The sequence below is a fragment of the Streptomyces sp. GLSS-08 genome (assembly GCF_056387915.1).
This window is the reverse complement of the sequence record NZ_JBWJAQ010000022.1, coordinates 1-111,031: the sequence shown is the minus strand read 5'-3', so window position 1 is coordinate 111,031 and position 111,031 is coordinate 1. Positions and strand designations below refer to the sequence as shown.

Sequence of the window (111,031 nt, the reverse complement as noted above, 5' to 3'; positions counted from 1 at the left end):
CGGCGGCCACCGCCCTGGCCCTGCGTCCGCGCGCCGGGTGGCCCGCGGCTGGCGGCACACGCCCGGCGGCGCGACGCGGCCGGGCGGCGGCACCGCCGGACGGCACGCCGTCGGCGCGCAGGCCGGCCCCGACGGACCGGGCACCCCGGCCGCCGCCGGCGCTCCCGTCACCGCCGACACCCTGCTCGCCCCGGCCCCGCAGGCCGCCACCGACGCGTCCGCCGCCCCGGCAACCCGCCCCGGGCGACCCGACGGGGCGCTGGACCCCCGCGGACTCGTCCCCGCGCAGACCGCGCCCGGTGGCCTCCCCTGGGGTGCGGCCGTCGTCGCGGCGGGCCTCGCCGTGGAGACGTACGCGAGCCGCTCGGACCCCACTCCCGGGCTCGCGCTGCCCGGCGGCTTCGCGGGCGGCCCGGCCGGCGTGCTCATCGGCTGGGCGCTCACCGCGGTGGGTCTCGCGCTGGCCGGACCGGCGCTCACCCACCTGTGCGGGCTGCTCCTGCAGTCCGTACGCCCCGGCGCGCTCCGGCTGCTCGCCGGGCGCGTGCTGCAGACCGAGGCGCGCCGGATCGGGCAGCCGCTGGGCGTGCTGTGCGCGGTGGCCTCGGGCGCGTACGCCATGGCGACCCTGTACGCCGGCGAACGGCCCGGCCTCGGTCCGCTGAGCACGCTCGGCGCGCTGGTGGTCGGCGGGTGCACCCTGCTGACGCTGGTGACGGCGGCCGTCGAGGCCAGGCAGGCGCGCGCCGACACCACGGCCGCCCTGCTGAGCCTCGGTGCGCCCGTCACGATGCTGCGCAGCGCCGCGGCCCTGCGCGTCGGCGCGCTGCTCGCCGTGTTCGGCCCGCTGACCTGGACGGTCGCCCAGCTGGCCGCGCTGCCACTGACTCACTGACGCGCTGGACGCCCGCCGGACGCCCGCCGGACGGAGTCGCGCGACAGCGGTTCGAGAAAGGTCCGCGTCGGGCGATGAGTTCGCCGGGGCTCCCCGGTCTACCCCTGCGAACGGCACGACACCGACGGGAGAGGCCCCCATGTACCAGCAGATGATCTTCGTGAACCTGGCCGTGAACGACGTCGACGCCTCGAGGAAGTTCTTCACCGAACTCGGCTACACGATCAACCCGCAGTTCTCGACCGACGACTGCGCCTGCGTGGTGATCAGCGAAACGATCATCGCCATGCTGCTGAGCCGGCAGCGCTACTCCGACTTCACGAAGAAGGAGATCGCGGACTCGACGAAGACCAGCGAGGTGCTGCTGTGTCTGAGCGCGGAGAGCCGCGAGAAGGTCGACGAGCTCGTCGAGAGGGCCATCGCCGCGGGCGGCTCCACGAGCGGCGAGCCCCAGGACCACGGCACGATGTACGGCCGTTCCTTCGACGACCCTGACGGCCACACCTGGGAAGTCGTGTGGATGGACCCGGCGGCGGTCCAGGGCTGAGCCCCGCGGAACCCGTCGGCGGTACCGGCCCGGGTGCGCGGCACGGGGGTCCGCGCACCCGGGGGTGGAGGCTCGCCGTGGGGTGGCGGTGGGCCTCCCCCGTATGTGGGCCTCCGCGGTAGGGACGCGGGGGGAAGCGTCCCGTGGCAGGGCCGCGGCCCCGTCGTACCAAGGCGGCCGGGGTCCCGTGGGTCGGGGGGCCGTGCGGCCGGAGACGGGGGCGTGCCTAGCATGGGCGGGTGCAGCCGATACCCGAGTCCACGTCCTCGACCCCGCCCGGGCGGGGAGAGATCCCCGTCGCCTCCCACGACCGCGAGATCGAGTCACTCGCCGAGTTCGACGAAGTCGTCGCGGCACACGGTTCCCTCGTCGGATTCCGCGTCCAGGCCGTCGATCTGACGGGCCGTACGGACGTACTGCGCTCCGTGGACTGCGCGACGGCCGTCTTCCTCGGCTGCCCGATGGCCCCGGAGGCCGCGGCCCGGGTCAGGACCTCCGGCGCCCTGGTCTTCCCGCCCGTCCCGGGTCTGCCCTTCGACCCGTACCGCGGCCTCCTCTACTCGCCCGACGAACTCTTCGACGGGCTCGGCGCCGGTTACGAGACGACGCCGGACGCCCTCGCCTACGCCTGGTTCCAGCGGACCAAGGCCGACGGCGACGTCTTCGCGTCGATGCTGCGGGCCGTCCACGACGACTCCGTCTCGGACGCGCTGGACGAACTCCTCGTCGGCGCGCGGGTAGTGGGCGTCATGGGCGGTCACGCGATGGCACGCGGCACGACGGCGTACGAGGGCGCCGCGCGGCTCGGCCGCGACCTCGCCCGTGCCGGTCTCACCGTCGCCACCGGTGGCGGCCCCGGCGCGATGGAGGCCGCCAACCTCGGTGCGTACGCCGCCCCGTTCGACGACGACATGCTCGGGGAGTCCCTGCGGCTCCTCGCGCCCGTACCGTCGTTCACGCCCTCGGTGACCGACTGGGCGCGCGCCGCGTTCGACGTGCGCGAGCGGCACCCCGCGGGCGGCCCCTCGGTCGGCATCCCGACCTGGTTCTACGGCCACGAACCGCCGAACGCCTTCGCCACGCACATCGCCAAGTACTTCGCCAACGCCACCCGGGAGGACGGGCTCCTGGCGCGCTGCAACGCGGGGGTCGTCTTCCTGCCGGGCGCCGCGGGCACCGTCCAGGAGATCTTCGACAACGCGACGCCGAACTACTACGAGTCGCGCGGCGAACCGACGCCGATGGTGCTCGTCGACGAGGCCCACTGGACCGGGAAGCACCCCGCCTGGCCGCTCCTGAGGTCCCTGGCGCGCGAGCGAGCGATGGAGTCCCGCATCGCGCTCGTGGACCGCATCGAGGATGTTCCGGAGGCGCTCAAACGTCTGGGCGGTTAATGACAACGTAAAGCCGACGCCGGTACGGGGCATATTCATTGACAGTGGTCGGGCGTCGCTTATAGACCTGTGGGGCTACCGGGGGTGCTGTTGTCACAACAGGCCCCCCAACCCCCCGCAGTTTGCACATTTTTGTGAAGGGCGATCGTGTCCATATCTCGCCGTACCGCACGTTCCGTGCGCATCCTCGGTGTTGCCTCCGCCTCCGCCGCACTCGTACTCGGCGTCGCGGGCAACGCACTTGCCTGCGACATCGGTGACTTCTCGGCCGCCGCCGCCTGCGACGACAACGGGAAGGGCATCATCACCGTCACCGACACCGACGCCTCGGGTGTCGAGGCCGAGGTCTCCGTCTACCTGGAGTCGAACGGCGCGGACGAGCGGCTCGTCGGCACGCAGAAGGTCAAGGGCACCGCCAAGGGCGCCACCGTCACCTTCTCCGAGGCCTGGGCCCCGAAGTCCGAGTACCGCGTCCACGTCACGGCCGGGAAGCTCGTCGACGAGGACATCTCCCCGAACCTGACCGCACCCGCCGAGGCGGCCTGCGGCAAGCCCACCACGGCGCCGAAGCCTTCGGCGACCCCCGAGCCCTCGAAGTCCCCGTCCTCGTCCGCGACTCCGTCGGCGACCCCGTCCGCGTCGGACAGCGGCGCGCCCGCGGCCCCCGGCGACAACTCGCCCTCCGCCGCGGCCGGTGAGTCCAACCTCGCCGAGACCGGAGCGAACTCCAACACCGGCATGATCGCCGGCATCGCCGGCGCGTTCGTCGTCGCGGGCGGCGGCGCCGTCTACTTCGCCATGCGCCGCAGGAACAGCTCCAAGACCGGCTGACGTCCGCAACAGTTCAACACCCGCTGACGTCCGCACAGTCCAAGACCGGCTGACGTCCGCTCAGCGCACGACCAGGTGGCCCGCTCCCGTCCCCGGGTGCGGGCCACACGCGCGCGCCGGGCCCCGCCTCCCGCTCCGTGCCGACCGGCGGAGCCGCACCCTAAGCGGCCGCGCCCTCCCCGAGCACCACGACTTCCGCCGCGTCGAACTCCACCCCGACCTCGTCACCGGGTCCGGGCGCGTCCCGCAGCGCGCAGGCCGCTTCGAGCCGCGGGGCGTCCCGCGGCTGGAGCTGCACGGCGACGTGGGTGCCCCTGAAGGTGCGTGCGGCGACGGTGCAGCACAGCCCGTCGGCCGGCGCCACCAGCCGTACCCCGGCGGGCCTGACGAGCAGCGTCCGCCGTCCCTGGGGTGCGCCGTCCGGAACCGGGACCTTCCCCCACGGGGTGTCCGCGGCCTGCCCGCTGACCGTCGCCTCGACCACGTTGTCGAAGCCGAGGAAGCGCGCCACGAACGCGTCCGCCGGGCGCTGCCAGACCTCGAGCGGCGTACCGGACTGGGCGATGTGCCCGTCCCGCATCACGACGACCCGGTCCGCGAGCGCGAACGCCTCGCCCTGGTCGTGCGTCACGGCGAGCACCGTCGTCCCCAACTCTGCGAACAGTTCGCGCAGTTCGACCACCAGCCGTTCCCGCAGGGAGCGGTCGAGCTGGCCCAGCGGCTCGTCCAGCATCAGCAGCCGGGGGCGGGGGGCGAGGGCGCGGGCCAGCGCCACCCGCTGCTGCTCCCCGCCGGAGAGCGAGGCGACGGCCCGGGAGGCGGCCCCGGGCAGCCCGACGAGTTCCAGCAACTCCCGCACACGGCTCAAGCGTTCGCTCTTGCAGACGCCGTGCATCCGCAGTCCGAAGGCGACGTTGCCGCCCACGTCCCGCTGCGGGAAAAGCTGGTGGTCCTGGAACATCAGGCCCACCCCCCGCCTGTGCGCGGGCACCCCCGACTGGTCCCGGCCGCCGAGCAGCACCCGGCCCGCGTCGAGCGTCTGGAGCCCGGCCACCGCCCGCAGCAGGGTCGACTTGCCGCTGCCGCTCGGCCCGAGCACGCACACGATCTCGTGCTCCACCACATCGAGGCCGACGGCGTCGAGCACGGGCCGCCCGCCGAAGCGCACGGTCGCCCGCTCCAGCCGCAACAGGGCGTCGTACCCCGTCGTGAGCCCGCTCATCAGAACTCCCCCGTCCGGTCGGTGCGCATGCGCTCCAGCAGCAGCAGCGCGACCGCGCACACCGCCATGAGGATCGTCGAAAGGGCCATGGCCTGGCCGTAGTTCAGGTCGCCGGGACGGCCGAGGAGACGGTCCACGGTCACCGGCAGCGTCGGGTTGTCGGGCCGCGCGATGAAGACGGTCGCCCCGAACTCGCCGAGCGACACCGCGAACGCGAAACCGGCGGCGATCAGCAGCGCCCGCCGCACCATCGGCAGGTCGACCTCGCGCCACACCCGCCACGGCGACGCCCCGAGCACGGCAGCCGCCTCCCGCAGCCGCTCGTCGACCGCGCGCAGTACCGGCAGCATCGTGCGGACGACGAAGGGGACACCGACCAGCGCCTGCGCGAGCGGCACCAGGATCCACGAGGACCGCAGATTCAGCGGCGGCTCGTCCAGGGCGATCAGGAACCCGAAGCCGACCGTCACGGCGGACACCCCGAGCGGCAGCATCAGCAGCGCGTCGAAGCCGCGGACGAGCCGTCCCGCGCGCCGGGTGATGGCGGCGGCCGCCAGTCCGCCGATCAGCACGGCGATGGCGGTGGCCGCGAGCGCGTACTGAAGGGAGTTGCCGATCGCCTCGATCGGTGCCACCAGGAACATGCCGCTGTCCGCCGACGTCAGCGCCCTGTAGTACGCGAACCCGTGGCCGCCGGGGGTGTCGAGGGACCGCTGGACCAGCACGGCGAGCGGCAGCACCAGCAGCAGCGCGACGGTGGCGAGGACCGCGGCGAGCAGCGCCCACTGCCCGGCCCCGCGCGGTCTGCGCGCGGTCAGGGAGGCGTCCACCAGGCGCAGGGCGCTCTCCCGTCGCCGTACGGTCCAGGCGTGCACGACGAGGATCGCGCCGACCGCCGCGAACTGGACGATGGTCAGCACCGCGGCCGTGGAGAGGTCGAAGATCTCGGAGGTCTGGCGGTAGATCTCCACTTCGAGGGTGGAGAAGGCGGGGCCGCCGAGAATCCGCACCACGGCGAAGGAGGTGAACGTGAAGAGGAAGACCATGAGCGCGGCTGCGGCCAGCGCGGGACCGAGCGCCGGGAGCGTGATCCGGCGCCAGGCGGCGAGCCGGGAGGCGCCGAGCATCCGGGCGGCCTCCTCCTGGCGCGGGTCGAGCTGCGACCAGAGCCCGCCGACCGTGCGCACGACGACCGCGTAGTTGAAGAAGACGTGCGCGAGCAGGATCGCCCACACGGTGGTGTCCAGGCGTACGCCCCACAGCTCGTCGAGCAGCCCGCCCCGGCCGACCAGCGCCAGGAAGGCGGTGCCGACCACGACGGTCGGCAGCACGAACGGGACGGTCACCACCGCCCGCAGCACCTGCTTGCCCCTGAACTCGAAGCGCGCGAAGACGTACGCGCCGGGGAGCGCGACCAGCAGCGTGAGCGCGGTCGACGCGAGCGCCTGCCAGGTGGTGAACCACAGGACGTGCCGGACGTCGGACTGCGCCACGACGTCCGCGATCCGGCCGAACCGCCAGCTCCCGCCGGTTCTCAGGCCGCGCGAGACGATCGCCGCGACCGGGTAGGCGAAGAAGACCGCGAAGAACGCGACGGGCAGGGCCATCAGCCCGAGCCGCACCGCCGCGCTCCTCCCGGGACCCCGGCGCGGGGCTACTTCAGTACGAGCGAGGTCCACGACTTGACCCACTGGTCACGGTGCTCGGCGATCCGGGCGGGGGCGAGGGTCTCGGGGTCCTTCGCCTGCGGGCCGAACTCGGTGAACTCCGCGGGCACCCGGGCGCCCTTGACCACCGGGTAGACGAACATGTTCAGCGGCATGTCCTCCTGGAACCTCCTGGAGACCAGGAAGTCGAGGAGTGCCTTGCCGCCCTTGGTGTTCCCGGCGTTGCTGAGCAGCCCCGCGTACTCGACCTGCCGGAAGCAGGTGCCGGCGGCGACGCCGGTGGGCGCGGTCTTCGGCTTCGGGTCGGCGTAGATCACCTCGGCGGGCGGGGAGGAGGCGTAGGAGACGACCAGCGGCCGGTCGCCCTTGGCCTTCTTTCCGCCGGCGGAGCCGGAGAACTCCTCGTTGTAGGCCTGCTCCCAGCCGTCGACGACCTTGACGCCGTTGCCCTTGAGCTTCTTCCAGTAGTCCTGCCAGCCCCCGTCCCCGTACTTCCCGGCCGTCCCGAGGAGGAAGCCGAGACCGGGCGAGGAGGTGGAGGCGTTCTCGGTGACGAGGAGGTTCTTGTACGCCGGCTCGACCAGGTCGTCGAACGAGTCGGGCGGGGTCAGCTTGTGCTCGCTGAAGTACGCCTTGTCGTAGTTGACGCAGATGTCGCCGGTGTCGATCGGCGTGACCCGGTGCTTGTCCGGGTCGGCCCGGTACTCGGGCAGGACCGCTCCGGAGCCCCTGGGCTCGTACGACTGGAAGAGCCCGTTGTCGAGCGCGCGGGACAGGAGGGTGTTGTCGACGCCGAAGAAGACGTCGCCCTGCGGGTTGCCCTTGGTGAGGATCGCCTTGTTGACGGCCTGCCCGGCGTCGCCGTCCTTGAGGACCTCGACCTGGTAGCCGGACTCCTTCTCGAACTCCTTGAGCACGCTCTTCGAAGCGAGGAAGGAGTCGTGGGCGACCAGGGTCACGGTCTTGGAGTCGGCGGCGTCGGTGCCGGACGAGCCGCACGCGGACAGCGTGACGAGCCCGAGCCCGGTGGCCACGATCGCGGCCGTGAACTTCACGGTGGTGCTCACTGGATTCCTCCTGGAGTGACCAGGAAGAGACGCGGCCCTGCCCGGGAACCTCTGAGAGTTCCCGGGCAGGGCGCAACAGCTTGAGTGATGACCGAACTTCCTACCCAGAATGACCTGGGCAAGGTTCAGAGGGTCTGCGGCCCGTGCCGCACTCTCAGCGCTGTGGCGCTCCCCTGTCGGAATATGAAGATGTACGTACGGGAGTCAGCGTACCGCCCGCCGCGCCGAGGGCCTCGGCCGCCGGGGTCTACCGCTCGGACGCCGCCAGCTGCCCGCACGCTCCGTCGATCTCCTGGCCGCGGGTGTCACGGACGGTGACCGGCACGCCGTGGGCCGCGATGGCCTCGACGAACGCCTTCTCGTCCTCGGGACGGGAGGCGGTCCACTTGGAACCGGGCGTCGGGTTGAGCGGGATCAGGTTCACGTGGACCGGCTTGCCCCTGAGCAGCCGGCCGAGCCGGTCACCGCGCCACGCCTGGTCGTTGATGTCCCGGATGAGGGCGTACTCGATGGAGACGCGGCGCCCCGACTTGGCGGCGTACTCCCAGCCGGCGTCCAGCACCTCGCGCACCTTCCACCGCGTGTTGACGGGGACGAGGGTGTCGCGCAGTTCGTCGTCCGGCGCGTGCAGGGAGATGGCGAGACGGCACTTGAAGCCCTCGTCGGCGAACCGGTGGATGGCGGGCACCAGGCCCACGGTCGACACGGTGATGCCGCGCTGCGAGAGGCCCAGCCCGTCGGGCTCGGGGTCGGTGAGCGCGCGGACGGCGCCGACCACGCGCTTGTAGTTGGCGAGCGGCTCGCCCATGCCCATGAACACGATGTTGCTCAGCCGCGCCGGGCCGCCGGGGATCTCACCGTCCCTGAGCGCCCGCATCCCGTCCACGATCTGGTGCACGATCTCGCCGGTCGACAGGTTCCGGTCGAGACCGGCCTGGCCGGTGGCGCAGAACGGGCAGTTCATCCCGCAGCCCGCCTGCGAGCTGATGCACATGGTCACCCGGTCCGGGTAGCGCATGAGCACGGACTCGACGAGCGTGCCGTCGAAGAGCCGCCACAGGGTCTTGCGGGTGGTGTCGTCGTCACAGCTGATGTGCCGGACGACGGACATCAGGTCGGGCAGAAGCGCTTCCTGGAGCTTCCCGCGCGAAGCGGCCGGAATGTCCGTCCACTGCGCCGGGTCGTGCGCGAACCGCGCGAAGTAGTGCTGCGAGAGCTGCTTGGCGCGAAACGGCTTCTCACCGATCGCGGCAACCGCCTCTTTGCGCTCGGCGGGCGTGAGATCGGCAAGGTGCCGCGGCGGCTTCTGAGCTCCGCGCGGGGCGACGAAAGTAAGTTCTCCGGGTGCAGGCATAACTCTTCCAGTGTCGCAGATCGACTCGGGTGCCCCCCTGCCCCCGGCAGGGCGCTGTCGCCCGGGGTCCACGTGGGCCTAGAATCGAACCTGTGTACGAAAACGCGTCTTCTCCCGAGAACAGGGGCACCGCCCCCATCGTCGTGCATCCCGCGACGGGCACCGGTGCACGCCGGGTGACGATCCGCGCCCGGGCCGCCGGCCTCGCCCACAGTGACGCCGACCTGGTGGAGTTCCTGCGCCGCGCGGGCCTGCCGGACGCCTGGGAGCTGCTGGACGACCCGGACTGGGTCGAATGGCAGGGCGGCCGGCCGCACGAGTACGGCACGGAGTGACGCGGCGTCGGCGCGGCCCGCCCCGCCGCCGGGGACCCGGCCGTCCATACGAAAGAGGGGCTCGCCGCCCTGTGGACGGCGAGCCCCTCCCGTACGGGACAGCGGGCCGACGACGTACGGACGTCGTCCGGGACCTGCAGGTCAGCCGGACCCCACGAACAGCACCAGCAGCAGCCACACCACGGGCGCCGTCGGCAGGAGGGAGTCCAGTCGGTCCATGATGCCGCCGTGCCCCGGCAGGAGCGTGCCCATGTCCTTGATGCCGAGGTCCCGCTTGATCATGGACTCGCCGAGGTCGCCGAGCGTGGCGCTGGCCGCGACCGCGAAGCCGAGGACCAGACCCTGCCACCAGCTTCCGTCGTCGATCAGGAACTGCATGCACAGCGCACCGGCCGCCATGGCGAAGCCGATCGCTCCGAGCAGGCCCTCACGGGTCTTGCCGGGGCTGATGCGCGACGCCAGCTTGTGCGTGCCGAACCGCCAGCCGACGGCGTACGCGCCGGTGTCGCTGACGACCGTCAGGAGCAGGAACGTCAGGACGCGGCGCGGACCGTCGTCGGCCGCCAGCATCAGGGCGACGAACGTGGCGAGGAACGGCACGTAGAACGCGGCGAAGACACCCGCCGTGACGTCCTTGAGGTAGCCCTCGGGCGGTTCCGTCATCCGCCAGACGAGGACCGCGAGCGCGGTGAGCGCCATCGCGACCCAGGCGCCCTCGGTGCCCCGCACGTATCCGGCGACGACCATGGCCGCACCGCCGATCGCGAGCGGGACGAGCGGCGCCCTGATGCCCTTGCGCTCCGAGAGCCGCGAGGTGAGCTCCCACAGGCCCACCACCACGGCGACCGCTATCACGCCGATGAACACGGCCTTGACGAAGAACAACGACGCGATGATCACCGCGCCGAGTCCGACACCCACGCCTATGGCCGCGCCCAGGTCACGGCCCGCGGTCTTCTTCGGCGCGGGCGCTGGCTGGTGGGCGGCGCTGGGCATGGGCTCCTGCGGACTCTGCGGGCGGTGCGACGGGCCTCCGTGGGACGCCGCCGGTGGTGTGTCGTCGCGGAACAAGGGGCCGCTCAGCCGAGCGGCCCCCCGGTCGTCATCCTGGTCTCCGCCGTGTGCGGGTACCTCGGGCACGATGGGCATGGGGCGAGTCTGCTGGGCGTCATGCGCATCGTACGTGGGACCCGCCGGGGCTGCCCCCTGGACAGGCCCCTGCGCGGACGGCCCCCAGTACCCGGCTTGTGGCGGCGCCCCCCAGGAAGAGTCGTTCATCAGACCTCGAGCAGCTCCGCTTCCTTGTGCTTGAGGAGCTCGTCCACCTGCGCCACGTACTTGTGGGTGGTGTCGTCGAGTTCCTTCTCCGCACGGCGGCCCTCGTCCTCACCGACCTCGCCGTCCTTGACCAGCTTGTCGATGGCGTCCTTGGCCTTGCGGCGCACGGAGCGGATGGACACCTTGGAGTCCTCGGCCTTGGTCCGGGCGACCTTGATGTAGTCCTTGCGGCGCTCCTCGGTCAGCTCGGGGAACACCACCCGGATGATGTTGCCGTCGTTGCTCGGGTTGACGCCGAGGTCGGAGTCACGGATCGCCTGCTCGATGTTGCGCAGCGCGCTCTTGTCGAACGGGGTCACCACCGCCATGCGCGGCTCCGGCACCGAGAACGAGGCCAGCTGGTTGATCGGCGTCAGCGCACCGTAGTAGTCCGCCACGATCTTGTTGAACATCGCCGGGTGCGCACGACCGGTGCGGATCGCGGCGAAGTCCTCCTTGGCGACCACGACGGCCTTCTCCATCTTCTCCTCGGCTTCGAGGAGGGTCTCTTCGATCACCACTTGCTCCTGCGTGTCTTGAGTAGGCCCGGCGGCTGTTCCTCGTCGGGGTCTGCGGCCGGCTGCGTCGCGTCTTGCTCCTGCACGGTTCCGGACCGGCAGGACATTGTCCATCCCCCGGTCCGGGTCCGTCCCGCTCAGGGTGGGGACCCCCTGCGGGGTCCGTCCCCGCTCAGGCCCGGCTGTCCTGGTCACCCACGAGTGTGCCGATCTTCTCACCCTTGACGGCGCGCGCGATATTGCCCTCCGCCAGGAGCTCGAAGACCAGGATGGGGAGCTTGTTGTCCCGGCAGAGCGTGATCGCGGTCATGTCCGCGACCTTGAGGTCCCGGGTGATGACCTCGCCGTAGCCGAGGGCGTCGAACTTGACGGCCCCCGGGTTGGTCTTCGGGTCGGAGTCGTAGACCCCGTCCACGCCGTTCTTGCCCATGAGCAGGGCCTCGGCGTCGATCTCCAGGGCGCGCTGCGCCGCTGTGGTGTCCGTGGAGAAGTACGGCATGCCCATGCCCGCGCCGAAGATGACGACGCGGCCCTTCTCCAGGTGCCGCACGGCGCGCAGCGGGATGTAGGGCTCGGCGACCTGGCCCATCGTGATGGCGGTCTGCACGCGGCTGTCGATGCCTTCCTTCTCCAGGAAGTCCTGGAGGGCCAGGCAGTTCATGACCGTGCCGAGCATGCCCATGTAGTCCGAGCGGGCCCGGTCCATGCCGCGCTGCTGGAGCTCGGCACCGCGGAAGAAGTTGCCGCCGCCGATGACGACCGCGATCTGCGCGCCGCCGCGCACGACGGCCGCGATCTCACGGGCGATCTTGTGCACCACGTCGGGGTCGACGCCCAGTCCGCCGCCTCCGGCGAACGCCTCGCCGGAAAGCTTCAGCAGAAAGCGTCCGGCGCCTTTGCCGTCGTCGGTCTTCTCGCCCTGGTCGGCCTGGGTGGTGGTCATGAAGATCTCGCCTCTTTACGTGTCGCACATACGAAGAAGGCCATTGCCGGTGGGGTGTTGGCTCCCATACGCGGCAATGGCCTCCTCGTCAGATCTGCTGTCGCCCGTCACGCACGCACGCGTGCCGGCGTACCCGGACGACTGCTGTCGACCCTAGCGGGGTCGCGCGTCGATCGCGGTACGGACTCAGATGCCGACCTTGATGCGCGTGAAGCGCTTCAGGGTGACACCGGCCTCGTCCAGGACCTTCTGGACGGACTTCTTGTTGTCGAGCGCGTACGGCTGTCCGAGGAGGGTGGCCTCCTTGAAGAAGCCGTTGACGCGACCCTCGACGATCTTGGGCAGCGCGGCCTCGGGCTTGCCCTCGGCGCGGGTGGTCTCCTCGGCGACGCGGCGCTCGGACTCGACGACCTCGGCCGGGACGTCCTCGCGGGAGAGGTACTTCGGCGCGAAGGCGGCGATGTGCTGCGCGATGCCCTTGGCGAGGTCGGCGTCGACCTTGTCCAGCTCGACCAGGACACCGATCTGCGGGGGCAGGTCGGGCATGGTGCGGTGCATGTACGCGGTGACGTACGTGCCGGAGAACTGGGCGAAGCGGTCCAGGACGATCTTCTCGCCCAGGTTGGCGTTGGCCTCGTCGACGAACGCCTGAACCGTCTTGCCGGCCTCGATCTCGGACGCGAGCAGCGCCTGGATGTCGGCGGGGGACGTCTTGGCGGCGTGCTCGGCGATCTGGTTGGCGACGGCCTGGAACTTCTCGCCCTTGGCGACGAAGTCCGTCTCGCACTTCAGCTCGACCAGCACACCGGAGGTGTTGTCGTCGGCGATGATGGAGACCACGGCGCCGTTCTCGGCGGAGCGGCCCTCGCGCTTGGCGACGCCCTTCTGGCCCTTGATGCGGAGCGCCTCGACGGCCTTGTCGACGATGCCCTCGGCCTCGTCCAGCGCCTTCTTGCAGTCCATCATGCCGGCGCCGGTGAGCTCACGGAGCTTCTTGACGTCGGCGGCGGTGTAGTTCGCCATGATTCCTGGAATCTCTCTCGAAGTCTGAAGATCTACGGACCGAACGGCGGGGGCTTCGTGGGCCCCCGCCGTTCAACAACCCGAAAGGGGTGAGGGTCAGGCCTGCTCGGCGTCCGCGGCCGGAGCCTCGGCGGCGGGGGCCTCGTCGGCAGCGGCCTCGGCGGCGGGGGCCTCGTCGGCAGCAGCCTCGGCGGGGGCCTCGGCCTGCTCGGCGTCGGCGACCTTCTCGGTCTCGGCGGAGGTCTGCACCTCGGCGGCCGGGGCCTCGGCGTCGTCCGCCTTCTTCTCGCCCTCGAGCAGGTCGCGCTCCCACGCGGCGAGCGGCTCGCCCGCGGCCTTGTCACCCTCGGCCTTGCCGGCACCGGAGCGGCTGATGAGGCCCTCGGCGACGGCGTCGGCGATCACGCGGGTGAGCAGGGTGACGGAGCGGATCGCGTCGTCGTTGCCCGGGATCTTGTAGTCGACCTCGTCGGGGTCGCAGTTGGTGTCGAGGATGGCGACGACCGGGATGTTGAGCTTCCGGGCCTCGCCGACCGCGATGTGCTCCTTCTTGGTGTCCACGATCCAGACGGCGCTGGGCACCTTCTGCATCTCGCGGATACCACCGAGGGTCTTCTCCAGCTTGGCCTTCTCGCGCGAGAGCACGAGAAGCTCCTTCTTGGTCAGACCGGAGGCGGCGACGTCCTCGAAGTCGATCTGCTCGAGCTCCTTGAGGCGCTGCAGACGCTTGTAGACGGTCGAGAAGTTGGTGAGCATGCCGCCCAGCCAGCGCTGGTTGACGTAGGGCATGCCGACGCGGGTGGCCTGCTCGGCGATGGCCTCCTGCGCCTGCTTCTTCGTGCCGACGAACATGACCGTGCCGCCGTGGGCGACGGTCTCCTTGACGAACTCGTAGGCGCGGTCGATGTACGACAGCGACTGGAGCAGGTCGATGATGTAGATGCCGTTGCGCTCCGTGAAGATGAAGCGCTTCATCTTCGGGTTCCAACGACGGGTCTGGTGACCGAAGTGGACGCCGCTTTCCAGCAGCTCCCGCATCGTGACGACGGCCATGGCCGTTCTCCTTGAGGTTCTCGGTTGTGCCGCGCGTGCCGGACGGCACGCGCGCCTGACGCCCGCGATGCGCCCTGCCACAGAGGACCGAGGGGCGCTGACACCGGCTTTCGTCGAAGACGTGGGCCGGATGCCGGGGCGTGCGAAGTCGACCCGGTGACCCGGATCGCCACAAGAAGTGTACGGGACCCGGGGAGCGCCGGGTGACGCCGATATCCACAACCGGCGGGTACTCCACAGGGCCCGATCATGATCCGCACAGATGCGGGACGGTTCTCGCATGCGAACGAAACAACGCGTCCGTGCGTGGCTGGTGTTGCTGCTGGGGCTGACGGCGACGATCTTAGGGGCGCTGCCCCCGCCCGGCCTCGCCCGCGCGAGCACCGGGACGAGTCCCCCCGGCGCGGGCGGGCCGGCTGCGCCTCTCGGAACGCCGGGCCGGTCCCTACCGGGGCCCACAGACCCGGCTGGCCCGCCCGTGTCGGCCGGCCCGACCGGGTCGACCGGCCCGCCCGTGTCCACCGGGCAGCCGCCGGGTGCGCCGCGGTCGCCCGGACCGCCGGGGGTCGACCCGTCGGTACCCGCCGTGGGCCGTGTCTGGCCGGTGGGCGCGGGTCCGGATGCCCGTCCCGCGGTCGTACGGGGCTGGGAACCCCCGGCGACGGCGTACGCCCGCGGCCACCGCGGCGTCGACCTGGCGGCGGCGCCCGGTGCCCCCGTGCGGGCGGTCGCCCCCGGGCGGGTGTCCTTCGCGGGCCGGGTCGCGGGACGCGGGGTGGTCTCGGTCGAGCTGGCGGGGACGGGTGACCCGCCCCTGCGGACGACGTACGGTCCGGTCCGCCCTGCCGTGCGGAACGGCGACGAGGTGGCGGCCGGCGACGTGCTGGGCGCCCTGGAACCGGCAGGCCCGCACTGTCCCGCCGCATGTCTGCACTGGGGCCTGCTGAGAGGTGACACCTACCTGGACCCGCTCTCCCTGCTGCCTCCCTGGCTGCTGAACCGGGGTCCCTCCCGGCTGCTCCCCGTCCTCGCAGCCCCGGCCGGGTGACCTGGATCCTCGCAACCCTGGCCGGGTGACCCCGAAGGCATCCGCGGCATGCGACGACCCCGCTCCCCTCGGCGGGAACCCCACGCGGCCGGGAGCAGGAACGCCCGCAGGCGAACGCCCCCGCGCCGGCACGGCCGCGTCAGCCGCGCACGCCCCGCAGGGCCATCCCCACGGCCGCTTCCGTGATCGCCCCCGGTTCCTCGGCCGCGCCGAGTTCGATCCGGCGCACCGCGGCGTCCACGATTCCCTGGAGCAGCATCGCCGCGAGTCTCGGCTCCGCATGCCCCATGGCCCGCAGTGCCTCCACGATCATCGCGACGAGCCCGCCGTGCGCCGCACGGATCTTCTCGCGGGCACCCGCGTCCAGCTCGCTCGCGGAGATGGCGACCACGGCACGGTGGCGCCGGTCCCCGACGAGGGCCAGCTGCTGCCGGACATACGCCTCGACCTTGCCCTCCGGCCCGCCCGCCGCGGCCATCGCCCCCTCGACCTCGGCCGCCCAGACGGGAAAGTCGACCTCGCAGAGCTCCTGGACGACGGCCGCCCGGGACCGGAAGTACTCGTAGACGGAGGACCGGGCCAGCCCTGTCCGCTCGGCGAGGGCCGGGAAGGTCAGCGCCTCCGTCCCGCCCTCGGACAGCAGGGTCCGCGCCGCGTCCAGGAGGGCGGCTCGCTGCATCGACCGGTGCTCGGCCACGGAGGCCGCTCGAATCCTTGGCACGTCAACCACCTTACGGACGGACCGCCGAGGACGGGAGCCACTCCGCCCACCCCGGCCGGCCAACGGCCGTGCGGCGCGGACCGGGCCCGTGGGACGTGGGGCGCCGCGGTCGTGCGGCGCGGGTGCCGTCACGTGGCCCGGGGTGCTGCACCCCGGGCCGCGCGTGACGCCGGACCGGGACAGGCACGCTCGGCCCCTCGGCACATCAGCAGTCGCGTCAGCGGCCGAAGCTCGCGAGTTTCGCGCGGAGCTGGAGGACGGACTTCGTGTGGATCTGGCTCACCCGGCTCTCGGTCACCCCGAGCACATTGCCGATCTCGGCGAGCGTGAGCCCCTCGTAGTAGTAGAGGGTGACCACGGTCTTCTCGCGGTCGGGCAGGGTGTTGATCGCCCTGGCCAGAAACCGCCGCAGCTCCCGGTCCTCGGCGACCTCCACGGGGTCGTCGGCGGCGGTGTCCTCCAGGGTGTCCATGAGGCTGAGCCGGCCGCCGCCCTCACCCCCGACATGCAGCAGCTCCTCCAACGCGACCACGTTCGCCAGCGACAACTGGCTGAAGACCGCGTGGAGTTCCTCGACGGCGATACCCATCTCAGAGGCGACCTCGCCTTCGGAAGGCGTCCGTCTGAGCCGGGCCTCCAGCGTGGCGTAGGCCCGCTCCACGCTGCGCGCCTTCTGCCGCACCGACCGCGGGATCCAGTCCAGCGCCCGCAACTCGTCGATCATCGCGCCCCGGATCCGCGTGATCGCGTACGTCTCGAACTTGATCTCCCGTTCGATGTCGAACTTCTCGATCGCGTCGATCAGCCCGAACACTCCGGACGAGACGAAGTCCGCCTGCTCCACGTTGGCCGGCAGCCCCACGCTGACCCGCCCCGCCACGTACTTCACCAGGGGCGAGTAGTGCAGGATGAGCTGCTCCCGCAGCCGCTCGTCCCCGGTCGCCTTGTACGACCGCCACAGCTCGTCGAGCGTCGAGGGTGCGGGCGGGCGCACGCTGCCGCGGGCGGCGGGGGGAGCTGCCGCCCGGTCAGACCCGGAGATGTGCTGAGGCATTCGTCGCCTTGTGCCGTTCTGCCGTGAACTGGGTGTGCGTGGGGGAGCTGTCGGTCCGATGTCGAATGTGCCTGTCTGCGTGGGGATCCTCGTGAGCGTAGCGTGACTGGGCTGTCGCAGTGAGCGAAGGGCCCGGGATCACCCGCACGCGAAGCCGGGCGATCCCCGCGCTGCCGGAACCGGGCCCATCGCACTGCGTCACCGCCGAGATGCGTCAACTGGGCGCATTGCCAGGGCTGTCGGGGGTCGCCCGGACGGCCGAACGCACCCGGTCAACACCGACCGTGACCCTCGTGAACGGAGCTCATCGCCTGGCGTGTCAACTTCCAGCCGTCGCCGTGTCGTTCGACGAAACCAAGTGCTCGGAGTTCGTACAGTCTCCCGACCGCGTCGTCCTGCGTGGTCCCCGCCCCGCGCGCGATCCGGTCCGCCGTGGCGGTACCCCGGCCCGGCAGCGCGGACAGCACGCGTCCGGCCGCGGGATCCAGCAGATCGCGCGGGAGCACCGGCCCGCGCCGGTCCGGGGCCAGCTCCCCCATGTCACCGACCAGCTCGACGACTTCCCCGGCGTCGGAGACCAGGACGGCCTCCCCGCGGATGAGTTCGTGCACACCGGCCGAGAGACCACTGGTGGCGGGCCCCGGCACCCCCATCGTGAACCGGCCGAGCCGCTGCGCCGAGCGTGCCGTGACCAGCGCGCCGCTGCGGTAGGCCGCCTCGACGACCACGGTGCCCCGGGTGAGCGCGGCGATGACCCTGTTCCGGAGAATGAATCTGCTGGGGGTCGGATGATCGCCGGGCGGCAACTCCCCCAAGACCAGGCCCTGTTCCGCGATGCGGCTGATCAGCCGGGTGTGCCCGCGCGGGTAGGGATTGTCGACGCCGCAGGCCAGCACGGCGATGGTGGCGCCGCCCGCCCCCAGTGCGCCCCGGTGCGCGGCGCCGTCCACCCCGTAGGCACCGCCCGAGACGACCACCCAGCCCCGCTCCGCGAGGCCCGCGCCGAGGGTGGCCGCCATGTGGGCCCCGTACTCGGTGCAGGCGCGGGCGCCCACGACGGCGACGGACCTCAGCGCCCATATCCGCAGGTGAGGCATGCCGCGCACCCACAGTCCCGTGGGGCGGGCGTCCCCGAGGTCGTCGAGCTGCGCGGGCCACTCGCCATCACCCGGACAGACGTACCTCACTCCGGCCTCCCGGGCCCGCTCCAGATCCCGCTCGGGGCGCACGCGGGCGGCGCGGCCCCGCAGCCCTTCCCACCGCGTCCGTTTAACGCCCGGCAGCGGCTCCCCTCCCGCCATCAGCCGGCGGGCCACCTCCACGGCCCCGAACTCCCGCACCCAGCGCCCGCCCGCCTCGTCTCCCGGTTCGACGATCCGGGAGAGGGCGACGCGGGCCAGGCGGTCGTCGTCCGTCATGACCGGGCGCCGATCATCATGGGCACGCCCCGGGGGACGCCGGTGCGCAGCTGCAGTGCCAGGGCGACATCGCCCGCGTCGGGCCGGTCGTGGCCCGAGAGATCGGCCACGGTCCAGGCCACGCGGAGGACCCGGTCCAGGCCACGGGCGGTCAGGACTCCGCGCTCCAGCCCTCGCTCGGCCTCGTCCATCGCTCCCGACACGGCCTGCCACCTGCCGCGCAGCTCGCGTCCCGGCACCTCGCTGTTGGTGTGCCACGGTGTCCCTGCCAAACGCGCCGCCGAGCGCTCGCGAGCCGCCCGCACCCGGTCGGCCACGGCCCGTGTCGTCTCGCCCCGGGCGCCGCGCGCCGTCAGCTCGGAACGGGTCACCGCCTCGACCTCGACCCGCAGGTCCACCCGGTCGAGCAGCGGTCCGGAAAGTCTGGCCTGATAGCGGCGGATGGCGGAGGGAGGGCACTCGCAGTGGTCGTTCCCCACGGTGAAGCGCCCGCAGGGGCAGGGGTTGGCGGCGAGCACCATCAGGAACTTCGCGGGGAAGCGCACCACGCCCGCACTCCGGGCGATCACGACGTACCCCGCCTCGAGAGGCTGACGCAGGGCGTCGAGCACGAAGCCGCTGAATTCGGGCGCCTCGTCGAGGAACAGCACTCCCCGGTGGGACAGCGAGACCGCGCCGGGCCGGGCCAGCCCTTTCCCGCCGCCGACGAGCGACTGCATGGTCGCGGAGTGATGGGGCGCGCAGTAGGGCGGGACGTCCACCATCGGCTTGCCCGGGGGAAGCAGTCCTGCGACCGAGTGGATGGCCGTCACCTCCAGGGACTCCTGCCTGCCGAGGCGCGGGAGGATCGCGGGCATCCGCTCGGCCAGCATCGTCTTGCCCGCGCCGGGCGGGCCCTGGAGGAAGACGTGGTGGCCGCCGGCGGCCGCGACCTCCATCGCGGTGCGTGCCGACATCTGGCCGACCACGTCGGCCAGGTCATGGCCCTGGTCGTGCTCCGGCACGGCGATGCCGCACAGGCCGGTGGCCTCGCCCGTGCCGGGTACCCGCAGGCCGGCCAGCAGCGGATCCGGGCGGCCCTGCTCGTCCGGATCCTCCTCGGGGACCGGCTCGTCCGTGAGGACGGCGACGAGCTGGCGCAGACTGCGGACCCCGAGCACGGAGATCCCGGGGACCAGGGAGGCCTCGGCCGCCGCGCACTCCGGAACGACCACCTGCTCGTACCCCGCGTCCGCGGCGGCGAGGACCGCGGGCAGCACACCGCGGACCGGCCGCACCCGTCCGTCGAGTCCCAGCTCGCCGATCATCACGATGTCCGAGAGCACCCGGGGATCGATCCGCTCGGCGGCGCCGAGCACCGCGCAGGCGACGGCCAGGTCGAATCCCGAACCGCCCTTGGGGACGGACGCCGGGCTCAGGCCGACCGTCAGTTTCTTCTGCGGCCACGCCCCGCCCGAGTTCACCACGGCCGCCCGCACCCGGTCCCGGCTCTCGGTGAGGCTCTTGTCGGGGAGGCCGACCAGGGTGAACGCGGCGACGCCCGGTTCAAGGTCGGCCTGGACCTCGACGACAACGCCCTCGACACCGACCAGAGCCACCGCACACGTACGCGCGAAAGCCATCAGGCCACCCCCCGCACGTGCTCCACGACGGGTGCGCCGCGCCGGGGCAGCAGGACGCCCACGAGGTCGATGCGGACGCCGCCGGGTGGCGCCCCGCCGTGCTCCTGGACCCAGCGCTGGGCCAGGCTCCTCAGCCGCTGCGCCTTAACCGGTGTCACGGCCGCCATCGGGTGCTCGAAGTCCCCCGCCCTGCGGGTCTTGACCTCGCAGACGACGAGCGCGTCGCCGTCCCGGGCCACGATGTCGACCTCGCCGGTCCGGCCGGCGCGCCAGTTGCGCGCCAGGACCGTCATACCGGTCTCGGCCAGCCGCCGCGCGGCCAGGTCCTCGCCGTACCTGCCGAGTGCACTGCGTGCCGTCTGTGCGTTCATGTCGGCACCACCTCCGGCGCCAACATTGCGGCCACGGCCGCCAGCTGTTGGATCTTGGTGGACGGCCGCTCGATTGTGGAGAACTCCGTCACCCGTACGAGCGAGCCGTGAAGCGCTCGCCGTCCTCACCTCGCCCCACCGGTCCCAGCGGCCACCGTTACGGGCCACCGAGCCCCCGGTCACGAGCCCGGCGGTCACCGAGCCGACCGTCACCGGTCACCGCCGACCGTCACCGGTCACCGGTCACCGGTCACCGAGCGAGCGTCACCGCTCACCGTTCACCGTTCACCGGGTCGGCCTGGCCCCAACAGCTCCACCGCGGCTCCGGCGCCCCCCGCCGACCGCTCACCCGGATCAGCCGCCAGGCAGCTCCAGGTCGCTCTTGTTCAGCTCCTCGATGTTCACGTCCTTGAAGGTGAGGACCCGTACCTGCTTCACGAACCGGGCGGGCCGGTACATGTCCCACACCCAGGCATCCGCCATGGACACCTCAAAGAAGACCTCACCCTGCACCGAGTGCACCTGCATCTCGTAGTCGTTGGTGAGGTAGAAGCGCCGTTCGGTCTCGATCACGTATTTGAACAGACCGACGACATCTCGGTACTCCCGGTAGAGCTTCAGCTCCATCTCGGTCTCGTACTTTTCGAGGTCCTCGGCGCTCATGGCATGTTCCCCTTCAGCCGTGCGTCCCCCCATTGTGCGCCAGCCCCGCGAGCCCCTAGACGTTTTCGGTGTCGAGGACCTCGGGACTGGCCGGGGGACCTTCGTCGAGCAGCCTGCGCAGCAGCCCGGCGAGTCTGGTCGGATACACCGTCTCATGCGCCTCGGTCAGTTCCCGGCACGTCCACCAGCGTGCTCCGGCGACACTGCGCCGTTCCAGTTCCGTGAGCCCGCCCGGGACGGTCTCCGTCTGGCTCGTACGGGCCAGGAAGTACCACTCGTCCTGGTCCCAGCGGCGTCCCGCGAACGGAAAGGAACACCGCCGCTGCCGGAGCACCGGTCCCAGCTCGACCTCGGTGATGCCGGTCTCCTCCGCGAGTTCCCGCAGAGCGGCCTCCTCGCGTGTCTCCGCGCCCTCCAGGCCGCCGCCCGGGGTGAACCACCAGTCGTCGGCGGGGTCACCGGGCTCATGGCCGTGCAGCAGCAGAATGCGCTCCTGCGGGTCGAGGAGCACCACCCGGGCGACCTTGCGCAGCCCGTCCTCGCGCGAGTCCTTTGCCGGTCCGCCCGTACGACGTGTCAGCGGGCACCGGCCGGCTCCGTCCGGACCCGGCCGCGCCGGCCGGTGCGCTTGGCGATCGGGCCGTAGGCGGCGCCGCCGAGGACGAGGACCGCACCGGCCACCACCGCGGCGAGCACGAGTCGCAGCGGACCGGGTGAGGAGATGCCGCCGAGGGCTTGGAAGCCGGTGGGGCGCTCCAGCATGCCGTCCATGGGCCAGACCACGGAGTCCACGCGTCCCTTCACCGCGCTGCGCGGCACCGTGCCGCTGAAGGCCTCGGTCAGGTGGGCCGTGGAGTCCAGGGAGCCGCTGCGCTCGTCACCGAGCAGGAACAGACGCCCCTCGGGGACCTTGATGGTCGGTATCTTCTTCGACTCGGCGGCCTGGCCCTTGGGCAGATACGGTTCGTCGATCTGCTTGCCGTTGACCGTCAGCCTGTCGTCGGTGCAGCAGGCGACCGTGTCGCCGCCGACCGCCACGACCCGCTTGACCATGGGCATGTTGCCCCAGGTCTTCTGCTTGAAGACGACGACGTCGCCGCGCTCGATCTCGTCGCCGTCGACCCGCTCGGCCAGGACGCGGTCACCGGCCGCGATGGTCGGCGTCATCGAGTCGGTCGGCACGGTGTACGGCTGGTAGACGATCGCTCCCCAGACGAATCCTCCGAGGAAGAGCACACAGCCGAGGGCCACGGCCAGTCCCGACAGTGTGTTGCCGAGCCGTCCGTGACCCTCGTCCGTGCGGTGTGTCGTGCTGCTCATCCCAGTGCTCCCCCAACGCGGAGAATCGATCTCGCGGCCCGGGTGCGGGCCGTGGAAGATCGGCGATCTGGGACGGCACCCTACCCGGCGGTACCGCGCCCAGAAACCTTGGTGCCGGCCGTGGTGAGACGGCGGCGGCGCCACAGCACCAGCGGAGCGGCACCGGCGAGCCCGAGGGCGCCCGGGGCGACCGCGCTCAGGTTCTGGTCGAAGGTGTCGGGAACGGGCAGGGTGTCCCAGCGGGTGGGCGGCCAGGCGATGACGATGGCGCGGCCCACCACGTTGCCGACGGGCACGAATCCCTTGTTCGTGTCCTGCTGGTGGTAGCGGGAGTCCAGCGAGTTCTGCCGGTGGTCGCCCATGACCCAGATTTTGCCCTTGGGCACCGTCACCTTGAACTGGCCGCCCTGGTCGTCGACGCTGCACGGGGTGTTCCCCGCGTAGACGTACGACGCCTCGTTCAGCGCTTTGCCGTTCACCTTGAGCGGGCCGCTGCCCTTGCACTCGATGGTGTCGCCGGCCACTCCGACGACCCGCTTGATCAGGTCCTTCTCCTCGGCCGAGGGCATCAGGCCGACCCAGCTCAGGGCCTTCTGCACGGCGTTCGGGTTCGGCGTCGGCTCGCCCGCCAGCCACTTGTCGGGGTCGTGGAAGACGACGACCTCGCCGCGCTCGGGCTCGGAGCCGAACCAAGGGGTCAGCTTGTCGACCAGCACCCGGTCGCCCTGCTGGAGCGTGTTCTGCATCGAGTCCGAGGGAATCGAGAACGCCTGCACCAGGAAAGTCTTGATCAGCAGTGCGAGCACCAGCGCGATGCCGATGAGGAGGGGAAGCTCCTTCCAGAACGAGCGCTGCTTCCTGGACCGGCCCCGTCCGTCGGCTCCGCCGTCCTGTTCACCGCGCCCGTGGGTGCCGCCGCCGTCCGCGGACTCACTCCCGGAGCCTGCGACGTCGTCTGCCGGGGAAGCCGTGTCGTCGGGCCGCTCCGGTCGCTCCTCCGGGCCCTCGTGTCCGGATCGTGCGCCGACCGCCAAGTCCCCCACATCCACTCCTCACTCCGTGCCGCCGCCCGCGTCGCATCCGGCGCAGGCCCACCACTCCCATAACGAGCGGGAGTTCCGCAGGGCTCGGGAGCGGGATCAATCCGTATCGATCCGCGGGGGCCACCCTATGCGACGGGCCGAGAGCCGTGGTCGACCGAGTCGGCACGGAGGCGTACGTGTCCGGCTCCTTGAGCCGGGTCCAGTGGCCGACGGGCCAGGCGATGACCATGGCCCGTCCCACGACGGACTTCTCGGAGACGGTGCCGCCGTACTTCTCGGAGCGGTGGTAGCGGGAGTCGGCGGAATTGGCGCGGTGGTCGCCCATCACCCAGAGGCGGCCCTGCGGCACAGTGGTCTGGAAGGCGAACGACGAGGGCTTGTTGTCCGGGTGGATGTACGGCTCGTCGAGCGGGGTCCCGTTGACGGTGACCCGGCCCTGCTTGTCGCAGCACTTGACGGTGTCGCCGCCGACCGCGACGACCCGTTTGATCAGGTCCCGGTCGTTGTCGGAGGGCAGCAGCCCGATGAAGGTGAGCCCTTCCTTGACCTGCTTGACGACGACCGGGTCGTCCTTCTTGGCGGTCTGCTCCCCTTCCAGCCAGTTGCCGGGGTCCTTGAAGACGACGACGTCACCGCGCTGGGGCCTGGAGCCGAACCAGGGGGTGAACTTGTCGACGAGGACCCGGTCGCCGATCTGGATCGTGTTCTCCATGGAGCCCGACGGGATCACGAACGCCTGCACCAGGAACGTCTTCAGGACGAGGGCGATGAGGACCGCCACTCCGACGAGGAGCGGGATCTCCTTGACGGCCGAGCGGCGCCTGCGCCGCTTGACCTTGCGGGCGAGCTTGCGGCGCTCGGCGCGGCCGGGGCGGGCGGCACCGCCCGCCCGCCGCAGTCCGGTGGGCAGCAGGTTGTCGGCGGCGGTGCTGGGGGCGCCGCGCGGGCGCCCTCGGTTACCCACGGTCACCGTCCGTGGCGGGCACGCGCGCGTAGGCGCCGGGGCGCTCCAGTCGGGTCCAGTGGCCGGCGGGCCAGGCGATCCAGTCGGCGCGGCCGATCACGTGGCCGACCGGGATCATGCCGCCGCCCGGTGAGCCCAGGTGGTCGCGGGAGTCGCTGGAGTCGCCGCGGTGGTCGCCCAGCAGGAAGAGGGTGCCGTCGGGCACGACGACGTCGAAGGGGGCGTCGGACGGATGGTCCCCCGGATGGAGGAACGCCGACTCGTCGACCGACCGGCCGTTCACCTCCACCCTGCCCTCCTTGTCGCAGCAGACCACGTGGTCACCGCCCACCCCGACGACGCGCTTCACGTAGTCGGCATCTCCGAAGTAGCCGGTGCCGTCGAACACGACGACATCGCCGCGCCGCGGCTCGGCACCAAAACGGTACGCCAACTTATTTACGAGAACGCGGTCCCCGATCCTCAATCCCCGCTCCATGGAACTGCTCGGAATCTGGAAGGGCTGCACCACGAAGGTGCTGAGGAGCAGCAGGAAGAGCAGGCAGACGAGCAGGGTGAGGGTGATCCGCCCGCCGGGGAGCCAGTCGGCGACCCGGTCCACCAACGCAGAACGCGACCGCCCCTCCGGGCCTCCGGTGTCCGAGATCTCCTCGGACTCACGGGGGCGGGAGGAGCGGTCGCGCTCCACGGGCTGTGCTTCGGTGTCCATCGGAGCCAGATGCTATCCGGCTCTTCCGTGACCCCGTGCGCGAGCTCAGTTGTCGCGCTTCTCCTTGATCTTCGCGGCCTTGCCGCGCAGCTCACGGAGGTAGTACAGCTTGGCGCGGCGCACGGCACCGCGGGTGACGAGCTCGATCTTCTCGACGATCGGGGTGTGCACCGGGAACGTGCGCTCGACGCCGACGGAGAAGGAGACCTTGCGGACCGTGAAGGTCTCGCGGACACCGGCGCCCTGGCGGCGGATGACTACGCCCTTGAACTGCTGCACACGGGAGCGGTTGCCCTCGATGACGCGGACGTGGACGTTGACGGTGTCACCCGGGCGGAAGGCCGGGATGTCGGTGCGCAGCGAGGCGCTGTCGACGGAGTCGAGCAGGTGAGACATGTCGTCTGCTTTCTTCGTTGATGCCACAGGTCATCAACGGGCGTTGATTTCCAGAAGGTGGGCTGCCGCATCGGGGCGGGCGTCGTGTCCCCCTGTGGCAGGGGCGCGCGCCGGACGACGTACAGCAGCGGCCTATTCTTCCACGGCGTGGGGCCTGCGCCAAAATCGGCCGTACCGCTCGCCGTCCGGGTCCGGTGCCCAGCCAAGGATGGAGAGCATCTCGCGGTCCTTCTTGTCGAAGGCCGCGGGAGCGCAGCGCTCGATGAGGTCGGGCCGGTTCGCCGCCGTACGGCGCAGGGCCTCGTCCCGGCGCCAGCGGGCGATCTTGCCGTGGTGACCGCTGACCAGCACGTCGGGGATGTCCCGGCCGCGCCACTCGGGCGGCTTCGTGTAGACGGGCCCTTCCAGGAGGTTGGCCATGGCTCCGGGGGCGAAGGAGTCGTCCCGGTGGGACTCGGCGTTGCCGAGGACGCCGGGCAGCAGCCGGGCCACGGCCTCGGTGACGACGAGGACGGCCGCTTCGCCGCCGGCCAGCACGTAGTCGCCGATGGAGACCTCGTGGACGGGCATGCGGGTGGCGTACTCGTCGATGACGCGGCGGTCGATGCCCTCGTAGCGGGCGGGCGTGAAGACCAGCCAGGGCCGCTCGGAGAGCTCGACGGCGAGTTCCTGCGTGAAGGGGCGTCCGCTGGGGGTGGGCACGACCAGGACGGGCCCGTGCGCACCCGTCTCGTATCCGTCGGCGAGGACGGAGTCCAGGGCGTCGCCCCAGGGTCCGGTCTTCATGACCATGCCGGGGCCGCCGCCGTACGGGGTGTCGTCGACCGTGTTGTGCCGGTCGTACGTCCACTCGCGGAGGTCGTGCACGTGCACGTTCAGCTGTCCACGCGCGCGTGCCTTGCCGACGAGCGAGACGTTCAGGGGTTCGAGGTACTCGGGGAAGATCGTGACGACGTCGAGCCGCATCAGGCGTCTTCCCCGGACGTGCCCGCTCCGGGCGTGCCGTCCGCTTCGTCCGGGGCGGCGCCCTCTTCGGCGGCGTCCCTCGACGAGGCGATCTCGGCGCGGTCGTCGATGAGCCCCGGCGGCGGGTCGATGACCGCCCGCTGCTCCGCCAGGTCGATCTCGGTGACGATCTCCTCGACGAACGGGATCAGCACCTCGGTGCCGTCGGGCCGTTCCACGACGAACAGGTCCTGGGAGGGCAGATGCGAGATCTCGGTGATCCGCCCGACCTCGGCGCCGTCCGCGGTCACGACGTCCAGGTCCATGAGCTGGTGGTCGTAGTACTCGTCCGGGTCCTCGGGCTTGTCGTCCGGGTCGACGTCGGCGATGAGGAGGGTGTTGCGCAGCGCCTCGGCGGCGTTCCGGTCGCGTACGCCCTCGAAACGCAGCAGCAGACGGCCGCTGTGCACCCGGCCCGTCTCGATGGTCAGCGGACCGGTGGAGGCGGGGTCCGTGGCCAGGACGGCGCCCGGTGCCAGCCTGAGTTCCGGCTCGTCGGTGCGTACCTCGACGGTGACCTCGCCCTTGATGCCGTGGGCGCGGCCGACGCGAGCGACTACCAGCTGCACTTCTTTCGATCTCCTGTCGTGTGCCTGCGGCGGGTGCTTCGACCGGCCGTCCGACCGCGGCCACGGGGGCCGTGGACGACTACGGGCCGGGGACGGCCGGATCGGCCCTCCCCGGCCCGAGCCGGTGCTGTCCTACGTCAGCGGACGTGGTCCACGTCGACGAGGTCGACGCGGACACCACGGCCGCCGATTGCGCCCACGACGGTGCGCAGTGCGCGCGCGGTGCGGCCGTTGCGGCCGATCACCTTGCCGAGGTCGTCCGGGTGGACCCGGACCTCGAGCACGCGCCCGCGGCGCAGGTCACGCGAGGCGACCTGCACATCGTCGGGGTTGTCGACGATGCCTTTGACGAGGTGCTCGAGAGCCTCCTCGAGCATGCTCAGGCCTCGGTCGACTCAGACGAAGAGGACTCGGCCGCGGCGTCGTCCTTCTTTTCAGCCTTCTTCTTCTGGGTGATGGCTTCACCCTTGCCCTCGTCTTCGCCACCGAGGGCGTCGAAGACGGGGCGGGTGGCCTTCGGCTCGGCGACGAGCAGCGGCGCCGGGGCGGGCTCGCCCTTGTACTTCTGCCAGTCGCCGGTCAGCTTGAGGATGGCGAGCACGGGCTCGGTCGGCTGCGCGCCGACACCCAGCCAGTACTGCGCACGCTCGGAGTCGACCTCGATGCGCGAGGGGTTCTGCACCGGGTGGTACAGGCCGATCTCCTCGATGGCCCGGCCGTCACGGCGGGTACGGGAGTCGGCGACGACGATGCGGTAGTGAGGCGAACGGATCTTGCCCAGACGCTTCAGCTTGATCTTGACTGCCACGGAAGTGGTGTCTCCTGGTCTATGACGTGGTTGGGCACGGCAAGTTGCCGCGTGGGGTTGCGGTACCCGAGTGCCCGATGGACGCGTCAGCCGGAGGAGAGAGGGGTCCTGTGCGGCTGTCGAGTACAGCTAGCCATTGTGCCACATCCCGGCAGCACCCCTCACCGGCCGGGGTGTCCCGCCCACACCTCGGCCGGGCGCCGGGGCGTCCCCGCCCACCGCGCCGCAGCCGGGCGTCGCGCACGCCACACCGGGCGCCGGCCCGGGAGGGTCCCCGCCCACACCGCACAGGCACCCGGCGCCCGGCGCCGGGAGGGAATGGGCCCCGGCCGTGCGACCGGCATCCACGAGATGCCGCCGCTCGCCGCTGGGGCCGGCCGTGACCCGGCGCCGATGGCCGCTTCCCGCGCTCGCCCGCGCCGCCCCGTGCGGCACGTCCGCGCGGGACGACGGAGCCTCAGCCGGCCGCCGCGCCCACGACCTCCGGGATCCGGAAGGGTTTGCCGCACCCCCCGCACACGATCGGAGCCTGCGCCAGGACGGACGGGACGACGCGGACGTTGCGCCCGCAGTCGCAGACCGCCTTGACGCGGACGCCCCCGCCGGACGAGCCGTGCCGGGCGGCCGGGCCCCGGAAGCTGCGGGCGGTGTCGGCGGCGGTCGCGGCGGTGTGCGCCTTGAGGGCGCGCTGCAGCCGCTCGATCGTCGGGCGGTAGCGGCGCTTCGCTTCGGGGTTGAGCGTGACCAGCGAGAAGCCGCTGCTGGGATGCGGCTCCTCGGGGTGGTCGAGGCCCAGCTCCTCCGCGATCGCGAGGAATCTGCGGTTGTGGTACCGGCCGGCGCGCGAGGTGTCGCGGACACCTCGGGCGGCGGCGATGCCGTGGACTGCCTCGTGAAGCAGTCGCTCGAAGGAGAGTTCGTGCCCGCAGGCGGACGACGACTCTCCGATCAGGGACTCGGGCGCGGCAAGATCGGGCAGCTCGGGGTGGTGCCGCTGAATGTCGGCCCACGCCCCTGCCAGCTCTGCGGCGAGAACAGGTGGTGTCGTGCTCACGTCGTGACAACGAGCCGAGGTGCCTCTGTGTTCCTATTCCGGGGCATCCCAAATAATTTGCACGTACCCGTCAGTTGCCGCTGATGCGTCCTGACGAGGGCGGGTGCGCTGATCTGCGGAGAAGCCTCACAGTTCGCACCGAGCCGGTACGTAGTCACGCGTACGCCCCGGCGTGTAGACGGGGCCCGCGCGCCGGGGCACCTGACGTCATCAGATGCGCAAGGGGCCTTTCGGCCGCCCTCGGGAGCGGCCTGGCGGGCGCACGCTCCGACGGCGACGTTACCGGGTGCTCCGGGCGCCCTCCGCACCGCCCTGTCCTCCGCCGCGGACACCTACGGTCACGGAGCTTTTGGCGGGCCGGGTCCGGCCCTCTTTCCCCAGGCCGGCCGGTGGATCCGGCGTCCGGCCCGCCGCGGTGCCGGACTCGGCGGTCCGCTCGGGCGCGGGCGCGCCGGGCGCCGCGTTCACGGACCTTGGCCGGAACGGCATCGTCACCCGGGACCACGAGGACGGAGTCCGGGTAGGCGAGACCGCGGCGGTACTGGCGACGCGCTGTCATCGCCGTACGACGCGATCAGGCCACCCTTGACGCGGGGCGGGGACCGCGGAAAGCCGTCCCCGGGTACGACAACAGGGCCCCTTCCCGTGCCGCGCACGGTACGGCGGCGGTCCGCCGCGGCGTGGACCGAACCTGGCGCGGACGTGATTCCGGCCGAGTACGACGGCGCGCCCGGGCGGCACGCAAGCAGAGGCCCACAACCCCTGGACGCGAGGACGAGTGCGCAGTTACCTGGCATACGGGGAGTGCGAGCGCGCACTGCACGGGGGCCATGGGAACGGGGCACGGGACAACTCTCGGCGGAATGGGGCGCTTTCGATGACACCTACGCTCGTGCGGCAACAGCCGGCTCACGCGGGACACCCTCCTCGCGTCGACCGGTGTGCACGCGCGCGTGACTGGGCCGAGATCCAGGAGCGGATGCTGGTCCCGCTCTACGAGGCCGTCTACGAGCGACTCGAAGTGGGTGCGGGAACGCGACTGCTGGGTCTCGGCTGCGGCTCGGGGCTCGCGCTGTTGATGGCGGCGTCGCGCGGGGCCACGGTCACCGGCGTCGACTCCTCGGCCGAACGACTCGCGCTGGCGCGGGAACGGATGCGTCCGGAGGCGCGTGGCCCGGGCGCACGGGGCGACGCCCGGATCATCGAGGGAGAACCCGCCGACCTGGCGGGACCCGGCTCCCCCGCGTACACCGTGGTGACGGCGTTCGAACCGGTCGGCAGCGCGGCCGGGGACTGTGAAGGGCTCGGGGAGCTCCTGGAGGCGTCGGCGCCGCTCGCCCGGCGCGGCGCGTCCGTCGTCCTGGCCGGCTGGGGACCGCCGGAGCGGTGCACGACGTCCTCCGTGCTGCGGGTCGCCACGAAACCGGCCGATGCGGTGCGCCGTGAGGGAAGTTGGCGCTCCGCCCGGCGCGACGACCTGGAGGACGTCGCCCGGCGGGCCGGGCTGAAGCCGGACGGTTCGGGCCGGGTGGCCTGCCCCTTCGGGTACGCCGACGTGGGCAACGCGGTGCGGGGACTCCTGTCGACCGGGCTGTTCGACACGGCGATCGCCGCGACCGACCGGGTGCGGGTCGGCGAGGAACTGACGGAGGCCCTCCATCCGCACCGCCGGAAGGACGGGACCGTGTGGATGACCAACATCTTCCGGTACCTGATCACCCGTGTGCCGTGAGGTGACCGGGCGGAGCGGCTGACCCCGCCGGACCGCCGTCTCCCGCGGCGTCGCCGCCGGCACCTGCTCCGTCCGCCGGCAACTCCTGCGCGGGAGGGCGGCACCGGCCGTGCCCAGGAGAGCGCCGACGCCTGCGCGCGGGAGGGCGGCACCGGCCGTGCCCAGGAGAGCGCCGACGCCTGCGCGCGGGAGGGCGGCACCAGCCGGGCACGGGACAGCGCCGACGCCTCCGCGCGCGAGAGCGGCACCAGCCGGGCACGGGACAGCGCCGACGCCTGCGCGCGCGAGAGCGGCACCGGCCGTGCCCAGGAGAGCGCCGACGCCTCCGCGCGCGAGACCGACACCGGCCGGGCACGGGACAGCGCCGACGCCTGCGCGCGCGAGAGCGGCACCGGCCGTGCCCAGGAGAGCGGCGGCACCGGTTGCGCCAGGGAGAGCGCCAGCGCCCGCGCGCCGGAGAGCGGCACTCGGCCCCTCCACCGGACGGGCATGCCACCGGGGGCGCTCCTCGGCGAGGCGCGCCCCCGGTGCCGTCAGGGCGACGAAGCCCTGCGGGAAGACCCGTCAGCCCATGAACTTCTTGAACTCGTCGGGCAGTTCGAAGTCCTGGGCGCCCTGCTGCGGCAGGTTGAAGGCGCCGCCCGGCTGAGCGCCGGCCTCGCGGCGCTGCGCCTCCTCCAGCTCCTGCTGCCTGCGCTTCATCGGGTTGCCGGAGCGCTGCTTGCCCTTGGCCTGCTTCTGCTTCTTCTTGGCGCGGCCGGGACCGCCGCCCATGCCCGGCATCCCGGGCATCCCCGGCATGCCGCCGCCCTGCGCCATGCGGGACATCATCTTGCGGGCCTCGAAGAACCGCTCGACCAGGTTCTTGACGGCGCTGACCTCGACGCCGGAACCCTTGGCGATACGGGCACGGCGCGAGCCGTTGATGATCGTCGGTTCCTGGCGCTCGGCCGGCGTCATCGACTTGATGATCGCGGCCGTACGGTCGACGTCCCGCTCGTCGAGGTTGTTGATCTGGTCCTTGATCTGGCCCATGCCGGGAAGCATGCCGAGCAGCTTGCTGATGCTGCCCATCTTCCTGACCTGCTCCATCTGGGCCAGGAAGTCGTCGAGCGTGAAGTCCTGACCCTTCTTGGACGCCAGCTTGGAGGCCATCTTCTCGGCCTCTTCCTGACTGAACGTCTTCTCCGCCTGCTCGATCAGGGTGAGCAGGTCACCCATGTCGAGGATGCGGGAGGCCATCCGGTCAGGGTGGAAGGCGTCGAAGTCGTCGAGCTTCTCGCCGTTCGACGCGAACATGATCGGCTTGCCGGTGACCGAGGCGATCGACAGCGCGGCACCACCGCGGGCGTCACCGTCGAGCTTCGACAGGACGACGCCGTCGAAGCCGACGCCGTCGCGGAAGGACTCGGCGGTGTTGACCGCGTCCTGGCCGATCATCGCGTCGACGACGAAGAGGATCTCGTCCGGCGAGACCGCGTCGCGGATGTCCGCGGCCTGCCGCATCAGCTCCTGGTCGATGCCGAGGCGGCCGGCGGTGTCCACGATCACGATGTCGTGGACCTTCGTCTTCGCGAAGTCGATGGAGTCCTTGGCGACCTTGACCGGGTCGCCCACGCCGTTGCCCGGTTCGGGGGCGTAGACGGCGACACCGGCACGCTCGGCGACGACGCTGAGCTGGTTGACCGCGTTCGGGCGCTGGAGGTCGGCGGCCACCAGGATCGGGGAGTGCCCCTGGTCCTTGAGCCACTTGCCGAGCTTTCCTGCGAGCGTGGTCTTACCGGCACCCTGCAGACCCGCGAGCATGATCACGGTGGGCGGGTTCTTGGCGAAGCGCAGCCGTCGCGTCTCACCACCGAGGATCGTGACCAGTTCCTCGTTGACGATCTTGAGGACCTGCTGTGCGGGGTTCAGCGCCTTGGAGACCTCGGCGCCGAGGGCACGCTCCTTGACGTTCTTGATGAAGGTCCGCACGACCGGCAGCGCCACGTCGGCTTCGAGGAGCGCGATACGGATCTCGCGTGCGGTGGCGTCGATGTCAGCTTCGGACAGCCGGCCCTTGCCCCGCAGGTTCTTGAACGTCGCTGAGAGGCGATCGGAGAGAGTATCGAACACGGCGCTCGTCTGTCCTCAGGGGTCGGGGGCGAGGGAATCGCCCTCCAGGGTATCCGGCCGGGCGCGGTGGGGTCTCCACCGCGTGCGTACGAGGCCTTCTCCGCCTCGCGTCGAAGGTCGCCGTCCGGATCACCCGGCGGGCCCGCGTGATCCGGACGGCACCGCCTAACCCCGCAGTGTCTCCTCCAGCGCCCTGGCCACCGTCGCCGCCTCCTCCCCCGGCAGGGGTGCGCCGTCCGGCCCCGTCACGTAGAAGGCGTCCACGGCGTTGGCGCCGAGGGTGGACACGTGCATGCTCCGTACGCGTACGTTCGCCTTCTCCAGTGCCCGGCCGATGCGGTGCAGCAGGCCGGGGGCGTCGTGGGCGCGCACCTCGATGACCGTGGCGTGCCGGGAGGCCGCCGGGGCGACCGTGACCCGGGCGGGCGGCGCGACCGTCCCGCGGCGCCGGGGGTAGGCGGCGTCGCGCTCGGCGAGCCGGCCCGCGATGTCGAGGGACCCCTCCAGGGCGCGGACGAGGTCGGCGCGCAGCCGGGTGGCCTGGGGCAGCGAGCCGTACTCGGCGGCGACGCGCCAGTTGAGCAGCAGCACCGAGCCCTGCACGGACGCGGACAGGTCCAGGGCGCGCAGTTCGGCGGTGCGGACGGTCAGGCGGTGCATCGCGAGGACGCCGGCCACGGCGGGCAGCACCTCGGGCTGGTCGGGCACGGCGATGAGCAGTTCCACGCCGAGCGGTTCCGGGTCGCCGGAGGGCTCCTCCTCGGCCGGTGTCCCGGTCTGCGCGCGCAGGGCGAGGACCGGACCGCCCGTGCGGAACGCCTCGATGGCGAGCCGCTCCTGCTCGGCGGTGGGCGCGGTGTCCTCCGGCTCCTCGGGGGCGTCCCCGGCGAGCACGGCCGCGACGCGCTTGACCAGGTCGGCGACCAGGGACGCGCGCCAGGACGACCAGGCGGCGGGCCCGGTGGCCAGCGCGTCCGCCTCGGTCAGCGCGTGCAGCAGTTCGAGGGTGCCCTGCGAGCCGACCGCCTCGGCGACCGAGCGCACGGTGGCCGGGTCCTCCAGGTCGCGCCGGGTGGCCGTCTCGATGAGCAGCAGATGATGGCGTACGAGGGTGGCGAGCACCGCCACCTCGGCGCGGTCGAAGCCGATGCGGGCGGCGACGTCCTTGGCGATGATCTCGCCCGCGACGGAGTGGTCGCCTGGCCAGCCCTTGCCGATGTCGTGCAGCAGCGCGGCGACCAGCAGCAGGTCGGGCCGGCCGACGCGGCGGGCCAGTTCCGAGGCGCGGACGGCGGTTTCGATGAGGTGGCGGTCGACGGTCCAGATGTGGACGGCGTTGCGCTGGGGCCGGCAGCGCACCCGCTCCCAGTCGGGCAGCAGCCGGGTGATCAGCCCCTCGGCCTCCAGCGCCTCCCAGACGTCGACGGTCGGCGCGCCGGATCCGAGCAGGGTGACGAGCTGTTCGCGGGCCTCCGCGGGCCAGGGCGTCGGGAGCGGCCGGGTGACGGCCGCCATCCGGCGCACGGCGTGCAGGGAGAGCGGCAGGCCGGACTGGGCGGCCGCGGCGGCGGCGCGCAGCGGGAGCACGGGGTCGCGCTCGGGGCGGGCGGCCCGGGCGAGGACGACCTCGCCGTCCTGCTCGACCACGCCCTCGGCGAGCGGTGAGCGCTCGGTGGCGGGCTTGGCGCCGCCGAGCATGGCGCGCAGCCGGGGCCGTACGGCGCGCGATCTGAGGACGCGGCCGACCTCGCGCCAGGTGACGTCGCTGGCGTACGAGACGACGCGTGCGGCCTCGTACACCTGGCGCAGCAGGGCGTCGGCGTCGAGGAGTCCGAGTTCGGCGGCGACCTGGTCCTGCTCCTGGAGGGCGAGGCGGTCGGTGGCGCGGCCGGTGGCGAGGTGGAGGGCGTCGCGTACGTCGAGGAGCCTGCGCCGGGCGTCGGCGAGGCCCTCGCGGGGGGCGTCGGCGAGCCAGGACGCGGCGACGGCGCGCAGGGCCGTGGCGTCCCTGAGGCCGCCTCGCGCCTCCTTCAGGTCCGGCTCCAGCAGGTACTGCAGTTCACCCTGCCGTTCGGCCCGTTCGGCGCACAGCTCCTGGAGTTCGGGGAGGCGTTTGGGCGCCTGGTTGCGCCAGTCGGCGAGGACGGCCGTGCGCAGTCCGGCGGTGAGGCCGAGGTCTCCCGCGAGGTGGCGGGCGTCGAGCAGGCCGAGCTGCGCCTTGAGGTCCTCGCCCGCGGTCCTGCGGGCCTCGGCGGGCGTGCGGACGGAGTGGTCCAGGGCCAGGCCGAGGTCCCAGACGGGGTACCAGATGCGGTCGGCGAGGGCGGCGATCCGCCGGGAGTCGCCGCCGTCGTGCAGGAGCAGCAGGTCGAGGTCGCTGCGGGGGGACAGTTCGCCGCGTCCGTAGCCGCCGACGGCGACGAGGGAGACGCCGCGCAGGTCCGCGGCGCCGGCGTCGAAGAGGCCGGTGAGCCACTCGTCCGTCAGTTCGGCGAGGGCGGCACGGCGCGGCGGCCCGGACCGCGCCTCCTCCTGGAGGAGGCGCAGCCGGGCCGCCGCGTAGCCGCTGGGTCCCGAATCCTCTGCTTCCGTACGCATGTCCGCACTCGTCACCCAGCGACTCCTGTCTTTCTTCGCTTCTACAGCGCGTCCGGGCCGCGCTCGCCGGTCCGGACGCGGACGGCGGTGTCGACCGGGATGGACCAGACCTTGCCGTCACCGATCTTGCCGGTGCGGGCGGCCTTCACGACGACGTCGATGAGCTGCTCGGCGTCGTCGTCCTCGGCCAGCACCTCGATACGGATCTTGGGAACGAGGTCGACGGTGTACTCGGCCCCACGGTAGACCTCGGTGTGTCCCCGCTGCCGACCGTAGCCGCTGGCCTCGGTGACGGTGAGTCCGTGCACTCCGAATGCCTGGAGCGCTTCCTTGATCTCGTCGAGCCGGTGAGGCTTCACGACGGCGGTGATGAGCTTCATGCGTCCACCTTCTTGCTCGCGGTGTCCTGGAGAGGGGCGGCCACGGTGGTCCGGTCGAGACCGCCGCCCGCGCCGCTGAAGTCGTATGCGGTCTCGGCGTGCTCGGCCTGGTCGATGCCCGCCACCTCCTCGTCGTCCGCGACGCGCATCCCCATCGTCCTGTCGATCAGGAAGGCGAGGACCGCGGAGACCACCAGGGAGTAGCCGAGGACGGCGAAGACACCGGCGCACTGCTTCCAGAACTGGTCGAGGCCGCCGCCGTAGAAGAGGCCCTGGACGTCGGACTGGCCGCCGCCGCTGGCGAAGAAGCCGATGAGCAGGGAGCCCACGACACCGCCGACGAGGTGGACGCCGATCACGTCGAGCGAGTCGTCGTAGCCGAGCCTGTACTTCAGGCCGACCGCCATGGCGCACAGCACACCGGCGATGACTCCGACGGCGATCGCGCCGAGCGGGGAGACCGCACCGCCCGCCGGGGTGATCGCGACCAGGCCGGCGACCGCGCCGGAGGCGGCACCGAGAGTGGTGAACGCGCCGTGGCGGATCTTCTCGTAGGCCAGCCAGGCCAGCATGGCGGCGGCGGTGGCGATCTGCGTGTTGACGAACATGAGCGCGCCGACGCCGTCGTCGTTGCCCAGCCAGGAGCCGGCGTTGAAGCCGAACCAGCCGAACCACAGCAGGCCGGAGCCGAGCATGACCAGCGGCAGGCTGTGCGGGCGCATCGGGTCCTTCTTGAAGCCGACCCGCTTGCCGATGACGAGGATCACGCCGAGCGCCGCGGCACCGGCGTTGATGTGGACCGCGGTACCGCCGGCGAAGTCGATGACACCGAGCTTGAACGCCCAGCCGCCGGTGCCCCACACCCAGTGCGCGACCGGGAAGTAGACGATCGTGACCCACAGCGTGATGAACAGCGCCCAGGCGGTGAACTTCACGCGGTCCGCGAGGGCACCGCTGATCAGGGCGGGCGTGATGATCGCGAACATCAGCTGGAAGACGGCGAAGACGTAGACAGGGATGGTGTAGCCGTCCCACAGCTGCGTCAGGCCGATGTTGCTGAAGCCGGCGTAGTCGGACGACCAGCCGATGATGCCGCCGGAGTCGGTGCCGAAGGCGAGCGAGAAGCCGTAGAGGACCCACAGGATGGTGACGATCCCGAGGCTGATGAAGCTCATCATCAGCATGTTCAGGGTGCTCTTGACGCGGACCATGCCTCCGTAGAAGAAGGCGAGGCCCGGTGTCATGAGCATCACCAGGGCGGAACAGATGAGCATGAAGCCTGTGTTGGCGGACGACAACTTCGTGTCCGCCGCAAGCATGATGGCTGGTGCCATCGGCGTCTCCTCGTCGTTGGTACGGCCCCGTGCGGGCGAAGCCTGAGCGGTCTCATGAGGGGCGGGCCGGTTATGCGCCATGAGATTGGCGCAGCGCGGTTTCCGTGGGCGCCCCTCGATGTTTCGCCGCAGTGACGAAGGCGCCTGGTGTGTTACGCGTCCATGAACTGGCGGATACCGGGCCGGACGATCGTTATCGTGGCGCAACCTGCCGTGAAGGCGGGAGAGACCGACCGCGGACGGCCGTCCGATGACCTGGCACGGGGGAGCCGAGTCGGGCGGTTCGGGACGGCCGGCCGCGGCCGGGGCAGGGGGCGGGCCGCTCACGCGGCCGCGCGTCAGACCGCTTCGGCGGACTCGGGCAGGTCGATGGCGAGCTGGTCGGTGAGGTCGACGATCTCGGCGAGGTCCCCGAAATCGCGTACAGCCGTGTCCACGGTCTTTCGGATGCGCGTGCTCACGCGCTCGGAGCGCACCTTCTTGGCGCTCACCATGGCGTCCTTGGCCACGGCCGCGCCCCGCTCGGGTTCGCGCTGGAGCAGGTGCACCGTGGCCAGGCCGATGAGATTGAGTGCGTACGAACGCTGGTGCTCGGTGTCCTTCGCGAAGAGGTCCACGGCCCGCTGCATCAGGGGCTCGGCCAGCGACGCGTAGGTGGGGCTGCGGCCCGCGACATAGGCGAGGTCGCGGTAGGAGTGGGAGTTCTCGCCGTACAGCTCGGCCTCGGAGAAGAAGCGGATCCAGTCGGGGTCCGGGTCGTCCCACTCGTGCACGTCGGCGAAGGTGTCCTCGGCCATCCGGACGGCCCGCTTGCACTTCCCGGGCTGGCCCATGTTGGCGTAGGCGCGGGCCTCCATCGCATACAGCATGGCCTGGGTGCGCGGACTCGCGCAGTCCCGGCTGCCGTACTGCGCGAGATGGACGAGCTCCAGGGCGTCGTCGGGCCGGCCGAGGTGGATCATCTGGCGGCTCATGCTGGAGAGGACGTACGAACCGAGGGGCTTGTCCCCGGCCTCCTTGGCCGCGTGCAGCGCGAGCACGAAGTACTTCTGCGCGGTGGGCTGGAGCCCGATGTCGTAGCTCATCCAGCCCGCCAGCTCGGCCAGTTCGGCCGCGACCTTGAACAGGCGCCTGTACGTGGCGTCCGGCTGCGGCTCCTGGAGGAGGTCCGTCACCTCGTGCAGCTGGCCGACGACCGCCTTGCGGCGCAGGCCGCCGCCGCACTGGGCGTCCCACTGCCGGAACATCACGGTGGTCGACTCGAGGAGGTCGAGCTCGGGCTTGGAGAGCCGGCCTGCGCGGCGGGCGGCGGCGGGCGACTCGGGCTCGGCGCGCGGCGCCGACGGGGCGGGCACGAGCCAGCGCTGCATGGGCTCGATTAGCGCCGGTCCCGCCGCGAGGGCCAGCGAGCTGCCCAGGAAGCCGCGCCGCGCCAGCATCAGGTCGCTGCGCGAGAACTCACTGATCAGGGCGACCGTCTGCGGGCCGGCCCAGGGAAGGTCGACACCCGACACGGACGGTGACTGGTGGGCGGCACGCAGTCCCAGGTCCTCGACGGCGACGACGCATCCGAACCGCTCGGAGAACAGCTCCGACAGGATCCGCGGAATCGGCTCCCGGGGATTCTCACCGTCCAGCCAGCGGCGGACGCGCGAGGTGTCCGTGGAGATGTGGCCGGCACCCAACTGGCGCGCCCTGCGGTTCACTTGACGCGCGAGCTCGCCCTTCGACCAGCCGCTGCGCACGAACCACGAGCCCAGCAGTTCATTGGGGCGCTTCTCAGCGTTCGTCCCGCTTCCGCCGTTGCCGCCCACTGGAACGCCCCCATCCCTGAGACCACTTGTACGCCGCGTGCGCCAAGCCCTATCAGAATGCCGGTAAATACCGCCGCGCGTCCGGCAGTTCCCACCCTTGGAACTGGAAACCGACTTGCCTCCGGCATACCCACAGGTGCGCGCATCTTCGAGGCTTGTGCACACAAAGTAATCCGACGATCACGCGTCCAGCCATGGCGATCGCGGAAACGCCACCATTCGCCACCCCTTCGAATGAACCTCCGACCCCTTCCACACGATTCACTTGACATGACGACCGGTGCCGAGCGGAGCGGTGCACGCGGGAGCGCACGGCGCCGGGCGCACCACCCCGGAGCACTTCCACGCGCCGCCTGGATCGCACACGGCCGGGAACTACCATGACAGAGCGTCACATTCCGGATCCGCTTCGTAACCACCGGCGCGCTGGACCCGTTGGAGGGGGCATGGGCTTCACGATCGGCGGCACTCGGGGCATTCGCGAGATCCGGCCCGGCGCGCGGCGCCGCGGGCGCACGTCGGAGTGCACCGTCGTGGCGGAGTTCACCGGACTCTGGGGCTGGGACGTCGTCCCCGGCGCCCGCGCCGCGGCGGGCGCCTGCTCGTGCGGCAGGGCCGACTGCCCCGCGCCCGGAGCGCACCCCCTGGACATCGCCGCCGTGATCCCGGCCGGCGCCACGCTGGACGAGGTCTCCGACGCCTGGGCGGAATTCCCCGGCGCCGCGGTGATGCTGCGCGTGGGACGCGCCTTCGACGTGATCGAGGTCGCCGAGCCGGCCGGGCGCCGCGCCCTCGCCCGGCTCGAGCGGATGGGACTTCCCCTCGGACCGGTGACGGCGACCCCGGACGGCCGCGCCCACTTCTTCGTCGCCCCGGGCGCCGCGGCCGAGCTGCCCCGGCTGCTCTACCGCATGGGCTGGGACGACGCGGCGCTCGACCTGCACGGCCTCGGCGCCGGTACGCACGTCACCGCCCCGCCCTCCGACCGCGGGGGCCTCGGGCCGGTCCGCTGGCTGCGCCCGCCCGCACTGGACTCGGCGACGCGCCCGCCCCAGGCGCGGCTGCTCCTGGGAACCCTGGCGTACGTGGCACACCGCTCACGCGTCTAGGGCCCGTTCCGCTCGGTTCCGGCCCGGCCCGGCCAAGGTCGGTACAGCGAAGCGCCCGTCCCCCACTTGCCGGGGAACGGGCGCTTTCCGCGCGTCCGCCGAGGCGGCGGTCGCGCGTCGGCCACCTGCTGGTATCAGCGGGTGGTCACTCTCCGATAAGGGCGTCAACGAACGCCTCCGGCTCGAACGGCGCCAGGTCGTCGGCACCCTCGCCCAGGCCCACCAGCTTCACCGGCACGCCCAGCTCGCGCTGGACGGCGATGACGATGCCGCCCTTGGCGGTGCCGTCGAGCTTGGTGAGCACGATGCCGGTGATGTCGACGACCTCGGCGAAGACCCGGGCCTGCACGAGGCCGTTCTGGCCCGTCGTCGCGTCGAGGACGAGCAGCACCTCGTCGAGCGGGGCCTGCTTCTCGACGACACGCTTGACCTTGCCGAGCTCGTCCATGAGCCCGGTCTTCGTGTGCAGACGTCCGGCGGTGTCGATGAGGACGACGTCGGCGCCCGCCGCGATGCCCTCCTTCACCGAGTCGAAGGCGACGGAGGCCGGGTCACCGCCCTCGGGGCCGCGCACGGTGCGGGCACCGACCCGCTCCCCCCAGGTCTGGAGCTGGTCGGCGGCGGCGGCACGGAAGGTGTCGGCCGCGCCGAGGACCACGTTCTTGCCGTCGGCGACGAGCACCCGGGCGAGCTTGCCCGTGGTGGTGGTCTTGCCGGTGCCGTTGACACCGACGACCATCACGATGCCCGGGGTGTCCGGGTTCGAGTCGGTCTTGACCTCGCGGTCGAACTCGGGGACGAGCAGGGTGAGCAGCTCCTCGCGCAGGAGCAGGCGCAGCTCCTCGGGCGTGCGCGTGCCTAGCACCCGCACGCGCTCGCGCAGCCGCTCGACCAGCTCCTGGGTGGGCAGCACGCCGACGTCGGCGGTGAGCAGCGTGTCCTCGATCTCCTCCCAGGTGTCCTCGTCGAGGTGCTCGCGGGCGAGGAGCGTGAGCAGCCCCTTGCCCAGCGCGTTCTGCGAGCGGGAGAGCCGGGCGCGCAGCCGCACGAGGCGTCCGGCGGTCGGCTCCGGGACCTCGATCGGGGGGGCCGTGGCGGCTGCCGGGGGCTCCTCGACGACGACCGGCGTCGAGCCGGGTAGGCCAACCTCCTCGATCGTTCTGCGCGTTTCGTCGCGCGGCGTCTCGGCCTCGTCGCCGACGTGCGGTTCGGCCGGAGGGGCGGTGATGTCGGGCGTCGAGGGGGGCGGCGGGGGCAGCGGCTTGCGCCTGCGGCTGCCTACGACGAGCCCACCGAGCGCGACGATCACGACCACGGCGATGACTACAGCAAGGATGACGGTTTCCATAACCCCCTCAGTATCGGCCATCCCCCTGCACCGAGCCCAGCCTGCGGGGCCCGTCGGGGTCATGAACCGTTCAAGGGGTCGGGGCGGGGGGCAGGGCCGGCTGCCGTACGCCCGGGCGGGGGCGGGTGGCCGTACGGAGGCCCCCGGGCGGTCGGTCCCGCGGCCGGGAGACGCCCGGCGCCAGGGCCCTGGGGGCGCGAGGTGGCCCGTACGGGTCCTCCACGCGTGGCCCGCCCGAGTCACCGGGCGCGGGGCCCCTTGCTCGACCCAGGAAGGGCCCCATGCCCGCGACCGCCCAGGGCGGGACGCGCACCCCCTGGCCGTCTGACGCTCCGTCAGCTAACGTCCCCGTGCACCGCCACCCCGCCCGCCGGTGAAGGGGGACGTCTCCATGCCCGTCACGGTCGTACGCCTCAACCTCGTCGAGCCCGACGCCACACCCGCGTCACTGAGCGCCCGCTACCGGGCCGCGGTCGAGATGGCCGCGTACGCCGACGACCGCGGGATCACCACCGTGCAGACCGAGGAGCACCACGGCGTCGCCGACAACTGGCTGCCCTCGCCGTTCCTCCTCGCGGGCGCGGTATTCGGCGCGACCCGGCGCATCGCGGTCACCGTCTCTGCGGTCATCGGCCCGCTGCACGACCCGCTGCGCCTCGCGGAGGACATCGCGGTGCTCGACCTGCTCGGCCAGGGCCGCCTGGTCACGGTGGCCGGCATCGGCTACCGGCCCGAGGAGTACGCCCTGTTCGACGTGGAGTGGAAGCGGCGCGGCGCGCTCCAGGACGAACTTCTGGAGACGGTGCTGAAGGCGTGGACCGGCGAGGAGTTCGCATATCGGGGCCGTACGGTACGGGTCACCCCGCGCCCGTACTCGCAGCCGCACCCCCTGCTGCTGGTCGGCGGTTCGTCCAGGGCGGCGGCGCGGCGGGCCGCCCGGCTGGGGCTGCCGTTCTTCCCCAGCGCGCATCTGCCGGAGCTGCAGGCGTACTACGAGGAGAGGCTGGCCGAGTACGGCACCGAGGGGTGGACCATGATGCCGCCGGCCGTGACCCCGCTGCTGCACATCGCCGAGGACCCGGACCAGGTGTGGGCGGAGTACGGCGAGCACTTCCTGCACGAGGCCCGGACGTACGCATCCTGGCAGTCCGGCGACATCCGCTCGGCGGTGAGATCGGCGGCGACGACCGTGGGCGAGCTGCGCGCGGAGGGCGTCTACCGGATCCTCACCCCGGACGAGTGCGTGGCGCAGCGGCTGGAGAGCCACGTGCTGCACCCGCTGGCGGGCGGCATGCCCGTCGACGAGGGCTGGCGGAGCCTGCACCTGTTCTGCGAAAACGTACTGCCCCGGCTCGAGGACCTGGCGGTCTGAGCCGGGGCGGCACGTCTTCACGGATACGGGGAGAGGGGCAGCGGGGACTTGGCCCTTCTCCCCGAGACACGGGGACCGGTGAGGCCTAGCCCATCTCCTCCAGGGCCTTGCCCTTGGTCTCCTTCACGAACTTGAGCACGAAGGGGATGGAGAGCGCGGCGAAGATCGTGTAGATCACGTAGGTCGCGGACAGGTTCCAGTCGGCCAGCGAGGGGAAGCTCGCGGTGATGGCCCAGTTGGCGATCCACTGCGCGGAGGCGGCGACGCCGAGCGCGGCGGCGCGGATCCGGTTGGGGAACATCTCGCCGAGGAAGACCCAGACGACCACACCCCACGAGAGGGCGAAGAAGAGGACGAAGACGTGGGCGGCGATCAGCGCGACCCAGCCCTGGGTGGCCGGCAGCTTGCCGTCGACGAGGTCGAACGAGAAGGCCCAGGCCTCCAGGGCGAGACCGACGACCATGCCCACGGAGCCGATGAGCGCGAGCGGCCTGCGGCCGACCCGGTCGACGAAGATCATGGCGATCACGGTGCCGATGATGTTGATGATCGACGTCGTGAACGAGTAGAAGAACGACTGCGACGGGTCGACACCGACGGACTGCCACAGCGTCGAGGAGTAGTAGAAGGCGACGTTGATGCCGACGAACTGCTGGAAGACCGAGAGGCCGATGCCGATCCAGACGATCGGCAGGAAGAAGAACCGGCCGCCGAGCAGGTCCTTGAAGGCCGACTTGTGCTCGCGCTTCATGGCGAGCTCGATCTCGGCGACCCGGGCGTCCAGGTCGACGTCCTTGCCCTCGACCTCGGCGAGCACCTCACGGGCGCGGGCGTCCTTGCCGGCGGAGATCAGGTAGCGCGGCGACTCGGGGATCGCGAAGGAGAGCAGGCCGTAGAGGACGGCGGGGACGACCATCACGCCGAGCATGACCTGCCAGGCCTCGAGGCCGAGCAGCTTGCCGCGCTGGTCGCCGCCCGCGGCGTTCAGGATGCCCCAGTTGACCAGCTGGGAGATCGCGATGCCGACGACGATCGCGGCCTGCTGGAAGGAACCGAGCCGGCCGCGGTAGGCGGCGGGCGCGACCTCGGCGATGTAGGCCGGGCCGATCACGGAGGCCATGCCGATGGCGAAACCGCCGACGACGCGCCAGAAGGCCAGGTCGTACAGGGCGAAGGGCAGCGCGGACCCGACGGCGCTGACGGTGAAGAGGACGGCCGAGATCTGCATGCAGCGGATGCGGCCGATGCGGTCCGCGATGCGGCCCGCGGTCGCGGCGCCGATGGCGCAGCCGATCAGCGCGATGGCGATGACCTGGGCGAGGGCCGCGGAGCCGACGTCGTACCGGCTGCGGATGGCCTCGACGGCGCCGTTGATGACAGCACTGTCGTAGCCGAAGAGGAAGCCGCCCATCGCGGCCGCCGCGGCGATGAAGATGACGTGCCCGAGATGATCGGGGTGAGCCGTCCTGGCTCCTGACGACTGCGCTGTGCTGGTCACGTGAACTCCTCGGGCCACCGGCCTCACTGCCGGGGGTGGGGGCGAGCCCTTCAGGGGTCCTACCAGTGGCGCATACCTTCGCACCGCCCACCACCTGAAGGTAAAGGCAACGTTGCAGAGACTATGCCTTCAAGTTTCGAAGTCAATAGTCGTTCGATGTGAGTTTGCACCCTGCATGGTGTCGCACTTGCATTCAAGAGTTGAACTCAATTTCACGACATGGTTCGTCTACCCCGAGGAGTCGAGGGCAAGCCCGGACGGGAGCCCGGGGCAACCGTACGTGCGCCGGCCGGGAGCGGCGGAGCAGCGGTCGGCCCCCGGGGCGGGCCCAGGAAAGTCCGGCGGTGCCACGCCGCCCGCGACCCGTCAGCGCAGCCGCTGGCTGATGACCTTCGACACACCGTCGCCCTGCATGGAGACGCCGTACAGCGCGTCGGCGACCTCCATCGTGCGCTTCTGGTGCGTGATCACGATCAGCTGCGACGCCTCCTGCAGCTCCTGCATGAGGCGGATCAGCCGCTGCAGGTTGGTGTCGTCGAGCGCCGCCTCGACCTCGTCCATCACGTAGAACGGACTGGGCCGCGCCTTGAAGATCGACACCAGCAGCGCCACGGCGGTCAGCGACCGCTCGCCGCCCGAGAGCAGGCTGAGCCGCTTGACCTTCTTGCCCGGGGGCCGGGCCTCGACGTCCACACCGGTGGTGAGCATGTTGGAGGGGTCGGTCAGGATCAGCCGCCCGTCGCCCCCGGGGAAGAGCCGGCTGAAGACGCCCTCGAACTCGCGGGCCGTGTCCCGGTAGGCCTCGGTGAAGACCTGCTCGACGCGCTCGTCGACCTCCTTCACCACCTGGAAGAGATCGGCGCGCGTCTTCTTCAGGTCCTCCAGCTGCTCGCTGAGGAACTGGTGGCGCTCCTCCAGCGCGGCGAACTCCTCCAGGGCGAGCGGGTTGACCTTGCCGAGCTGCTGGTACGCACGCTCGGCGGACTTGAGCCGCTTCTCCTGCTCGGCCCGGTGGAACGGCCGGGGCCGGTTGCGCGGGTGATCGGGGTCCTCGGGGAGTTCCTCGCCCTCGGCGGGCAGGGACGGGGGCACCGGCTGCTGCGGACCGTACTCCGCGACCAGTCCCTCCGGTTCTACGCCGAGTTCCTCCAGCGCCTTCGACTCCAGCTGCTCGATCCGCAGCCGCTTCTCCGCGCCGAGCACCTCGCCGCGGTGCACCGAGTCCGTCAGCTTGTCGAGCTCGGCCTTGAGGTCGCGGCCCGCGTTGCGGGCCTCCGCCAGCTCCCGTTCGCGCCGGGCCTTGGCGGCGTCGGCGGCGGTCCGTTCCGCCTCGGCGCGGGCGAGGGAGACCTCGACGTGCGCCAGGAGCTGCCGTGCTCCGGAGGCGACGGCCTCGGCGACCGCCGCTTCGTGCCGCAGCCGGGCCCGCCGCTGCTCGGCACGCGCGCGTGCCTCGCGCTCGGCGCGGGCGGCCCGGTCAAGTCCTTCGGCCCGCCCGGCGAGCCCCTTGACCCGCTCCTCGTGCGTACGCACCTGGAGCCGGGCCTCCATCTCGGTCTGCCGCGCGTTGGCGCCGTCGGCCGCGAGCCGGTCGCGTACGGAGGTGTCCGGCTCCTCCTCCACCGGCATCTCCTCGGCGACGGCGAGCCGTTCGGCCAGCTCCTCCGCCTCCTCGACGGCCCGGTCCAGCGCCTCCTGCGCCCGTGCGGTCGCGGCGGTGCCGCGCTCCGCCTCCCCCGCGGCCCCGCGCGCCTGCCCCGCCAGCCGGCCGAGCTGCTGCGCGACGGACGACTTCTCCCGCTCGGCGGCCCGCCGCCGCTCCCCCAGCTCCTCGACGAGCGCCGCCCGTTCCCCACGCAGTGCGGTGGCGTGCCGCTGCGCCGCCGCGAGCTCCTCGCACCGCACCGCGAGCTCCTCCAGCTCCGCCGCGGCCTCGTCGACGGCTGCCTGCACCTCGAGCAGACTCGGCGCCCCCGCGGACCCGCCGTGCGCGAAGTGCGCGCCCAGCAGGTCTCCTTCGGCGGTCACCGCCGTCAGCTCGGGCCGCGCGTACACCAGGTCCTCGGCGTCCTCCAGCGTGCCGACCACGACGATCCCGCGCAGCAGCCGCCGTACGGCGGGCATCAGCTCGTCCGGCCCGCGGACGAGATCGGCGGCGTACGGCGGTCCGCCGCGCTCCTCCTGCCGGGCGTCGGCGCGTCCGGCGTCCCCCGGGACGCCGGACGCGCGGTCCCCGTCAGGACCGGGCGAGTGGTGCGGGCCTCCCGGCGCGAGGTCCCCACGTACGGCGTCCCCGGACGCATCGGCCCCGCCCGCACCACCGGGCCCGGGATCCGCGACGCACTCCGCCGCAAGCCCCGCTCCGGCACCGGCACCCGCGCCCCCCGGCAGGTCGTGCGCGCGTACGGCATCTCCCGGGTCGAGCGCGCGCCCCGCTCCGGACGTGCGCCCCGTGGAGGGGTGGGCCGCGCCGCCGGTGGACGGGTCCTCGCCGGGAGCGCCGGCCAGCAGCAGGGCCGCACGGCCCGCGTCCTGTTTGCGGAGCAGGCGGATGGCCTCGGCCGCCGAGGCGGGCGTCGTCACCGCGATCGCGTCGGCCGCCGCGCCGAACGCGGCGGCGAGGGCGATCTCGAAGCCGGGGGTCACCGAGAGCAGTTCGGCGGCCGGGCCGAGCACCCCGCCCAGCCGGTCCTTCGCGCCGAGCAGCGCACCCGTGCCGTCCTTGCGGCGCAGCCCGGGGGCAAGAGCCTCACGGCGGGCCTGGGTGGCGGCGCGCCTGCGTTCCGCGGTCGTGAGCGCCTCGCGGGCGGCCGTCAGGCCGGCCTCCGCCTGGCCGAGCGCGGCCTTCGCCGCCTCGTGCCGCTCCGCAAGCTCGACGTCGCCCGCGTCGAGGCCGTCGACCTCGGCCTTGAGCTGCTCGTACTCCTGCTGGGCCGTGACGGCCCGTTCCCGCGCCTCGTCGCGGCCGGCGGCCAGCCGGTCGATCTCGGCCTGGGCGGAGGCGGCCCGGGAACGGGCGGCGTTGACCTGGCCGTTGAGGCGGGCGAGCCCCTCGCGGCGGTCCGCGATGGCGCGGGCGACGTCCCGGAGGCGGCGTTCCTCGACGGCCAGCTCGCGCTCCAGCTCGGCCCGGTGCGCGACGGTGTCCTCGAGGGCGTGCCGGGCCGCCTCCAGGGCCGCTTCGAGCTCGGCCTCCTGCTCACGGATCCGGGCGGCCTCGCGTTCCAGGTCCTCGGGGTCGCGTCCGCGCCGCTCCTCGACGGGCGCGGAGGTGGCGCTCTTCACGCGCGCGTCGGCCAGCGAGATCGTGCCCCGCACCCGCTCGGCGAGCTGCGAGAGGTCGTACCAGGTCTGCTGGGCTCGCTGGAGGCGCGGGGTGAGCCGCCGGACCTCGTCCTCGAGTGCGGCCTCGCGCCGCAGGGCCTTCCTCAGCTCGGCCTCGGCGGCGTCCTTGCGTTCCTTGAGGGCGGCCTCGTCGGCGATCTCGGCCCGGAGCGCCTGGCGCAGCCGTACGAGATCGTCGGCGAGCAGGCGCAGGCGCGCGTCGCGCAGGTCGGCCTGGATGACGGCGGCCCGGCGGGCGACGGCGGCCTGCCGGCCCAGCGGTTTGAGCTGGCGGCGCAGTTCGTCGGTGAGGTCCTGCACCCGCGCGAGGTTGGCCTTCATCGCGTCCAGCTTCCGCAGCGCCTTCTCCTTGCGCTTGCGGTGCTTGAGGACGCCCGCGGCCTCCTCGATGAAGGCGCGGCGGCCCATGGGGTCGGCGTGCAGGACGGAGTCCAGCTGGCCCTGGCCGACGATCACGTGCATCTCGCGGCCGATGCCGGAGTCGGAGAGCAGTTCCTGGATGTCGAGGAGCCGGCAGGTGTCGCCGTTGATCTGGTACTCGCTGCCGCCGTTGCGGAACATGATCCGCGTGATGGTGACCTCGGCGTACTCGATGGGCAGCGCACCGTCGGAGTTGTCGATGGTGAGGGACACCTCGGCGCGGCCGAGGGGTGGCCGCCCGGTGGTGCCGGCGAAGATGACGTCCTCCATCTTGCCGCCACGCAGCGACTTCGCGCCCTGCTCGCCCATGACCCAGCTCAGCGCGTCCACGACGTTGGACTTGCCCGAGCCGTTCGGGCCCACGACGCAGGTGATGCCCGGTTCGAACCGCAGCGTGGTCGCCGAGGCGAACGATTTGAACCCGCGGAGGGTCAGGGCCTTGAGGTGCACGCCGCCGGACTCTACCTTTCGTGCCTGTCTCACTCCATGAACGCGCGGTTTCGCCCGTGAACGCGCAGGGCAGACCGTCGGTTAATGAGTGGGAGACAGGCACGGGGGGCAAGACGAAGGGACGCCGGGGAGGCGTCCCTTGCAGTTCTGACGGCATGCGTTGGCCGAGTCGCTCGAATCGACCACTCGTGTCGTCGCGCGGCCCAGCGATCAGGTGAGCGCAGGCTCCGCCTGGGGTACGTCGAGGTGCTCAAAGGAATCGTGAGAAGCGGCAGCCGCGAGCGCGTCGTTCTCGGCCTGGATCCGTACGAGCTCGGATTCGAGGTCCTGGACGCGCTGCTGGAGCCGTCGCATCTCGGCGATGAGTCGCGGGTCGGAGCCGCCGACGTAACCGAGAAGCGCCTTTGCCATGATGGATGGTCCTCCACACTGAGTGACACCGAAGCGGTGTGGGTCGTGAGGGAATCGCACCCGCGATGCTTGACACTCTTCAGTTTTTGCTGCCGTTCCTACATGCCAAACAGCTAAGGTGCGCGGGGCTTTCAGAGTCTCACCAAAAAGTTTGACGGTCAACACGATCACGCCCCGCATTGGGGGCAACCCGGGCGCGCGGCCCGGTCCGGGCGGCACTGCGACTCCTGCGGGGCCCTCGGGGCGTGGAGATCATCGTCCATCTCGGAGCCTGCCACGACAAGCGCGTTCTTGGCAACCACCAGGCACTTTCCGCTTCCCGGGGCCGGCACCACTCCTCGCGCGCCCCCTCGGGACGGAGGTCGCGGCCGTCGCCGTCAGCGGATGGCGAACCCGTCGTAGATGCCGCGCGGCGTGTCCCACATCTCAGTGACTCCGTCCACGCGCCCGGGTGTGTCGTCCCCCCGGAGCCAGTCGAGGAGACCCTCGCAGCCCTCGCGGGGGCCCTCGGCGACCACCTGGACCCGTCCGTCCTCCAGATTGAGAGCAAAACCACTCAGTCCGCCGATCTCCAGCGCCCTGGACCGGGTGAACCAGCGGAAACCCACACCCTGGACCCTGCCGCGGACCCACGCGACGAGCCGTACTTCCTCGTTCATGGGTGCACGCTAACCGGACAATGTCCCTCGCAGCACTTCCTCCCCTTGCGCCATGGGGTACCGTCCCGACCCAATGAGTCTCATGTGAAACTCACTCGTTCGAGTGAGTGTTGCTGACCGCAAGGATGAGGAAGGCCAGGAGATGGGACGCCACCGACGCTCCGCCGCCGGCCGCGCCGCCACAGGCCGCGCCACCGGTGTCACGGAAGCACACCGGGTACACACGGAGAGCTACGGCCCGGAGAACCTGTACGGCTACGCCGCAGTGGCCGACCTCCCGCAGAACGCCGCCGCCCGCTCGCACCGCAAGAAGAAGGGCGCGCCCGTGCGCACCGGCCTGCTCGGTGTCTCCGCGGCCGTCGCCCTGGGCACCGTCGCGGTGGCTGCCGGCGTGCTGCCGGGCAGTGACAACTACTCGGTCGGCGGCGGCAACGCCTCGGACAAGGTCCAGGCCGCCGGTTCCCCGTCCGGCCTGGAGACCGAGCAGGGCGGTTCGACGGCCGCCGCGGAGGACCGCGGCGACAGCGGCACGAGCCGCGACGCCGAACGCTCGGCCTCGCCCTCCGCGGCACCGTCCAAGACGTCCAGGACGTCCGAGAAGCCGTCGGCCACGCCGTCGAAGAAGCCTTCCGAGAAGCCCGGAAAGTCGCAGGCGACCAAGAAGCCCAGCCGTCCGCCGGCCACGAAGGCTCCGCAGAAGCCCGCGCCGGCGACGGTGTCCGGCGAGACCGCCGCCGAGGCCGCGGTGCTGAAGCTCGTCAACGAGGAGCGGGCCAAGGTCGGCTGCAGTCCGGTGGCGGCGAACAGCGCGCTGTCGGACCTGGCGGCGGCGTTCAGCGAGGACATGGCCGCCCGCGGGTTCTTCGACCACACCGATCCGAGCGGCGCCTCGCCCTGGGACCGGGCGGCGAAGGCAGGCATAACCGACCTGGGCGGCGAGAACATAGCCCGGGGCCAGGCCACCGCCGAGGCGGTCATGGAGGCCTGGATGAACAGCCCCGGCCACCGCGCCAACATACTGAACTGCGACTTCAAGACGCTCGGCGTCGGCGCGCACTTCGGTTCCGGCGGCCCGTGGTGGACGCAGGACTTCGGCTACTGAGATAACCGCAGGTCAGAGGGCTGAACACCCTCGTGGGCCGTGTCCGGGCCGTCAGCGGCAGCCTCTTCGCCAGAGGAGACGCGATCCACGGCGGCCCGGGTCCGAGTCCCGCTCGACGGCATCAGGTGCGTGTACGTCCGCAGCGTGAACCCGGGGTCGTGGTGGCCGAGGTACTCGCTGAGCGCTTTGATGCTCTCTCCCGCGTCCAGGAGCACCGAGGCGTAGAAGTGCCTCAGCGCGTGCATCCCGTTGTCCCGCCCTGTCTCGACCCCAGCAGCCCGAAGCGCCGGCCGCCAGACTCGATCGTTGAAGCGGTTCCGGTCGAGGGGCAGCCCCGCGGAGCCCGTGAAGAACAGCGAAGCCGTCACGGGTGGGCCGTCGAGGGTCTTCCACGGCAGGGTGACCCGCACCGCCGGGCACTGCTTCAGGTGCTCGGTCAGCGCGCGAGCCACCGAGGCGGGGAGCGGCACGTCCCGCTCCTTGCCACCCTTGGGCGGGGCGAAGACCGGCCTGTGCAGGCGCAAGAGCTTGACTTGCCGCACCACGTGCAGCATCCCGCCGGCGAAGTCCACGTCCTCAACGGCCAGGCCGAAGGTCTCCCCTTGCCTCAGCCCGCAGCCAGCGGCGAGGTTGACGAGGGCCGCGTAACGGTCGGGGAGCTGCGAGCGGACCGCCAGCAGGCGCTCGGCCGTCCACGGCCTCACTTTGCGCGGCTCCAGGCGAGGCGCCTTGACAGACCTGGCACGGCACGGGTTTTCCCTGATCACCCGGTCCTCAACGGCAGCGGTGAACACCGTGGAGACGTGAGCAAAGATGCCCCGGCGGTAGCCGGTCGAGAGCCCCCGGTCTTCCAGCGCCCGCAGCCAGACCCTCAGGTGCGACGGGGTGAACGACGCCATCGGGCGCGTGCCCAGGTGCGAGTCGATCACCGCGTTACGCGGCCAGCGGTCAAGACGATGCCTCCGGCGGGGGATCGGCCGACACCGGGATGGAGGGGGCGCCGTTCCCGACTGCGGGCCCGTAGTGGCGTGCGCGGGGGAGCTCCCATCCCGACCACCATCGACCCAGGCAGAGCCGAGCAGACGCGGCCCATGGCGTCCAGGTCGTTGGTTTCACGTAGAACGTCGAACCGGCCCAACTCCCAGGGCTGAAGCTGAGGTTGGCAAGGGTGCAGCTCCCGACCAAGGCGCGCATGACGCCAGCAGCGAGAGCGCTGGGGACGGGACGTCAAGGGAGTTGTGTGACACGATCTTCCACGTGGAGTGGGGGACGCTTATCGGGACAGCACTCGGAGCGGTGCTTGGCATTGGGGCGACGCTGGCCGGCGAGCACTTGCGTTGGCGGCGGACTGTCAGAAACGAAAGATTGCAAGACCGCCGAACCATGTACGCGGACTGTTTGGTGGCCCTTCGTCGTGCGCACGAGGCTATGCGGTTGGCCGCCGACGAGGACTACTCGGACCCGCAGACGAGGGCAGCCAAGATCCGGCAGGCCTTTCAGGCATCCGGATGCGATGAGGCCCGAGAACGGCTCGTTCTGACGGCAGCCACCGACGTATCGGCAGCCATAGACGCTTCGTACCACTCCTTGCGTGAGGTTCGAGAAACACTCGCGTCCGGATGCACGGTGACGTCAGATGAGTACCATGCCGCCAGACAGGCTCACGGAGACGCGACCCGGGCGGCACGTACGGTCCTCAGGCAAGACCTGGCCACCCTGGAGCTCTGATCCGTTGCTGTACAGCAGCGAAGTACAGCAACCACAGCAACCGCCCCCGTCCGGTAGCGTTCTTCCGCGGTCGTGGCGAGGCCGGTATGACCGTGCGCGAGCGATCCACATAGAGCTACGGATCAGATGCTGAGCCTCTGTAGCAGCATCATGAACCCGTGGGGATAGACGTGGAGCTGCACTCAGCACAGCCAACGCGTAACTGGCGCAAGTCCCGAGCGACGCTGCTGCAGAGTTCGTACGGGCACGGGGACGCGTTGGCCGATGCGATCGGCTCGCTCCGGCTGCTAGGAGTGCCAGGGCGGCTGACCGCTGTGGATCCGTACGGGGATGCTCTGATGAACGAGCAGGAGGCTGTCCTTGCTCTCGGCGAGATCCCCGATCTACGGCAACGGTGCACCGATGAGCGTCAGCTAGCTGCCTTGGACGAGCTTGCAAGGTTGTTGGAGCAGTGCGCCGGCACTCCATGCAGCTATCTGTGGTTCCAGGGCGACTGAAGCCCCGTGCCCCATCCGTGCCCGATAGACCGGGAACTCACGGGGAACCACGGTCACCAGCAGGTACCGCGCATGGCGAAGGCCCCCGAGCGATGTTCCTGGTCAGGGGCCGTTCACCTGCGGTGGGTGTGAAATTGAACCCACGGTGACATCGCTGCCACGACGGTTTTCGAAATCGCTAAAGTGCTGACTCGCCCATTAAGACTCCGCCGCCCTTGCATCGATGCCAGCCGCGCGACAATAGCGCTCCGGCCGTTCCCCTAGTCGGCGCTCTTCAAGGTCTCACTCTCGCCGGAGTCGATCCCCATGATCGCATCCGGGATGTCCGGCGGGACCTGCGTGAGCCGGATGGCGTTGTCAGACATCCTCATCCTCACTCGGGTACCCGGCGCCGCTGGCCCCACGGGTGCCATACCGTACTTCGGGGACCTACGGGCAGCAATCAGAACCTTGAGCTGCGCAATCATGTGCACGGCGACCATCTCCTACAGGAACACAGAGACCGACAGGATGAGGAAGGACAGAAAGAAGAAGAAGACCGCAAGATGAAGTCTAAATCGTCGACGCTTCAACATGAATATATCGTTGAAAGCAAACATTTCCACCTCTTCTAGAAGCAGTCGCTAAACTGCCTGCTCCCGTCCGAGCGGTTCTACCTCCTCCCTCAACGCCGAAGGTTTCCAGGCCGTCATTGCCCGCTCGGTGTCGCGGGCCCACTTCTGCACAGCAGGCCATCCGTACCTTGAGAAGGGCATGTCCAGCAGGCACAAGAGCAGCAGAACGATGCTGACTGCCATGGCAGCGATAGAGAGTCCCTTGCATCCCGCTTGAACGTTGAGCTCGCCAATACGGAATACCAGGACTCCTTCGAAACCCAGTAGCGAGGTGGTCACGATGCTGATCGAGGCGTTGCGGGAGTACTGATTAGTGCGCTCAGTACGCAGCTGCTCCCAGACCATCTTGACTGTGGCGTAGTCCAGGTCTACCGGCTCATTCGGCGGCTCAGCTCTATCGTCATCACGAGTTGTCGCCATGAGGTCGTGGTCATCTTGGGACACCTTGATTGCAACCGCGGCGTTCTATGTCGGTCGACCGTGCCACCAGACACGCCGATACCTTCGGCGGGCAGCGGTAGGCACCGGGATGGAGGCGGCGGCCGCGGATGCGGGCCGGTTGTGGCGCGCGCTCGGGCCGCCTCTGGGCCGTACGGGGGCGCGCAACAACCAACCCGCGCCGCGCACCGCCGGTACGGCCACCCCCGAGCGGCTCCCGTACCGCTCGTTGGCAGGTGTTACGCGGCCGCGCGTCCCAGGGCGAAGATGCGCGCTGTCTGCGCGACCCGGCGCCCGAGGTGTTCGGCCGTCGCCACGTCCGCCTTGTGGACGCCCTCCGGGCCCTGGTCCTTGTTGGACTGGGCGGCGGCGCCGGCGAAGAAGCCGAGGCGGTTGAGGTCGTTCTCGGAGCCCGTGGTGCTGTTCCAGCCCGGCAGCAGACCGAGGCTCACCCAGTTCATGCCGTGCTGCGCGGCGAGCGTCTGGAAGAACTGCAGCGTGTGCAGCTTGTCGCCGCTCTTGGACGCGGAGTTGGTGAAGCCGGCCGCCAGCTTGTCCTTCCAGTCCTGCCCGAACCAGCGCTTCGAGGACTCCTCGGCGAAGGCGTGGAAGGCGCCGGACGCGGTGCCCATGTAGGTGGGCGACCCGAAGACGATCGCGTCCGAGGCGTCGAGCAGCGCCCACTGCTCCTCGGTGATCTCGTCGACCTTGATCAGGTGGACAGCCGCCCCGGCGTCGGCGGCACCGGCACGGACGGCTTCGGCGAGGACGGCGGTGTGGCCGTAACCGGAGTGGTAGGCGATGGAGACAACGGGGGTCGTCACGGTAGGTACTCCTGAGGAGAAGGGACGGGAAGGGGCGGGAACAGCCGGCATGCGTCCGCGCCGCCCCGCTGGTACTGACGAAAGGAAAGCACTAACTTCTGGTTAGTGCAACCCTCTGGTTAGCGCTGCGGAGCAGTATGCTGATGGCATGGAATCCACAGCGCGGTCCGTCCCGGGCGCGGGGAGCGACGACCTGTCGGGCCTCGCGTACGACGTGTTCGCCCGCAACTGCCCGTCCCGCGGCACGCTGGAGCACGTCACCGGCCGCTGGGGCGCGCTGACGCTCGGGGCGCTGCACGAGGGCTCGTTCCGCTTCAACGAGCTGCGCCGTCGCGTGGACGGTGTGAGCGAGAAGATGCTGTCCCAGACGCTGCACGCCCTGGAGCGCGACGGCCTGGTGCACCGCGAGGCACAGCCGACGAACCCGCCGCGCGTGGACTACGAACTGACGCCGCTGGGCCGCGAGGTCGCCGGGCGCCTGCTGACTCTCATCCGCTTCGTCGAGGGGCGGATGGACGACGTACTGGAGGCACGCGGGCGCTACGACGAGACCCGGGACGCCGCGGCGGTCTGAAGTCTCACCGCGCCGGCGTTCGGAAGTCTCCACCGCCGTGCCGCCGTGCCGCCGTGCCGCCGTGCCGGCGCCCGGGGCGGTCCCCACGACGCCCGGCGTTCAGGACGTGACGCGCGGTGCCCGCTGGCACTTGGGGCAGAAGTAGCTGGACCGGTTCATCCAGGCGCGTCGCCGCATCGGCGTGGCACAGCGCCGGCAGGGCAGACCCTCGCGCCCGTACGCGTCGAGCGAGCGGTCGAAGTATCCCGACTCCCCGTTGACGTTGACGTACAGGCTGTCGAAGCTGGTGCCTCCGACGGACAGGGCCGCGGTCATCACATCCCGTACGTGGCCGAGGAGTTCGGCGGTGCGCGGGCGGGTGAAGCCGGCCGTCGGACGCTCGTAGTGGATGCGGGCGCGCCAGAGGGCCTCGTCCGCGTAGATGTTGCCGACCCCGCTGATCAGCGCCTGGTCGAGCAGGGCCCGTTTGACGGTCGTACGGCGTCGGCGCAGCGCCTCGTGGAAGGCCGCGTCGTCGAAGAGCGGGTCGAGGGGATCGCGCGCGATGTGGGCGATGACGTCGGGCAGCCCGTCGGGGGAGGTCCCGTGCAACGAGAGCCCGCCGAAGGTGCGCTGATCGACGAAGCGCAGCTCGGTGGCGAGGTCGTCGGCGAAGCGGACCCGGATGCGCAGGTGCTTCTCGTCGGGGGCCGCGTGCGGCTGCACGAGCAGCTGTCCGCTCATGCCGAGGTGCGCGAGGATCGCGGTGCCCGTCGTCTCCAGCGGCAGCCAGAGGTACTTGCCGCGACGGCTGGGGACGCCGATCCGCTGCCCCTTGAGCCGGTGCGCGAAGTCCTCGCCGCCCGCGGTGTGGCGCCGCACGGCGCGCGGGTGCAGCACCTGGGTCTCGGCGACCGTCCGGTGGGCGACCCAGCGCTCCAGACCTCGCCGTACGACCTCGACCTCGGGCAATTCGGGCATGTCGGCTCCCCGTACACCACAGCGCCCGCCCCCTTGTCAGGGGCGGGCGCTCGGCTGTCTTGTCAGGCGGACGCCGAGGAGGCGTCGGCGTTCCCCTCGGCACGTTCGGCGGCTTTTGCCACCTGTGCTTCGGCCTCGGCCCGGGCGGCCTTGGCCTGTGCTTCGGCCTCGGCCTGCGCGACCTGGGCCTGAGCCTCGGCCGCCGCCTTGGCGCGTTCGTCCGAGGCGGAGCGGATCGAGCGCCACGCGGACTCCGCGGCCTGCTGCTCCGCCTCCTTCTTGCTGCGGCCGGTGCCGGTGCCGTACGAGACGCCTCCGACGCGGGCGGCAGCAGTAAAGGTCTTCTCGTGGTCCGGGCCCGTCTCCGAGACCAGGTACTCGGGAACACCGAGGCCCTCGGTCGCGGTGAGTTCCTGGAGACTGGTCTTCCAGTCCAGGCCGGCACCCAGATTCGACGACTTCTCGATCAGGGGATCGAAGAGCCGGTGGACGAGTTCGCCCGCCGCCTCGAGACCCTGGTCCAGATAGACCGCGCCGATCACCGCTTCGAGGGTGTCGGCGAGGATGGATGCCTTGTCCCGGCCGCCCGTGCCTTCCTCGCCCCGGCCGAGCCGGATGAAGGAGCCGAGGTCGAGCCCACGGCCCACCTCCGCCAGCGCACGCGAGTTGACCACCGCGGCCCGCAACTTGGCCAGCTGGCCTTCGGGCAGGTCGGGGTGGGTGCGGTACAGCGTGTCCGTGACCACGAGGCCGAGTACGGAGTCCCCGAGGAACTCCAGGCGCTCGTTGGTCGGCAGGCCGCCGTTCTCGTACGCGTAGGAACGGTGCGTCAGTGCACGCACCAGAAGGGCGGACTCCAGCTGGTAGCCGAGCCGCCCTTCCAGAAGCGTGTGGGACGAGGCTGTGTTGTCCGCCTTTTTCTTGGCGGTTGGATCCGCCTTGGCGTCAGACATCAGACCTCTCACCAGCCGCTCAGACCTCGAGGACCTGGCGCTTGTTGTAGGTGCCGCAAGCCGGGCACGCGATGTGCTGCTGCTTGGGCTCGTGGCAGCGCTCGCACGCAACCAGGGTGGGGACCGCAGCCTTCCACTGCGACCGGCGGTGGCGCGTGTTGCTGCGCGACATCTTCCGCTTCGGAACAGCCACGGCTACTTCTCCTGCTTCTCGTCGACGCCCGCTTCGGCGCCGCTCATCTCGTCCTTCTCGCCATCTTCGAGTGAACCGGCGAGTCCCTGCAGTGCCGCCCAACGGATGTCGACGGCGTCATGGTGGTGGCCGGGGTCGTCCGCCAGCCGTGCTCCGCATTCGGAACACAGGCCGGGGCAGTCGTCCTGGCACACCGGCTGCATCGGCAGTGCGAGCACCACCGCATCACGCAGCACGGGCTCGAGGTCGAACAGGCCGTCCTCGATGAAGAGAGTGTCCTCGTCTTCCTCGGCGTCGTCGACCGGCTCCGCTTTGACACGGCCCCGGTCATCGGCGTCAGGGTACGAGAACATCTCCTGGAAATCCGCTTCGAGCTCCAGCTCGAGCGGCTCCAGACACCTTACGCACTCCCCCTTGGCCGATGCACGGGCGGTGCCTGTGACAAGCACCCCTTCCATGACCGACTCCAGACGGAGGTCGAGCTCCAACGGGGCGCCTTCCGGCACTCCGATGACTCCCTGGATCCCCAGATCCGCAGGAGCGTCGATCGAACGGGTCAGGCGCTGCAGCGCGCCAGGACGCCGCCCCAGCTCGTGTGTGTCGAACACGAGAGGGTTGCGGTGGTCGAGGCGGGCGTTCAGAGCCATTCCTGCTTTCGATCTTCGATGTGGGGGAGCGCCGCCCTGACCTTCCGGGCAGCGGTGATCGCGGACGTACACGCGACCGAAGAGCCAGGATACTGGACCATTCGCTCTCGGCCCAATCCGGTGCGACGGCGGCCGTCAGTGACCGCCGCGGCCCTGCTCGTAGGCCCGCAGCTGCTCCGCGCTGATCATGCCGGTGTCGAAGAGGCTGGTCTCGTCGAGAGCCTCGCCCCGGGGCTGCTCCTGGTAGCCCTGCTGCCGGTCCTGGTCCTGGCCGTACCCGGGCTGCTGGTCCCGGTCGTACGAGGGCTCCTGGTCCCGGTCGTATCCGGGCTGCTGGTCCTGGCCGTAGGCGGGCTGCTGGTCGTAGCCCTGCTGCTGGTAGGGGTAGGGGTCGGCCTGCTGGTAGCCGTACGCGTCCTGCTGCTGGTACTGCTGCGGGTGGCCGTAGGGATCCGCCTGCTGCTGCTGGTAGGCGTAGGCCTCCTGCTGCTCCTGGTAGGACGGCTGGGCCGGCACCTCGCGATCCCGCTGGGGCTGCGGCTGCCCGGGGGCCGCCGAGAGGTCCGCGAGCCCCGCGAGGTAGTCCGCGTCGCTGGTGTGCTGGACGGTCGTCCCGTCGTCCGCGAGGGACCCGAGGTCGTCGCTGGCGATCCGGCCGTGCAGCTTCTGCCGGCCGCGGCCGACGGCCTCCAGGGTCTTGGCGAGGACGGCCTCGAAGGCACCGAGCTTCACGCCGACGTAGTCGTCCGCGTTGCGGCGCAGCGTCTCCGGGTCCTGGCTGCGCTCGGGGGCGTCCTCGTCCTCGTACCCCTGCTCGTCGACGCCGGGTCCGGTGCCGAGCAGCTTCTCCTTGCCGCGTCCGACGGAACCGAGGGTCTTGGTGAGGACGACCTCGAAGTTGGCGAGCTTGGAGTCGACGTAGTCGTCGGCCTCTGCGCGGATCTCCTCGGCCTCCCGGCGGGCCTCGGCCAGGATCCGGTCGGCCTCGTTCTGCGAGCGGCGGGCGACCTCGGTGCCGGAGACCAGGGAACCGCGCTCGGCGTGCGCGTTCTCGATGATCCGCTCGGCCTCCTGGCGGGCCTGCTCGACCAGCTGCTCGCGGCCGCCGATCAGCTCCTGGGCCTGGGCCAGGGAGCCGGGCAGCGCCTGGCGCACCTCTTCGAGCATCGAGAGCAGCTCGGCGCGGTTGACCACGCACGAGGCCGACATGGGCATGGAACGGGCGCCGGAGACCGACGCGACGATCTCATCGAGCTTCTTCTGCACGTCCACCGTGTGCTCGCCACTCTCTACAGCTGTGATGGAGACGGACGGGTCGACTGTACGACCACTCCCGCCACCTCCGACACCGGGTGACGGGCCGTCAGTTCACCGGGGGTGTCTCAGCCCTGCGCGAGGCGCTCGGTGAGGGCTTGAAGGACCAGCGGCGGCACCAGGTGCGAGACGTCGCCGCCCCAGGCCGCCACTTCCTTGACCAGGGAGGAGGACAGGAAGCTGTAGGTGGGGTTCGTGGGGACGAACAGGGTCTCGACACCCGACAGGCCGTTGTTCATCTGGGCCATCTGGAGTTCGTAGTCGAAGTCGCTGACGGCGCGCAGGCCCTTGACGATGGCCGGGATGTCGCGCTGCTTGCAGAAGTCGACGAGGAGGCCGTGGAAGGACTCGACCTCCACGTTCCCGAATTCGGCGGTGACCTGGCGGATCAGGTCGATCCGCTCCTCGATCTCGAACAGGCCCTTCTTGGACTGATTGATCATCACCGCGACGTGCACCACGTCGTACAGCTTGGAGGCGCGGGCGATGATGTCGAGGTGTCCGTTGGTGATCGGGTCGAACGACCCGGGACAGACGGCGCGGCGCAACTGAGGTCCCTCGCTCTCCGGTCCGGTCATCGTGCGTCTTCGCACGTAGAGGCGGCGCGACCGTACCAAAACGTTCCCTCGCCGTAGCGACGGGCCCGGAGCGCTGCAAAGCCGTCCGGCCACGCGAATTCGCCGCCTCTGGTGCTGCGCTCCACGGTGACGAGCGCATCGTCCGCTAGCCAGCCCTCCGAGCGGAGTGTGAGCAGGATCTCGCGAAGATCGTCGTCGGACACCACGTAGGGCGGATCGAGAAAGACCAGGTCGTACGGGTCGGTGGGGGTCCCGGCCCGAATGATCTGCTCCGCTTTGCCCGGTCTCACCTCGGCGCCGGGCAGGGCCAGCGACGCGACGTTCTCCCGGATCACGCGGGCCGCGCGGGCGTCGGTTTCGACGAGGAGGGCGTGTCCGGCGCCGCGGCTGAGCGCCTCGAGACCCACGGCGCCCGACCCGGCGTACAGGTCGAGGACGCGCTCGCCGTCCAGGGGGCCGCCCAGCAGGGACTGCCAGGTGGAGAAGAGGCCCTCACGCGCCCGGTCGGAGGTGGGGCGGGTGCCGGTGCCCGGCGGGACGGCCAGACGGCGTCCGCCGGCCCGGCCGGCGATCACGCGGGTCATCTCTTCTGTCCTTCGTGCGTGGGGGCCCGTGCGGGCGGGTGACCTCTCCAGTCTGTCAGCCCCGGCCGGGGCGGCGCCCTCTCACCCCGCTCACTCCTGTCCCCCTTGTCACCCCTTGTCGAGGTACTGCTCGCGCTCCTCGTCCAGCAGGGCGTCCAGGGCGGTGCGCAGGCCCACAAGGCGCTCCAGCTCCGGGTCGGCGGCGACGACCGCGGCCGCCTCCTCGCGGGCCTCGGCGATGATCTCCTCGTCGTCGATGACCGTGAGCATGCGCAGCGAGGAGCGGACGCCCGACTGGGCCTGGCCGAGGACGTCGCCCTCGCGGCGCTGCTCCAGGTCGATGCGGGAGAGCTCGAAGCCGTCGAGCGTGGACGCCACCGCGGTGAGCCGCTGGCGGGCGGGGCTGGCCTCCGGCATCTCGCTGACCAGCAGGCACAGGCCGGGGGCGGAGCCACGGCCGACGCGGCCGCGCAGCTGGTGCAGCTGCGAGACGCCGAAGCGGTCGGCGTCCATGATCACCATCGCGGTGGCGTTCGGCACGTTCACCCCGACTTCGATGACCGTCGTCGCGACCAGTACGTCCGTCTCGCCGGCGGCGAAGCGCCGCATCACGGCGTCCTTGTCGTCGGGGGGCATCCTGCCGTGCAGGACTTCGACCCTCAGTCCTTGGAGGGGCCCCTTGGCGAGCTGGTCGGCGATGTCGAGGACGGCGAGCGGCGGGCGCTTCTCGGCGTCGTCCTGCGGGGTCTTCTTCTTCGCCTTGGCGCCCTCCTCCTCGTCGCCGATGCGGGGACAGACGACGTATGCCTGGTGGCCGCCCGAGACCTCCTCGCGCACCCGCTCCCAGGCGCGGGCCAGGAAGTGCGGTTTGTCGGCGGCCGGGACGACATGGCTGGCGATGGGCGAGCGCCCGGCGGGGAGCTGGTCGAGGACCGAGGTCTCCAGGTCGCCGAAGACGGTCATCGCGACGGTGCGGGGAATGGGCGTGGCGGTCATGACCAGCAGGTGCGGGGGCTGCTTGCCCTTGCCGCGCAGGGCGTCGCGCTGCTCGACACCGAAGCGGTGCTGCTCGTCCACCACGACCAGGCCCAGGTCGTGGAACTGCACCTTGTCCTCGATCAGGGCGTGCGTGCCGATCACGATCCCGGCCTCGCCGGTGACCAGGTCCAGCAGGGCCTGCCGCCGGGCCGCCGTGCCCATGGAGCCGGTGAGCAGCACGACCTTGGTGGAGTTCTCGGCGCCGCCGAGCATCCCGCCCTCGGCGAGCTCGCCCATCATCTCCGTGACCGACCGGTGGTGCTGCTGGGCGAGCACTTCGGTGGGCGCGAGCATGGCCGCCTGGCCGCCCGCGTCGACGACGGCGAGCATCGCGCGGAGGGCGACCATCGTCTTTCCCGAGCCGACCTCTCCCTGGAGGAGCCGGTGCATGGGGTGCTCGGTCGCCAGGTCGTCGAAGATCTCCGCGGAGACCTTCTGCTGGCCTTCGGTGAGGGTGAAGGGCAGCTTGGCGTCGAACGCGGTGAGAAGACCGTCGGGGCTCGGCCTGCGGGCCACGGCGGGGAGCTGGGCGTCCGCGTACCGCCGGCGGGCCAGGGCGACCTGGAGGACGAAGGCCTCGTCCCACTTGAGGCGGGAGCGGGCGTCCTCGACGTCCGCCTTGGTGTGCGGGCGGTGGATCTTCAGGAGTGCCTCGGGGAGGGGTACCAGGCCGCGGCCCTCGCGGAGGGATTCCGGCAGCGGGTCGACGGCCTCCTGGGCGCTCGGCAGGACCGTCTGCACCGCCTTGGCGATCTTCCAGGACTCCAGCTTCGCGGTCGCCGGATAGAGGGGGATGAGGGATCCGGCCCAGGTGTCGACCGCCTCGTCGCCGTCGCCGCGCAGCAGCTCGTACGCCGGGTGGGCGAGCTGGAGGCGGCGGTTGAAGACGGAGACCTTGCCCGAGAACATCGCGCGCGTGCCGGGCAGGAGGTCCTTGTGGGGCTTGTGCACGCCGTTGCCGAAGAAGACGAGCTGGAGGCGGCCGCTGCCGTCCGTGATGGTCACTTCCAGGCGCTGGCCCTTGCCCCGCGGGGCCTTGGGCGAGGAGAAGGTGAGCAGCCGGGCGTCGGCGACCTGGGCGACCACCGTCGCGTGCTCGTCCAGGGGCAGGTCGGCGAGGTGGGTGAGCTGCCCGCGCTCCTCGTACCTGCGGGGATAGTGGTGGAGCAGGTCCCCGACGGTGTGCAGGCCGAGATGCTCGGCCATCACCTTCGCGGTGGCGGGACCGAGCACCTTCTTCAGTGGTTCTTCGAGCGCGGGCACGAGATCCATTGCACACCACGACACTGACAATGCCGTATACGTCCGAGAAATCCGCTGGTCAGGCGGGTCGTTCGGGGCCTAGGATGACGCGCCCGTTTCGTTCGCGGTCACCGTGCCCCGGGACCGCCCGACCCCGCGCCGTCGCCCGTCCCCCCACCGGCGCTGCGACGATGGACTCACAGACTTCTCAGTCATCCAAGGCACCCCGGTCACCGCACACGTTCCAGGTGGACCTGCGCGGCCTCGTGGACCTGCTCTCGCACCACCTCTACTCCAGCCCCAGGGTCTACCTGCGCGAGCTGCTGCAGAACGCCGTGGACGCCGTCACCGCGCGGCGGGCGGAGCAGCCGGACGCGCCGGCCACGGTCCGGCTGTTCGTCGAGGGCGACGGGGGCGCCCTGCGTGTGGAGGACTCCGGCGTGGGGCTCACCGAGTCCGACGTGCACAGCCTCCTGGCGACCATCGGCCGCAGCTCCAAGCGCGGCGAGGGCCTGGAGTCGGCGCGCTCCGACTTCCTGGGGCAGTTCGGCATCGGCCTGCTGGCCTGCTTCGTCGTCGCCGAGCGCATCCGCGTCGTCAGCCGCAGCGCGCGCACGCCCGAGGCGCCGCCCGTGGAGTGGACGGCGACGGACGACGGTTCGTACACCGTCAGGACGCTGCCCGACGCGGCCCGCCCGGAACCGGGCACGACCGTGCACCTGGTGGCGCGCGCCGGCGCGGGCGAGTGGCTGACCGAGGAGCGGGTGCGGTCGCTGGCCAGGGACTTCGGGTCGCTGCTGCCCTACGACGTCCGGGTGGGCGACGAGGCGGTCACGGACCTCCCGGCGCCCTGGGACCGCGCGTATCCGGGTCCCGCCGCCCGGCGGGTGGCCCTGGCGCGGCACTGCCACGACCTGTTCGGGTTCACGCCGCTCGACTCGATCGACCTGGACGTGCCGCTCGCCGGGGTCCGCGGGGTGGCGTACGTGCTGCCGGCCGCGGTCAGTCCCGCCCAGCGCGCGGGCCACCGCGTCCACCTCAAGGGCATGCTGCTCACCGAGCGTGCCGAACAGCTGCTGCCGGACTGGGCGTTCTTCGTGCGCTGCGTCCTGGACACCGACAGCCTGCGGCCCACCGCGTCGCGGGAGTCGCTGTACGAGGACGAGACCCTGGCGGGCGTGCGGGACGCGCTGGGCGAGCGGATCCGCTCCTGGCTGACCGGGCTCGCCGCGGGCGACCCCGAGCGGCTCGCGGCCTTCCTGTCGGTGCACCACCTGGGCGTGAAGTCCCTGGCCAGGCACGACAGCGAGATGCTGCGCACGATGCTGCCGTGGCTGCCCTTCGAGACGACCGACGGACGGCTGTCCCTGGAGGAGTTCGCGCAGCGGCACCCGGTGGTGCACTTCACGCGGACGGTGGAGGAGTACCGGCAGGTCGCGCCCATCGCGTCCGCGCAGGGCGTGGGCGTCGTCAACGGCGGCTACACGTACGACAGCGAGCTCGTCGCCGCCCTCCCGTCGGTGCGTCCGGGGACGGTCGTCTCCGAGCTGGACGCGGACACCGTGACGGCGCACCTGGACACCGTCGACCCGACCGAGGAGCTGGCCCTCGCGGGTTTCCTGGCCGCGGCCCGGGCGAAGCTCGACCCGCTGGGCTGCGACGTCACGCTGCGGTCCTTCCACCCCCTCTCGGTGCCCGCGCTGCACCTGGACGACCGGGCGGCCCGTCACGAGCAGGCCCGCGCGGACGCCGAGGAGCAGGCCGACGACCTCTGGGCGGGCATCCTCGGCTCGCTCCGCGGCAGCGCCCCGCGCGCCCGGCTGGTCCTCAACCACCTCAACCCGTTGATCCGCAGGATCAGTTCGCTGCACGACCCCGAACTGATCGGCACCGCCACCGAGTCCCTCTACGGACAGGCCCTGCTGATGGCGCAGCGCCCGCTGCGGCCGGCGGACTCCGCGCTGCTCAACCGCGCGTTCCTCGGCCTCCTCGAATGGGCCACGCACGCCGAGTCCGGGGAGGACGGCCACCGATGAGCCAGATCACGGACTTCGACACGCTCCGCCACGCGATGGCGGAGAACCACGCGCAGCCCGAGGGCCCCGCGCGCAACGCGCGCGCCGAGCAACTGCTCGCCGAGGCCGAGAAGCTGAACATCCCGCTCGCGGTGATCGAGGCGCTCGGGCACCAGCTGAAGGTCTACAACTACAGCTCCGAGAAGGACAAGATGTTCGTCCCCTTCGCGCGCCTGCTGCGCATGTGGGACGAACACCCGGAGGACTTCGACGAGTACGAGGTCCACTCCCTGCACTGGGTCTTCAAGTGGATGTCCGCCGGCATGCTCGGCCAGCCGCACATCCCGCTCACCGCCATCGAGAAGTGGCTGGGCGAGATGGAGCACCGCTACCGTCTGGCCGGGCACTCCGAACGGGCCGTGCGCAGCGCCGAGTTCAGCGTGGCGCACCACGTCGGCGACCTGGCGCGGGCCGAGCGCGCGTACACCGCGTGGCTGGCCGCCGACCGGGACAGCATGGCCGACTGTCACGCCTGCGAGCTGCACGACCAGGGGTGGTGGCAGGTCAGGCAGGGCGGGGACGCGGAGGCGCTGGAGGTCTGGCGGCCCGTGCTGGAGGGCGAGTTCACCTGCGCCCACGAGCCGCACGCCGTGCTGGCGTCCTCGCTGCTGCCGCTGCTGCGGCTGGGCCGCCTGGACGAGGCACGCGCCCACCATCTGCGCGGGCTGCGGCTGGTGCGCGCGATGGAGAGCATGCGCGGCGCCTACGCGGACCACGTCGAGTTCTGCGCGCTGAGCGGCAACGAGGCGCGCGCCCTGGAGCTGCTGGCGGAGCGGCCCGCGTACTTCACGGACTCCGGGGAGCCGCGCAGCAGGCTGGACTTCATGGCCGTGGTGGCCCTGCTGATGGACCGGCTGACCGAGCTGGGGCTCGGCGGGCAGCCGGTCCCGGGGCCGGCCGGACATGCCTGGACCGCGGCCGGACTCGCCGTCCACGCGCGCGAGGAGGCCCGGTCGCTGGCCGCGCGCTTCGACGAGCGCAACGGCACCTCGTACGTCGGCGACCTGATCCTTGCGCGCATGGCCCGGCGTCCCCTGGTGGACCGGCTGCCCCTGGGCGTGCGCAGTGTCCGCACCGCCCCGGCGCCGCGACCGGCGCCCGCCGTCGCGGCGTCCGCGGAGCCGTCCGCCGTGCCCGATCTGCCGGCGCTGCTCGACCAGGCGCGGCGGCTGTCCGCGGCGATGGCTCCCGGGGCGGTCGAGGCGTGGGCCGCGGTGGGACGCGCGGCCGGGGACCGGGAGCTGGATCCCCGCGACCGTGCGGAGATCGCCCACCACGAGGCGATGGGCCGCGGCCCGGAGGGCGCCGCCCTCTTCGAGCGGGCGGCCGAGTGGTACGCGGAGGCGGGTGACCCGGGTGAGGCACTGGCGGCACGCGCGCGTGGGGCGTACGCGCACGCCGGGACGGGCCGCACCGAGGAGGCACTGGCCGCCGTCCGGGGCCCGTACGAGGAGGTGCTCGCCCTCTTCGCGGCGGACGGGACCGGAGTACGGCAGACGGCGTCCGTGCTGGTGGCACGCGCCCGGATCCTGATGCAGCGGGTGCACGAGAGCGAGGCCGGGCCCCGGACCGGCTCCGGCGAGGAGCCGCCCGACGCGAACGCGGGCACCGCCGCCGACGACGCCGAGGCGGCCGTACGGGAGCTGCTGGCGCTCGTCGGGCCGCACACCGGGGAGCTCCGGCTCGCCGCGCGGGCCGCGGAGGCGCGGGCCATGCTCGCGGAACTGGCCGCGCACGGCGGGGACGCCGAGGCCGCGGCCGGGCAGTACGCGCGCGCCTCGGAGGAGTTCACGGCGGCCGGGCTGCCGTGGTTCGCGGTGGAGTACCGGGCCCGGCTGGCCGGGATCGCCCGGCACCTCGGGGACACTGACGCGGCCGAACGGGCGGTACGCGCCGCCCTGGCGGACGGCGGCCCCTACCTGGAGGCGGCCGGGCACGCCCGGCTGCACCTGGAGCTGGCTGAGATCCTCGCCGCCGACGGGCGGTTCGGGCCTGCCGCGGAGCACGCCCTGGAGGCGGCGCACTGGGCCGACGAAGGGGGCGAAGGACCGGCGCTCGGCGCCTGGGCGCGGCATCAGCTCGGCGGTTTCCTGCTCCGCCAGGCGCGCTGGGCGGAGGCAGCGGAGGTGCTGGAGTCGGCGCTGCCCGATCTGACGGCGGAGACGCACGGGGACGGCGCGGTCGTGCAGACCCTGTGGTGGCTCGGCGACTGCCTCGGCGAGCTGGGCGAGCACCGGGAGGCGGCCGAACGCCGGCTGCGGGCCGCCGACCTCGCCCGGCACTGGCCCGAGCAGCGCGACCACGCGATGCTCGCCCACCTGGCCGCCGAGGATCTCGGGCACGCGGGGCTGCCCGCCGAGGCGGACCGGGCGTACACGCGCGCCGGTGACCTCTGGCGGTCCCTGGGCAACGTCCACGGTCTGGTCCGCTCCCTGCGCGCCCGCTCCTGGATCGCCGCGCGCGGTGACGCGGGGCTCGACGCGGCACGGGCGCTGATGTCGGAGGCGGTGCGGGAGTGCGAGCGGGCACTCCAGGACGTGACCGCCGCGTCCGTCCCCGGCCCGGCCGGCTCCCCCGGCCCCACGCACCAGGCGGCGGGCTCCCCCGGCCCCGCCGCCGGCTCCGGGGTCACAGGATCCGCCGGCTCCGGGGTCACAGGATCCGGCCCGTCCGGCCCCGCGACCGACGAGGAGGCGCGTCGGAGCCTGCTCCTCGAACTCGGGAACACCCACCGGCAGTTCGCCGACCTGGTCGCCCGGTCCGTCCCGGACGACGCCGGGGCGGCATCCGCGCGGGCCGCGTCAAAGGAGGCGCTGGGCCAGGTCACGCGGGCGGCAGCGGTGTTCGCCTCCCTCGGCGGCGGCGGACTCGATGCCCGGACGGGGGCCGAGCTGTCCGCCGGGTGGCTGGAGGCCGATCTGGGGCGGCCCGCCGCGGCGTCGGCACGCGCGCGTGCGGTGCTGTCCGCGTACGAGGGGCTCGACGGCGAGGTGCCGCGGGCCCGGCGGGCGGAGGCGGAGCAGCTGCTGGACCTGACGCGGACGTCCGGATGAGGAGGCCCGCTACTCCACGCCGATGAGCAGCAGCGCGCCCTGCCGTCCGCCCCGGTACACCACCGTGTCGACGGCCAGGTACGACCGTCGCACACACGCTTCGAGGCGGGCGGCGACCGGGTCGGGGGCGTCGTCGCCCAGGACGAGGGTGACCATCTCGCCGCCGGCGGACAGCATGCGGTTCAGGACGGCCTCGGCGGTGGCCGTGAGCTCCGAGCCGATGACGGCGACGTCACCGTCGATGAGACCGAGGATGTCGCCGGCCTGGCAGATGCCCGCCATGGTCCAGGACTGGCACTCCGCGACGACGACTTCGGCGTAGCGGGTCGCGCCCGCCGCCGAGGTCATCGCGACGACGTCCTCGTCGAACCGGCGGTCCGGCTCGTGGACGGCGAGCGCGGCGATGCCCTGCACCGCGGACCGGGTCGGGATCAGCGCCACCCGGACGCCCTCCGCACGCGCCTGCTCGGCGGCCGCGGCGGCGGTGTGGCGCAGCTCCGCGTCGTTCGGGAGCAGCACCACCTCGCGCGCGTGGGCACGACGTACCGCGTCGACCAGCTCACCGCTCGCGGGCGGCTCCCCCGGCCGGGCGAGCACGGCGGTCGCCCCGGCCTGCGCGTACAGCCCCGCCAGGCCCTCGCCCGGCACGACCGCGACGACCGCCCGCTGAGCGCGCTCCCGGGGCGGACGCCCCGCGCCCGTGCCCGCGGTGTGGACGTCGCCCAGTCCGAAGTGGGTGATCCGGATGCGGTACGGCCGCCCCGCCTCGATGCCCGCCTCGACGGCGGCGCCGGCGTCGTCGACGTGCACGTGGACGTTCCACAGGCCGTCGCCGCCGACCACGACGAGGGAGTCGCCGAGCCCGTCGAGGCGGTTCCGCAGCCGTGCCACGGCCGCGTCCTCCGCCTCCAGCAGGTAGATCACCTCGAAGGCGGGGCCGCCGGCGACGGGTGCCGCGTCCGCACACGCCTCGGGGACGGCCGGTTCGGCGCCGCTGTCGCTCTCCACGCACGTGTGGGGGCCATCAGCAGGAGCCTGCCGGGCCGCGCGCGGGGCCAGGACGGGTATCGCCGCCCCGCCGGGCGCGCGTCCCGTGAACGTCTCGACCAGCGCGGCCAGTACGGCCACCAGGCCCCGGCCGCCCGCGTCGACCACACCGGCGCGCTCCAGGACGGCCAGCTGCCCCGGGGTCGCCGCCAGCGCCGCCAGCGCGCCGTCGTACGCCGCTCTCGCGACCGTCCCGCAGTCGCCCTCGGTGCCGTCGGCCGCGTCGGCGGCGGCCGAGGCGACGGTGAGCACCGTGCCCTCGACGGGGTGGGCGACGGCCTGGCGGGCGGAGTCGGCGGCGTGCCGCAGCGCGAGCCGCAGTCCCCGTCCGTCGGTGTGAGAGGTGTCACGGTCGGCGGCGAGGACCTGGGCCATCCCGCGCAGCAGCTGGGCGAGGATCGTCCCGGAGTTCCCCCGGGCCCCGATCAGGGCCCCGTGTGCCATCGCCCGTACCGCCTCGGCCAGGCTGGGCAGACCCGCCGCGGCCGGACCCGGTCCGCCGTCCGCGGACGCGGCGCCGGCGGACCGGGCCCCGGCCGGCGCGGACATCGCGCCGTGCCCCGCGAAGACCGCCTCGACCGCCGTGGCCGCCGACTCCACCGTCAGATAGAGATTCGTCCCGGTGTCCCCGTCGGCCACGGGATAGACGTTGATGGCGTCGATCTCCTCGCGGGCCCGGCCCAGCGCGTCCAGGGCGAGAGCGCACCAGGCCCGCACCGCGGATGCGTCCAATGTCTGCGGCACCTGCGGCACCTGCGCCTCCTTGAGCTGCCGGACGTGGGAGGCAGCGTAGACCCAGGACGGGTCCTTGCCGGTGGACGGCCCTGCCGGGGCCGGGAAGGGGTCCCGCGCGGCCATGGTAGTTTCGTTGTACGGACGCAGTCGTTGTATGCTGCTCCGGTTGCCCGATCCGATCGGGCCTTCCCCCTGGCAGCGCCACTCAGATCCTAGATCTTGATCCCGGCATGCCGGGATCCACCGTAAGAGCATCTGAAGTCTTTGGAGTGACCCGTGGCTGCCAACTGCGACGTCTGCGGCAAGGGGCCGGGCTTCGGCAACAACATCTCGCACTCGCACCGCCGTACGCCCCGTCGCTGGAACCCGAACATCCAGCGCGTCCGTACCGTGGTGGGCGGGACGCCGAAGCGCGTGAACGCTTGCACCTCGTGCATCAAGGCCGGCAAGGTCTCGCGCTGACGCATCTTCCCCACGCTCTGGCTCCGCTCGAGCAGGGGGATTCCCCGTCGCGCGCGGCTACTGCTGGTTCGCTGCTCTGAGCCGGTCCACTTCCCAGTGGACCGGCTTTTTGCTGTCCCCACGCGCGCGGGCCGTCGCCCCGCCTCCGGGAGGTGCTCACCGCTCCCGCGGTGAGCACCTCCCCGTCAGGACTCGATGTCCCCGAAGTGGTCCCAGCCGCCCTTGTTCGTCCAGGGCGCCCCGTCGACCGTCACCTGCGGCAGCGCCGACGGGTTGAGCACCTCGCCGATCACCTTCCAGCGGGCGGGCAGCTTCACGTCCGGCGGGAAGGTCGCCACGATGGCGTGGTCCTCGCCCCCGGTGAGCACCCACTGGATCGGGTCGACACCGACGGCCTGCCCGATGTCGTTCATCTGCGAGGGGATGTCGATGTCCCCGGAACGGACGTCGATGCGCACCTTGCTGGCCTCGGCGATGTGCCCGAGGTCGGCGATCAGCCCGTCGCTGACGTCCGTCATGGACGTCGCTCCGAGCCCGGCGGCCGCGGGACCCGCGTGATACGGCGGTTCCGGGCGCCGGTGCGCCTCCACGAACGCGCGTGGCGAACGGAAGCCGCGGGAGAGGACGGCGAAGCCGGCCGCCGACCAGCCCAGCCATCCCGTCACGGCGACCACGTCGCCGGGCTGCGCGCCGGCCCGGGTCACCGGCTCGTGGTTGCGCAGATCGCCGAGCGCGGTGATCGCCACGGTGATCGTGTCGCCCCGTACGACATCGCCGCCGACCACCGCCGCACCGGCGACCTGGCACTCGTCGCGCAGCCCGTCCATCAGCTCGGACGGCCAGGTGGCGGGCAGTTCGGCCGGGACGACCAGACCGAGCAGCAGTGCCGTCGGCACGGCGCCCATCGCGGCGATGTCCGCGAGGTTCTGCGCGGCCGCCTTGCGTCCCACGTCGTACGCCGTGGACCAGTCGCGGCGGAAGTGCCGGCCCTCCAGGAGGATGTCGGTGCTCGCCACGACCCTGCGGTCGGGCGCGGCGACGACCGCCGCGTCGTCGCCGGGACCGACCCGGACCGCCGGGGTGGTGGTAAGACGCGACGTGAGCTCTCTGATGAGCCCGAACTCCCCCAACTCGCCCACGGTGCCCTTCATCGTCGTACTGCTCCCTCTGCCGCGACCGGTGCCCGGTCGCGAGCCGTCTCTGTACTCGGTACGGTCATGTCGACCGTCGACTTGTGCGGTCCGTGCACCCCGGCACGCAAGCCCCGGGCCCGCGGGTCTCCCCCTGGCGAGCGGCGACACGGTACCGTGGCGTTCCTTTCCCCCACATGATCCTCGTGGCCGCCCTGGAGGTTCCGTGGTACAGGCGTACATCCTGATCCAGACGGAGGTCGGCAAGGCGTCGACCGTCGCCGAATCGATCAACAAGATCTCGGGGGTGATCCAGGCCGAGGACGTGACGGGACCGTACGACGTGATCGTGCGCGCCCAGGCAGACACCGTCGACGAACTCGGCCGCATGGTGGTCGCCAAGGTCCAGCAAGTGGACGGCATCACCCGCACCCTGACCTGCCCGGTCGTGCACCTGTAGCCCCCGTCTACCCTTGGCCGGTGAACATCTTCCGCCACCGGCCCAACGCCTCCGGGCTGTCCGTGCTCGCCCTGTTGATCGCCGTCACCGGCTGCTCCTCAGCAGACGACAGCGCCGCCGCCGTGGTTCCCAGCCCGGACGCGAAGGTCACCGGGCTGTGCCGGAACCTGGACAAGGTGCTGCCGCGGAAGGTGGACGGTCTGGAGCGTGAGGATCCCGGGCCCCGGTCCGCGTTGACCGCGGGCTGGGGAGGCCCGGCGATCATACTGCGCTGCGGTGTGGAGCGGCCCGCCAAGATGGTGGATCCGAAGGTGGCCAAGGGCGACGACCCGAACGCCGTCGGGGGCGGCGTGAACGGCGTCGGCTGGCTGATGGAGGAGCTGGGCGGCGGGAGGACCCGCTTCACCACCAGCGGGCGTCTCGCGTACGTCGAGGTCACCGTGCCGAAGGACCGGGACGACTCCACCGTGCTCGTCGATCTGGCCGCGCCCGTCAAGAAGGCGATCCCCGAAGGGATCGCCGACTGATCGTGCCGAGGGACGGTCAGCGCAGTCCGGTCGACCGCCGCAGCGCCGCCCGGACCAGCAGGTCCACGAGCTCCGGGTAGCCGATGCCGCTCGCCTCCCACATCTTCGGGTACATCGAGATCGGCGTGAAGCCGGGCATGGTGTTGACCTCGTTGATCACGAACTCCCCGTCCTCGGTGAGGAAGAAGTCCGCGCGGACCAGGCCCTCGCAGGACACCGCCTCGAAGGCGTCGACCGCGAGCCGCTGGACGTCGGCGGTCTGCTCGGGCGTCAGCGGGGCGGGCACGATGCCGGGCGTCGAGTCGATGTACTTGGCCTCGAAGTCGTAGTACGCGTGCGACTGGGCCGGCGGGATCTCGGCGGGCAGGCTGGCCCGCGGTCCGTCCTCGAACTCCAGGACGCCGCACTCGATCTCGCGGCCGCGCAGCAGCGCCTCCACGATGATCTTCGGGTCGTGGCGCCGGGCCTCCTCGATCGCCTCGTCGAGACCGCCGAGGTCGTCGACCTTGGTGATGCCGATCGAGGAACCCGCGCGCGCGGGCTTCACGAACAGCGGCCAGCCGTGCTCGCCGACGAAGTCCACGATCTTCGCGCGGGCACCCGCGCGGTCGTTCTCCCACTCCCGCGGCCGGACCACCACGTACGGGCCCACCTTCAGCCCGAAGGAGGTGAACACCCGCTTCATGTACTCCTTGTCCTGGCCGACGGCCGAGGCGAGCACACCGGCACCGACGTACGGGACGCCCGAGAGCTCCAGCAGGCCCTGGAGGGTGCCGTCCTCGCCGTACGGACCGTGCAGCACGGGGAAGACGACGTCGACCTCACCGAGCGCCTTGGGGACGGCACCCGGCTCGCTGTAGACGACTTCGCGGTTGGCCGGGTCGACGGGGAGCACCACGCCGCCCTCGCTCCCCTCGGCCAGCTGGTCGACGCTGGGCTGCCGCCGGTCGACGATCGCCATGCGGTCCGGCTCGTCCGCGGTGAGCGCCCAACGGCCGTCCTGGGTGATGCCGATCGGCAGGACGTCGTACTTCGTCCGGTCGATGGCGCGCAGGACGGCGCCGGCCGTGACCACGGAGATCCCGTGTTCGGAGCTGCGACCGCCGAAGACGACGGCCACGCGCGGCTTGCGAGGCGGCTGCTCGGGGTTCTGGGGGAGGTTCTCGGTGCTCATATCGGGTTGAGAGTACCCGGTGGTAGGCGGTCAGTCAGCGCTCCACGACGGCGTTGCCCGCGGCCGTCCGGGTGCCGTCGCTCAGCGTGGTACCGGTGACAGCGGAGCGTCGCCCCGCCGGCGGTCCCGGCAGCGTCAGCGGCGTTCCGGCTTGGCGCTGCGCGACATCAGTTCCTTGAGCGCGACCATCGGCGGCTTGCCCTCGTGGACGATGTCGACGACCGTCTCCGTGATGGGCATGTCGACGCCGTGCCGACGTGCCAGATCCAGCACGGACTGGCAGGACTTGACGCCCTCGGCGGTCTGCCGGGTGACCGCGATGGTCTCCTGGAGGGTCATGCCCTTGCCCAGGTTGGTGCCGAAGGTGTGGTTGCGCGACAGCGGCGAGGAACAGGTGGCCACCAGGTCGCCCAGGCCCGCGAGTCCGGAGAAGGTGAACGGGTCCGCGCCCATCGCGAGGCCGAGCCGCGTGGTCTCCGCCAGACCCCGGGTGATCAGCGAACCCTTGGCGTTGTCACCGAGTCCCATGCCGTCGGCGATGCCGACGGCGAGACCGATCACGTTCTTCACGGCGCCGCCGAGTTCGCTGCCGACGACGTCGGTGATGGTGTACGGGCGGAAGTACGGCGTGTGGCAGGCGGTCTGCAGTCGCCGGGCGACCGCTTCACTGCGGCAGGCGACCACGGAGGCGGCCGGCATGCGTGCGGCGATCTCGCGTGCCAGGTTGGGCCCGGTGACCACGGCGATCCGGTCCTCGCCGACCTTGGCCACGTCCTCGATGACCTCGCTCATCCGCATCGCGGAGCCGAGTTCGACGCCCTTCATGAGGGAGACGAGGACGGTGTCGGGGGCGAGCAGCGGCGCCCACTCGGCGAGGTTGCCGCGCAGGGTCTGCGAGGGCACGGCGAGCACGGTGAAGTCGGCGTCGCGCGCGGCCTCGGCGGGGTCCGTGGTGGCCCGCAGGTTCGCCGGGAGTTCGACGCCCGGCAGGTAGTCCGGGTTCGTACGGGTGGAGTTGACCGCTTCGGCGAGTTCGGCGCGACGCCCCCACAGGGTGACCTCGCACCCCGCGTCGGCGAGCACCATGCCATAGGCCGTGCCCCACGATCCGGTCCCGAAGACGGCCGCCTTGACCGGCTTGCTCACGCGCCCTGCTCCTCTTCCTGCTGTGCTCTGGCGTTCGCCGCGGCCCTGCGGCGCTGTTCGATGCGTACCTCGCGCGGGTCGAAGGGCGTTTTGGGCGCCTTCTCGCCGCGGATCTCCTCGAGCTGCGTGGTGACGGCGGCCATGATGACCTCGGTGGCCTCCTTGAGGAGGTCGGGGGTCATGTCCCTGCCGTAGAAACGCGAGAGGTCCACCGGCGGGCCCGCCAGCACCCGGTGGGTCTTGCGCGGAAGGACGCTGGGCTTCCTGGCGTACGGCGCCAGGAGTTCGTTGGCGCCCCACTGGGCGACCGGGATCACCGGGCACTCGGTCTCCAGCGCGACCCGGGCGGCGCCCGTCTTGCCCGTCATGGGCCAGCCGTCGGGGTCACGGGTGAGGGTGCCCTCGGGGTAGAAGGCGACGCATTCGCCGCGTTCCACGGCCTCGATCGCGGCCCGGAACGCGCTGAGCGCGTCGGTGCTCTCGCGATAGACGGGGATCTGTCCGGTGCCGCGCATCGCGGCACCCACGAAGCCCTTGCGGAAAAGCGCGGCCTTCGCCAGGAATCGAGGAACCCGCCCGGTGTTGTACTGAAAGTGCGCGTAGGCGAAGGGGTCCACATGCGAATTGTGGTTCACCGCGGTGATAAAGCCGCCCTCAGCCGGAATGTTCTCCATTCCGCGCCAGTCCCGCTTGAGCAGAACCACCAGCGGCGGTTTGCACAGGACCGCTGCGAAGCGGTACCAGAAGCCGATTCTGCGGCGGGGCACGCGGACACCTTCCTCTTGGGCCTGGGGGCCCGCACAAGTGTCACCCGGGGCCGCCGGTCTGTCGAGAACACCGTACGCCCCGGCCGCGGGCCCGCTCCGGGGCGCGGGTCACAATGGGCGCGACAAGAGGGGACGGAACGCTCGTGCAGTGGACCTTGGTGATACCGCTCAAATCCCTGGCGCGAGCCAAGAGCAGGCTCTCGGACACCGCCGGGGACGTGCTGCGCCCGGGTCTCGCCCTCGCTTTCGCCCAGGACACCGTCGCGGCGGCGCTGGCCTGTGCCGCGGTCAGGGATGTGGCGGTCGTCACGGGTGATTCCGTGGCCGGACGCGAACTGGCGTCCCTGGGAGCCCGGATTGTCCCCGACGAACCCGCGGGCGGGCTGAACGCGGCTCTAGGGCACGCGGCCGCGATCGTCCGTTCCCGGAGTCCGGAAAGCGCGGTGGCCGCACTGAACGCCGATCTTCCCGCGCTGCGTCCCGCCGAATTGGAACGGGTACTCGATGCCGCCGCGGAATTCCCCCGCGCTTTTCTCGCCGATGCCGCGGCAATCGGTACCACGCTGCTGGCCGCCGCCCCGGGCCGGGAATTGCTGCCGTCCTTCGGCACCGCCTCCCGCGCGCGCCACCGTTCGTCGGGTGCCGTGGAACTGGTCCTCGACGCGGTGGAGTCGGTACGCCAGGACGTGGACACCGGCGACGACCTGCGGGCGGCTCTGGCGCTGGGCGTGGGCGCCCGCACGGCGGCGGCCGCCCGGTTGCTGATCCCGGGCCGGCCCGTCGGGCCGCCGGCCCCGCCGGCGCCCTGACCCGCCCCCTTCGGAACCCCGTACGCGGATCCCGGCCGCCGTCCCGGACCTCGGGACGTGCGCCGAGTGCTCAGGCCCTAGGCTTCCCCTCATGCAGGCGACCGCGTACACGTACGACCCCGAGACCCGCAGCGGCCAGGTGCTGCTGGACGACGGCACCCCGGTGCCCTTCGACGCAGCGGCGTTCGACGCGGGCGCCCTGCGGCTGCTGCGCCCGGGCCAGCGGGTGCGCATCGAGGTCGAGGGCGAGGGCGCGTCCCGCCGGATCACGCTCGTCACCCTGCACACGTTCTGACCGCGGTCCTGCCTCCCCCGGACACGCCGCGGGCCGGGCTCCCGAGGGGAGCCCGGCCCGGCGCGTGAGTGGCCCTGCGCCCCTGCTACCTGCGGGCGGTGGCCTTCTTGGCGGTGGTCTTGCGAGCCGTCGACTTCTTGGCGGGGGCCTTGGTGGCCGTCGCCTTCTTGGCCGGGGCCTTCTTCGCGGCGCCCGTCGCCTTCTTGGCGGTGGTCTTGCTGGCCGCGGTCTTCTTGGTGCCCGTGGCGGCCTTCTTGGCGGTGGTCTTCTTCGCCGTGGTCTTCTTCGCCGTGGCCGTGGTCTTCTTCGCCGGCGTCGCCTTCTTGGCGGTCGTCTTCTTCGCGGCGCCCGTCGCCTTCTTGGCGGTGGTCTTCTTGGCCGCGGCCTTCTTGACCGTCGCGGAAGCACCACCGGAAAGGCTGCCCTTCGGCGCCTTCTTCACCGAGACCTCGCCGCCGCGCGGCAGCTTCTTCGAGCCGCTCACCAGGTCCTTGAAGCCCTGACCGGCGCGGAAGCGCGGCACCGAGGTCTTCTTGACCCGAACGCGCTCCCCCGTCTGCGGGTTGCGGGCGTAACGGGCCGGGCGGTCGACCTTCTCGAACGAACCGAAGCCGGTGACCGAAACCCTTTCCCCGGCGACGACCGCACGGACGACCGCGTCCAGTACGGCGTCGACCGCGTCGGCGGCCTGCTGACGCCCGCCGACCTTGTCCGCAATCGCTTCTACGAGCTGCGCCTTGTTCACGTCTTCCCCTTCGGAGACATTGCCAGAACGAAAGTGTTCAAGCGTTTTCGCACGTTAGGCAGATATATACCGCAAATCAAACACGAAACGGGCTAATCACCCTTGTGCCGCAACGAACTCGGGCTGTCGCGGAGTTCTCAGCGTTCCTCTTCCGGGATTCGACCCTCGTCGAGGTCAGCCATGAACCGCTCCAGACGCCTTGCCGCACCGGCGAGATCGTGCTTGGCCACGGCCGTAATGACCAGCAGCTTCCGGGTCAGCGCCATCCGTACGCCCTCCGGGACTTGCAGTGTGCGCACTTGTGTGTGCGCTTCCTTGAGTTGGGCCGCGACCGCCGTATAGAGCTCGAGTTGGCCGTCGCGTTCCATGCACAGATTGTGCCATCTGGGGCGAGTTGTCGCCTGCGCAGGGGGCAACTGCGGCCCGTGGCGGCCTTCCGAACACCCCGGCGCAGCACGGCTTTCCGGTTCACGTACCCCGCCAACCACCCTCGTAACGTGGGGAGTTGGCAGGTCGGCCGGGTGCGGTCGAAGGGCCCGGGAGGCAGACACGGCTGTACCCCCAACCGTCCACGATTGGGGGTACAGAGGGGTGTTGCGGGTGGCTGAAACCAGCCTTGTGTCAGCCGCTCGTCCGGTCCACGAGTCAGACCCGGAGCGTCTTCGGCTTGTACGAAGGGCGCTTCGCCTCGTACGCGGAGATGTCGCCCTCGTTCTGCAGGGTGATGGAGATGTCGTCCAGGCCGTTCAGCAGCCGCCAGCGGGCGTTCTCGTCGAGCTCGAAGGCGGCGGTGATGCCTTCGGCGCGCACCTCGCGGGTCTCCAGGTCCACCGTGATCTCGGTCTGCGGGTCGTTCTCGGTGAGTTCCTGGAGCGCGTCCACGATGCGCTGCTCCAGAACCACGGTGAGCAGGCCGTTCTTCAGCGAGTTGCCGCGGAAGATGTCAGCGAAGCGGGACGAGATCACGGCCTTGAAGCCGTAGTTCTGCAGCGCCCAGACGGCGTGCTCGCGCGAGGAGCCCGTGCCGAAGTCGGGGCCGGCGACCAGGACCGTGGCGCCGTCGCGCTCGGGCTGGTTGAGGATGAACGACGGGTCCTTGCGCCAGGCCTCGAACAGCCCGTCCTCGAAACCGTCCCTGGTCACCTTCTTGAGCCAGTGGGCCGGGATGATCTGGTCGGTGTCGACGTTGCTGCGGCGCAGCGGGACGGCCCGGCCGGTGTGCGTGGTGAATGCTTCCATGGCTTCTCAGACTCCAGCGGGCGTACGGGCGGCAGGCGCGTCGGACAGGTCGGCCGGGGAGGCCAGATGGCCCAGCACGGCGGTGGCGGCGGCGACCTGCGGCGAGACCAGATGCGTCCGGCCGCCCTTGCCCTGCCTGCCCTCGAAGTTGCGGTTGGAGGTGGACGCGGAGCGCTCGCCGGGGGCCAGCTGGTCGGGGTTCATGCCCAGACACATCGAGCAGCCCGCGTGCCGCCATTCGGCGCCGGCCTGCTTGAAGACCACGTCCAGACCCTCGGAGACGGCCTGCAGACCGACCCGCGCGGAGCCCGGGACGACCAGCATCCGTACGCCGTCGGCGACTTTGCGGCCCTCGACGATCGCGGCGGCCGCGCGCAGGTCCTCGATGCGGCCGTTGGTGCACGAGCCCACGAAGACCGTGTCAACCTTGATCTCGCGCAGCGGCCGGCCCGCGGTCAACCCCATGTACTCCAGGGCCTTTTCGGCGGCCAGGCGCTCCGAAGCGTCCTCGTACGAAGCCGGGTCGGGGACGTCCGCCGAAAGGGGTGCGCCCTGGCCCGGGTTGGTGCCCCAGGTGACGAACGGCGCCAGCGAGGTGGCGTCGATGACGACCTCGGCGTCGAATTCCGCGTCCGCGTCCGACTTCAGGGTCTTCCAGTACGCGACGGCGGCGTCCCAGTCCTCGCCCTCGGGGGCGTGATCGCGGCCCCTGATGTACTCGAAGGTGGTCTCGTCGGGGGCGATCATGCCCGCGCGGGCGCCGGCCTCGATCGACATGTTGCAGATGGTCATCCGGGCTTCCATCGAGAGCTTCTCGATGGCCGGGCCGCGGTATTCCAGGATGTAGCCCTGGCCGCCGCCGGTGCCGATCCTGGCGATGATCGCCAGGATCAGGTCCTTGGCGGTGACGTCCTCGGGCAGTTCGCCCTCGACCGTGATGGCCATGGTCTTCGGGCGGGCCAGCGGCAGCGTCTGGGTGGCCAGCACGTGCTCGACCTGCGAGGTGCCGATGCCGAACGCCAGCGCGCCGAAGGCGCCGTGCGTGGAGGTGTGGGAGTCGCCGCAGACCACGGTGGTGCCCGGCTGGGTCAGGCCCAGCTGCGGTCCCACCACATGGACGACGCCCTGCTCCACGTCGCCCAGGGAGTGCAGCCGGACACCGAACTCGGCGCAGTTCTTGCGCAGCGTCTCCAGCTGGGCCCGGGAGACCGGGTCCGCGATGGGCTTGTCGATGTCGAGGGTCGGGGTGTTGTGATCCTCGGTGGCGATGGTGAGGTCGAGGCGGCGCACGGGACGGCCGGCCTGCCGGAGGCCGTCGAAGGCCTGCGGGCTGGTCACCTCGTGCAGCAGGTGCAGATCGATGAAGAGGAGGTCGGGCTCGCCCTCGGCGCGCCGGACGACGTGGTCGTCCCAGACCTTCTCCGCGAGTGTCCTACCCATCGCTTTCCCTCCGGCCGGCCTGTGTGGCGCCGGCCCAACTAGAGATCTCCGGGGCGGCGACGCTCGTACCCCTCGTACCTGACGTCTGCCACCGGGCCCGTTGGTCCGCGGGCCGCTGTGCTTACCAGGGTGGCGCCTTCCACGGAAAATTGAACTTGCGTTTCACAGAGTGAGACGCGAGTATCGTTTCATGGACAACAGTAGCGGCGTAGGAGTTCTGGACAAGGCAGCCCTTGTCCTGAGCGCCCTGGAGTCCGGACCGGCCACCCTCGCAGGGCTGGTCGCGGCGACCGGGCTGGCACGACCCACGGCACATCGGCTCGCCGTGGCACTCGAACACCACCGCATGGTGGCGCGCGACATGCAGGGCCGTTTCATTCTCGGACCGCGACTCGCCGAGCTGGCCGCGGCCGCGGGCGAGGACCGCCTGCTCGCGACGGCGGGCCCGGTGCTCACGCATCTGCGCGACATCACGGGCGAGAGCGCGCAGCTCTACCGCCGGCAGGGCGACATGCGCATCTGTGTCGCCGCGGCCGAGCGGCTCTCGGGCCTGCGGGACACCGTCCCGGTGGGCTCGACGCTCACCATGAAGGCGGGCTCCTCGGCCCAGATCCTGATGGCCTGGGAGGAGCCCGAGCGTCTGCACCGCGGTCTGCAGGGCGCCCGCTTCACGGCGACGGCCCTCTCGGGCGTACGGCGCCGGGGCTGGGCCCAGTCGATCGGTGAGCGCGAGCCGGGCGTGGCGTCCGTCTCCGCGCCGGTCCGCGGCCCGTCGAACCGCGTGGTCGCCGCCGTCTCGGTCTCCGGACCGATCGAGCGGCTGACCCGTCACCCGGGGCGCATGCACGCCCAGGCGGTCATCGACGCCGCCGGACGCCTCTCCGAGGCCCTGCGCCGCACGGGCTGACCCGGATCGGGGGCGGGGCCGGCCTCAACGCCGCGGCAGGCCCTCCCCCTTCCCAGGCACCCCCTGCGCCCGGGTCGCGAACCCCGGGGTCCCCCGCGCCCAGCCGGACTTCCCGTTCCCGCGCCTCACCGGCCCGCGCGCCCCGCTCGCCCGCCGCTCCCCCGCCCGGCCTTCCCGCCCCCGGGCTCAGCGCAGCCCGGGCCCCCCAACGCCGCTTTCCCCCGCCGCGGCACCCTCCGCCGGCACGGACCCGTCCGGCGCCGCGGGCTCCCCCGGCCGGGCCGACCGGTGCGCGAACCGGTCGGCCGCGCGCCGCCCCCGCTTCTGCAGCGGCAGGACACCGTGCGCCGCCGCGAGGCCGAAGGGCGGCATGTCGATGTAGACCGACTCGTACGACCCCTCCGGCACGACGTAGGCCTCGTGCCACAGCCCGACGTGCTGACGCACCTTGCCCGCCCGCTCCTTGCGGTTGAAGATCGCCCACGCCCGGTGATGGAACATGTCGGGCGCCGCCGCGTACGCGTAGAGCTTCTCCTTGGACTCCCAGTACTGGACCACGTAGTACGTCCGCGGGGAGGCGGTCAGCAGGACGTGGCCGAGCAGCCCCCGGCTCTTGTCGGCGGCCAGTTCGCGCAGCATGCGGGGCATCGCAAGGAGGACCGGCAGCCAGTGGTGCACCGCCCAGAAGTGGTTGACGCGCACGCCGATCAGCAGGACGACCACGTCCCCCTCGGCGGCTGCGGTGATCCGGCCCTCGATCGGCTTGGCGAACATGGCGGCCCCCTGAGTTGGATAACAGCACTATCCAAGTGCGTGATGCTTGGATAGTGCCGTTATCCAGGGAGGAGCGCAAGACATGCGGCTGACGGAACTGAGCGAGCGAAGCGGCGTGTCCCTCGCGACGATCAAGTACTACCTGCGCGAAGGGCTGTTGGCGCCGGGCCGCCGGATCGGCGCGACGACCGCCGAGTACGACGAGAGCCATCTGCGCCGGCTGCGGCTGGTACGTGCCCTGATCCAGGTCGGCCGGGTGCCGGTGGCCACGGCCAGGGAGATCCTCACTCATGTCGACGACGACTCCCTCGGCCGCACGATCCGGCTGGGCGCGGCCCTGTGGGCGCTGCCGCAGGAGCCCGAGCCCGACGAGGCGGACCCCGCCGTGGTGACCGCGCGCCGCGAGGTGGACCGGCTGCTGGAGATGCTGGGCTGGGACACGGCACGGGAGTTGAGCACGCTCTCGCCCGTACACCGCTCACTGGTGACGGCGGTGGCCACGCTCATCCGGCTCGGCTATCCCTGGAACGCCGAACACATGGCGCCCTACGCGGAGTTGATGCACCGGGCGGCCGTGCGCGACCTGGATTTCGTGGAGACGCATCCGTCCGAGGCGGAGAAGGTGGAGACGGCGGTCGCGGCGGCGATCCTCTTCGAGCCGGTCCTCAAGGCGCTGCACCGGCTGGCCCAGGAGGAGGAGTCGGCACGGCGGTACGGCATCGAGTGAGGTGGTACGGCTCACACGGGACAGTCGGCGCCTGTGGCCGTACGGGCGGCGAGAGGGCGGGTACGCCGAAGGGCCCCCACCGCAGTGGAGGCCCTTCGAACCGCGTACCCCCGACCGGATTCGAACCGGCGCTACCGCCTTGAGAGGGCGGCGTGCTAGGCCGCTACACAACGGGGGCGAGGATCACAGGTGATCCAGCTGGGCTACCAGGACTCGAACCTAGAACAACGGAACCAGAAACCGTCGTGTTGCCAATTACACCATAGCCCAATGGTGGTCTAGACCACGCGTACCCCCGACCGGATTCGAACCGGCGCTACCGCCTTGAGAGGGCGGCGTGCTAGGCCGCTACACAACGGGGGCCCTAGCGATCCTGCATGAGAGTCAGCGGGTGCGACCCGGACTGTCCCCCTGGGAAGGATCTGTACCCCCGACCGGATTCGAACCGGCGCTACCGCCTTGAGAGGGCGGCGTGCTAGGCCGCTACACAACGGGGGCCTTGCAGAGACTGGACTCTGCGATGCAGATAAGCTCTGCGAGCTGGCCTACCAGGACTCGAACCTAGACTAACGGAACCAGAAACCGTCGTGCTGCCAATTACACCATAGGCCACTGAAACACCATCCCCGTGGGGATTCTGTTTTAGCGTGCGCCTCGGGTTCCGGCCTTTCGGCCCGCTGTCCGGCGGCGCAGGAAGAACATTACCCGAAGGTGGACGGCGCTCCAAAACGGGTATCGGCGCCGAGGAGCGCGGGGAGTTCGGCCAGCGAGGCGATCCGGCGCGGACCCACGGGCGGCACGGCCGTGACGGTGTGGGCACCGTCACGGTCGATCCACACGGAGAGCAGTCCCGCGTCGAGGGCGCCCCGGCCGTCGATCTCCGGGTGGTCGCCGACGTACGCGACCTGGTGCGGGGGCAGGCCGAGGGCCTCGCAGGCCGCGTGGAAGGCCTCCGGGGCGGGCTTGGAGACGCCCAGCTCGGCGGCGCACAGCACGGCCTCGAAGCGGTCCCGCACCCCGAGGACGCGCAGCTTGCGATCCTGCACGTGGAGGCTGGAGTTGGACAGGACCGCGTGGCGGTGACTGGTGGCGAGCGCGTCCAGGACGGGCAGCACGTCCGGGAAGAGGGTCCAGACGGCCTCGTAGTGCCCGAGGTAGCGCTGGAACCAGGCGTCGGCCTCCGCGTCGGTGAGTTCCCGCGCGAGGAAGGCGCGTACCCGGTCCCGGCGCTGCTCCTCGAAGGTGACCTCCCCCGCCGCGAACCGCGCCCACTGCCGGTCGGTGTGCTCCCGCCAGTGGGCGAGGGCCCGCTCGACGGTCCCGTACGCGTCGAGCAGGCCCTCGGCGGCCAGGTGCCCGCGCATGCCGGACCGGTCGGCGCTGGTGTAGTCGAAGATCGTGTCGTCGATGTCCCAGATCACGGCCTCGATGCCCATGGTCCGACGGTAGCTCCGGGCGGGGGTGTCTGTCCGCCGGGGAACGGACGCGCCGAGGGGGCGGCTTCCGGTGCGGACGCCGCCCCCTCGGTGTGCCGTGCGGTTACGCCGCCAGCCGGGCCAGGGCGGCGTCGACGCGGGCCAGGGTCTTCTCCCTGCCCAGGATCTCCAGGGACTCGAAGAGGGGCAGGCCGATCGTGCGGCCGGTGACGGCGACCCGGACGGGGGCCTGGGCCTTGCCGAGCTTGAGGCCGTGCTCCTCGCCGGCGGCCAGGACGGCCTCCTTGAGGGACTCGGGGCTCGACCAGTCGGCCGCCTCCAGCCTGGCGCGCGCCGTGCGCAGCAGCGCGTCCGACCCCTCCTTCATGGCCTTGGTCCAGTGCGCCTCGTCGAAGACCGGCTCCGCCAGGAACAGGAAGTCGACGTTGTCCGTGATCTCGGAGAGGACCTTGAGGCGGGTCTGCGCGTGCGGCGCGACGGCCAGCCACTTCGCCTCGTCGAAGTCCTCCGGCGCCCAGGGGGCGAAGGGGGCCTTCAGCCAGGGCGCGCAGCGCTCGGTGAAGTCCTTCACGTCGAGCAGGCGGATGTGGTCGGCGTTGATCGCCTCGGCCTTCTTGAGGTCGAAGCGGGCCGGGTTGGGGTTCACGTCCGCGATGTCGAAGGCGGCGACCATCTCGTCGACGGAGAAGATGTCGCGGTCCGCGGAGAGCGACCAGCCCAGCAGGGAGAGGTAGTTGAGCAGGCCCTCCGGGAGGAAGCCGCGCTCGCGGTAGAGGTTCAGCGAGGACTGCGGGTCGCGCTTGGACAGCTTCTTGTTGCCCTCGCCCATGACGTACGGCAGGTGACCGAAGGCCGGGGTCTCCTTGGCGATGCCCAGCTCCCGCAGCGCCTTGTAGAGGGCGATCTGCCGCGGGGTGGAGGAGAGCAGGTCCTCGCCGCGCAGGACGTGGGTGATCTCCATCAGCGCGTCGTCGACGGGGTTGACCAGGGTGTAGAGCGGGGCGCCGTTCGCGCGGACGATGCCGTAGTCCGGCACGTTCTCCGGGAGGTAGGTGATCTCGCCGCGGACCAGGTCCGTGAAGGTGACCGGCTCGTCGGGCATGCGGAAGCGGACGATGGGCGTACGGCCCTCGGTCTCGTAGGCGGCCTTCTGCTCGGCGGTCAGCTCGCGGCAGTGGCCGTCGTAGCCGGACGGCCGGCCGGCGGCGCGGGCGGCGTCGCGGCGGGTGTCCAGTTCCTCCGTGGAGCAGTAGCAGTGGTACGCGTGACCGGCGTCCAGGAGCTTCCGCGCGACGTCCTTGTAGAGGTCCATGCGCTGCGACTGGCGGTACGGCGCGTGCGGGCCGCCGACCTCGGGGCCCTCGTCCCAGTCGAAGCCCAGCCAGCGCATCGAGTCGAGCAGCTGCCGGTAGGACTCCTCGGAGTCGCGGGCCGCGTCGGTGTCCTCGATGCGGAAGACGAGCGTGCCTTCGTGGTGCCGGGCGAACGCCCAGTTGAACAGGGCGGTGCGGACCAGGCCCACGTGGGGGTTGCCGGTCGGGGACGGACAGAAACGTACGCGTGGGGGCACCCCCTGCCCGGCCGGGGTCGAGGGACTGGAGGAGTTCGCGTTAGCCACGCTTGATCACCTTGTTGGTGAGAGTGCCGATGCCTTCGATGGTGACGGCGACCTCGTCGCCGACGTTGAGGGGGCCGACCCCCGCGGGGGTGCCCGTGAGGATCACGTCGCCGGGGAGCAGCGTCATGGCCTCGGTGATGTTGACGATCAGGTCCTCGACGGAGTGGATCATCTCACTGGTCCGGCCGAGCTGGCGCTGCTGCCCGTTGACCGTGCACTGGATGGTGATGCCCTCGGCGACGGCCGACAGTTCGAGGTCCGTCTCCACCCAGGGGCCGAGCGGGCAGGAGGAGTCGAAGCCCTTGGCCCGCGCCCACTGCTTCTCGCGCCTCTGCACGTCGCGCGCGGTGACGTCGTTGGCGCAGGTGAAGCCGAGGATGACGTCCTTGACGCGCTCGCGCGGGACCTCGCGGCACATGCGGCCGATGACCACCGCGAGCTCCGCCTCGTGGTGCAGCTCGTTCGAGAAGGAGGGGTAGGCGATCTCGTCGCCGGGGCCGGTGACGGAGGTCGACGGCTTGAAGAAGGCGAACGGGGTCTCGGGCACCTCGTTGCCGAGTTCCCGCGCGTGGTCCGCGTAGTTGCGGCCGAAGGCGACGACCTTGTTCGGGAGCACGGGAGGCAGCAGCCTGACCTTGTTCAGCGGGACCTTCGTGCCGGAGAGCTCGAAGTCCGCGAACGGGATGCCCTTGATGATGTCGAGGACGAGCTCGTCCGGCCTGTCGCCCTCGACCGCGCCGAAAGCGACGTTGCCGTCGATGGAGAATCTGGCGATGCGCACGGGTTGCTGGCGCCCCTCTGCTGAGCCGGCTGGAGTCTGACGCTCCAGGCTAACGCGGCAGGGGGCGGGCATCTCGCGCATGCCGCGCGGTGCGATCGGGCCGCCGCCGGCGCGGACGGCGGCCGGGGTGCGCCCTACTCGGCGACGGCCGCCGCGACCGGGGCTTCCATGAGGATCGTGCGGCGGGGGTTGGCGGTCTGCGCGGGAAGCTCCACGGAGTGCTCCTGCCGCTCCGGCGTGCGCAGTTCCTCGGCGTCGGTGAGGTGCGCCAGCGTCGTGCGTCGCGGGTTGGCAATGTTGTGGAACATCATCGTGGTCTTCACTGGTGTTCTCGACCTCGTGGGTGCGGGCGCCCCGCGGGCCCCGGGGGCCTCGCGCGGGCGCGGGTTGTCGGATTCGCCATCCCTGTAAAGCGTCAGGCTAAACATGCGATTCCCCGGCGATGGCGTGAAGACGCCATGATTGCCGTGTGAGTTTGCTCACTTACTAGTGGGCATATGGCGCGAAGTGGACAGACACCCCTACCCGGCGAAACGGACATTGCTCCACTGAAGCCCGCATTCCGCTCCCGATCATGGCGACTGGGACACCGGGTCCCCCCTATGGACTCGTACGCATATGCCCCATATGAACGGGATCTCTCTGCACGTCTCGTGACGCGCCCCTCACAAGGTGTCACAGTGGTCACAGCCTGGTACTCGGGCCTTGTTGGAGATCCGGCACTGTGCTGGAATTCCACGGACCGCCGCGGGATGGAACCGGCGCGCAGGGGCGCAACGCAGCGCCGAGTGGCGGCGGGAAAGGGGAGCCAGCGCCGGTCACTCACGACCACCAGAGGGGCGCACTGCGCCCTTGAACGACGCCGACACCGTCCCACCGCCTGTGCGGAGGGACGCCTGGTCCAGAGGTTGCGACGCTAGTGCAGGGACGTTTCAAGAGGGATGGCAGCGCTTCGGCGGAGCCGGAGCCGCACGGCGGGACCGACCGCGGTTCCTCGCCCCAGCACGCCCAGAACCCGGGACCGGCAGAGGTCGGCGGTGGCAGCGGTGACCGTTCCGCGCGCTCCGGCGCGAAGGGTGCCGGCACCCCCGCCGCCGCGACGGTGGCGGCCCCGACCGGCCCCGGCTCCCGAATAGCACTGCGCAACTGGCGCATCTCGACCCGTCTGGTCTCGCTGCTCGCCCTCCCCGTGGTCGCCGCGACCTCGCTCGGCGCGCTGCGCATCAACCAGTCCATGGACGACATCCAGCAGCTCGACAACATGCGGCTGCTGACGGAGATGACCAAGCAGGCGACCGAGCTCGCCGTCGCGCTCCAGGACGAGCGCGACCAGTCGGCCGGACCGCTCGCCCACGGCGGCACCGCGGCCGACTTCACCGTCAGGGGCGTCCGCGACAAGACGGACGACGCGAGCAAGGCGTTCCTGCAGGGCACCCAGCAGATCGACGACGCGAGCGGCGAGGGCCAGCTCACGGGCGTCCGCGACAGCATCGTCGGCATCGCGAGCGAACTGGGCGGCCTCAACACCATTCGCAACAACGCCTACAAGGACGCGAAGAACTCCACGCAGACCGTCGAGGCGTACCACCGCCTCATCTCCCAGCTGCTCGACCTCTCCCAGGACATGGCCGAGGCGACCAGCAACCCGGAGATGATCCAGCGCACCCGCGCCCTGTCGGCCTTCTCCTCCGCCAAGGAGTACGCGTCGGTCCAGCGGGCCGTCATCGCGGCGGCGCTGCCCGCGAGCGACAAGACCTTCGGCTCGCTGTCCGCGAACGACCGGCTGTACGCCCTCTCGGCCCAGACCAGCCAGAAGTCCGAGCTGGAGAGCTTCGAGAACATCTACGGCGACGGCGCCGAGGACCTGACGAAGACCATCGACGCGAACAACCCCACGATCAAGTCGGCGGACCGGTACGCGGGCCGCGTGCTGAGCAGCGAAGCCGGCATGCGCTCGCAGGACAAGCGCTCGTACAAGGACTGGATCGACGCCGACTCCAGCAAGATCGAGCTGATGTCGAAGATCGAGCTGACGCTGCTCAACCAGATGGAGCAGAAGGCCCGTGAGCTGCGCAGCGAGTCCGAGCGCGAAGCGATCATCTCCGGTGCGCTGATCCTGCTCGTCCTCGGTGTCTCCCTGGTCGGCGCCTTCGTCGTGGCCCGGTCCATGATCCGCTCGCTGCGCCGGCTGCAGGACACCGCGACCCGGGTCGCCCAGGACCGGCTGCCCGAGCTGGTCAAGCAGCTGTCCGAGTCCGACCCGCAGGACGTCGACACCTCGGTCGAGTCGGTCGGTGTGCACTCCCGGGACGAGATCGGCCAGGTGGCCGCGGCCTTCGACGACGTGCACCGCGAGGCCGTCCGGCTGGCCGCCGAGCAGGCGCTCCTCCGGGGCAACGTCAACGCGATGTTCACCAACCTCTCGCGCCGCTCGCAGGGCCTCATCCAGCGTCAGCTCTCGCTCATCTCCGAGCTGGAGTCCCGCGAGGCCGACCCGGACCAGCTGTCCTCGCTGTTCAAGCTCGACCACCTCGCCACCCGCATGCGCCGTAACGGCGAGAACCTCCTCGTGCTCGCCGGTGAGGAGCCGGGCCGCAGGTGGACGCGTCCGGTCCCGCTGGTCGACGTGCTCCGCGCCGCGGCGTCCGAGGTGGAGCAGTACGAGCGCATCGAACTGTCCTCGGTCCCGACGACCGAGGTCGCCGGCCGGGTCGTCAACGACCTCGTGCACCTGCTCGCCGAGCTGCTGGAGAACGCGACCTCGTTCTCCTCCCCGCAGACCAAGGTCAAGGTCACCGGTCACGCCCTGCCGGACGGCCGCGTGCTGATCGAGATCCACGACACCGGCATCGGCCTCTCGCCCGAGGACCTCGCCGCGATCAACGAGCGGCTCGCCTCGCCGCCCACCGTGGACGTGTCGGTCTCCCGCCGCATGGGTCTGTTCGTGGTCGGCCGCCTGTCGCAGCGTCACGGCATCCGCATCCAGCTGCGCCCCTCCGACTCCGGCGGCACGACGGCCCTCGTCATGCTCCCCGTCGATGTCGCCCAGGGCGGTAAGAAGGTTCCCGGCAAGCCGGGCCAGGGCGCTCCGGTCACCGGTGGTCCGGCCGCCGCGCAGGCCGCCGCAGGCGTCGCCGCGGCCCGCCGCGGCAACGGCCAGGGCGGACCGGCTCTCGGCGGAGGCGCTCCCGCCGCCGGCGGCGGGCTCCTCGGTGCCGCGCCGCAGCGCGGCCAGGTGGGCCCCGGCCAGGGGTCGCGTGCCGCACTGCCCGGCAGCAACCAGGGCACTCGCCCCGGAGCGCCGGGCGGAGCGCGCGGGCCGCAGGGTCCCGCCCTGCCGGCGCAGCACAACCCGGGCAACCCGTCGCAGGGCAGGCCGGCTCCGGCCGGTGCCGGCGCGGGCGGGTACGGCCAGAGCGCGCCGGGCGCCCCGCAGGGCCTCCAGGCCGCCGGGACCGGCGTACCGCAGAACTTCAACGAGGGCACCGGCACCCGCCGGAGCGGCTTCGGCGACGCCGGAACCGGCACGCCTCAGGGCGGCTTCGGCGACGCGGTGCCCGGTGCGCAGCAGGCCGGTCCCGCGGCCGCACCCCCGCAGCAGCCCAAGGAGTCCCGCGGCCGTCGCAGGCCGCAGCTGCCCGGGCGCGGCGGCGGCGCGCGTGCCGAGCTGCCCGGCGGCAACGCCCAGCAGCGGCCGAGCTGGAGCGACGAGAACGCCCAGCCGCCGGTGCCGCGTGCCTCGCTCGACGCCCCGCGCGGACACGAGGAGCCGGACCCGCTGTCCTCGACCTCGCGGCTGCCGCGCGTCGACGACCGTCAGGGCCCGGGCTCGACGTCGGAGATCCCCCGGATCGACGACCGCCAGGGACCCGGGGCCACCTCGGAGTTCGCCCGCCCGGACTACAACGCCCCGCGCCCCGGCGCGGCGGCTGCGCAGAACACCGGGTCGTACGCCCGCCCCGACCTCTACGGCGGCACGAACCCGGCGTCCGCGTCGGCCACGGGACAGTTCCCGGCGCCCGGTTACGGCGCTCAGGACCCGTCGGCCACCGGCCAGTTCCAGCAGCCGCAGGTCAACGGGGCCGGGGGCCCGGCCGACTTCGGCGCGCCCCGTCCGCCCGCCCCGCAGCGTCAGCAGCCGCAGCAGCGTCCCGCGCGTCCGCAGGAGCCCGAGGCCCTGCCGCCGGCGGGTCCGGGCGACGGCCGTACGCCGCTGTACGACACGCTGGAGACCAACTGGTTCCACGGTCAGGCACAGGGCGGCCAGGCACAGCCCGGTCAGCCGCAGGGCAACCAGGCGCAGCCCCAGGGCGGTCTGGTGCCGGGCGGTCAGACCCCCGGCGGTCAGACCCCGGGCGGTCGGCACAACGGCTCCCAGGGTCCCCAGCAGGCTTTCCAGCAGCAGTCGCAGGCACCGGCCGCACCCTCGCGGCCGGGCGGCCCGTCGGCCTCCTCCTCGTGGCGCAGCTCTCCGAACGACGATCTCGTCCGGCAGGCAGAGCGCGTCCGTCAGCCGTCGGCAGGCGGGGTCACCACCTCAGGCCTGCCGCGCCGCGTCCCGCGTGCGAACCTCGTCGCGGGCACGGCTCAGCAGCAACAGCACCAACCCGGTCCGCAGGTATCGCGTGCGCCCGATGACGTACGCGGCCGGCTGACCAATCTCCGACGGGGCATCCAGCAGGGTCGCCAGGCCGGTAGTGGCCAGACCGGCAGCTTCCCCAGCCCCACTCACCAGCAGGAGCACTAGTTGAGCCCGATGAGCCAGGCGGCACAGAATCTGAACTGGTTGATCACCAACTTCGTGGACAACACCCCAGGGGTGTCCCACACCGTCGTCGTGTCCGCCGACGGACTCCTTCTGGCCATGTCCGAAGGCTTCCCGCGCGATCGCGCCGACCAGCTCGCGGCGGTCGCGTCCGGGCTGACCTCGCTCACGGCCGGGGCGTCCCGGATCTTCGAGGGCGGCACGGTGGCCCAGACCGTCGTGGAGATGGAGCGCGGCTTCCTCTTCCTGATGTCCGTCTCGGACGGATCGTCGTTGGCGGTCCTCTCCCACCCCGAGTGCGACATCGGCCTCGTCGGCTACGAGATGGCACTGCTCGTCGACCGCGCTGGCGCCGTGCTCACGCCCGACCTGCGTGCCGAACTACAGGGAAGTCTGCTCCACTGACGGCCCTGGTTCCAGCGAACTCACGCAATCACCGTCCGGCCGACACAATCCCCCCACCGGCCCTTCCCGACGGCACGACTGACCGACTTGCTGTCCCGCCCGGAGGATTCATGACCCCGCCCACCGCCTCTCATGATCCGTACGCAGAGCCGTACGGGGACGAGGGCGACCAGCCGCTGGTACGTCCCTATGCGATGACCGGCGGCCGGACCCGGCCGCGCTACCAGCTCGCCATCGAGGCGCTGATCAGCACCACGGCGGACCCGGCGCAGCTGATGGGGCTGCTCCCCGAGCACCAGCGAATATGCCACCTCTGCCGAGAGGTGAAGTCGGTGGCCGAAGTATCGGCCCTGCTGTCCATGCCTCTGGGTGTGGCCAGGATTCTTGTCGCGGACCTCGCCGAGGCCGGACTCGTCGCCATCCACCAGCCGGGCGGCGACGAGAACAACGGCGGTGCACCGGACGTGACACTGCTCGAAAGGGTGCTCAGTGGACTTCGCAAGCTCTGACGGAGGCCGGACGACCACCTCCGCGAAGATCGTGGTGGCGGGTGGCTTCGGCGTGGGCAAGACCACGTTCGTCGGCGCCGTCTCGGAGATCAACCCGCTGCGCACCGAGGCCGTCATGACGTCCGCCTCGGCGGGCATCGACGACCTCACCCACACCGGAGACAAGACGACGACGACCGTCGCCATGGACTTCGGCCGTATCACCCTGGACCAGGACCTGATCCTGTACCTGTTCGGCACCCCCGGCCAGGACCGGTTCTGGTTCATGTGGGACGACCTCGTCCGCGGCGCCATCGGTGCCGTGGTCCTCGTGGACACCCGCAGGCTCGCCGACTGCTTCCCCGCGGTCGACTACTTCGAGAACTCGGGCCTGCCGTTCGTCATCGCCCTCAACGGCTTCGACGGGCACCAGCCGTACTCGCCCGAAGAGGTGCGCGAGGCGCTCCAGATCGGTCCGGACGCCCCGATCATCACGACGGACGCCCGGCACCGCGCCGACGCGAAGAGTGCGCTGATCACCCTGGTCGAGCACGCGCTCATGGCCCGTCTCCGGTAGGCGCCCGGGAGCACCTCGCAGAATTCGGGAACGCCATACGGCAGTTGTCGTAGATTGGCTGTAGCCGGCTGTGTCCTTCGACACGGCCGGCCTCAGTGTTCATAACGTTTCGACAGAGATATCCGGTCAGACCGCCACGCGTCGCGGTCGCTTGGTGTCGCTGCGCTGATGAGTGCCCCGCCTTTTGGCGGGGCTCGCTCTTTATGACCGTTTTATCTAAGACATACATCACTCGGAATCGTTGGTTCCAAGTGTTTGGAAGAGCGCCGCCTGACGTGCTGGAATGCCTGAACTGCCCAGTAGACAAGGGCGCTGGAGACACCGCGGCACAACGTAGGTGCCGACGCCGAGAGGTTGTTGGTCGAGTGAGGCGAAGCACGAACGGTCCCGAGCCGTCGGCACGGGGCAACTTCACCCCGCCGCCGCGCGGAGCGGCGCCCGCACAAGTGTCCGACCCGGAGCCGATGGCGGCGCCCGCCCCGAGCGGCGGACGTTTCTCCCCGCGCAACTGGCGTGTACCGGCCCGGCTGAACGCGATCCTGCTCATACCCGTGCTGGTCGGCCTGGTCATGGGCGGCTTCCAGGTGAAGGGCTCGATCGACACCTGGCAGGAGGCCGAGGACGCGGAGAAGACCGCACGCCTCGTGCGGGCCTCCCTGACCTACGCCAACCAGCTCATCGAGGAACGCGACATCACCGCGGCCCCGCTGCTGAGCGGCGCCGGGGAGAAGAACGCGACCGTCCGCAAGGCCCGTGCCGCCACCGACAAGGCCGCCGACGCCTTCGACGAGGCCGCCGACAACATGCCGGCCAAGCCGGGCCTCGAGCGTCGCCTCACCCTGTTCCGCAAGGTCGAGCCCGGCCTGATCACGCTGCGCAAGACCGCGTACACGAACAAGCTCTCCGGTGTGAAGACCGAAGAGGGCTACGTCGCGATCCAGCACCCGCTCATGGAGTTCGCCAACGAGCTCGGCCTCGGCACCGGAAACATCACCAGCTACGGCCGGACCGTCTACGCGATCTCGCTCACCAAGGCGGCCCTCTCCCTGCAGCGGTCCATCGGTACGCACCTGCTGGTCAAGCCGGGCCCCGGCACCGGCAGCCTGACCAGCCAGCGCGTCGCCCTCTCCTCGTACGCCTACCTCGAGGGCATCGCCGTCGAGGAGTACATCGGCGGTGGCACCGCGGCCGACGCCGCCAAGCTCGAGACGGCCCGGAAGAAGCTCCAGGCCGACGGCGAGAACCAGGCCAAGGAGGCCGCCGCGGCCGCCCAGGCCAAGGGCGAGACCTACGTACCGCCGCCGTCCGAGCCCAACGCCATGGTCTCCGCGCTCGCGTCCCTGCAGTCCACGGACCCCAGCGAGCGTGCGGCGCTCGCCGCCAAGGGCACCACCACGCAGAACTGGTGGGCGCTCAACACCGCCAAGTTCGACGCCTACCGCACCATCGAGTCCGACCTCGCCGACAAGGCCGTGACCGAGGCCGCCGGTATCGCCGACGACGCCAAGCGGTCCACCTTCATCACCGGTGCGGCCGTCGTCCTCGCCCTGCTCGCCGCGTTCGTCCTGGCCGGCATGGTGGCCCGCCAGATGAGCCGCGCCATGCGCCAGCTGCGCAACGCCGCCTTCACCGTCGCCGAGCAGCGCCTGCCGATGCTGGTCGACCAGCTCTCCCGCACCGACCCCGGCCGCGTCGACACCCGCGTCACGCCCATCCCGATCACCACCACGGACGAGATCGGCGAAGTCGCCCGCGCCTTCGACCAGGTCCACCGTGAGGCCGTCCGGCTCGCCGCCGAGCAGGCCCTCCTGCGGGGCAACATCAACGCGATCTTCACCAACCTGTCGCGCCGCAACCAGTCCCTGATCGAGGGCCAGCTGACCCTGATCACCGACCTGGAGAACAACGAGGCCGACCCGGACCAGCTGGAGAACCTCTTCCGCCTGGACCACCTCGCGACCCGTATGCGCCGCAACGGCGAGAACCTCCTGGTCCTCGCCGGCGAGGAGCCGGGCCGCCGCTGGGACCAGCCGGTGCCGCTCGTCGACGTGCTGCGCGCCGCCTCCTCCGAGGTGGAGCAGTACGAGCGCGTCGAGCTCTCCGGTGTCCCGGAGGCCGAGATCCACGGCCGCGCCGTGACCGACCTCGTGCACCTGCTGGCCGAGCTGCTGGAGAACGCCACGACGTTCTCCTCGCCGCAGACCAAGGTCCGCGTCACCGCGACCCGGCTGCCCGACGGCCGCATCATGGTCGAGATCCACGACAAGGGCATCGGCCTCACCGCCGAGGACTTCGCCGACATCAACCACAAGCTGGCCAACCCGCCGACCGTGGACGTGGCGATATCCCAGCGCATGGGCCTGTTCGTGGTCGGCCGGCTGTCCGACCGGCACGGCATCCGGGTCCAGCTGCGCCCCTCGGGCGAGCAGGCCGGCACCACCTCGCTCGTCATGCTCCCGGACGCGATCACCCACGGTGGCGGTGGCGACCATCAGCTCCAGCGCGACGAGTTCACCGTCTCCCAGATCATCCCGGAGCAGCAGCAGCCGACGTTCCAGGGCGAGGCCTTCCAGGGCCAGCCGATGCGGACGGCCGCCGAGCTCGGCTTCGACGACAGCCGCTACACCGAGGTCCCGGACGACATCCGGGAGCTGGACCCCGTCGGCCGCTCGCTGATGCGCGAGGAGCGCCGTGCGGCCCTGGAGGCCCAGGCACAGGGCCAGGAGGCCATCGAGGCTCCCCGGTACCAGGACGGCTTCGACGCCCAGCAGCACCCGTACGACGCCGGGCAGCCTTCGTACGACAACCAGCCCGGGTACGACAACGGGCAGGGCACGTACGAGGACCAGCAGACGACGTACGAGCAGCAGACGACGTACGAGGGACCGCAGCAGTCCGCGTACGACGAGACGTACTTCCCGTCGAACGGCGGCTATCCGGAACCCGCTTACCAGGAGCCCGCGCAAGAGGAGCGGCCCCCTGCCCGCGGAGCCGCGTCGCCGACCTTCTCCGCCTTCCAGGAGCAGTCCCACCAGGACGACTGGCCGCAGCAGGATGCCTACCAGGGCGGGTATCGGTCTGAGTACGCTCCGGAAACGGAATCGCCGCAGGCCGCTGACGCAGAGCGGGACCGCGTAGGCTTCGAGCGTCCGGGACCGGCCCCCTCCGCCGTCCACGCGCTGACCGACGCCGGGCTTCCCCGCCGCGGATCCACCGCGAACGGAGACGAGGGCCAGCAGCGCGAGGCCCAGGATCCGTCCCCGGCCGCGGCCGGGCAGGGCAAGGACGACTGGCGCTCGTCGAACGACGACCGGTGGCAGCGCGCCGAACAGCTCCGCAAGCCCAAGGCGGGCGGGGTCACGTCCTCCGGTCTGCCCCGGCGGGTACCCAAGGCCAACCTGGTCGAGGGGACCGCGGAATCGACCCCACAGGGCGGCCCTCAGGTCTCCCGCGCCCCCGAGGACGTCCGGGGCAGGCTGAGCAACCTGCGCCGGGGTGTCGAGCGGGGACGCAACGCAGGCAGTGACACGAACGGCCAGGCCACTGGGGATCACCGCAGTGGGCCTGACAGCACCTACAACCAGGAGCGTTAGTGTGAGCCCGATGAGCCAGGCGGCACAGAACCTGAACTGGTTGATCACCAACTTCGTGGACAACACCCCCGGGGTGTCGCACACGGTGGTGGTCTCCGCCGACGGACTCCTTCTGGCCATGTCCGAAGGCTTTCCGCGTGACCGCGCCGACCAGCTGGCCGCCGTCGCGTCCGGACTGACCTCGTTGACCGCGGGCGCCTCCCGCATCTTCGAGGGCGGCAGTGTGAACCAGACAGTTGTGGAGATGGAGCGGGGATTCCTCTTCCTGATGTCCATTTCCGACGGTTCGTCGCTCGCGGTCCTCGCACATCCCGAAGCGGACATCGGTCTCATCGGGTACGAGATGGCGCTTTTGGTGGACCGTGCGGGTACGGTTCTGACCCCTGATCTTCGTGCGGAGCTCCAGGGGAGCCTTCTCAACTAGCAGACAGACCGTGCGTTTTGCCGTCCCGAGGCCATAAGGTTTCGGGACGCGGCTCCACATTGATGGGTGCCCGGCACAGTCGGAGGAGGAGAAAGTGGCAACACCCCCAGGCGGTTCGTCTTCGGGCAACTGGTCCTATGGCCCCGGCCAGGGGCAGGGTCAGGGTGACGGTTCCCAGAACCCGAACCGGTACAACTTCCCCTCCGCGCCGAGCCACCGGCGTCAGCCGTACGCGCCCCAGGGCCCCCAGGGCCCCGGTCCCTCGCCGTACGACCAGCCGCCGGCACCGCGCATCCAGCCCGTGCAGCCGCAGCGGCGCGCCCCCGAACCGGCGCCCGCGGCGTCGAACCCGCTGGTGCGTCCGTACGCGATGACGGGCGGCCGTACCAGGCCCCGCTACCAGCTCGCCATCGAGGCGCTGGTGCACACCACCGCTCAGCCGCACCAGATGCAGGGCCAGTTGCCCGAGCATCAGCGGATCTGCAATCTCTGCCGAGAAATCAAGTCGGTGGCCGAAGTCTCGGCGCTGCTGACGATCCCCCTCGGTGTGGCCAGGATTCTCGTCGCCGACTTGGCGGAGGCGGGCCTGGTCGCCATCCATCAGCCCGGCGGCGACGAGAACGCCGGCGGACAGCCAGACGTGACTTTGCTCGAAAGGGTGCTCAGTGGACTTCGCAAGCTCTAGCGGAGGGCCTTCCCGCTCCACCACGTCCGCGAAGATCGTGGTGGCGGGCGGCTTCGGCGTGGGCAAGACCACGTTCGTCGGCGCCGTCTCGGAGATCAACCCGCTGCGCACCGAGGCCGTCATGACGTCCGCTTCCGCGGGCATCGACGACCTCACCCACACCGGAGACAAGACGACGACGACCGTCGCCATGGACTTCGGCCGTATCACCCTGGACCAGGACCTGATCCTGTACCTGTTCGGCACCCCCGGCCAGGACCGGTTCTGGTTCATGTGGGACGACCTGGTCCGCGGCGCCATCGGTGCCGTGGTCCTCGTGGACACCCGCAGGCTCGCCGACTGCTTCCCCGCGGTCGACTACTTCGAGAACTCGGGCCTGCCGTTCGTCATCGCCCTCAACGGCTTCGACGGCAACCAGCCGTACGGCCCCGACGAGGTCCGGGAAGCGCTCCAGATCGGCCCCGACACCCCGATCATCACGACGGACGCCCGGCACCGCGCCGACGCCAAGTCGACGCTCATCACGCTCGTGGAACACGCGCTGATGGCCCGCCTGCGCTAGGCGCGGCCACAGCACGAAAGAAGGGGCGCCCTCTCCGGCGGAGAGGGCGCCCCTTCTTTCGTGGCCTGATCGGCGGCGGGTACGGCGAAGGGGCCCGTTCCGTGGCGGAACGGGCCCCTTCGGTGTGCTCGGAGCGGAGGCTAGCGCCAGCTGTGCGGGGCGCGGAAGCCGGGCTCGCGCTCCAGACGGCGCCAGCCGGCCCTTCCGCGGCCGCGGTGGAGCGGAGCGGCGGTGGGGGCGGTGGCGGCACGGGCCAGGAGGATCGCCGTCAGGGCGGCCACTTCCTCGGGCTCGGCGTGGCCCTTCTCGACGCGGATGTCAGGGGTACTCATAGGTCTCAGTCTCCGTGAGAGAGGTTTCCGCGGGGGTACCGCGGAGGGTCCGCAGGGTTACTGCGGCGGGTTGCCGTGCTTGCGGGAGGGCAGGTCGGCGTGCTTGCTGTGGAGCATCGCCAGCGAGCGGATGAGCACCTCGCGGGTCTCGGCCGGGTCGATGACGTCGTCGACCAGGCCGCGCTCGGCCGCGTAGTACGGGTGCATGAGCTCGGCCTTGTACTCCTTGACCATGCGGGCCCGCATGGCCTCGGGGTCCTCGGCCTCGGCGATCTGGCGCCGGAAGATGACGTTGGCGGCACCTTCGGCGCCCATCACGGCGATCTCGTTCGTCGGCCAGGCGTAGGTGAGGTCGGCGCCGATGGACTGGGAGTCCATGACGATGTACGCGCCTCCGTAGGCCTTGCGCAGGATCAGTGAGATCCGCGGCACGGTGGCGTTGCAGTAGGCGTACAGCAGCTTCGCGCCGTGCCGGATGATCCCGCCGTGCTCCTGGTCGACGCCCGGGAGGAAGCCGGGGACGTCCAGCAGCGTGATGATCGGGATGTTGAAGGCGTCGCACATCTGGACGAAGCGCGCGGCCTTCTCCGAGGCCTCGATGTCCAGGACGCCGGCGAGGCTCTGCGGCTGGTTGGCGACGATGCCGACGACGCGGCCGTCGAGCCGGGCCAGCGCGCAGATGATGTTGCGGGCCCAGCGCTCGTGGATCTCCAGGTAGTCGCCGTCGTCGACCAGTTCCTCGATGACCTTGGTCATGTCGTACGGACGGTTGCCGTCCGCCGGCACCAGGTCGAGGAGGACCTCGGAACGGCGCTCGGCCGGGTCCTCGGAGGCGGTCGTCGGCGGGTTCTCCCGGTTGTTCTGCGGGAGCATCGACAGCAGGTAGCGCACCTCGGCGAGGCACGTCTCCTCGTCGTCGTAGGCGAAGTGGCACACGCCGGAGGTCTCGGCGTGCACGTCCGCGCCGCCCAGGCCGTTCTGCGTGATCTCCTCGCCGGTGACCGCCTTGACGACGTCCGGGCCGGTGATGAACATCTGCGAGGTCTCGCGGACCATGAACACGAAGTCCGTGAGCGCGGGGCTGTAGGCCGCGCCGCCCGCGCAGGGGCCGAGCATGACGGAGATCTGCGGGATGACCCCGGACGCCCTGGTGTTGCGCTGGAAGATGCCGCCGTAGCCGGCGAGGGCGGAAACGCCCTCCTGGATACGGGCGCCCGCGCCGTCGTTCAGGGACACCAGGGGCGCCCCGGCCGCGATGGCCATGTCCATGATCTTGTGGATCTTGGTGGCGTGGGCCTCGCCCAGCGCGCCGCCGAAGATGCGGAAGTCATGGGCGTAGACGAAGACCGTGCGGCCCTCCACCGTGCCCCAGCCGGTGATGACACCGTCCGTGTACGGCTTGCGGTTCTCCAGGCCGAAGCCGGTCGCCCGGTGCCTGCGCAGCTGTTCGACCTCCTGGAACGACCCGGGGTCGAGCAGCAGCTCGATGCGTTCCCGTGCGGTCAGCTTGCCCTTGGCGTGCTGCGCCTGAGTCGCCTTGTCGCTGGGGCCCCGCAGCGCCTCGGCACGGATCGCGTGCAGTTCGGCCACGCGCCCGCGCGCGTCAGCGGGTTCGCTCCCGGCAGGTCCAGCCTCGTCCAAAACGGTCATGTAGCGACCTTACGAAGTCCGGCAAGGAAAGCGAGCCGTCGACTCCGTACAGTGTCCGGGCTGTTTTCCTGGTACCACTGAACAGAACCCCGGGCTGATGCAGGCAATCCGACTGCTCAGAGGCCCTGCGGCTTGTAGAGGTCGCACAAAGACGTCAGCTGAGAGTCACCTCACATTCGTGGGTGGCGCATACCTCCCCCGGAGTGACACGCAGCCTCAGACGGCGGCCCGTCGCGAGGATCTCGACCGCGGGATCCGCCGTGACGGCCCTGCGGACCGGCCGGTTCCAGACGATCTCCAGGGCGCCGCCGGTGCGCGGCGGCTCGCTCACGCAGAGGGTGGCGGTGCGCCCCCGGCGGCGGACCAGCACGCTCGCGCCCGCCGAGGAGGTCAGCGGGCCCGCCGTACCGGCCGCCCAGAAGTTCGCGGCCGTCAGCCCCAGGGAGCCTACGTGCACGGCCTGGCAGCGGGCGTCGTTGGCGAGGACGGACAGCCACCGCCGGTCGGCGGCGCGGGCCGCGACGGCGCGGCGGGAGGCGCCGGGCATCAGCAGGTACGCGTACGCCGCGTCGACGGGGTCGGCGCCGTGGTCGAGCCAGAGCGTCTGCCAGCGCCGGGTGCGCCGTTCGGTCGTACTCGTGGTGTTGATGTCGGACCAGGCGCCCGTGCGGTCCTCGCGCAGGGTGCGCAGCGCCGCCGTGCCGCCGGGGCCGGGGAAGACCCATCCGCCGTGGCCCTCCAGGTGCGCCCAGCCGCCGCGGACGGTGAACCTCTGCGTTCCGTTCTCCCCCAGGTTCCGGTTGTCCACCACCGTCTCGACCGGGACTCCGTCGGCGGCGGTGATGCCGGCGCCCAGACAGATCAGCGCGTCCGGCACGCAGAACCACGACTTGCGGGCCTCCAGCGTGGAGCCGAGCCCCCTCAGGTGCTGTCCCACGGCGGCGCACTCCCCGTCCGTCGTGCCGCCGACCCAGGTGGCGGCGGGCCGTGCCGCGCCCCACTCACCGCCCTCCTGGTCGGCGAGTGGGGTGGTGGAGACGGTGGTGCCGGGGAGGCGGTACCAGTCCACGGTCGGCCAGTACCAGTCCGTGTACTGGCCCGAGTCGCCCGCCCACCACAGCAGCATTCCGGCGCCGGTGTGCCAGCCGCGCGGATTCTCGCCGTTGCCGCACTCGTAGTGTGCGATGCGGTCCGAGGCCATGGAGAGGTTCGCGGTGAAGCCTGGGCCGCGGTGCACGGCGCGGTCCATGGCGGCGAAGAGCCGGTGGCCCGCGGGTTCGGGGGCGGCGGCCACCGGGGAGTCCGCGACGGCGTGCAGCCGCGCCAGTTCGGCCACGCCGAACTGGGGAGCCGTCAGGACCGGCGACACGGTGTCCCGTTCGATCCAGCCCCTGATCCGTCCGTGCCAGCGCTCCCGTTGCTCCTCGCCCGCGCCGAGCGCGAGCAGGGCGATGGCGGCGATCAGGCCCTGGCCGTGGAAGTGGTCGCTCCGCATGACGTGGCGGTCGTCGCTCCTCAGGTGGCCGCGGCTGATGGCCCGCCCGTTGACGCTGTCCATCACCAGCCCGTCATGGATGAGCGGCGCGTACGCGTGCTCGACGCTGTCCAGCACGATCCGCCTGGCCGGGTCGGTCACCTCCCAGGCGGATCCGGCGAGCAGCGCGAAGAGCCGGCCCAGTCCGTCGAGCATGACCTGCCCGTAGGTCCCCGAGTAGGCCACCCAGGTGTGCTGGACGAACGACCCGTCGGCGTACAGCCCGTCCCCGCGGGTCACGTGCGGGAAGACGGGTGAGAGGGCGTCCCGGGCGAGCGCGATCTTCTCGGGGGACCGGCCGAGGACGCCCCGGAGGGCGACACAGCGGCACAGGTCGACGCGGTTGGCGCCGGTCGAGGTTCCCGCGTAGTCGCGGAGCATCGCGTCCGGGACGAAGTGGTCGACGGCCGCGCAGGCGGCGGCCCGCTGGGCGCCGGTGAGCCGGTCGTGGAGGGCGGCGACGATGTCCATGAGGAGCCGGGGGCTGCCGATCTGCCACTCCCACCAGTTGCCGTACCGGGTGGTCGAGGGGTTGTAGACCGTGGCCATGACGTGGTCGAGGCCGCGCAGGACGTCCGCGAGGAGCGCGTCGTCGCCGGTCGACCCGGTGCCTTCCTGGACGTAGGCCTGGGTCATCGTCCACAGCCTGCCGAAGCTCCGGGTGATACCGGTGGGCGGGTCGAAGGGGTGGCCCGGCCACAGCGAGGCCGGGGCCGGGGCCATGGTCGTACGGAGGGCGCGGGCGAGGTCGCCGGTCTCGCGGAGGCGGGAGGCGTACGGCTCGGCGCGCGGGTCGTAGCCGGCGCCGAGGGCGAGGGACAGCCAGCGCAGGCGGAGGGTGTCGTACGGGTCGTCGGCCGCGGCTGCGGGGGGTGCGGCGGTGACGGTGGCCATGAGCGCGGCCGCGAGCAGGAACGAGCGTCGCGTCGGAGTCATGGTCATGCCGTCTACCACCTCACCCCCCGCAGGGGAACCAGGCGGCGCGGTGCCGGGGTGCGCGTCGGGCGGGAACCGTGCCTTGGGGCTAACAGCCGCCGCAGTTGTAGTACAGGACGTCCCAGTGGTTGCCCTCGTCGGCGTAGACGTTGCCGGAGCCGGACCTGTACTGCGGGGCGCCGTCGCCGCGCAGGCCGATGTAGGTGAAGTTGTTCTTGACGTAGTTGGTGACGCAGGTGGCCTTCGCGAAGTCGAGCTTGTAGCCGTTCCAGTGCGAGTAGGTGCCGCTCGCGTGGCCCGTCTCGGTGCCGCCCGTGATGTTCAGCGCGCAGCCGCTGGCCCCCTTGAGGGTCTGGGCGCCCTGCGCGGTGGCGAGGTTGAGCTGCTCGAAGGACGTGCAGGTGGGGTTGTTCCGGTCCGAGCAGCCGCCCGACGAGGACCAGGTGATGCCGGCCTGGCGGAACATCGAGGTGGCCGTGGCGTGACCGATCTTGGTCACGGCGAAGGCGTCGGAGGCGGTGCCGACGACGGCGACGCCGGGGGCGACGACGAGGGCGAGTGCGGTCAGGGCGGAGCGGATCTTCATGGGGTGTCCTTCCTGCGGATGACCGGTGCTGTGGGGCGGCTGTGCAGGTGGGGCAGGGAGATGGTGCCCGAGGTCTACGCGTGTCCACCAGAGGGCGGACCGTCACAGCTGCGGAAGCCGCTCCGCGGCCGGAGGCAAAACGCGCCGTAACACCATGAACACACTGCGGATGAAGTTGAAAAGCCAACGGAATAGGTCTACGGTCTCCCGTGTTGGCCTAGTTGAAAGTTCAACAGACCCCGTTAGTTGCGGCTTCCGGACGAAACCGCGACCAGTTCTGCAAGGAGCACGTCATGGGAATCTTCGGCCGCAAGAACACCGAGACCCCGGCCGCCGGGACCGCCACGATCACGGCGCCCGCGGCCGACCTGGCCGCACTGACCGGCGACTACACGATCGACCCCGGACATTCGACGATCGGTTTCGTCGCCCGGCACGCGATGGTCACGAACGTCAAGGGCAGCTTCACGGACTTCGAGGGAACGCTGCACCTGGACGGGTCCGACCCGGCGCGGTCCACCGCGTCGCTCGACGTCCGGATGGACAGCGTCAACACCGGCTCCGCCGACCGCGACGGACACCTGAAGAGCGCCGACTTCTTCAAGACCGACGAGTTCCCGGCGATGACCTTCCGGTCCACCGCGGTGGAGTCCCTGGGCGGCGACGACTACCGGATCACCGGTGACCTGTCGATCCTCGGCACCACCCGGCCGGTCGGCATCGACCTGGAGTTCAACGGCGCCGCGAAGGACCCGTTCGGCAACGAGCGCGTGGGATTCGAGGGCACGTCGGAGATCCTGCGCTCCGAGTTCGGTCTCACCTGGAACGCGGCCCTGGAGACGGGCGGCGTGCTGGTCTCGGACAGGATCAAGCTGAACTTCGACATCTCCGCGATCAGGAAGACCGGCTGAGCCCCGAGGCTCACCTCGGAACGCGCCCGCCCTCGTTACTCCCCCGTACACGGAGGGCGGGCGCTCCTTCATGCCCGGCTGTCGTCACTGCCGCGCACCCGTCCCGGGGCCTCAGAAGCCGCCGCCGCCGAAGTCCCCTCCCCCACCGCCGCCGAAGTCGCCGCCGCCCCCGCCGTCCCCGAAACCGCCGCCGAAGTCACCGGGGTCGAAGTTGGAGCCCGAGACGTCGCCGCCGTCGTAACCGCCGGCGCCGAAGTCGCCGTAGCCGGAGCCGTAGTCGGACGCGTACGACGGGGTGGCCATCGCGCCGCCCAGCATCGTGCCGATCAGCAGGCCCGGGAGGATGCCGCCGCCGAAGTAACCTCCGGCCCAGGGGCCGTAGGCCGGTCCGGCGTCCCAGTACGGACGGCGGCCGTACGCGGTCTCGACCTCTCGGACCGCCGGATCGACGCCGTCTGCCAGGCGGGCCCGGTCCGCCGCGCAGACCGGCACCTCGCGGGGCGCGCCGCCCGACGGGGTCCAGGGCGCGTCGGCGACCGAAGGACCGTGGCGGGGATCGAAGAAGCAGGGTGCCCGGCGCTCCGGGAGCGGCCCTCCCTCACGGCGCGCGGCGAGCACCGCGAGCGAGAAGCGGCCGTCCTGAAGGGATTCGGTGACCGGCCGCACGTCCTCCGGCCGCCGCGCCGCGGCCATCGCCGACTTCGCCCGCTCGTAGGCGTCCAGCGCGTGCTCGTAGTCCGCGCGCATCGCGTCGTCCGCGCCCGGCTCGGCCGGGTGGAAGTCGAGCCGGTCCAGCTCCTCGCCGAAGGCGGTGATGTCCTCGTCGACGACCACCCGGAGCCGGTCGAGGGCGGCCCGCTGCTCCTCCTCCTTGCGGTGCCGGTTGCGCCGGACCAGCGTGTAGGCGCCCGCTGCGCCGACGACGGCCACCGCGCCGACCGTGATCAGCCCGCCGGCCGGGACACCGCCCCCGGCGCCCGAGTCCCAGCTCCCGGGCGCCGAACCGCCGATGGCGGTCACGGCACGGTCCGTGAAGTCGTTCAGCTGGGTGGCGGTGCCCTCGTCCCGGACGCTGGTGACGAGGTTCTGCACGGCCGTGCGGGACAGCACCGAGGAGTCGGCCCGCGCGTCGAACCGGTCGCCCAGCCGGATCGCGTAGAGACCCGTGACGCCGGTGGCGGTGCGCAGGTTCTGGAAGAGGTCCTGTGTCGGGAAGTCCGCGGGCAGCACGGCCACGAAGACGGGCTTGTCGGCCTTCTCGATCTTCGCGGCGAGGGCGTCGGCGTCCGCCTCGGACAGCTGGTCGGAGGCGGCCGGGTCCACATACACCGGGCTCTCGCGCAGTGCCGCCGCGACCGTCGAGACGTCGGTGGCCGCGCGGGCCGGGGGTGCTCCGGCCGCAAGGACGGCCAGCGCGGCGAGGACGAGCGCGATCAGCAGACCGGGGAAGCCCCGGGTCAGTGCGGCCTTCATATCTTCGAAGCTACCTGACGGGTCCCGAAAGCGGGCACCGGTGCCCGGGCCCGCACACGTTCGCGGGCTTTGCCGTGGATCCCCGCGCGCACCTGCCGGAGGGGCCGCACGGCGGCCCCTCCGGCGTTTGGGTGCAGGTCAGGCGGACTTGTACGCCGCCGTCAGCCTGGCGACCGCCTCCTTGTAGCGGCCGGTCAGCAGGAGGTGGTCGGCGTCGGCGAAGGGCTTCGCCGTCATGGCCGTGATGTCCGTGCCGATCTCCTGCTGGACCAGCAGCCGCGCCCTGGTCACGGCGGCGCGTCCGACCGCGTCGGCGCCGGTCCGCTCCGCCGCCGCGGCCTTCAGGGCCAGGACCTTCAGGGCTGCCGCGCCACCTCGCGGGACCTTGGTCAGCGTCGTCAGACCCCAGCCGTACGGGAACTGCGGGTCGTACGTGGAGTCGCCGACGTTGATCGGCAGCTGGGCCCCGGACTTCGGCCAGGTGACGGGGAGCTGCCCGGTGAAGGCCCGCTTCCCGTACAGGACGTCGGCCACGCCGTCGCCCTCCGTGCCCGGCAGCCAGGACGCCACCAGGGCGTCGATGTCACCGAGGCGGTCGCCGATCAGCTGGGGCCGGCCGGAGACGATCAGCACCGCGCACTTCATGGCGCCGCACACCTTGTCGACGGCCGCCTTGTCGGCGGCGGTCAGCTCCAGGTCGTTGCCGTTGCCGACGTCACCGACCCCTTCGGCGTACGGGGTCTCGCCGACGACGACCACACCCACGTCGTACCCGCCGGTCGGGGCCGAGGCGTCCCTGGAGTAGTCGACGGTCGCCCCGGGAGCGGCCTTCCTCAGACCCTGGAGGACGGTGGTGCCGTCCGTGATCTTCCCGGACGCGCCCTGCCAGGTGATGGTCCAGCCGCCGGTCTGGTTGCCGATGTCGTCGGCGTTGGAACCGGCGACGTAGACCTTCTGGGACTTCTTCAGGGGCAGCACTCCGCCCGCGTTCTTCAGCAGCACCTGGGACTCGGCCGCCGCCCGGCGGGCCACGGCGCGGTGTGCGGCCGAACCGATGCGCGACGCCCCGCTGGTGTCCGCGTACGGCTTCTCGAAGAGGCCGAGCCTGAACTTCTGCGTCAGGATGCGGGCGACGGCGTCGTCGACCCGGCGCTCACTGATCCGGCCGGCCCTCACCTCGTCGACCAGGGTCGTACGGAAGTTCTTGTACTCGTACGGGACCATGATCATGTCGAGGCCCGCGTTGACGGAGGTGCGGACGTCGGAGGCGTAGTCGCCGGGGATCTGGTCGATGGCCGCCCAGTCGCTGACGACGAACCCGTCGAAGCCCATGCGGTCCTTCAGGACCCCGTTGATCATTTCCGCGTCGGCGTGCATCTTCACCGGGCCCGCGTCGTCGCCGAGGATGTCGAGCGAGGAGTAGGACGGCATGACCGTGCCGACGCCGCGGTCCACGGCGGTCCGGAACGGCGCGAGGTGCACCGCCTCCAGCTCCTGGCGGGTGACCTTCGTGACGCCCTGGTCGATGGTGTACGAGCCGGTGGTGGACGAGCCGTACGCGGTGCCGCCGTCGCCGGCGAAGTGCTTGGCGGTCGCCAGCACCCGGTCGTCGTCCTTCAGGTCCCTCCCGTCGCGGGCCCCTTGGAGACCCTGGATGACCGTCTCCATGGACTGGACGAGCGCCGGGTCCTCACCGAAGGACTCGTAGGACCGTCCCCACCGCTCGTCCCGCGTCACGCACAGGCAGGGGGCGAAGTCCCACGGGATGCCGGTGGCCCGCACCTCGGCCGCGGTCACCTCGCCGGTCTTCCGCGCGAGGTGGGGATCCCGGGTGGCGCCGATGCCGATGTTGTGCGGCATGACGGTCGAGCCGATGAGGTTGTTGTGGCCGTGCACCGCGTCCACCCCGTAGATCAGCGGGATCTGGAACCGCGTTGCCTGCGCCCTGAGCTGGAAGGAGTCGATCATCCGCGACCACGCCTCGGGCACGTTCGGGGTCGGGGTCGAGCCGCCGCCGGAGAGCAGTGAGCCGAGGTCGTACGCGGCGATGTCGCCCGGCGCGGTGAGCGCGCCACGCTCCGCCTGGGTCATCTGACCGGCCTTCTCCGCCAGGGACAGCCGCGACACTAGGTCGGCGACCCGCTTCCTCACCGGGAGCTTCGCGTCCAGGTACGGCAGGCCGTGGGCGTCCACGACGACCTGCGGGTTCTCGGCGGGGGCCTTGGCTCCGGTGACCGTGAGCCTGAGCGGAATGCTCTCGGCGCTCTCGGCGGACCGGTCCCGGAGCGTGGGGATGCGCACCGTGCGCGAGGTGCCGGAGGCGGTGCCCGCGGGGAAGGTGAGTTCGCCCTCGACCCGGGTGTAGTCCCGGCCGGCCTCGGCGGTGCCGCCGGCCGTCTCGTAGGCGACGGTGACCGGCTCGTCTACGGGGACGGAGCCGGTGGTGGCGACGGAGATCTTCACGGCGGCCGTGCCGCCCTCCTTCACCGGATGGACGGCGGCGTCGGTGACGACGCTCGCCCGCAGGGACTGGGCGCCCCTGCCGTACAGCTCGACGCCGTCCAGGGCGAAGTCGCCCCTGACGCCGGTCGGCAGTGTGAGCGCGTACCCCCACATGGCGGTCAGGCCGAGGACCTGGTCGATGCCGCCGACGGGCTGGTAGTCCGTGCGATAGGTGAAGTCGGTGAAGGGGATCTCGATCTGCTTCCAGCCGGTGAAGTCGTCCGTGAAGGACGTCGTCCACAGCTCGGAGGCCTCGCCGTTGGCGCCGCCGTCCTTGATCTCGAAACTGATCTTCCTGGCGGTGTTCCCGCCCTCCCACCAGAAGCGGATGCCCCGGTGCGCGGACCAGTCGTGGGCCGGGCGGTCGAAGGCGAAGTCGTGGGTGAAGCCGCCGTATCCGCTGATGTCGTAGCCGCCGGTGAGGACCTTGTCGCCCTGGGGGGCGTCGTCGCGGGCGGTCAGGGCCAGCCGGGGCGGGTCGTCGGCGTCGCCGCCCCAGGGGAAGATGCCCTCGGCGGGCGGATTCGCGAACGGGACCTCGCCCTCGAAGGTGTCGACGGGCACGGGAGCCGGCTCGTCGGCGCCCGCGGCCGCGCCCGCCGCGGTGAGCGGGAGCAGACCGGTGAGCAGAGCGGCGCAGGCGAGCAGGGCGGTTCTTCGCACGGACATCCGGTCGAGCCTTCCCATGGGCTTCCTCTCGGCTCTCGCGTTCCTCGGAGACGATCAAGTTCCTCTTACGGCTTAGATCACGGCGTGAGTTAACTGGCGTCACGCCGAGCCGTCAAGACTTCACGCCAGAACCGGTACACAGTCAATTCCCGGCGAAATCAGGGCGGTTGTCGGTTCGGCTTATGAACACGCGACCCCTTGACGGGTACCGGAAGCCGTCATTTACTCACCGGTCGCACGCCCCACTCCCCCACCCAGAAGGGCGGCGCACCATGAGACGCGCACATTCCACGAGGAGTCGCGGCCGGGCGGCCCGGCTGTTCGTCGCGGGACTGCTCACCACGGCGGGCCTGACCGCCGTCGCCGCCGCGCCCGCGCACGCGGCCGGCGAACAGATCACGGCCTACCTCACCACCACGGACGACGAGGGTGGCCGCCATGTCGTCCGCGGCTTGCAGGCGCAAACACCGTTCGCCTTCCAGTCCGGCAGCGGCGGAAGCGGCGAGAACATCACCGTGGACGAGAACACCCGCTACCAGACGTTCACCGGCGGGGGCGCCTCCTTCACGGACACGGCGGCCTGGCTGATGAACGGCAGCGGGGCGCTGACGCAGTCCACCCGGGACGCGACGATGCGCAAGCTGTTCTCCCCCGCGGACGGCATCGGGCTGTCCTTCCTGCGCAACCCGATGGGCGGCTCGGACCTCGCCCGCTACGGCTACACCTACGACGACATGCCGTCCGGGCAGACCGACGCGGACCTCTCCGAGTTCTCGATCGCACACGACCTGGCCGATGTCGTGCCGCTGACGAAGGAGGCTCGCCGGCTCAATCCGGCGCTGACCGTGATGGCCTCGCCGTGGACCGCGCCGGCCTGGATGAAGGACAACGGGCAGCTCAACGGCGGGTGGCTCAGGGCGGAGAACTACGGCGCCTACGCCTCGTACTTCGTGAAGTACCTCCAGGCGTACCGCGACCAGGGGATCCCCGTCTCCTACGTCACCGCGCAGAACGAGCCGACCTGCTGCGCCGGTTACCCGTCGATGAGCTGGAACGCCTCCGGGCTCGCCTACTTCACCAAGAGCGAGCTGCTGCCCAAACTCCAGGCGGCGGGGCTGTCGACGAAGGTGCTGGCGCACGACTGGAACTGGGACGTGTACGACGCCTACGCCGCCCAGACCGTCGACGACGCGGCGGTGCGCGCCCACCCGAACTTCGGCGGGATCGCCTGGCACGGTTACGGCGGTGACGTCGCCAGGCAGACGAGCGTGCACAGCCAGTACCCGTCCCTGGACGCCTTCGGCACCGAGCACTCGGGCGGCACCTGGGTCGCCGACCAGCAGCGCGAGGACATGCTCGACATCGTCAACTACACGCGGAACTGGGCGAAGTCGGTGACCAAGTGGTCGCTGGCGGTGGACCAGAACCGGGGTCCGCACAACGGTGGCTGCGGCACCTGCTCCGGGCTGATCACCGTCCACAACGGCGACGGGCGGAGCGGGCAGGTCGACTACACCGTCGAGTACTACACGATGGGCCACCTCACGAAGTTCGTCCGGCCGGGCGCCCAGCGGATCGCGTCGACGGCGAGTTCGTCCGTGCCGAACGTGGCCTGGCGCAACCCCGACGGCTCGAAGGCGCTGATCGCTTACAACGACGCGTCGTCCGCGAAGACGGTGACGCTCGGCTGGGGCTCGCAGCACGCCACGTACTCGCTGCCCGGCAAGACCTCGGCGACCTTCACCTGGTCCGGCACGCAGGCCGGGGGCGGGGACCCGGCCGGGGCGTTCGTGGGGCTCGCGGGCAAGTGCCTGGACGTGGCGGGCGGTTCGTCCGCGAACGGCACCGCCGTCCAGCTCCACGACTGCAACGGCTCCGCCGCCCAGCGCTGGACCGTGCGGACGGACGGCGCGGTCCAGGCGCTCGGCAAGTGCCTTGACGTCACCTCGGCGTCCACCGCCGACGGCGCGAAGGTGCAGCTGTACGACTGCAACGGCACGGCGGCCCAGCGCTGGTCGTACAACGCCTCCACCGGCGACGTGGTGAACACGGCGGCGGACAGGTGCCTCGACGTGACGGACGCTTCCACGGCGAACGGGACGAGAATCCAGATCTGGAGCTGCACGGGCGCGACGAACCAGAAGTGGCGTCTGCAGTAACGGGTGCCGCTGAGCGCCCCCTGCCGGACGGGCCGGCCACCTCGGCCCGTCCGGCACCCGGCCTACGCCGCCGGTTCCACTCCCGCACGGAGGAGACCGTAGGTGTACGCGTCCTCCAGGGCCTGCCAGGACGCGGCGATCACGTTCTCGGCGACGCCGACCGTGGACCACTCCCCGGTGCCGTCGGACGTGGAGATCAGGACGCGGGTCGTGGAGGACGTGCCGTGCTTGCCCTCCAGGATGCGCACCTTGTAGTCGACGAGCTCCAGCTTGGCGAGCTGGGGGTAGATCTTCTCCAGGGCGACGCGCAGGGCCCGGTCCAGGGCGTGGACCGGGCCGTTGCCCTCGGCGGTGGCCACGATCCGCTCGCCCTTGGCGAAGAGCTTCACGGTCGCCTCGTTCGCGTGGCTGCCGTCGGGGCGGTCCTCGACGATCGCCCGCCAGGACTCGACCTGGAAGTACTCACGGGGCCTGCCCTCGGCCTCCTCGCGCAGCAACAGCTCGAAGGAGGCGTCGGCGGCCTCGTAGGTGTAGCCCTTCAGTTCGCGTTCCTTGACCCGTTCGACGACGCGGGCGACCAGTTCGCGGTCGCCGCCGAGGTCGACGCCCAGTTCCCTGCCCTTGAGCTCGA

At 71.4% G+C, this 111,031-nt stretch carries 97 protein-coding genes, 5 tRNA genes and 1 pseudogene; 30 read left to right on the top strand and 73 right to left on the bottom strand.

What is annotated here, in order from left to right; all coding sequences use genetic code 11:
- The 4 genes and pseudogenes from AC0ZLC_RS29570 to AC0ZLC_RS29555 form a co-directional block, all read left to right on the top strand.
- Positions 1-895: pseudogene (locus AC0ZLC_RS29570) on the top strand (hypothetical protein); the annotation flags it as partial.
- Positions 896-1,034: 139 nt separating this feature from the next.
- Positions 1,035-1,442, top strand: coding sequence for a VOC family protein (locus AC0ZLC_RS29565; RefSeq protein ID WP_476754994.1), 408 nt, complete (start codon positions 1,035-1,037; stop codon positions 1,440-1,442).
- Positions 1,443-1,690: 248 nt separating this feature from the next.
- Positions 1,691-2,836 carry an LOG family protein gene (locus AC0ZLC_RS29560; protein WP_476755002.1) on the top strand — a complete coding sequence of 382 codons (1,146 nt, stop codon included), beginning with the start codon at positions 1,691-1,693 and terminating at the stop codon, positions 2,834-2,836.
- Positions 2,837-3,013: 177 nt separating this feature from the next.
- Positions 3,014-3,667, top strand: coding sequence for an LAETG motif-containing sortase-dependent surface protein (locus AC0ZLC_RS29555; RefSeq protein ID WP_476754993.1), 654 nt, complete (start codon positions 3,014-3,016; stop codon positions 3,665-3,667).
- A gap of 160 nt (positions 3,668-3,827) precedes the next feature.
- On the opposite strand, the gene AC0ZLC_RS29550 is transcribed toward AC0ZLC_RS29555, so the two are convergent.
- The 4 genes from AC0ZLC_RS29550 to rlmN all read right to left on the bottom strand — a co-directional run bounded on the left by AC0ZLC_RS29550 (position 3,828) and on the right by rlmN (position 8,977).
- Positions 3,828-4,889, bottom strand: coding sequence for an ABC transporter ATP-binding protein (locus tag AC0ZLC_RS29550; RefSeq protein ID WP_476754992.1), 1,062 nt, complete (start codon positions 4,887-4,889; stop codon positions 3,828-3,830).
- Complete coding sequence (locus AC0ZLC_RS29545) at positions 4,889-6,496, bottom strand: ABC transporter permease (RefSeq protein ID WP_476755001.1); 1,608 nt, start codon at positions 6,494-6,496, stop codon at positions 4,889-4,891. The genes AC0ZLC_RS29550 and AC0ZLC_RS29545 overlap by 1 nt, the downstream gene beginning before the upstream one ends.
- A 47-nt stretch (positions 6,497-6,543) precedes the next feature.
- A complete protein-coding gene (locus tag AC0ZLC_RS29540) occupies positions 6,544-7,623 on the bottom strand; it encodes a thiamine ABC transporter substrate-binding protein (protein WP_476754991.1) in 1,080 nt (359 codons plus the stop codon).
- A 247-nt stretch (positions 7,624-7,870) separates the two neighbouring features.
- Positions 7,871-8,977, bottom strand: coding sequence for a dual-specificity RNA methyltransferase RlmN (gene rlmN / locus AC0ZLC_RS29535; protein ID WP_476754990.1), 1,107 nt, complete (start codon positions 8,975-8,977; stop codon positions 7,871-7,873).
- Positions 8,978-9,069: 92 nt separating this feature from the next.
- Here rlmN and AC0ZLC_RS29530 point away from each other — a divergent pair, with 92 nt between their 5' ends.
- Positions 9,070-9,312, top strand: coding sequence for a hypothetical protein (locus AC0ZLC_RS29530; RefSeq protein ID WP_476754989.1), 243 nt, complete (start codon positions 9,070-9,072; stop codon positions 9,310-9,312).
- Between the two features lie 141 nt (positions 9,313-9,453).
- On the opposite strand, the gene AC0ZLC_RS29525 is transcribed toward AC0ZLC_RS29530, so the two are convergent.
- The 5 genes from AC0ZLC_RS29525 to rpsB form a co-directional block, all read right to left on the bottom strand.
- On the bottom strand, positions 9,454-10,590 hold the full coding sequence (locus tag AC0ZLC_RS29525) for a phosphatidate cytidylyltransferase (RefSeq protein WP_476754988.1): 1,137 nt from the start codon (positions 10,588-10,590) through the stop codon (positions 9,454-9,456).
- Positions 10,590-11,147: a ribosome recycling factor gene (frr, locus tag AC0ZLC_RS29520; RefSeq protein WP_121406225.1), complete on the bottom strand. Its 558-nt coding sequence runs from the start codon at positions 11,145-11,147 to the stop codon at positions 10,590-10,592. The genes AC0ZLC_RS29525 and frr overlap by 1 nt, the downstream gene beginning before the upstream one ends.
- 172 nt (positions 11,148-11,319) lie before the next feature.
- Entirely contained in the window at positions 11,320-12,090 is a 771-nt protein-coding gene (gene pyrH, locus AC0ZLC_RS29515; RefSeq protein ID WP_476754987.1) for a UMP kinase, read from the bottom strand.
- Positions 12,091-12,276: 186 nt separating this feature from the next.
- Positions 12,277-13,113 (bottom strand): translation elongation factor Ts, encoded by an 837-nt coding sequence (gene tsf, locus AC0ZLC_RS29510; RefSeq protein ID WP_476754986.1) that lies wholly within the window; start codon positions 13,111-13,113, stop codon positions 12,277-12,279.
- Positions 13,114-13,209: 96 nt separating this feature from the next.
- Positions 13,210-14,166, bottom strand: coding sequence for a 30S ribosomal protein S2 (gene rpsB / locus AC0ZLC_RS29505; protein ID WP_476754985.1), 957 nt, complete (start codon positions 14,164-14,166; stop codon positions 13,210-13,212).
- Positions 14,167-14,485: 319 nt separating this feature from the next.
- Between rpsB and AC0ZLC_RS29500 the strand changes: the two genes are divergently transcribed.
- Complete coding sequence (locus AC0ZLC_RS29500; RefSeq protein WP_476755000.1) at positions 14,486-15,214, top strand: murein hydrolase activator EnvC family protein; 729 nt, start codon at positions 14,486-14,488, stop codon at positions 15,212-15,214.
- A gap of 139 nt (positions 15,215-15,353) precedes the next feature.
- On the opposite strand, the gene AC0ZLC_RS29495 is transcribed toward AC0ZLC_RS29500, so the two are convergent.
- The 17 genes from AC0ZLC_RS29495 to AC0ZLC_RS29415 form a co-directional block, all read right to left on the bottom strand.
- Entirely contained in the window at positions 15,354-15,911 is a 558-nt protein-coding gene (locus AC0ZLC_RS29495) for a TetR/AcrR family transcriptional regulator (RefSeq protein WP_476754999.1), read from the bottom strand.
- 241 nt (positions 15,912-16,152) lie between these two features.
- On the bottom strand, positions 16,153-16,989 hold the full coding sequence (gene whiG / locus AC0ZLC_RS29490; RefSeq protein WP_476754984.1) for an RNA polymerase sigma factor WhiG: 837 nt from the start codon (positions 16,987-16,989) through the stop codon (positions 16,153-16,155).
- Between the two features lie 272 nt (positions 16,990-17,261).
- Entirely contained in the window at positions 17,262-18,407 is a 1,146-nt protein-coding gene (gene dprA / locus AC0ZLC_RS29485; RefSeq protein WP_476754983.1) for a DNA-processing protein DprA, read from the bottom strand.
- Positions 18,404-20,029 carry a YifB family Mg chelatase-like AAA ATPase gene (locus AC0ZLC_RS29480; protein ID WP_476754982.1) on the bottom strand — a complete coding sequence of 542 codons (1,626 nt, stop codon included), beginning with the start codon at positions 20,027-20,029 and terminating at the stop codon, positions 18,404-18,406. Before AC0ZLC_RS29480 ends, dprA begins: the two co-directional genes overlap by 4 nt.
- Complete coding sequence (locus tag AC0ZLC_RS29475; RefSeq protein ID WP_476754981.1) at positions 20,029-20,400, bottom strand: YraN family protein; 372 nt, start codon at positions 20,398-20,400, stop codon at positions 20,029-20,031. Before AC0ZLC_RS29475 ends, AC0ZLC_RS29480 begins: the two co-directional genes overlap by 1 nt.
- 354 nt (positions 20,401-20,754) lie before the next feature.
- Complete coding sequence (locus AC0ZLC_RS29470) at positions 20,755-21,063, bottom strand: DUF2469 domain-containing protein (protein WP_003965949.1); 309 nt, start codon at positions 21,061-21,063, stop codon at positions 20,755-20,757.
- A 55-nt stretch (positions 21,064-21,118) separates the two neighbouring features.
- Entirely contained in the window at positions 21,119-21,643 is a 525-nt protein-coding gene (locus AC0ZLC_RS29465) for an NUDIX hydrolase (protein ID WP_476754998.1), read from the bottom strand.
- Positions 21,640-22,383 carry a signal peptidase I gene (gene lepB, locus AC0ZLC_RS29460; protein WP_476754980.1) on the bottom strand — a complete coding sequence of 248 codons (744 nt, stop codon included), beginning with the start codon at positions 22,381-22,383 and terminating at the stop codon, positions 21,640-21,642. The genes AC0ZLC_RS29465 and lepB (AC0ZLC_RS29460) overlap by 4 nt, the downstream gene beginning before the upstream one ends.
- Before the next feature lie 80 nt (positions 22,384-22,463).
- Positions 22,464-23,426 carry a signal peptidase I gene (gene lepB / locus AC0ZLC_RS29455; RefSeq protein ID WP_476754979.1) on the bottom strand — a complete coding sequence of 321 codons (963 nt, stop codon included), beginning with the start codon at positions 23,424-23,426 and terminating at the stop codon, positions 22,464-22,466.
- The gene (lepB, locus tag AC0ZLC_RS29450) at positions 23,314-24,390 is read right to left on the bottom strand and encodes a signal peptidase I (RefSeq protein WP_476754978.1); all 1,077 of its coding nucleotides are present in this window, start codon (positions 24,388-24,390) and stop codon (positions 23,314-23,316) included. Before lepB (AC0ZLC_RS29450) ends, lepB (AC0ZLC_RS29455) begins: the two co-directional genes overlap by 113 nt.
- On the bottom strand, positions 24,383-25,099 hold the full coding sequence (lepB, locus tag AC0ZLC_RS29445; RefSeq protein ID WP_476754977.1) for a signal peptidase I: 717 nt from the start codon (positions 25,097-25,099) through the stop codon (positions 24,383-24,385). The genes lepB (AC0ZLC_RS29450) and lepB (AC0ZLC_RS29445) overlap by 8 nt, the downstream gene beginning before the upstream one ends.
- Before the next feature lie 45 nt (positions 25,100-25,144).
- The gene (gene rplS, locus AC0ZLC_RS29440; RefSeq protein WP_358855365.1) at positions 25,145-25,495 is read right to left on the bottom strand and encodes a 50S ribosomal protein L19; all 351 of its coding nucleotides are present in this window, start codon (positions 25,493-25,495) and stop codon (positions 25,145-25,147) included.
- 132 nt (positions 25,496-25,627) lie between these two features.
- Positions 25,628-26,461 carry a tRNA (guanosine(37)-N1)-methyltransferase TrmD gene (gene trmD / locus AC0ZLC_RS29435; RefSeq protein ID WP_476754976.1) on the bottom strand — a complete coding sequence of 278 codons (834 nt, stop codon included), beginning with the start codon at positions 26,459-26,461 and terminating at the stop codon, positions 25,628-25,630.
- On the bottom strand, positions 26,461-27,069 hold the full coding sequence (rimM, locus tag AC0ZLC_RS29430) for a ribosome maturation factor RimM (RefSeq protein WP_476754975.1): 609 nt from the start codon (positions 27,067-27,069) through the stop codon (positions 26,461-26,463). The genes trmD and rimM overlap by 1 nt, the downstream gene beginning before the upstream one ends.
- 137 nt (positions 27,070-27,206) lie before the next feature.
- Positions 27,207-27,446 carry an RNA-binding protein gene (locus AC0ZLC_RS29425; protein ID WP_005479813.1) on the bottom strand — a complete coding sequence of 80 codons (240 nt, stop codon included), beginning with the start codon at positions 27,444-27,446 and terminating at the stop codon, positions 27,207-27,209.
- Positions 27,447-27,448: 2 nt separating this feature from the next.
- Positions 27,449-27,877, bottom strand: coding sequence for a 30S ribosomal protein S16 (gene rpsP, locus AC0ZLC_RS29420; protein WP_476754974.1), 429 nt, complete (start codon positions 27,875-27,877; stop codon positions 27,449-27,451).
- A 457-nt stretch (positions 27,878-28,334) separates the two neighbouring features.
- Positions 28,335-28,931 carry a hypothetical protein gene (locus AC0ZLC_RS29415; protein WP_355867905.1) on the bottom strand — a complete coding sequence of 199 codons (597 nt, stop codon included), beginning with the start codon at positions 28,929-28,931 and terminating at the stop codon, positions 28,335-28,337.
- Between the two features lie 877 nt (positions 28,932-29,808).
- On the opposite strand from AC0ZLC_RS29415, the gene AC0ZLC_RS29410 reads away from it, so the two are divergent.
- Positions 29,809-30,663: a methyltransferase domain-containing protein gene (locus AC0ZLC_RS29410; RefSeq protein WP_476754973.1), complete on the top strand. Its 855-nt coding sequence runs from the start codon at positions 29,809-29,811 to the stop codon at positions 30,661-30,663.
- A 564-nt stretch (positions 30,664-31,227) separates the two neighbouring features.
- On the opposite strand, the gene ffh is transcribed toward AC0ZLC_RS29410, so the two are convergent.
- The 5 genes from ffh to nsdA form a co-directional block, all read right to left on the bottom strand.
- Positions 31,228-32,778 carry a signal recognition particle protein gene (ffh, locus tag AC0ZLC_RS29405; protein WP_476754972.1) on the bottom strand — a complete coding sequence of 517 codons (1,551 nt, stop codon included), beginning with the start codon at positions 32,776-32,778 and terminating at the stop codon, positions 31,228-31,230.
- Positions 32,779-32,943: 165 nt separating this feature from the next.
- Entirely contained in the window at positions 32,944-35,391 is a 2,448-nt protein-coding gene (locus AC0ZLC_RS29400) for a [protein-PII] uridylyltransferase (protein WP_476754971.1), read from the bottom strand.
- A 26-nt stretch (positions 35,392-35,417) separates the two neighbouring features.
- A complete protein-coding gene (locus AC0ZLC_RS29395; protein ID WP_010984084.1) occupies positions 35,418-35,756 on the bottom strand; it encodes a P-II family nitrogen regulator in 339 nt (112 codons plus the stop codon).
- Positions 35,753-37,090, bottom strand: coding sequence for an ammonium transporter (locus tag AC0ZLC_RS29390; RefSeq protein WP_476754970.1), 1,338 nt, complete (start codon positions 37,088-37,090; stop codon positions 35,753-35,755). The genes AC0ZLC_RS29395 and AC0ZLC_RS29390 overlap by 4 nt, the downstream gene beginning before the upstream one ends.
- 338 nt (positions 37,091-37,428) lie before the next feature.
- Positions 37,429-38,904 (bottom strand): transcriptional repressor NsdA, encoded by a 1,476-nt coding sequence (nsdA, locus tag AC0ZLC_RS29385; protein WP_476754969.1) that lies wholly within the window; start codon positions 38,902-38,904, stop codon positions 37,429-37,431.
- A 446-nt stretch (positions 38,905-39,350) separates the two neighbouring features.
- Between nsdA and AC0ZLC_RS29380 the strand changes: the two genes are divergently transcribed.
- Entirely contained in the window at positions 39,351-40,013 is a 663-nt protein-coding gene (locus AC0ZLC_RS29380; protein WP_476754968.1) for a bifunctional DNA primase/polymerase, read from the top strand.
- A 145-nt stretch (positions 40,014-40,158) separates the two neighbouring features.
- Here the strand turns inward: AC0ZLC_RS29380 and ftsY are convergent, their stop codons facing one another.
- Positions 40,159-41,361, bottom strand: coding sequence for a signal recognition particle-docking protein FtsY (gene ftsY, locus AC0ZLC_RS29375; protein ID WP_476754967.1), 1,203 nt, complete (start codon positions 41,359-41,361; stop codon positions 40,159-40,161).
- Positions 41,362-41,752: 391 nt separating this feature from the next.
- On the opposite strand from ftsY, the gene AC0ZLC_RS29370 reads away from it, so the two are divergent.
- Positions 41,753-42,733, top strand: a complete 981-nt coding sequence (locus AC0ZLC_RS29370) for an LLM class flavin-dependent oxidoreductase (RefSeq protein WP_476754966.1) — start codon at positions 41,753-41,755, stop codon at positions 42,731-42,733.
- 85 nt (positions 42,734-42,818) lie between these two features.
- On the opposite strand, the gene AC0ZLC_RS29365 is transcribed toward AC0ZLC_RS29370, so the two are convergent.
- From AC0ZLC_RS29365 to AC0ZLC_RS29350, 4 genes are all read right to left on the bottom strand, one after another.
- The gene (locus tag AC0ZLC_RS29365; protein ID WP_476754965.1) at positions 42,819-44,231 is read right to left on the bottom strand and encodes a sugar porter family MFS transporter; all 1,413 of its coding nucleotides are present in this window, start codon (positions 44,229-44,231) and stop codon (positions 42,819-42,821) included.
- A 366-nt stretch (positions 44,232-44,597) separates the two neighbouring features.
- The gene (locus tag AC0ZLC_RS29360; protein ID WP_476754964.1) at positions 44,598-48,446 is read right to left on the bottom strand and encodes an AAA family ATPase; all 3,849 of its coding nucleotides are present in this window, start codon (positions 48,444-48,446) and stop codon (positions 44,598-44,600) included.
- A gap of 210 nt (positions 48,447-48,656) precedes the next feature.
- Positions 48,657-48,857 (bottom strand): hypothetical protein, encoded by a 201-nt coding sequence (locus tag AC0ZLC_RS29355; protein WP_358854882.1) that lies wholly within the window; start codon positions 48,855-48,857, stop codon positions 48,657-48,659.
- A gap of 377 nt (positions 48,858-49,234) precedes the next feature.
- A complete protein-coding gene (locus AC0ZLC_RS29350; protein ID WP_476754963.1) occupies positions 49,235-49,516 on the bottom strand; it encodes an acylphosphatase in 282 nt (93 codons plus the stop codon).
- Between the two features lie 142 nt (positions 49,517-49,658).
- On the opposite strand from AC0ZLC_RS29350, the gene AC0ZLC_RS29345 reads away from it, so the two are divergent.
- Complete coding sequence (locus tag AC0ZLC_RS29345) at positions 49,659-50,618, top strand: CAP domain-containing protein (RefSeq protein ID WP_476754962.1); 960 nt, start codon at positions 49,659-49,661, stop codon at positions 50,616-50,618.
- On the opposite strand, the gene AC0ZLC_RS29340 is transcribed toward AC0ZLC_RS29345, so the two are convergent.
- From AC0ZLC_RS29340 to AC0ZLC_RS29330, 3 genes are all read right to left on the bottom strand, one after another.
- Positions 50,612-51,547, bottom strand: coding sequence for a tyrosine-type recombinase/integrase (locus AC0ZLC_RS29340; protein ID WP_476754961.1), 936 nt, complete (start codon positions 51,545-51,547; stop codon positions 50,612-50,614). The two genes, AC0ZLC_RS29345 and AC0ZLC_RS29340, sit on opposite strands and share 7 nt — an antisense overlap.
- Positions 51,548-53,466: 1,919 nt before the next feature.
- On the bottom strand, positions 53,467-53,877 hold the full coding sequence (locus AC0ZLC_RS29335) for a hypothetical protein (RefSeq protein WP_476754960.1): 411 nt from the start codon (positions 53,875-53,877) through the stop codon (positions 53,467-53,469).
- A gap of 257 nt (positions 53,878-54,134) precedes the next feature.
- Positions 54,135-54,719 carry a flavodoxin family protein gene (locus tag AC0ZLC_RS29330; RefSeq protein ID WP_476754959.1) on the bottom strand — a complete coding sequence of 195 codons (585 nt, stop codon included), beginning with the start codon at positions 54,717-54,719 and terminating at the stop codon, positions 54,135-54,137.
- A gap of 148 nt (positions 54,720-54,867) precedes the next feature.
- On the opposite strand from AC0ZLC_RS29330, the gene AC0ZLC_RS29325 reads away from it, so the two are divergent.
- Positions 54,868-55,293 (top strand): winged helix-turn-helix transcriptional regulator, encoded by a 426-nt coding sequence (locus tag AC0ZLC_RS29325; RefSeq protein ID WP_476754958.1) that lies wholly within the window; start codon positions 54,868-54,870, stop codon positions 55,291-55,293.
- A 99-nt stretch (positions 55,294-55,392) separates the two neighbouring features.
- Here AC0ZLC_RS29325 and mutM read toward each other — a convergent pair whose 3' ends face one another.
- From mutM to recG, 8 genes are all read right to left on the bottom strand, one after another.
- Positions 55,393-56,253: a bifunctional DNA-formamidopyrimidine glycosylase/DNA-(apurinic or apyrimidinic site) lyase gene (gene mutM / locus AC0ZLC_RS29320; RefSeq protein WP_476754957.1), complete on the bottom strand. Its 861-nt coding sequence runs from the start codon at positions 56,251-56,253 to the stop codon at positions 55,393-55,395.
- 62 nt (positions 56,254-56,315) lie between these two features.
- Complete coding sequence (gene rnc / locus AC0ZLC_RS29315) at positions 56,316-57,206, bottom strand: ribonuclease III (protein ID WP_476754956.1); 891 nt, start codon at positions 57,204-57,206, stop codon at positions 56,316-56,318.
- A gap of 19 nt (positions 57,207-57,225) precedes the next feature.
- Positions 57,226-57,399: a 50S ribosomal protein L32 gene (rpmF, locus tag AC0ZLC_RS29310; RefSeq protein ID WP_028802425.1), complete on the bottom strand. Its 174-nt coding sequence runs from the start codon at positions 57,397-57,399 to the stop codon at positions 57,226-57,228.
- 2 nt (positions 57,400-57,401) lie between these two features.
- Positions 57,402-58,046: a YceD family protein gene (locus AC0ZLC_RS29305; RefSeq protein WP_476754955.1), complete on the bottom strand. Its 645-nt coding sequence runs from the start codon at positions 58,044-58,046 to the stop codon at positions 57,402-57,404.
- Between the two features lie 135 nt (positions 58,047-58,181).
- On the bottom strand, positions 58,182-59,318 hold the full coding sequence (locus AC0ZLC_RS29300) for an ATP synthase F0 subunit B (RefSeq protein ID WP_476754954.1): 1,137 nt from the start codon (positions 59,316-59,318) through the stop codon (positions 58,182-58,184).
- 110 nt (positions 59,319-59,428) lie between these two features.
- Entirely contained in the window at positions 59,429-59,908 is a 480-nt protein-coding gene (coaD, locus tag AC0ZLC_RS29295) for a pantetheine-phosphate adenylyltransferase (protein ID WP_476754997.1), read from the bottom strand.
- Between the two features lie 26 nt (positions 59,909-59,934).
- Positions 59,935-60,522: a 16S rRNA (guanine(966)-N(2))-methyltransferase RsmD gene (rsmD, locus tag AC0ZLC_RS29290; protein WP_476754953.1), complete on the bottom strand. Its 588-nt coding sequence runs from the start codon at positions 60,520-60,522 to the stop codon at positions 59,935-59,937.
- Positions 60,523-60,630: 108 nt separating this feature from the next.
- Entirely contained in the window at positions 60,631-62,832 is a 2,202-nt protein-coding gene (gene recG / locus AC0ZLC_RS29285; RefSeq protein ID WP_476754952.1) for an ATP-dependent DNA helicase RecG, read from the bottom strand.
- A gap of 161 nt (positions 62,833-62,993) precedes the next feature.
- Here recG and AC0ZLC_RS29280 point away from each other — a divergent pair, with 161 nt between their 5' ends.
- Both AC0ZLC_RS29280 and AC0ZLC_RS29275 read left to right on the top strand, forming a co-directional pair.
- Positions 62,994-64,838, top strand: a complete 1,845-nt coding sequence (locus tag AC0ZLC_RS29280) for an HSP90 family protein (RefSeq protein WP_476754951.1) — start codon at positions 62,994-62,996, stop codon at positions 64,836-64,838.
- A complete protein-coding gene (locus tag AC0ZLC_RS29275; protein WP_476754950.1) occupies positions 64,835-67,930 on the top strand; it encodes a tetratricopeptide repeat protein in 3,096 nt (1,031 codons plus the stop codon). Before AC0ZLC_RS29280 ends, AC0ZLC_RS29275 begins: the two co-directional genes overlap by 4 nt.
- Positions 67,931-67,939: 9 nt before the next feature.
- Here the strand turns inward: AC0ZLC_RS29275 and AC0ZLC_RS29270 are convergent, their stop codons facing one another.
- Positions 67,940-69,730, bottom strand: coding sequence for a DAK2 domain-containing protein (locus tag AC0ZLC_RS29270; protein WP_476754996.1), 1,791 nt, complete (start codon positions 69,728-69,730; stop codon positions 67,940-67,942).
- A 258-nt stretch (positions 69,731-69,988) separates the two neighbouring features.
- Between AC0ZLC_RS29270 and rpmB the strand changes: the two genes are divergently transcribed.
- Positions 69,989-70,174, top strand: coding sequence for a 50S ribosomal protein L28 (gene rpmB / locus AC0ZLC_RS29265; protein ID WP_004924906.1), 186 nt, complete (start codon positions 69,989-69,991; stop codon positions 70,172-70,174).
- Between the two features lie 185 nt (positions 70,175-70,359).
- Here rpmB and AC0ZLC_RS29260 read toward each other — a convergent pair whose 3' ends face one another.
- A complete protein-coding gene (locus AC0ZLC_RS29260) occupies positions 70,360-71,325 on the bottom strand; it encodes a thiamine-phosphate kinase (protein WP_355785655.1) in 966 nt (321 codons plus the stop codon).
- A gap of 205 nt (positions 71,326-71,530) precedes the next feature.
- On the opposite strand from AC0ZLC_RS29260, the gene AC0ZLC_RS29255 reads away from it, so the two are divergent.
- Both AC0ZLC_RS29255 and AC0ZLC_RS29250 read left to right on the top strand, forming a co-directional pair.
- Positions 71,531-71,764, top strand: a complete 234-nt coding sequence (locus AC0ZLC_RS29255) for an Lrp/AsnC family transcriptional regulator (protein WP_358855817.1) — start codon at positions 71,531-71,533, stop codon at positions 71,762-71,764.
- 20 nt (positions 71,765-71,784) lie between these two features.
- Complete coding sequence (locus AC0ZLC_RS29250) at positions 71,785-72,291, top strand: DUF3515 domain-containing protein (protein WP_476754949.1); 507 nt, start codon at positions 71,785-71,787, stop codon at positions 72,289-72,291.
- A 16-nt stretch (positions 72,292-72,307) separates the two neighbouring features.
- Here AC0ZLC_RS29250 and AC0ZLC_RS29245 read toward each other — a convergent pair whose 3' ends face one another.
- The 3 genes from AC0ZLC_RS29245 to AC0ZLC_RS29235 form a co-directional block, all read right to left on the bottom strand.
- A complete protein-coding gene (locus AC0ZLC_RS29245; protein WP_476754948.1) occupies positions 72,308-73,465 on the bottom strand; it encodes a D-alanine--D-alanine ligase family protein in 1,158 nt (385 codons plus the stop codon).
- A gap of 135 nt (positions 73,466-73,600) precedes the next feature.
- Positions 73,601-74,611 (bottom strand): NAD(P)H-dependent glycerol-3-phosphate dehydrogenase, encoded by a 1,011-nt coding sequence (locus AC0ZLC_RS29240; protein WP_476754947.1) that lies wholly within the window; start codon positions 74,609-74,611, stop codon positions 73,601-73,603.
- Positions 74,608-75,378: a lysophospholipid acyltransferase family protein gene (locus tag AC0ZLC_RS29235; protein WP_476754946.1), complete on the bottom strand. Its 771-nt coding sequence runs from the start codon at positions 75,376-75,378 to the stop codon at positions 74,608-74,610. Before AC0ZLC_RS29235 ends, AC0ZLC_RS29240 begins: the two co-directional genes overlap by 4 nt.
- Positions 75,379-75,521: 143 nt before the next feature.
- On the opposite strand from AC0ZLC_RS29235, the gene cofC reads away from it, so the two are divergent.
- Positions 75,522-76,187 carry a 2-phospho-L-lactate guanylyltransferase gene (gene cofC / locus AC0ZLC_RS29230; protein WP_476754945.1) on the top strand — a complete coding sequence of 222 codons (666 nt, stop codon included), beginning with the start codon at positions 75,522-75,524 and terminating at the stop codon, positions 76,185-76,187.
- A gap of 91 nt (positions 76,188-76,278) precedes the next feature.
- Complete coding sequence (locus tag AC0ZLC_RS29225; protein ID WP_476754944.1) at positions 76,279-76,482, top strand: hypothetical protein; 204 nt, start codon at positions 76,279-76,281, stop codon at positions 76,480-76,482.
- A gap of 85 nt (positions 76,483-76,567) precedes the next feature.
- On the opposite strand, the gene AC0ZLC_RS29220 is transcribed toward AC0ZLC_RS29225, so the two are convergent.
- From AC0ZLC_RS29220 to leuC, 4 genes are all read right to left on the bottom strand, one after another.
- Entirely contained in the window at positions 76,568-77,227 is a 660-nt protein-coding gene (locus AC0ZLC_RS29220) for an HU family DNA-binding protein (RefSeq protein WP_476754943.1), read from the bottom strand.
- 137 nt (positions 77,228-77,364) lie between these two features.
- Positions 77,365-77,595, bottom strand: a complete 231-nt coding sequence (locus AC0ZLC_RS29215; protein ID WP_476754942.1) for an SCO5555 family protein — start codon at positions 77,593-77,595, stop codon at positions 77,365-77,367.
- A gap of 277 nt (positions 77,596-77,872) precedes the next feature.
- On the bottom strand, positions 77,873-78,466 hold the full coding sequence (gene leuD, locus AC0ZLC_RS29210) for a 3-isopropylmalate dehydratase small subunit (protein WP_476754941.1): 594 nt from the start codon (positions 78,464-78,466) through the stop codon (positions 77,873-77,875).
- A gap of 6 nt (positions 78,467-78,472) precedes the next feature.
- Positions 78,473-79,906: a 3-isopropylmalate dehydratase large subunit gene (gene leuC, locus AC0ZLC_RS29205; protein ID WP_476754940.1), complete on the bottom strand. Its 1,434-nt coding sequence runs from the start codon at positions 79,904-79,906 to the stop codon at positions 78,473-78,475.
- A 190-nt stretch (positions 79,907-80,096) separates the two neighbouring features.
- Between leuC and ndgR the strand changes: the two genes are divergently transcribed.
- Entirely contained in the window at positions 80,097-80,813 is a 717-nt protein-coding gene (ndgR, locus tag AC0ZLC_RS29200; RefSeq protein WP_028806673.1) for an IclR family transcriptional regulator NdgR, read from the top strand.
- Between the two features lie 186 nt (positions 80,814-80,999).
- Here ndgR and AC0ZLC_RS29195 read toward each other — a convergent pair whose 3' ends face one another.
- Positions 81,000-81,587 (bottom strand): DUF4188 domain-containing protein, encoded by a 588-nt coding sequence (locus AC0ZLC_RS29195; RefSeq protein WP_476754939.1) that lies wholly within the window; start codon positions 81,585-81,587, stop codon positions 81,000-81,002.
- A gap of 82 nt (positions 81,588-81,669) precedes the next feature.
- Here AC0ZLC_RS29195 and AC0ZLC_RS29190 point away from each other — a divergent pair, with 82 nt between their 5' ends.
- On the top strand, positions 81,670-82,314 hold the full coding sequence (locus AC0ZLC_RS29190) for a MerR family transcriptional regulator (protein ID WP_476754938.1): 645 nt from the start codon (positions 81,670-81,672) through the stop codon (positions 82,312-82,314).
- A 105-nt stretch (positions 82,315-82,419) separates the two neighbouring features.
- Here AC0ZLC_RS29190 and AC0ZLC_RS29185 read toward each other — a convergent pair.
- From AC0ZLC_RS29185 to AC0ZLC_RS29145, 9 genes are all read right to left on the bottom strand, one after another.
- Positions 82,420-82,492, bottom strand: a tRNA-Glu gene (locus AC0ZLC_RS29185).
- Between the two features lie 20 nt (positions 82,493-82,512).
- Positions 82,513-82,584, bottom strand: a tRNA-Gln gene (locus AC0ZLC_RS29180).
- A gap of 20 nt (positions 82,585-82,604) precedes the next feature.
- Positions 82,605-82,677: transfer RNA gene (locus tag AC0ZLC_RS29175), tRNA-Glu, on the bottom strand.
- Positions 82,678-82,739: 62 nt separating this feature from the next.
- Positions 82,740-82,812 (bottom strand) — tRNA-Glu (locus tag AC0ZLC_RS29170).
- Positions 82,813-82,854: 42 nt separating this feature from the next.
- Positions 82,855-82,926, bottom strand: a tRNA-Gln gene (locus AC0ZLC_RS29165).
- An 89-nt stretch (positions 82,927-83,015) separates the two neighbouring features.
- On the bottom strand, positions 83,016-83,750 hold the full coding sequence (locus tag AC0ZLC_RS29160) for an HAD family hydrolase (RefSeq protein WP_476754937.1): 735 nt from the start codon (positions 83,748-83,750) through the stop codon (positions 83,016-83,018).
- 103 nt (positions 83,751-83,853) lie between these two features.
- Positions 83,854-85,368 carry a glutamate--tRNA ligase gene (gltX, locus tag AC0ZLC_RS29155; RefSeq protein WP_476754936.1) on the bottom strand — a complete coding sequence of 505 codons (1,515 nt, stop codon included), beginning with the start codon at positions 85,366-85,368 and terminating at the stop codon, positions 83,854-83,856.
- Positions 85,361-86,149: a fumarylacetoacetate hydrolase family protein gene (locus AC0ZLC_RS29150; RefSeq protein WP_476754935.1), complete on the bottom strand. Its 789-nt coding sequence runs from the start codon at positions 86,147-86,149 to the stop codon at positions 85,361-85,363. Before AC0ZLC_RS29150 ends, gltX begins: the two co-directional genes overlap by 8 nt.
- A 134-nt stretch (positions 86,150-86,283) precedes the next feature.
- Positions 86,284-86,472 carry a hypothetical protein gene (locus tag AC0ZLC_RS29145; RefSeq protein WP_476754934.1) on the bottom strand — a complete coding sequence of 63 codons (189 nt, stop codon included), beginning with the start codon at positions 86,470-86,472 and terminating at the stop codon, positions 86,284-86,286.
- A gap of 596 nt (positions 86,473-87,068) precedes the next feature.
- Here AC0ZLC_RS29145 and AC0ZLC_RS29140 point away from each other — a divergent pair.
- From AC0ZLC_RS29140 to AC0ZLC_RS29105, 8 genes are all read left to right on the top strand, one after another.
- Positions 87,069-90,896, top strand: coding sequence for a sensor histidine kinase (locus AC0ZLC_RS29140; RefSeq protein WP_476754933.1), 3,828 nt, complete (start codon positions 87,069-87,071; stop codon positions 90,894-90,896).
- A 9-nt stretch (positions 90,897-90,905) separates the two neighbouring features.
- Positions 90,906-91,319, top strand: a complete 414-nt coding sequence (locus AC0ZLC_RS29135; RefSeq protein WP_010984127.1) for a roadblock/LC7 domain-containing protein — start codon at positions 90,906-90,908, stop codon at positions 91,317-91,319.
- Positions 91,320-91,429: 110 nt separating this feature from the next.
- Entirely contained in the window at positions 91,430-91,828 is a 399-nt protein-coding gene (locus tag AC0ZLC_RS29130; protein WP_059131717.1) for a DUF742 domain-containing protein, read from the top strand.
- Entirely contained in the window at positions 91,809-92,384 is a 576-nt protein-coding gene (locus AC0ZLC_RS29125; RefSeq protein WP_358855758.1) for a GTP-binding protein, read from the top strand. The genes AC0ZLC_RS29130 and AC0ZLC_RS29125 overlap by 20 nt, the downstream gene beginning before the upstream one ends.
- Positions 92,385-92,749: 365 nt before the next feature.
- A complete protein-coding gene (locus AC0ZLC_RS29120; RefSeq protein WP_476754932.1) occupies positions 92,750-95,977 on the top strand; it encodes a nitrate- and nitrite sensing domain-containing protein in 3,228 nt (1,075 codons plus the stop codon).
- 10 nt (positions 95,978-95,987) lie between these two features.
- On the top strand, positions 95,988-96,401 hold the full coding sequence (locus AC0ZLC_RS29115) for a roadblock/LC7 domain-containing protein (protein WP_030948713.1): 414 nt from the start codon (positions 95,988-95,990) through the stop codon (positions 96,399-96,401).
- 94 nt (positions 96,402-96,495) lie between these two features.
- Entirely contained in the window at positions 96,496-97,086 is a 591-nt protein-coding gene (locus AC0ZLC_RS29110) for a DUF742 domain-containing protein (protein WP_358855760.1), read from the top strand.
- Complete coding sequence (locus AC0ZLC_RS29105; RefSeq protein WP_121406158.1) at positions 97,067-97,648, top strand: GTP-binding protein; 582 nt, start codon at positions 97,067-97,069, stop codon at positions 97,646-97,648. Before AC0ZLC_RS29110 ends, AC0ZLC_RS29105 begins: the two co-directional genes overlap by 20 nt.
- Positions 97,649-97,788: 140 nt before the next feature.
- Here AC0ZLC_RS29105 and AC0ZLC_RS29100 read toward each other — a convergent pair whose 3' ends face one another.
- The 4 genes from AC0ZLC_RS29100 to AC0ZLC_RS29085 all read right to left on the bottom strand — a co-directional run bounded on the left by AC0ZLC_RS29100 (position 97,789) and on the right by AC0ZLC_RS29085 (position 102,686).
- On the bottom strand, positions 97,789-97,980 hold the full coding sequence (locus AC0ZLC_RS29100; protein ID WP_476754931.1) for an acyl-CoA carboxylase subunit epsilon: 192 nt from the start codon (positions 97,978-97,980) through the stop codon (positions 97,789-97,791).
- Between the two features lie 57 nt (positions 97,981-98,037).
- Complete coding sequence (locus AC0ZLC_RS29095; RefSeq protein ID WP_476754930.1) at positions 98,038-99,630, bottom strand: acyl-CoA carboxylase subunit beta; 1,593 nt, start codon at positions 99,628-99,630, stop codon at positions 98,038-98,040.
- Between the two features lie 154 nt (positions 99,631-99,784).
- Positions 99,785-102,106, bottom strand: a complete 2,322-nt coding sequence (locus AC0ZLC_RS29090; protein ID WP_476754929.1) for a polysaccharide lyase 8 family protein — start codon at positions 102,104-102,106, stop codon at positions 99,785-99,787.
- 82 nt (positions 102,107-102,188) lie between these two features.
- Positions 102,189-102,686 carry a hypothetical protein gene (locus tag AC0ZLC_RS29085; protein WP_476754928.1) on the bottom strand — a complete coding sequence of 166 codons (498 nt, stop codon included), beginning with the start codon at positions 102,684-102,686 and terminating at the stop codon, positions 102,189-102,191.
- A gap of 293 nt (positions 102,687-102,979) precedes the next feature.
- On the opposite strand from AC0ZLC_RS29085, the gene AC0ZLC_RS29080 reads away from it, so the two are divergent.
- Complete coding sequence (locus AC0ZLC_RS29080) at positions 102,980-103,597, top strand: YceI family protein (RefSeq protein WP_476754927.1); 618 nt, start codon at positions 102,980-102,982, stop codon at positions 103,595-103,597.
- A 111-nt stretch (positions 103,598-103,708) separates the two neighbouring features.
- On the opposite strand, the gene AC0ZLC_RS29075 is transcribed toward AC0ZLC_RS29080, so the two are convergent.
- Positions 103,709-105,070 (bottom strand): hypothetical protein, encoded by a 1,362-nt coding sequence (locus AC0ZLC_RS29075; protein ID WP_476754926.1) that lies wholly within the window; start codon positions 105,068-105,070, stop codon positions 103,709-103,711.
- Positions 105,071-105,208: 138 nt separating this feature from the next.
- On the bottom strand, positions 105,209-108,235 hold the full coding sequence (locus AC0ZLC_RS29070) for a glycoside hydrolase family 3 protein (RefSeq protein WP_476754995.1): 3,027 nt from the start codon (positions 108,233-108,235) through the stop codon (positions 105,209-105,211).
- A 278-nt stretch (positions 108,236-108,513) separates the two neighbouring features.
- Between AC0ZLC_RS29070 and AC0ZLC_RS29065 the strand changes: the two genes are divergently transcribed.
- Complete coding sequence (locus AC0ZLC_RS29065; protein ID WP_476754925.1) at positions 108,514-110,400, top strand: ricin-type beta-trefoil lectin domain protein; 1,887 nt, start codon at positions 108,514-108,516, stop codon at positions 110,398-110,400.
- 62 nt (positions 110,401-110,462) lie between these two features.
- On the opposite strand, the gene AC0ZLC_RS29060 is transcribed toward AC0ZLC_RS29065, so the two are convergent.
- Positions 110,463-111,031 (bottom strand): alpha-isopropylmalate synthase regulatory domain-containing protein (locus tag AC0ZLC_RS29060; protein WP_476754924.1); only part of this gene is annotated, 569 nt, incomplete at its 5' end.

Bases quoted from the DNA above. Each gene is read 5' to 3' on its own strand.
- whiG (WP_476754984.1), bottom strand. From the start codon at position 16,989: ATGCCTCAGCACATCTCCGGGTCTGACCGGGCGGCAGCTCCCCCCGCC.
- tsf (WP_476754986.1), bottom strand. From the start codon at position 13,113: ATGGCGAACTACACCGCCGCCGACGTCAAGAAGCTCCGTGAGCTCACC.
- AC0ZLC_RS29335 (WP_476754960.1), bottom strand. From the start codon at position 53,877: ATGGCGACAACTCGTGATGACGATAGAGCTGAGCCGCCGAATGAGCCG.
- ftsY (WP_476754967.1), bottom strand. From the start codon at position 41,361: ATGGAAACCGTCATCCTTGCTGTAGTCATCGCCGTGGTCGTGATCGTC.
- AC0ZLC_RS29080 (WP_476754927.1), top strand. From the start codon at position 102,980: ATGGGAATCTTCGGCCGCAAGAACACCGAGACCCCGGCCGCCGGGACC.
- leuD (WP_476754941.1), bottom strand. From the start codon at position 78,466: ATGGAAGCATTCACCACGCACACCGGCCGGGCCGTCCCGCTGCGCCGC.
- AC0ZLC_RS29565 (WP_476754994.1), top strand. From the start codon at position 1,035: ATGTACCAGCAGATGATCTTCGTGAACCTGGCCGTGAACGACGTCGAC.
- mutM (WP_476754957.1), bottom strand. From the start codon at position 56,253: ATGCCCGAATTGCCCGAGGTCGAGGTCGTACGGCGAGGTCTGGAGCGC.
- AC0ZLC_RS29410 (WP_476754973.1), top strand. From the start codon at position 29,809: ATGACACCTACGCTCGTGCGGCAACAGCCGGCTCACGCGGGACACCCT.
- pyrH (WP_476754987.1), bottom strand. From the start codon at position 12,090: ATGACCACCACCCAGGCCGACCAGGGCGAGAAGACCGACGACGGCAAA.
- AC0ZLC_RS29190 (WP_476754938.1), top strand. From the start codon at position 81,670: ATGCGGCTGACGGAACTGAGCGAGCGAAGCGGCGTGTCCCTCGCGACG.
- AC0ZLC_RS29395 (WP_010984084.1), bottom strand. From the start codon at position 35,756: ATGAAGCTCATCACCGCCGTCGTGAAGCCTCACCGGCTCGACGAGATC.
- AC0ZLC_RS29135 (WP_010984127.1), top strand. From the start codon at position 90,906: ATGAGCCAGGCGGCACAGAATCTGAACTGGTTGATCACCAACTTCGTG.
- trmD (WP_476754976.1), bottom strand. From the start codon at position 26,461: ATGCGGCTCGACGTCGTCACGATCTTCCCCGAGTACCTCGAACCCCTG.
- lepB (WP_476754977.1), bottom strand. From the start codon at position 25,099: ATGGACACCGAAGCACAGCCCGTGGAGCGCGACCGCTCCTCCCGCCCC.
- ndgR (WP_028806673.1), top strand. From the start codon at position 80,097: ATGGACAACAGTAGCGGCGTAGGAGTTCTGGACAAGGCAGCCCTTGTC.
- rplS (WP_358855365.1), bottom strand. From the start codon at position 25,495: ATGTCTCACCTGCTCGACTCCGTCGACAGCGCCTCGCTGCGCACCGAC.
- AC0ZLC_RS29325 (WP_476754958.1), top strand. From the start codon at position 54,868: ATGGAATCCACAGCGCGGTCCGTCCCGGGCGCGGGGAGCGACGACCTG.
- AC0ZLC_RS29525 (WP_476754988.1), bottom strand. From the start codon at position 10,590: ATGAACGACTCTTCCTGGGGGGCGCCGCCACAAGCCGGGTACTGGGGG.
- AC0ZLC_RS29355 (WP_358854882.1), bottom strand. From the start codon at position 48,857: ATGGCAAAGGCGCTTCTCGGTTACGTCGGCGGCTCCGACCCGCGACTC.
- AC0ZLC_RS29545 (WP_476755001.1), bottom strand. From the start codon at position 6,496: ATGGCCCTGCCCGTCGCGTTCTTCGCGGTCTTCTTCGCCTACCCGGTC.
- AC0ZLC_RS29425 (WP_005479813.1), bottom strand. From the start codon at position 27,446: ATGCTCGAGGAGGCTCTCGAGCACCTCGTCAAAGGCATCGTCGACAAC.
- AC0ZLC_RS29100 (WP_476754931.1), bottom strand. From the start codon at position 97,980: ATGAGTACCCCTGACATCCGCGTCGAGAAGGGCCACGCCGAGCCCGAG.
- AC0ZLC_RS29065 (WP_476754925.1), top strand. From the start codon at position 108,514: ATGAGACGCGCACATTCCACGAGGAGTCGCGGCCGGGCGGCCCGGCTG.
- dprA (WP_476754983.1), bottom strand. From the start codon at position 18,407: ATGACGGACGACGACCGCCTGGCCCGCGTCGCCCTCTCCCGGATCGTC.
- leuC (WP_476754940.1), bottom strand. From the start codon at position 79,906: ATGGGTAGGACACTCGCGGAGAAGGTCTGGGACGACCACGTCGTCCGG.
- recG (WP_476754952.1), bottom strand. From the start codon at position 62,832: ATGGATCTCGTGCCCGCGCTCGAAGAACCACTGAAGAAGGTGCTCGGT.
- AC0ZLC_RS29085 (WP_476754928.1), bottom strand. From the start codon at position 102,686: ATGAAGATCCGCTCCGCCCTGACCGCACTCGCCCTCGTCGTCGCCCCC.
- AC0ZLC_RS29225 (WP_476754944.1), top strand. From the start codon at position 76,279: ATGCAGGCGACCGCGTACACGTACGACCCCGAGACCCGCAGCGGCCAG.
- AC0ZLC_RS29280 (WP_476754951.1), top strand. From the start codon at position 62,994: ATGGACTCACAGACTTCTCAGTCATCCAAGGCACCCCGGTCACCGCAC.
- AC0ZLC_RS29115 (WP_030948713.1), top strand. From the start codon at position 95,988: ATGAGCCAGGCGGCACAGAACCTGAACTGGTTGATCACCAACTTCGTG.
- AC0ZLC_RS29350 (WP_476754963.1), bottom strand. From the start codon at position 49,516: ATGAACGAGGAAGTACGGCTCGTCGCGTGGGTCCGCGGCAGGGTCCAG.
- AC0ZLC_RS29275 (WP_476754950.1), top strand. From the start codon at position 64,835: ATGAGCCAGATCACGGACTTCGACACGCTCCGCCACGCGATGGCGGAG.
- AC0ZLC_RS29480 (WP_476754982.1), bottom strand. From the start codon at position 20,029: ATGGCTTTCGCGCGTACGTGTGCGGTGGCTCTGGTCGGTGTCGAGGGC.
- rnc (WP_476754956.1), bottom strand. From the start codon at position 57,206: ATGTCTGACGCCAAGGCGGATCCAACCGCCAAGAAAAAGGCGGACAAC.
- AC0ZLC_RS29550 (WP_476754992.1), bottom strand. From the start codon at position 4,889: ATGAGCGGGCTCACGACGGGGTACGACGCCCTGTTGCGGCTGGAGCGG.
- AC0ZLC_RS29305 (WP_476754955.1), bottom strand. From the start codon at position 58,046: ATGGCTCTGAACGCCCGCCTCGACCACCGCAACCCTCTCGTGTTCGAC.
- lepB (WP_476754980.1), bottom strand. From the start codon at position 22,383: ATGAGCAGCACGACACACCGCACGGACGAGGGTCACGGACGGCTCGGC.
- rpsB (WP_476754985.1), bottom strand. From the start codon at position 14,166: ATGGCCGTCGTCACGATGCGGGAGCTGCTGGAAAGCGGCGTCCACTTC.
- AC0ZLC_RS29390 (WP_476754970.1), bottom strand. From the start codon at position 37,090: ATGGCACCAGCCATCATGCTTGCGGCGGACACGAAGTTGTCGTCCGCC.
- AC0ZLC_RS29260 (WP_355785655.1), bottom strand. From the start codon at position 71,325: ATGAAGGGCACCGTGGGCGAGTTGGGGGAGTTCGGGCTCATCAGAGAG.
- AC0ZLC_RS29075 (WP_476754926.1), bottom strand. From the start codon at position 105,070: ATGAAGGCCGCACTGACCCGGGGCTTCCCCGGTCTGCTGATCGCGCTC.
- AC0ZLC_RS29470 (WP_003965949.1), bottom strand. From the start codon at position 21,063: ATGAGCGCCGAGGACCTCGAAAAGTACGAGACCGAGATGGAGCTGAAG.
- AC0ZLC_RS29245 (WP_476754948.1), bottom strand. From the start codon at position 73,465: ATGAGCACCGAGAACCTCCCCCAGAACCCCGAGCAGCCGCCTCGCAAG.
- AC0ZLC_RS29090 (WP_476754929.1), bottom strand. From the start codon at position 102,106: ATGACCATGACTCCGACGCGACGCTCGTTCCTGCTCGCGGCCGCGCTC.
- AC0ZLC_RS29130 (WP_059131717.1), top strand. From the start codon at position 91,430: ATGACCCCGCCCACCGCCTCTCATGATCCGTACGCAGAGCCGTACGGG.
- AC0ZLC_RS29380 (WP_476754968.1), top strand. From the start codon at position 39,351: ATGGGCTTCACGATCGGCGGCACTCGGGGCATTCGCGAGATCCGGCCC.
- AC0ZLC_RS29475 (WP_476754981.1), bottom strand. From the start codon at position 20,400: ATGAACGCACAGACGGCACGCAGTGCACTCGGCAGGTACGGCGAGGAC.
- rsmD (WP_476754953.1), bottom strand. From the start codon at position 60,522: ATGACCCGCGTGATCGCCGGCCGGGCCGGCGGACGCCGTCTGGCCGTC.
- AC0ZLC_RS29095 (WP_476754930.1), bottom strand. From the start codon at position 99,630: ATGACCGTTTTGGACGAGGCTGGACCTGCCGGGAGCGAACCCGCTGAC.
- AC0ZLC_RS29215 (WP_476754942.1), bottom strand. From the start codon at position 77,595: ATGGAACGCGACGGCCAACTCGAGCTCTATACGGCGGTCGCGGCCCAA.
- AC0ZLC_RS29345 (WP_476754962.1), top strand. From the start codon at position 49,659: ATGGGACGCCACCGACGCTCCGCCGCCGGCCGCGCCGCCACAGGCCGC.
- AC0ZLC_RS29160 (WP_476754937.1), bottom strand. From the start codon at position 83,750: ATGGGCATCGAGGCCGTGATCTGGGACATCGACGACACGATCTTCGAC.
- rlmN (WP_476754990.1), bottom strand. From the start codon at position 8,977: ATGCCTGCACCCGGAGAACTTACTTTCGTCGCCCCGCGCGGAGCTCAG.
- AC0ZLC_RS29370 (WP_476754966.1), top strand. From the start codon at position 41,753: ATGCCCGTCACGGTCGTACGCCTCAACCTCGTCGAGCCCGACGCCACA.
- AC0ZLC_RS29195 (WP_476754939.1), bottom strand. From the start codon at position 81,587: ATGTTCGCCAAGCCGATCGAGGGCCGGATCACCGCAGCCGCCGAGGGG.